103 protein-coding genes (1 of these 103 running past the window's edge) are annotated in these 112,814 nt (G+C 67.4%); 49 read left to right on the top strand and 54 right to left on the bottom strand.

What is annotated here, in order from left to right:
- The first annotated feature begins 280 nt into the window (after positions 1–280).
- The 5 genes from AC3A56_RS16730 to AC3A56_RS16750 all read left to right on the top strand — a co-directional run bounded on the left by AC3A56_RS16730 (position 281) and on the right by AC3A56_RS16750 (position 4,275).
- Entirely contained in the window at positions 281–772 is a 492-nt protein-coding gene (locus AC3A56_RS16730; protein WP_487771105.1) for a hypothetical protein, read from the top strand.
- Between the two features lie 47 nt (positions 773–819).
- Entirely contained in the window at positions 820–1,341 is a 522-nt protein-coding gene (locus AC3A56_RS16735; protein ID WP_487771106.1) for an N-acetyltransferase family protein, read from the top strand.
- Positions 1,342–1,589: 248 nt separating this feature from the next.
- Entirely contained in the window at positions 1,590–2,435 is an 846-nt protein-coding gene (locus AC3A56_RS16740; RefSeq protein WP_487771107.1) for an alpha/beta fold hydrolase, read from the top strand.
- Positions 2,436–2,523: 88 nt separating this feature from the next.
- On the top strand, positions 2,524–2,928 hold the full coding sequence (locus AC3A56_RS16745; RefSeq protein WP_487771108.1) for a GFA family protein: 405 nt from the start codon (positions 2,524–2,526) through the stop codon (positions 2,926–2,928).
- A gap of 81 nt (positions 2,929–3,009) precedes the next feature.
- Positions 3,010–4,275, top strand: coding sequence for a patatin-like phospholipase family protein (locus AC3A56_RS16750; protein ID WP_487771109.1), 1,266 nt, complete (start codon positions 3,010–3,012; stop codon positions 4,273–4,275).
- 45 nt (positions 4,276–4,320) lie between these two features.
- Here AC3A56_RS16750 and AC3A56_RS16755 read toward each other — a convergent pair whose 3' ends face one another.
- Positions 4,321–5,070 (bottom strand): SDR family oxidoreductase, encoded by a 750-nt coding sequence (locus AC3A56_RS16755; protein ID WP_487771110.1) that lies wholly within the window; start codon positions 5,068–5,070, stop codon positions 4,321–4,323.
- Positions 5,071–5,174: 104 nt separating this feature from the next.
- On the opposite strand from AC3A56_RS16755, the gene AC3A56_RS16760 reads away from it, so the two are divergent.
- Positions 5,175–6,098 (top strand): LysR family transcriptional regulator, encoded by a 924-nt coding sequence (locus tag AC3A56_RS16760; RefSeq protein WP_487771111.1) that lies wholly within the window; start codon positions 5,175–5,177, stop codon positions 6,096–6,098.
- On the opposite strand, the gene AC3A56_RS16765 is transcribed toward AC3A56_RS16760, so the two are convergent.
- From AC3A56_RS16765 to AC3A56_RS16785, 5 genes are all read right to left on the bottom strand, one after another.
- Positions 6,095–8,977 carry a sensor domain-containing protein gene (locus AC3A56_RS16765; protein ID WP_487771112.1) on the bottom strand — a complete coding sequence of 961 codons (2,883 nt, stop codon included), beginning with the start codon at positions 8,975–8,977 and terminating at the stop codon, positions 6,095–6,097. The two genes, AC3A56_RS16760 and AC3A56_RS16765, sit on opposite strands and share 4 nt — an antisense overlap.
- A gap of 96 nt (positions 8,978–9,073) precedes the next feature.
- On the bottom strand, positions 9,074–10,096 hold the full coding sequence (locus AC3A56_RS16770) for a LacI family DNA-binding transcriptional regulator (RefSeq protein ID WP_056717067.1): 1,023 nt from the start codon (positions 10,094–10,096) through the stop codon (positions 9,074–9,076).
- A 156-nt stretch (positions 10,097–10,252) separates the two neighbouring features.
- Positions 10,253–11,677 (bottom strand): sugar porter family MFS transporter, encoded by a 1,425-nt coding sequence (locus AC3A56_RS16775; RefSeq protein WP_056717066.1) that lies wholly within the window; start codon positions 11,675–11,677, stop codon positions 10,253–10,255.
- Between the two features lie 305 nt (positions 11,678–11,982).
- On the bottom strand, positions 11,983–13,809 hold the full coding sequence (recQ, locus tag AC3A56_RS16780) for a DNA helicase RecQ (RefSeq protein WP_487771113.1): 1,827 nt from the start codon (positions 13,807–13,809) through the stop codon (positions 11,983–11,985).
- A 213-nt stretch (positions 13,810–14,022) separates the two neighbouring features.
- Positions 14,023–14,370 (bottom strand): MGMT family protein, encoded by a 348-nt coding sequence (locus AC3A56_RS16785; RefSeq protein WP_487771114.1) that lies wholly within the window; start codon positions 14,368–14,370, stop codon positions 14,023–14,025.
- Positions 14,371–14,436: 66 nt separating this feature from the next.
- On the opposite strand from AC3A56_RS16785, the gene AC3A56_RS16790 reads away from it, so the two are divergent.
- Positions 14,437–14,841, top strand: a complete 405-nt coding sequence (locus AC3A56_RS16790; RefSeq protein ID WP_056717063.1) for a hypothetical protein — start codon at positions 14,437–14,439, stop codon at positions 14,839–14,841.
- 12 nt (positions 14,842–14,853) lie between these two features.
- Here the strand turns inward: AC3A56_RS16790 and AC3A56_RS16795 are convergent, their stop codons facing one another.
- The gene (locus AC3A56_RS16795) at positions 14,854–15,966 is read right to left on the bottom strand and encodes an inorganic phosphate transporter (RefSeq protein WP_056717062.1); all 1,113 of its coding nucleotides are present in this window, start codon (positions 15,964–15,966) and stop codon (positions 14,854–14,856) included.
- Positions 15,967–16,044: 78 nt separating this feature from the next.
- A complete protein-coding gene (locus AC3A56_RS16800) occupies positions 16,045–16,674 on the bottom strand; it encodes a DUF47 domain-containing protein (RefSeq protein WP_487771115.1) in 630 nt (209 codons plus the stop codon).
- Positions 16,675–16,820: 146 nt separating this feature from the next.
- Here AC3A56_RS16800 and AC3A56_RS16805 point away from each other — a divergent pair, with 146 nt between their 5' ends.
- Entirely contained in the window at positions 16,821–18,143 is a 1,323-nt protein-coding gene (locus AC3A56_RS16805; protein ID WP_487771116.1) for a hemolysin family protein, read from the top strand.
- Between the two features lie 61 nt (positions 18,144–18,204).
- On the opposite strand, the gene AC3A56_RS16810 is transcribed toward AC3A56_RS16805, so the two are convergent.
- A complete protein-coding gene (locus tag AC3A56_RS16810; protein WP_487771117.1) occupies positions 18,205–18,963 on the bottom strand; it encodes an RNA methyltransferase in 759 nt (252 codons plus the stop codon).
- 113 nt (positions 18,964–19,076) lie between these two features.
- Between AC3A56_RS16810 and AC3A56_RS16815 the strand changes: the two genes are divergently transcribed.
- Positions 19,077–19,880 carry an inositol monophosphatase family protein gene (locus tag AC3A56_RS16815; RefSeq protein ID WP_056717059.1) on the top strand — a complete coding sequence of 268 codons (804 nt, stop codon included), beginning with the start codon at positions 19,077–19,079 and terminating at the stop codon, positions 19,878–19,880.
- A gap of 77 nt (positions 19,881–19,957) precedes the next feature.
- Here the strand turns inward: AC3A56_RS16815 and AC3A56_RS16820 are convergent, their stop codons facing one another.
- The 4 genes from AC3A56_RS16820 to AC3A56_RS16835 all read right to left on the bottom strand — a co-directional run bounded on the left by AC3A56_RS16820 (position 19,958) and on the right by AC3A56_RS16835 (position 23,127).
- Positions 19,958–20,131: a hypothetical protein gene (locus tag AC3A56_RS16820; RefSeq protein ID WP_157581863.1), complete on the bottom strand. Its 174-nt coding sequence runs from the start codon at positions 20,129–20,131 to the stop codon at positions 19,958–19,960.
- 128 nt (positions 20,132–20,259) lie between these two features.
- Positions 20,260–20,967 (bottom strand): DnaA regulatory inactivator Hda, encoded by a 708-nt coding sequence (gene hda, locus AC3A56_RS16825; protein WP_487771118.1) that lies wholly within the window; start codon positions 20,965–20,967, stop codon positions 20,260–20,262.
- On the bottom strand, positions 20,964–22,139 hold the full coding sequence (locus AC3A56_RS16830) for an AI-2E family transporter (protein ID WP_056767135.1): 1,176 nt from the start codon (positions 22,137–22,139) through the stop codon (positions 20,964–20,966). Before AC3A56_RS16830 ends, hda begins: the two co-directional genes overlap by 4 nt.
- Before the next feature lie 4 nt (positions 22,140–22,143).
- On the bottom strand, positions 22,144–23,127 hold the full coding sequence (locus AC3A56_RS16835; RefSeq protein WP_056767137.1) for a DUF2066 domain-containing protein: 984 nt from the start codon (positions 23,125–23,127) through the stop codon (positions 22,144–22,146).
- 166 nt (positions 23,128–23,293) lie between these two features.
- Between AC3A56_RS16835 and purM the strand changes: the two genes are divergently transcribed.
- Genes purM through AC3A56_RS16850 form a run of 3 tightly spaced genes read left to right on the top strand, consistent with a single transcriptional unit; the run spans position 23,294 to position 25,735 of the window.
- Positions 23,294–24,322 carry a phosphoribosylformylglycinamidine cyclo-ligase gene (gene purM, locus AC3A56_RS16840; protein ID WP_487771119.1) on the top strand — a complete coding sequence of 343 codons (1,029 nt, stop codon included), beginning with the start codon at positions 23,294–23,296 and terminating at the stop codon, positions 24,320–24,322.
- A 5-nt stretch (positions 24,323–24,327) separates the two neighbouring features.
- Positions 24,328–24,993, top strand: a complete 666-nt coding sequence (purN, locus tag AC3A56_RS16845) for a phosphoribosylglycinamide formyltransferase (protein ID WP_056767141.1) — start codon at positions 24,328–24,330, stop codon at positions 24,991–24,993.
- A 34-nt stretch (positions 24,994–25,027) separates the two neighbouring features.
- Positions 25,028–25,735: a DUF3108 domain-containing protein gene (locus AC3A56_RS16850; protein ID WP_487771120.1), complete on the top strand. Its 708-nt coding sequence runs from the start codon at positions 25,028–25,030 to the stop codon at positions 25,733–25,735.
- A gap of 231 nt (positions 25,736–25,966) precedes the next feature.
- Here the strand turns inward: AC3A56_RS16850 and murA are convergent, their stop codons facing one another.
- The gene (murA, locus tag AC3A56_RS16855; RefSeq protein WP_056717052.1) at positions 25,967–27,226 is read right to left on the bottom strand and encodes a UDP-N-acetylglucosamine 1-carboxyvinyltransferase; all 1,260 of its coding nucleotides are present in this window, start codon (positions 27,224–27,226) and stop codon (positions 25,967–25,969) included.
- A gap of 101 nt (positions 27,227–27,327) precedes the next feature.
- The gene (locus tag AC3A56_RS16860; RefSeq protein WP_056767380.1) at positions 27,328–27,567 is read right to left on the bottom strand and encodes a BolA family protein; all 240 of its coding nucleotides are present in this window, start codon (positions 27,565–27,567) and stop codon (positions 27,328–27,330) included.
- 207 nt (positions 27,568–27,774) lie between these two features.
- On the opposite strand from AC3A56_RS16860, the gene AC3A56_RS16865 reads away from it, so the two are divergent.
- The 12 genes from AC3A56_RS16865 to ptsP all read left to right on the top strand — a co-directional run bounded on the left by AC3A56_RS16865 (position 27,775) and on the right by ptsP (position 37,921).
- Complete coding sequence (locus AC3A56_RS16865) at positions 27,775–28,785, top strand: KpsF/GutQ family sugar-phosphate isomerase (RefSeq protein ID WP_056717051.1); 1,011 nt, start codon at positions 27,775–27,777, stop codon at positions 28,783–28,785.
- A 74-nt stretch (positions 28,786–28,859) separates the two neighbouring features.
- Positions 28,860–29,402 (top strand): KdsC family phosphatase, encoded by a 543-nt coding sequence (locus AC3A56_RS16870; RefSeq protein WP_056717050.1) that lies wholly within the window; start codon positions 28,860–28,862, stop codon positions 29,400–29,402.
- Positions 29,399–29,995 (top strand): LPS export ABC transporter periplasmic protein LptC, encoded by a 597-nt coding sequence (gene lptC / locus AC3A56_RS16875; RefSeq protein ID WP_487771121.1) that lies wholly within the window; start codon positions 29,399–29,401, stop codon positions 29,993–29,995. Before AC3A56_RS16870 ends, lptC begins: the two co-directional genes overlap by 4 nt.
- A complete protein-coding gene (gene lptA / locus AC3A56_RS16880; protein WP_487771122.1) occupies positions 29,958–30,551 on the top strand; it encodes a lipopolysaccharide transport periplasmic protein LptA in 594 nt (197 codons plus the stop codon). Before lptC ends, lptA begins: the two co-directional genes overlap by 38 nt.
- A 3-nt stretch (positions 30,552–30,554) precedes the next feature.
- A complete protein-coding gene (lptB, locus tag AC3A56_RS16885) occupies positions 30,555–31,274 on the top strand; it encodes an LPS export ABC transporter ATP-binding protein (protein WP_056767152.1) in 720 nt (239 codons plus the stop codon).
- 97 nt (positions 31,275–31,371) lie between these two features.
- Positions 31,372–32,829 (top strand): RNA polymerase factor sigma-54, encoded by a 1,458-nt coding sequence (locus tag AC3A56_RS16890; RefSeq protein ID WP_056767154.1) that lies wholly within the window; start codon positions 31,372–31,374, stop codon positions 32,827–32,829.
- A gap of 144 nt (positions 32,830–32,973) precedes the next feature.
- Positions 32,974–33,297, top strand: coding sequence for a ribosome hibernation-promoting factor, HPF/YfiA family (hpf, locus tag AC3A56_RS16895; protein ID WP_056717044.1), 324 nt, complete (start codon positions 32,974–32,976; stop codon positions 33,295–33,297).
- A gap of 145 nt (positions 33,298–33,442) precedes the next feature.
- Positions 33,443–34,393, top strand: a complete 951-nt coding sequence (gene hprK, locus AC3A56_RS16900; RefSeq protein WP_487771123.1) for an HPr(Ser) kinase/phosphatase — start codon at positions 33,443–33,445, stop codon at positions 34,391–34,393.
- 4 nt (positions 34,394–34,397) lie between these two features.
- Positions 34,398–35,297, top strand: coding sequence for an RNase adapter RapZ (gene rapZ, locus AC3A56_RS16905; protein ID WP_056717040.1), 900 nt, complete (start codon positions 34,398–34,400; stop codon positions 35,295–35,297).
- A gap of 38 nt (positions 35,298–35,335) precedes the next feature.
- The gene (locus AC3A56_RS16910) at positions 35,336–35,728 is read left to right on the top strand and encodes a PTS sugar transporter subunit IIA (RefSeq protein WP_007805705.1); all 393 of its coding nucleotides are present in this window, start codon (positions 35,336–35,338) and stop codon (positions 35,726–35,728) included.
- Between the two features lie 8 nt (positions 35,729–35,736).
- The gene (locus tag AC3A56_RS16915) at positions 35,737–36,006 is read left to right on the top strand and encodes an HPr family phosphocarrier protein (protein WP_056717038.1); all 270 of its coding nucleotides are present in this window, start codon (positions 35,737–35,739) and stop codon (positions 36,004–36,006) included.
- Positions 36,007–36,151: 145 nt separating this feature from the next.
- Positions 36,152–37,921, top strand: coding sequence for a phosphoenolpyruvate--protein phosphotransferase (gene ptsP, locus AC3A56_RS16920; protein ID WP_487771124.1), 1,770 nt, complete (start codon positions 36,152–36,154; stop codon positions 37,919–37,921).
- A gap of 51 nt (positions 37,922–37,972) precedes the next feature.
- Here ptsP and AC3A56_RS16925 read toward each other — a convergent pair whose 3' ends face one another.
- Complete coding sequence (locus AC3A56_RS16925) at positions 37,973–38,854, bottom strand: LysR family transcriptional regulator (RefSeq protein WP_056717033.1); 882 nt, start codon at positions 38,852–38,854, stop codon at positions 37,973–37,975.
- A gap of 87 nt (positions 38,855–38,941) precedes the next feature.
- On the opposite strand from AC3A56_RS16925, the gene AC3A56_RS16930 reads away from it, so the two are divergent.
- On the top strand, positions 38,942–39,979 hold the full coding sequence (locus AC3A56_RS16930; protein WP_487771125.1) for a YeiH family protein: 1,038 nt from the start codon (positions 38,942–38,944) through the stop codon (positions 39,977–39,979).
- A 91-nt stretch (positions 39,980–40,070) separates the two neighbouring features.
- Positions 40,071–40,370 (top strand): hypothetical protein, encoded by a 300-nt coding sequence (locus AC3A56_RS16935; protein WP_235577832.1) that lies wholly within the window; start codon positions 40,071–40,073, stop codon positions 40,368–40,370.
- Positions 40,371–40,467: 97 nt separating this feature from the next.
- On the opposite strand, the gene tsaB is transcribed toward AC3A56_RS16935, so the two are convergent.
- The 3 genes from tsaB to AC3A56_RS16950 form a co-directional block, all read right to left on the bottom strand.
- A complete protein-coding gene (tsaB, locus tag AC3A56_RS16940) occupies positions 40,468–41,160 on the bottom strand; it encodes a tRNA (adenosine(37)-N6)-threonylcarbamoyltransferase complex dimerization subunit type 1 TsaB (protein WP_487771126.1) in 693 nt (230 codons plus the stop codon).
- Positions 41,157–42,503, bottom strand: a complete 1,347-nt coding sequence (creD, locus tag AC3A56_RS16945) for a cell envelope integrity protein CreD (protein ID WP_487771127.1) — start codon at positions 42,501–42,503, stop codon at positions 41,157–41,159. Before creD ends, tsaB begins: the two co-directional genes overlap by 4 nt.
- A 124-nt stretch (positions 42,504–42,627) precedes the next feature.
- The gene (locus AC3A56_RS16950; RefSeq protein WP_487771128.1) at positions 42,628–44,283 is read right to left on the bottom strand and encodes an ABC-F family ATP-binding cassette domain-containing protein; all 1,656 of its coding nucleotides are present in this window, start codon (positions 44,281–44,283) and stop codon (positions 42,628–42,630) included.
- Positions 44,284–44,568: 285 nt separating this feature from the next.
- Here AC3A56_RS16950 and lepB point away from each other — a divergent pair, with 285 nt between their 5' ends.
- Both lepB and AC3A56_RS16960 read left to right on the top strand, forming a co-directional pair.
- Positions 44,569–45,243 carry a signal peptidase I gene (gene lepB, locus AC3A56_RS16955; protein WP_487771129.1) on the top strand — a complete coding sequence of 225 codons (675 nt, stop codon included), beginning with the start codon at positions 44,569–44,571 and terminating at the stop codon, positions 45,241–45,243.
- Positions 45,244–45,325: 82 nt separating this feature from the next.
- Positions 45,326–46,444, top strand: a complete 1,119-nt coding sequence (locus AC3A56_RS16960) for a helix-turn-helix domain-containing protein (RefSeq protein ID WP_487771130.1) — start codon at positions 45,326–45,328, stop codon at positions 46,442–46,444.
- Here AC3A56_RS16960 and AC3A56_RS16965 read toward each other — a convergent pair.
- The 5 genes from AC3A56_RS16965 to AC3A56_RS16985 all read right to left on the bottom strand — a co-directional run bounded on the left by AC3A56_RS16965 (position 46,365) and on the right by AC3A56_RS16985 (position 49,803).
- Positions 46,365–47,030: a DUF2306 domain-containing protein gene (locus AC3A56_RS16965; RefSeq protein ID WP_487771131.1), complete on the bottom strand. Its 666-nt coding sequence runs from the start codon at positions 47,028–47,030 to the stop codon at positions 46,365–46,367. The two genes, AC3A56_RS16960 and AC3A56_RS16965, sit on opposite strands and share 80 nt — an antisense overlap.
- 130 nt (positions 47,031–47,160) lie before the next feature.
- Positions 47,161–47,865 (bottom strand): alpha/beta hydrolase, encoded by a 705-nt coding sequence (locus AC3A56_RS16970; protein WP_487771132.1) that lies wholly within the window; start codon positions 47,863–47,865, stop codon positions 47,161–47,163.
- On the bottom strand, positions 47,862–48,674 hold the full coding sequence (locus AC3A56_RS16975) for a dioxygenase family protein (RefSeq protein ID WP_487771133.1): 813 nt from the start codon (positions 48,672–48,674) through the stop codon (positions 47,862–47,864). Before AC3A56_RS16975 ends, AC3A56_RS16970 begins: the two co-directional genes overlap by 4 nt.
- A gap of 62 nt (positions 48,675–48,736) precedes the next feature.
- Positions 48,737–49,126 carry a DoxX family protein gene (locus AC3A56_RS16980; protein WP_113725916.1) on the bottom strand — a complete coding sequence of 130 codons (390 nt, stop codon included), beginning with the start codon at positions 49,124–49,126 and terminating at the stop codon, positions 48,737–48,739.
- Between the two features lie 44 nt (positions 49,127–49,170).
- Positions 49,171–49,803 (bottom strand): NADPH-dependent F420 reductase, encoded by a 633-nt coding sequence (locus tag AC3A56_RS16985; RefSeq protein WP_487771134.1) that lies wholly within the window; start codon positions 49,801–49,803, stop codon positions 49,171–49,173.
- A gap of 123 nt (positions 49,804–49,926) precedes the next feature.
- Between AC3A56_RS16985 and AC3A56_RS16990 the strand changes: the two genes are divergently transcribed.
- From AC3A56_RS16990 to AC3A56_RS17005, 4 genes are all read left to right on the top strand, one after another.
- Positions 49,927–50,835 (top strand): LysR family transcriptional regulator, encoded by a 909-nt coding sequence (locus tag AC3A56_RS16990; RefSeq protein WP_487771135.1) that lies wholly within the window; start codon positions 49,927–49,929, stop codon positions 50,833–50,835.
- A gap of 727 nt (positions 50,836–51,562) precedes the next feature.
- Positions 51,563–52,441: a hypothetical protein gene (locus AC3A56_RS16995; RefSeq protein WP_487771136.1), complete on the top strand. Its 879-nt coding sequence runs from the start codon at positions 51,563–51,565 to the stop codon at positions 52,439–52,441.
- 118 nt (positions 52,442–52,559) lie between these two features.
- Positions 52,560–53,111 (top strand): LemA family protein, encoded by a 552-nt coding sequence (locus AC3A56_RS17000; RefSeq protein WP_056714753.1) that lies wholly within the window; start codon positions 52,560–52,562, stop codon positions 53,109–53,111.
- 44 nt (positions 53,112–53,155) lie between these two features.
- Positions 53,156–54,364 (top strand): MFS transporter, encoded by a 1,209-nt coding sequence (locus AC3A56_RS17005; protein ID WP_487771137.1) that lies wholly within the window; start codon positions 53,156–53,158, stop codon positions 54,362–54,364.
- Positions 54,365–54,391: 27 nt separating this feature from the next.
- On the opposite strand, the gene AC3A56_RS17010 is transcribed toward AC3A56_RS17005, so the two are convergent.
- The gene (locus tag AC3A56_RS17010; protein ID WP_487771138.1) at positions 54,392–54,661 is read right to left on the bottom strand and encodes a metal/formaldehyde-sensitive transcriptional repressor; all 270 of its coding nucleotides are present in this window, start codon (positions 54,659–54,661) and stop codon (positions 54,392–54,394) included.
- Positions 54,662–54,716: 55 nt separating this feature from the next.
- Between AC3A56_RS17010 and dmeF the strand changes: the two genes are divergently transcribed.
- The 3 genes from dmeF to AC3A56_RS17025 all read left to right on the top strand — a co-directional run bounded on the left by dmeF (position 54,717) and on the right by AC3A56_RS17025 (position 56,764).
- Entirely contained in the window at positions 54,717–55,658 is a 942-nt protein-coding gene (gene dmeF / locus AC3A56_RS17015) for a CDF family Co(II)/Ni(II) efflux transporter DmeF (protein ID WP_487771139.1), read from the top strand.
- Positions 55,659–55,862: 204 nt separating this feature from the next.
- Positions 55,863–56,261, top strand: a complete 399-nt coding sequence (locus AC3A56_RS17020) for a YciI family protein (RefSeq protein ID WP_487771140.1) — start codon at positions 55,863–55,865, stop codon at positions 56,259–56,261.
- A gap of 38 nt (positions 56,262–56,299) precedes the next feature.
- On the top strand, positions 56,300–56,764 hold the full coding sequence (locus AC3A56_RS17025; RefSeq protein WP_487771141.1) for a dihydrofolate reductase family protein: 465 nt from the start codon (positions 56,300–56,302) through the stop codon (positions 56,762–56,764).
- A gap of 201 nt (positions 56,765–56,965) precedes the next feature.
- Here the strand turns inward: AC3A56_RS17025 and AC3A56_RS17030 are convergent, their stop codons facing one another.
- From AC3A56_RS17030 to AC3A56_RS17045, 4 genes are all read right to left on the bottom strand, one after another.
- Complete coding sequence (locus AC3A56_RS17030; protein WP_487771142.1) at positions 56,966–58,084, bottom strand: alpha/beta hydrolase family protein; 1,119 nt, start codon at positions 58,082–58,084, stop codon at positions 56,966–56,968.
- 82 nt (positions 58,085–58,166) lie between these two features.
- Entirely contained in the window at positions 58,167–58,604 is a 438-nt protein-coding gene (locus tag AC3A56_RS17035; protein ID WP_487771143.1) for a nuclear transport factor 2 family protein, read from the bottom strand.
- Positions 58,605–58,635: 31 nt separating this feature from the next.
- Positions 58,636–59,004 (bottom strand): VOC family protein, encoded by a 369-nt coding sequence (locus AC3A56_RS17040; protein WP_487771144.1) that lies wholly within the window; start codon positions 59,002–59,004, stop codon positions 58,636–58,638.
- A 279-nt stretch (positions 59,005–59,283) separates the two neighbouring features.
- A complete protein-coding gene (locus AC3A56_RS17045) occupies positions 59,284–60,786 on the bottom strand; it encodes an alpha/beta fold hydrolase (RefSeq protein ID WP_487771145.1) in 1,503 nt (500 codons plus the stop codon).
- A gap of 227 nt (positions 60,787–61,013) precedes the next feature.
- Between AC3A56_RS17045 and AC3A56_RS17050 the strand changes: the two genes are divergently transcribed.
- Positions 61,014–62,459, top strand: coding sequence for a LytTR family DNA-binding domain-containing protein (locus AC3A56_RS17050; RefSeq protein ID WP_487771146.1), 1,446 nt, complete (start codon positions 61,014–61,016; stop codon positions 62,457–62,459).
- Positions 62,460–62,633: 174 nt separating this feature from the next.
- Here AC3A56_RS17050 and yoaA read toward each other — a convergent pair whose 3' ends face one another.
- Positions 62,634–64,592 (bottom strand): DNA repair helicase YoaA, encoded by a 1,959-nt coding sequence (gene yoaA, locus AC3A56_RS17055; protein ID WP_487771147.1) that lies wholly within the window; start codon positions 64,590–64,592, stop codon positions 62,634–62,636.
- A gap of 104 nt (positions 64,593–64,696) precedes the next feature.
- Here yoaA and AC3A56_RS17060 point away from each other — a divergent pair, with 104 nt between their 5' ends.
- The 3 genes from AC3A56_RS17060 (at position 64,697) to AC3A56_RS17070 (ending at position 66,171) form a co-directional block, all read left to right on the top strand.
- The gene (locus AC3A56_RS17060) at positions 64,697–65,245 is read left to right on the top strand and encodes a redoxin domain-containing protein (protein ID WP_487771148.1); all 549 of its coding nucleotides are present in this window, start codon (positions 64,697–64,699) and stop codon (positions 65,243–65,245) included.
- Between the two features lie 74 nt (positions 65,246–65,319).
- Complete coding sequence (locus AC3A56_RS17065) at positions 65,320–65,709, top strand: MAPEG family protein (protein ID WP_487771149.1); 390 nt, start codon at positions 65,320–65,322, stop codon at positions 65,707–65,709.
- Positions 65,710–65,751: 42 nt separating this feature from the next.
- The gene (locus tag AC3A56_RS17070; RefSeq protein WP_487771150.1) at positions 65,752–66,171 is read left to right on the top strand and encodes an STY0301 family protein; all 420 of its coding nucleotides are present in this window, start codon (positions 65,752–65,754) and stop codon (positions 66,169–66,171) included.
- 102 nt (positions 66,172–66,273) lie between these two features.
- On the opposite strand, the gene AC3A56_RS17075 is transcribed toward AC3A56_RS17070, so the two are convergent.
- From AC3A56_RS17075 to hrpA, 6 genes are all read right to left on the bottom strand, one after another.
- On the bottom strand, positions 66,274–66,801 hold the full coding sequence (locus tag AC3A56_RS17075; RefSeq protein WP_487771151.1) for a tetratricopeptide repeat protein: 528 nt from the start codon (positions 66,799–66,801) through the stop codon (positions 66,274–66,276).
- Positions 66,802–66,803: 2 nt separating this feature from the next.
- Entirely contained in the window at positions 66,804–69,137 is a 2,334-nt protein-coding gene (gene mrcB / locus AC3A56_RS17080; protein WP_487771152.1) for a penicillin-binding protein 1B, read from the bottom strand.
- Positions 69,138–69,285: 148 nt separating this feature from the next.
- Entirely contained in the window at positions 69,286–70,125 is an 840-nt protein-coding gene (locus tag AC3A56_RS17085; protein ID WP_056714763.1) for an SDR family oxidoreductase, read from the bottom strand.
- Between the two features lie 7 nt (positions 70,126–70,132).
- Positions 70,133–71,842, bottom strand: a complete 1,710-nt coding sequence (locus AC3A56_RS17090) for a hypothetical protein (protein ID WP_487771153.1) — start codon at positions 71,840–71,842, stop codon at positions 70,133–70,135.
- Between the two features lie 85 nt (positions 71,843–71,927).
- Positions 71,928–74,060 carry a RelA/SpoT family protein gene (locus AC3A56_RS17095; RefSeq protein ID WP_487771154.1) on the bottom strand — a complete coding sequence of 711 codons (2,133 nt, stop codon included), beginning with the start codon at positions 74,058–74,060 and terminating at the stop codon, positions 71,928–71,930.
- Between the two features lie 85 nt (positions 74,061–74,145).
- Positions 74,146–78,192 carry an ATP-dependent RNA helicase HrpA gene (hrpA, locus tag AC3A56_RS17100; protein ID WP_487771155.1) on the bottom strand — a complete coding sequence of 1,349 codons (4,047 nt, stop codon included), beginning with the start codon at positions 78,190–78,192 and terminating at the stop codon, positions 74,146–74,148.
- Between the two features lie 146 nt (positions 78,193–78,338).
- Here hrpA and AC3A56_RS17105 point away from each other — a divergent pair, with 146 nt between their 5' ends.
- On the top strand, positions 78,339–78,806 hold the full coding sequence (locus AC3A56_RS17105) for a Dps family protein (protein WP_056716181.1): 468 nt from the start codon (positions 78,339–78,341) through the stop codon (positions 78,804–78,806).
- 54 nt (positions 78,807–78,860) lie between these two features.
- Here the strand turns inward: AC3A56_RS17105 and AC3A56_RS17110 are convergent, their stop codons facing one another.
- The 9 genes from AC3A56_RS17110 to AC3A56_RS17150 all read right to left on the bottom strand — a co-directional run bounded on the left by AC3A56_RS17110 (position 78,861) and on the right by AC3A56_RS17150 (position 87,248).
- A complete protein-coding gene (locus AC3A56_RS17110) occupies positions 78,861–80,711 on the bottom strand; it encodes an LTA synthase family protein (protein WP_487771156.1) in 1,851 nt (616 codons plus the stop codon).
- Between the two features lie 279 nt (positions 80,712–80,990).
- The gene (locus AC3A56_RS17115) at positions 80,991–81,281 is read right to left on the bottom strand and encodes a hypothetical protein (protein WP_056716178.1); all 291 of its coding nucleotides are present in this window, start codon (positions 81,279–81,281) and stop codon (positions 80,991–80,993) included.
- A gap of 55 nt (positions 81,282–81,336) precedes the next feature.
- Complete coding sequence (locus AC3A56_RS17120) at positions 81,337–81,555, bottom strand: hypothetical protein (RefSeq protein ID WP_056767286.1); 219 nt, start codon at positions 81,553–81,555, stop codon at positions 81,337–81,339.
- 13 nt (positions 81,556–81,568) lie between these two features.
- Positions 81,569–81,787: a hypothetical protein gene (locus AC3A56_RS17125; protein ID WP_157599023.1), complete on the bottom strand. Its 219-nt coding sequence runs from the start codon at positions 81,785–81,787 to the stop codon at positions 81,569–81,571.
- Between the two features lie 60 nt (positions 81,788–81,847).
- A complete protein-coding gene (locus AC3A56_RS17130) occupies positions 81,848–82,591 on the bottom strand; it encodes a hypothetical protein (protein ID WP_487771157.1) in 744 nt (247 codons plus the stop codon).
- A 151-nt stretch (positions 82,592–82,742) separates the two neighbouring features.
- Positions 82,743–84,878 carry a peptidase domain-containing ABC transporter gene (locus AC3A56_RS17135; protein WP_056767295.1) on the bottom strand — a complete coding sequence of 712 codons (2,136 nt, stop codon included), beginning with the start codon at positions 84,876–84,878 and terminating at the stop codon, positions 82,743–82,745.
- Between the two features lie 190 nt (positions 84,879–85,068).
- Positions 85,069–85,644 (bottom strand): DUF3267 domain-containing protein, encoded by a 576-nt coding sequence (locus AC3A56_RS17140; protein WP_162248794.1) that lies wholly within the window; start codon positions 85,642–85,644, stop codon positions 85,069–85,071.
- Positions 85,645–85,736: 92 nt separating this feature from the next.
- Positions 85,737–85,961: a hypothetical protein gene (locus tag AC3A56_RS17145; protein WP_157599025.1), complete on the bottom strand. Its 225-nt coding sequence runs from the start codon at positions 85,959–85,961 to the stop codon at positions 85,737–85,739.
- Positions 85,962–85,982: 21 nt separating this feature from the next.
- The gene (locus AC3A56_RS17150; RefSeq protein WP_487771158.1) at positions 85,983–87,248 is read right to left on the bottom strand and encodes an HlyD family secretion protein; all 1,266 of its coding nucleotides are present in this window, start codon (positions 87,246–87,248) and stop codon (positions 85,983–85,985) included.
- Positions 87,249–87,757: 509 nt separating this feature from the next.
- Here AC3A56_RS17150 and AC3A56_RS17155 point away from each other — a divergent pair.
- The 3 genes from AC3A56_RS17155 (at position 87,758) to AC3A56_RS17165 (ending at position 96,218) form a co-directional block, all read left to right on the top strand.
- The gene (locus AC3A56_RS17155) at positions 87,758–90,358 is read left to right on the top strand and encodes a glycosyltransferase family 2 protein (RefSeq protein WP_487771159.1); all 2,601 of its coding nucleotides are present in this window, start codon (positions 87,758–87,760) and stop codon (positions 90,356–90,358) included.
- Positions 90,359–90,484: 126 nt separating this feature from the next.
- Positions 90,485–92,257, top strand: a complete 1,773-nt coding sequence (locus tag AC3A56_RS17160; protein WP_487771160.1) for an autotransporter assembly complex protein TamA — start codon at positions 90,485–90,487, stop codon at positions 92,255–92,257.
- Positions 92,258–92,468: 211 nt separating this feature from the next.
- Complete coding sequence (locus AC3A56_RS17165; protein WP_487771161.1) at positions 92,469–96,218, top strand: translocation/assembly module TamB domain-containing protein; 3,750 nt, start codon at positions 92,469–92,471, stop codon at positions 96,216–96,218.
- On the opposite strand, the gene AC3A56_RS17170 is transcribed toward AC3A56_RS17165, so the two are convergent.
- From AC3A56_RS17170 to AC3A56_RS17180, 3 genes are all read right to left on the bottom strand, one after another.
- The gene (locus AC3A56_RS17170; protein WP_487771162.1) at positions 96,219–96,926 is read right to left on the bottom strand and encodes an SDR family oxidoreductase; all 708 of its coding nucleotides are present in this window, start codon (positions 96,924–96,926) and stop codon (positions 96,219–96,221) included.
- Between the two features lie 95 nt (positions 96,927–97,021).
- The gene (locus AC3A56_RS17175; RefSeq protein ID WP_487771163.1) at positions 97,022–98,161 is read right to left on the bottom strand and encodes an HlyD family secretion protein; all 1,140 of its coding nucleotides are present in this window, start codon (positions 98,159–98,161) and stop codon (positions 97,022–97,024) included.
- Complete coding sequence (locus AC3A56_RS17180; protein ID WP_487771164.1) at positions 98,158–98,754, bottom strand: TetR/AcrR family transcriptional regulator; 597 nt, start codon at positions 98,752–98,754, stop codon at positions 98,158–98,160. Before AC3A56_RS17180 ends, AC3A56_RS17175 begins: the two co-directional genes overlap by 4 nt.
- Positions 98,755–98,819: 65 nt before the next feature.
- Between AC3A56_RS17180 and AC3A56_RS17185 the strand changes: the two genes are divergently transcribed.
- The 4 genes from AC3A56_RS17185 to AC3A56_RS17200 all read left to right on the top strand — a co-directional run bounded on the left by AC3A56_RS17185 (position 98,820) and on the right by AC3A56_RS17200 (position 106,450).
- Positions 98,820–100,418 (top strand): DHA2 family efflux MFS transporter permease subunit, encoded by a 1,599-nt coding sequence (locus AC3A56_RS17185; RefSeq protein WP_487771165.1) that lies wholly within the window; start codon positions 98,820–98,822, stop codon positions 100,416–100,418.
- Positions 100,419–100,526: 108 nt separating this feature from the next.
- Entirely contained in the window at positions 100,527–101,018 is a 492-nt protein-coding gene (locus AC3A56_RS17190) for a DUF4019 domain-containing protein (RefSeq protein ID WP_487771166.1), read from the top strand.
- 121 nt (positions 101,019–101,139) lie between these two features.
- Positions 101,140–103,191 carry a M13 family metallopeptidase gene (locus tag AC3A56_RS17195; protein ID WP_487771167.1) on the top strand — a complete coding sequence of 684 codons (2,052 nt, stop codon included), beginning with the start codon at positions 101,140–101,142 and terminating at the stop codon, positions 103,189–103,191.
- A gap of 223 nt (positions 103,192–103,414) precedes the next feature.
- Entirely contained in the window at positions 103,415–106,450 is a 3,036-nt protein-coding gene (locus tag AC3A56_RS17200; protein ID WP_487771168.1) for a ligand-binding sensor domain-containing diguanylate cyclase, read from the top strand.
- Positions 106,451–106,483: 33 nt separating this feature from the next.
- Here the strand turns inward: AC3A56_RS17200 and AC3A56_RS17205 are convergent, their stop codons facing one another.
- Complete coding sequence (locus AC3A56_RS17205) at positions 106,484–106,930, bottom strand: DUF1801 domain-containing protein (RefSeq protein ID WP_056767328.1); 447 nt, start codon at positions 106,928–106,930, stop codon at positions 106,484–106,486.
- A 125-nt stretch (positions 106,931–107,055) separates the two neighbouring features.
- On the opposite strand from AC3A56_RS17205, the gene AC3A56_RS17210 reads away from it, so the two are divergent.
- Together AC3A56_RS17210 and AC3A56_RS17215 are read left to right on the top strand one after the other, a co-directional pair.
- Positions 107,056–107,277, top strand: a complete 222-nt coding sequence (locus tag AC3A56_RS17210; RefSeq protein WP_056716134.1) for an AbrB/MazE/SpoVT family DNA-binding domain-containing protein — start codon at positions 107,056–107,058, stop codon at positions 107,275–107,277.
- 10 nt (positions 107,278–107,287) lie between these two features.
- Positions 107,288–107,716 carry a type II toxin-antitoxin system death-on-curing family toxin gene (locus AC3A56_RS17215; protein ID WP_056716185.1) on the top strand — a complete coding sequence of 143 codons (429 nt, stop codon included), beginning with the start codon at positions 107,288–107,290 and terminating at the stop codon, positions 107,714–107,716.
- Between the two features lie 47 nt (positions 107,717–107,763).
- On the opposite strand, the gene AC3A56_RS17220 is transcribed toward AC3A56_RS17215, so the two are convergent.
- The 5 genes from AC3A56_RS17220 to AC3A56_RS17240 all read right to left on the bottom strand — a co-directional run.
- A complete protein-coding gene (locus tag AC3A56_RS17220) occupies positions 107,764–108,702 on the bottom strand; it encodes an alpha/beta hydrolase (protein WP_487771169.1) in 939 nt (312 codons plus the stop codon).
- A gap of 155 nt (positions 108,703–108,857) precedes the next feature.
- Positions 108,858–110,231 (bottom strand): UDP-N-acetylmuramoyl-L-alanine--D-glutamate ligase, encoded by a 1,374-nt coding sequence (gene murD, locus AC3A56_RS17225; RefSeq protein ID WP_487771170.1) that lies wholly within the window; start codon positions 110,229–110,231, stop codon positions 108,858–108,860.
- On the bottom strand, positions 110,231–111,604 hold the full coding sequence (gene murL / locus AC3A56_RS17230; protein WP_487771171.1) for a UDP-N-acetyl-alpha-D-muramoyl-L-alanyl-L-glutamate epimerase: 1,374 nt from the start codon (positions 111,602–111,604) through the stop codon (positions 110,231–110,233). The genes murD and murL overlap by 1 nt, the downstream gene beginning before the upstream one ends.
- An 8-nt stretch (positions 111,605–111,612) precedes the next feature.
- Positions 111,613–112,017, bottom strand: coding sequence for an endonuclease domain-containing protein (locus AC3A56_RS17235; RefSeq protein WP_056767343.1), 405 nt, complete (start codon positions 112,015–112,017; stop codon positions 111,613–111,615).
- A gap of 77 nt (positions 112,018–112,094) precedes the next feature.
- Positions 112,095–112,814 carry the 3' portion of a bifunctional aspartate kinase/diaminopimelate decarboxylase gene (locus tag AC3A56_RS17240; protein ID WP_487771172.1) on the bottom strand. Its footprint extends 1,893 nt past the window's final position, so only the last 720 of its 2,613 coding nucleotides appear in the window; the start codon falls outside the window, past its right edge; the stop codon is at positions 112,095–112,097.

Raw genomic sequence — 112,814 nt, forward strand, 5'->3', positions numbered from 1 at the left:
GCAACTCGCCAGTCAGGCCACCGCAGTGGAGGCCTGACTTAAACCAAACAGCCTCCACGAAACCCGGGGCGATTCAGCCCTCAACGTACGCAGCAAGGTGCGAGGCAAACCTCACTGATCAACGTTTGCGACGAGTACGCTCTGCTACCAGATGTATCCATCGGGCTATCGCGAAAAATCAGGAATTCGAGGAAAGCAACTGCCTGCAGCAGCTTGCACCCATCGCAAATCGCCTGTGGGCGGGCCGGCAATCATTCGTTCAGCTCCGGCGCGATATCTCATGAAAACCGTTGGCCTCGTGATCCTGCTTGCCTTCTTGGTTCCAGGGATGACGCTTGCTCAGTCATCCCTCGCAGATGTTCAGCGGTCACATATCGACGCAAACGTCCCCACGGCTGCGAACTTCCCAAAGTTCCTCGAGCGTGACCTGCTCGGCTACCTCCAGATCCATGGCTTCCCTCAGGCAACTTCGGTCAGCTTCTCGCTGCTCAGAGACGGACCCACGCAGTCGGGAGTGGCATACCCGAAGTTCTACTTGTGGGTCGAGGTCTTTCAAGGAAAACGTCTGTTGACGCAGGGTGCGGCGAGGGTCGCCGCCATTGAACAGTCTTACTTCCAGGTCACCAACTTCTTGCCTGGCTCCGTTGTCCGCGCCTCGCCCGACCAGGTCTCTTCGGTTTTCCCAGCACCGCTCGTCGCCTCCATCATGTCCCGCGCGAAGGCATCGCCATTGTTGCGGCATCCTTCCCGGGATTCCACATCAACGCCCTAGCTGGATGGGCCAGTTCATGCACCTTTGCCGTACCCCGCGGAGCGACGATGCCAACGATACGAAGAGCGCACGCCGATGATGCCGGCAGGCTGTCCGAACTTGCCGAGGCGACTTTCAGGGCGACGTTCGGCGCAACGAACACCACCAAGCACATGGAGCTTCATTGCCGAAGCAGCTACGGCGCACACATTCAGTCAGCCGAGATCGCCGACCCCGACCTGCTCACCTTGCTCAGCGAGGATGAGGGGCGCCTGGTCGGCTATGCCCAGCTGCGCCGGGGCGAAGCACCGGGATGTGTGGTGGCGAAGCGACCAGGCGAGATCCAGCGCCTGTATGTCGTTGAGGACTGGCACGGCAAGGGGGTGGCGCAGGCGCTCATGCAGGCCTGCATCGAGGCGATGCAACGACGCGGCGCAGACGTCGTCTGGCTCGGTGTGTGGGAGCACAATCCGAGAGCCATCGCGTTTTACGGGAAGTTCGGCTTCGTCGTGGCGGGTGAGCATGTGTTTTCGCTGGGCGGCGATCAGCAGCGGGACCTCGTGATGGTCAGGGCGATCGCGTCGAAGTAGAACCGTTTTTCGCGCCGCGGACCCGCTGTACATTGCTGGTCGCCGGGTGTCTCCCGGACGAACGCGGCGGAACGGGGAAACCGGCTTGCCTGGCGACTCCGCCATCCGGAAACCATGCTTCCAGGGGAGCGCCCGGGAGCAGGGATGATGCATGATGCGATCCGGAACCTTGGACCGAGCGTTTTTCACCCGCCATCTCAACGCGATGTGAGGACGATATGCTCAGACGCGATTTCCTGAAGACAGCCATGGCTTCCGCCGCGATGACGGCGGCGCTGCGCATTCAAGCCAGCGAGACGCCCGCCATGTCGAAAGGCAATTTTGCCGACGTCGATGGCCAGCACGTCTTTTACAGCGTGCATGGCGCCGGCAAGCCACTCATTCTTCTCCACGGCGGCATCGACCCCGACAGCTTCGGCAGCAATCTGGCCGCATTGGCGAAGAGCCGGCGGGTGATCGCGCCCCATCTCCAGGCGCACGGGCGTACGCCGGACACCGACCGGCCACTGCGCAGCGAAGCGCTGGGCGACGACATCGCCGCCCTGATCGGCCACCTGAAGCTCGGCAAGGCTGACATCATGGGTTATTCGCTGGGAGCCAGCGTCGCCCTGCAGACCGCGATCCGCCATCCGGATGTGGTCGACCGGCTCGTGCTCGTGTCCGCGGCGATGAAGCAGGACGGCTTCTACCCGGAGGGGGTGGAAGCCTTCAGGCAGCTCGAAGCCAACGCCGCCACGTACGGTCCTGGCGTCAAGGCATCGCCGTTGGGACAGACCTATCCCGACGTCGACTGGACAAACCTTTTCCGCAAGGTCGGCGACCTGACCAAACGCCCCTTCGACTGGACCGCCGACGTCGCGAGGATCAAGGCACGCACGCTGCTGGTCTTTGCCGACGCTGACGCCATCCAGCCCGGGCACATGGTCGAGCTCTGGAAAGCCCTGGGAGGCGGCCAGCGCGATGCCGGGATCGACGGCTCCCTGCGACCCGCGAACCAGCTCGCCATCGTGCCGAACACCACCCACTACACACTCGCCGTCGATCCGATGCTGCCGGCGATCGTCGACCGCCTCCTTGTGCCGGGCGCTGGCTGATCATGGCGCGACCCGGACACATGATGAGCGGCGGCGGCGACGTGGCGAACTCCCCTCGCCTGCCGCGATGCGGCGAGGACGTCGGCACATGAGTGTCCACGCCGGCTCCTGCCTTTGCGGCGCGGCGCGTTTTGAGGTGGAAGGCGAGTTCGAGCACTTCTACCTTTGCCACTGCATGTATTGCCGCAAGGATTCCGGTTCGGCCCACGGCGCGAATCTGTTTTCCGCGCAGGCCCGCTTGCGATGGCTCAGCGGCGAAGACAAGGTGACGCGCTTCGAGCTGCCGCAAACCCGGCACGTCCGGTGCTTCTGCTCGATCTGCGGTTCGGCCTTGCCGGTGACGTCGATGGACGGCCAGATGCTGGTCGTTCCGGCCGGCAGCCTTGATACCGCTGTCACCCTCCAACCCGACGCGCACCTCTTCATGGCCAGCAGGGCCGACTGGGACGAGGGCCTGGAGACGATTCCACGCATGGCGGGATTCCCGGACTGAGACGCCGGCGGTGGCGCATTGATGCGCCATGGCGCCAGACCGCATACTGAGCGAACACTGTTCATCGCCGGGGACCACGCGATGCGATGCAAGCCGGGGCTGCTGATGTTTGCGCTGGTGCTGCTGGCCGGTTGCGGGACCGTCCCGCGGCTGCCCGCTCCACCGGAACTGATCGGCGCGGCGGCGCCGGAGGGCTTTTCGCCTGACGTGCGACTGGTCACCACCGACCTGAAGAACTTCACCGCGCTGGCCCCCGACTTCTTCGGCGGCATGCGCAGCGCGGCGCACGACGGCACGGTCGACATCCTGGCGCTGTCCGGCGGCGGCTCGGGCGGCGCCTACGGTGCCGGCGTGCTGGCCGGCATGACGCGCGCGCACGCGCGACCGCAATTCGAGATGGTCACCGGCGTGAGCGCCGGCGCGTTGCTGGCCCCGTTCGCGTTCCTCGGGCCGGACTGGGATGCCCGCATGCAGGAGGCTTTCACCGGCGAGCGCAGCGCGCGGCTGCTGCATTCGCCCACCCGCACCGTGCTGTCCCGGCTGCTGTCGCCGCGCGGCCTGCCGCACCACAACGCGCTGTTCCAGCTGGTCGATCATTTCGTCACGCCGCAGATGATCGAAGCGGTGGCGCGCGAAGCGACAACTGGCCGCCGGCTGGTGGTGGCCACCACCGACCTGGACAAGCACGAGACCGTGCTGTGGGACCTGGGCAAGATCGCCCGGCATGGCGGCGACGCGGCGCGCACGCTGTTTCGCGACGTGCTGATCGCCTCGGCCAGCGTGCCGGGCGTGTTCCCGCCGGTGCTGATCCGCGTGCACGACGGTGACCACGTCTACGACGAGATGCACGTGGACGGCGGCGTCACCACCTCGGTATTCAGCACGCCGCTGATCGCCGGCATCCAGTCCACCGAGCTGCCGCTGCTGCGCGGCGCGCACCTGTACATGCTGGTCAACGGCCAGCTGGCACGGGCGCCGCAGACCACCCGCTACAACACCATCGACATCGTCTCCAGCGCGCTGGCCGCCGAACTCACCTACAAGACACGCGAGGCGATCGTGGACAACATCGCCGCCTCGCACCGGCTGGGCATGCAATTCCTGCTGACCGAAATTCCGGTGGACTATCCGCAGACCAGCTTCATCGACTTCGACCAGACGCAGATGCTGGCGCTGTTCGACTTCGCCGCCGGTTGCGCCGCGCAGGGGCTGGCGTGGATGACCCCGGAGCAATCGGTACGGCGCAACATGGGCGCGAATCACGCCGCCACGGCATCGGACGCACCGGCCTGCCCGGCTGGAAGTCGACGGGACAAGCCGGACAGCTTCACGCCAGCGTTCCCATGAGGTAGCGCGATGGCGACGGCCATCGCGCGGCAACAGGGATAGGCGTCAGAGCTGGCTCATGCCGCCGTCGACGATGATTTCGCTGCCGACAATGAAGGACGATTCCGCAGCCGACAGGTGCAACACGGTGGCCGCCACTTCCTGCGGCGTGCCGAAACGGCCCAGCGGCACCTGGCCCTGGATCTGGGCGGCGGTGGCTTCCAGAGTCGCGGCGTCCATGCCCAGCTTGCCGTACAGCGGCGTGCTGATCGGGCCGGGGCTGACCACGTTGACGCGCACGCCGCGTGGCAACAGTTCGGCCGACAATGTCCTGGCCAGCGAGATCAGTGCGGCCTTGCTGGCGGCGTAGACCGACGAATTCGGCATGCCGATGTGCGCGTTGATCGAACCGTTCAGCACGATCGAGGCGCCCGCATTGAGCAGCGGCAGCAAGGCCTGGATCTGGAAGTAGGCGCCCTTGACGTTGGTGTCGAAGCCCTGGTTCCACAGCTCCTCGTCGACATCGGCGAGCGAGGCGAACTTCGCGATGCCCGCGTTGATGAACACGGCGTCGAGGCGGATCCGCTGGCTGGCCAGCGCGGCAGCCAGGTCCTTCGCCTCGGCGACCACGCCGGCATTGTTGCGCAGGGCGATGGTGTTGCCGCCCAGCGCTGCCCTGGCCTCGGCCAGCGCGGCGCTGTCGCGGCCGGTGATGATGACGCGCGCGCCTTCGGCGGCGAACGCATGGGCGGCGGCCAGGCCGATGCCGCTGCTGCCACCGGTGACGAGTACGGACTTGCCTTCGAAACGATTCATGATGTGCTCCAGCGATGGGGTGGTGTTTCAGTGGAGCCATCCTGATCGCCGGCGCGGTGTTTGCCGTACCATCGTTTCGACGAACTCGTTCGAAGGAGTTGCACATGTTGTCCGACGACGAACTGGCCCTGCTGGAGGCGATCCGCAGCACCGGCAGCCTGTCCCGCGCGGCCGCGCACCTGGGCAAGGCGCCCTCGACCGTCTCGCATGCGGCCCGCCAGCTCGAAACACGTTTCGACGCGCTGCTGTTCGACCGCCGCCGCTACCGCCTGCAGCTGACCCCGGCCGGCGAGTTGCTCACCCACGAGGCCGCGCGGCTGGTGCAGGACGTAGCCCGCTTGAACCAGCGCGTGAAGCAGGTGGCCAACGGTTGGGAAGACCGGCTGCACATCGTCACCGACGAGATCCTGGAGTTCGAGACGTTGCTGCCGGTGATCCGTGCGTTCGATGCGTTGCAGTCCGGCGTGCGCCTGCGCCTCACCCACGAGGTGCTCGGCGGCACCTGGGAAGCCTTGCGCGAAGGCCGGGCAGAACTGGTGGTCGGCGCCACCAACGAGCCGCCGGCGATGCCCAAGCTGCGCTGGTTCGAGCTGGGCACGATGGACTGGGTGTTCGCCGTATCGCCGCGACACCCGCTGGCGAAGGCGCCCGAGCCGTTGTCACAGGACGCGGTCGGCGCCCATCGTTCGGTGGTGGTGGCCGACTCCTCGCGCAACGTCGGCCGCGCCTACGGCATCGTCGGTGGGCAGGCGACGCTGGCGGTGCCCAGCATGCGCGCCAAGATCCTTGCCCAGCGCGATGGCCTGGGCACGGGCTGGCTGCCGCGACATCGCGCCAGCGCCCTGCTGCGGAGTGGCCAATTGGTCGAGAAGAGCATGAGCGAGCCGCGCGAACCGAACACGCTCTACGTCGCCTGGCGCAGCGACCAGGAAGGTCGCGCGCTGAGCTGGTGGCTGGAGCAATTGCGCCAGCCGCGGCTGGCGAAGCGGCTGATCCAGGGACTGCCGGTGTCTGCGGAGAACAGCTAGCCGCGCGCGGCGTCGAGGCGCCGAGCTGCCTCGCTGGCGCTCAGGGCGTGACCGAGATGGTGGCCCTGCAGTTCGTCGCAGCCGGCGCCGACGAGGAACTGCGCCTGTTCCGCGGTCGCCACGCCTTCGGCTGCGACGCCCATGTGCAGCTCGTGCGCCACCGCGATGATGGTGCGCACGATCGCTGCATCCGCGGCGTCCTGCGGCAGGTCGCGCACGAAGATCTGGTCGATCTTCAGCTTGTCGATCGGGAATTGCTTGAGGTAGGCCAGGCTGGAATAGCCGGTGCCGAAATCATCCAGCGACAGCTTGATTCCCAGCGCCTTCAGCTCGGCCAGGGTGCGCTGTACCCGCCCCACGTTTTCCATCAGCGAGCTTTCGGTGATCTCGACGTCCAGCATCGCCGGCGGCACGGCATGACGCTGCAGCGATGCGGCCACCTGGGCCAGCAGCCCGGGCCGTTGCAGTTGCTGGGCCGACACATTCACTGCGACGGTGAAGTCGCGATAGCCCAGATCGAGCCACTCGCGTACCTGCCGACAGGCTACGTCGAGCACCCAGCCGCCGATCTCGTGCATCAGGCCGAGCGCTTCGGCAATCGGGATGAAGCGGGCCGGTGAAACCTGCCCGAGCTGGCGGCAGTTCCAGCGCAGCAGCGCCTCGAAACCGGTCAGCCGCAGGTCGGCGGCAGCATGCTGCGGCTGGTAGTGCAGCTCCAGCTCGTCCAGCCGGATCGCATCGCGCAGGTGATTGCCCAGCAGCAGGCGGTCTTCCAGTTCCTGCATCTGCGCCAGCGAAAATTCGCAGACGCGGTCGCGCCCTTCCTGCTTGGCCTGACTCATCGCCGCCTCGGCGCGGCGCAGCAGGTTCCTCGCATCGGTGCCGTGCGCGGACGAATGACTGACGCCCACGCTGGCGGTCAGCAGCAGTCGGTAATCCTCGCCCTCGATCGGCTCGGCCACCACCGCCCGCAGCACCTCGGCCAGCTCCAGCACCGCGGCGGGAGGCATCCCGGCCACCGTCACCATGAATTCGTCACCGGCGAAACGGGCGATCCGGCCGCGCCCGCCCAGCGCCGTCTGCAATCGGGTGGCGAGGCGCAGCAACACGTCATCGCCGGTGGGATGACCGACCGAGGCGTTGACCAGCTGGAAGCGGTCCAGGCCTACCACCAGCACCGACGCCGGCACGTTCGGATAGCACAGGATTTCCGCCAGTGCGTGTTCCAGCAGCAGGTGGTGCTGCAGGCCGGTGACCGGGTCGTGGCTGGAGGCGTAGGCCAGTTCGGCCTCGACCCGCCGCCGCTCGGTGATGTCGCGCGCCACGGCATAGACCAGCCCGTCGGGCGCCACGAACGACACCCACTCCAGCTGTCGTTCACTGCCGTCGCGGCAGATGCAGCGGCTGACGAAATCGTGCATGCGCTGGCCGGCCGCATCGAGTTGCTGCATCGGATCGACGTCGAACACGTCGCTTTCCACGCGCAGGAATTCGCGGTAGCTGCGCGACTTCAATTCGTCGGCGGAGTAGCCGGTCACGCGCGGCAACGAGGGGTTGAACTGCACCAGTCGCTGCGTGGCCGGATCGATGATGCAGAAGATTTCCAGCGACATCTCGAAGAAGCGGTCGCGCTCGCGCAGGCGACGGATGAGCTGCTCGCTTTCGATCGCCACGCCGGTGAGCGGCAACATGCGGTCGATGCTGTACAGCTCCTCCGGACGTGGCTCGCGCAGTTCGCGGAAATACACCGCGAAGGTGCCCAGCACCTTGCCGCCGCTGCCCAGCACCGGCGTGGACCAGCACGCCTTGAGGCCGTGCGCCAGCGCCAGCGACTTGTAGTTGGCCCAGTACGGATGGTTGGCGATGTCGGCCACCACCACGCGCTCGCGCCGCCACGCAGCGGTGCCGCAGGAACCCCTGGCTTCGCCGATTTCCAGGCCATGCAGGGCGCGGCTGTAGGCCTCGGGCAGACTCGGCGCGGCGCCGTGCAGCACGTGCTGCCCGCTTTCGTCGAGCAGCAGCAGCGAGCACAGCGCGCCGGGGTTCATCGCCTCGTGCAGGTGGGCGATCTGCGCCAGGCTTTGCGCCAGCGGACGCTGCGCCGCGATGCCGGCCAGGATTTCGTGCTGGCCGGCCTCCAGCTGTTCGGCGCGCTTGCGTTCGCTGATGTCCTGGCAGGCGCCCATCAGGCGCACGGCGCGACCGGCGGCCTCGACCTCGACCATGCCGCGACTGAGCAGGGTGCGTACCGCGCCGTCCGGGCGCACGATGCGTTCCTCGAACTCGAACGGCTGCGTTCCGGTCACGGCTTGCGCAATCGTCTGCTGCACGCGCTCGCGATCCTGCGGATGCACCAGCGCCAGGTAAGACTCGAACGTGGCGGCATGCTGCGCCGGAGTCACCCCATAGATGCGATACAGCTCCGCTGACCAGGTCACCCGGTTTTCCGCGATGTCCCACTCCCAGCTGCCAACGTGCGCCACCTTCTGCGCCTGCGACAACATGCGCTGGTGCTGCAGCAATTCCTGTTCGGCACGTTTGCGTTCGGTAATGTCGAGGAAGTAGATGGTCAGGCCTTCCGCCGACGGATAGATGCGGTTCTCGAACCAGCGCTGGTACGGGGGGTACCAGGCCTCGATCTGCCGCGGCTGCTGGTCGGCCATCGCCTGCTCGTAGGCGCGGTGGAACGGCTGGCCTTCGCCTTCGGGGAATTCGGTCCAGATATGCCGTCCGATCAGGTCTTCCACCCGACGGCCGAAAAACTCGCAGGCCTTCGCATTGAGGTAGATGTAGCGCCAGTCCCGATCCAGCGCCACGTACGCATCGGTGATGCGTTCGAACATCTGGTGAAATTCCAGCTCGGACGTGGTGCGATCCATGGCGCTCTCGATCCTGTCATGCGGAGGAATCCGGACAACCTCCGCAGACTACGGGATCACCCGCACCAGCCGCAACGGCGGCCGGCCAGGCCTTCATCAACGCAGGCTGGAGCGGCGCACCATCAGCTTCACCGGCAGCACTTCGCTGTCCACCGGCTCGCCCCGGATCAAGCCGAGCAGGCTGTCGACCAGCACTTCGCCGGCCTGGCGGGTGTCCTGCAGCACGGTGGTCAGCGGCGGGTTGACGAAGCTGGCCATGGGGATGTCGTCGAAGCCGGCCAGCGCAACATCCTGCGGCACGCGCATGCCGTGGTCGCTCAGCGCACGCATCGCACCGATCGCGATCAGGTCGCTGGCAGCGAACACGGCATCGAAGCCGGTTTCGTTGAGGATCAGTCCGCGCATCGCCTCGTAGCCGGAGTGCTCGGTGCTTTCGGCGTTCTGCTGCAGCTCCGGATCGACCGCGATGCCGGCCTGTTCCAGCGCCTGCACGTAGCCGCGATAGCGGCCGAAAAATTCCGGGTAGTGGCTGGAGGCATCGCCCAGGAACGCGATGCGGCGACAGCCGCGCTCGAGCAGGTGCTCGGCCACCGCCAGGCCGCCGGCGAAATTGTCGCAACCGATCGACACGCCGGGCTGGTCCGGAAGCACCGCGCCCCAGCGCACGAAGCGGGTACCCTGGCCGACCAGTTTTTCCAGCTTGTCGGTATAGGCCAGGTAATCGCCGTAACCCAGCAGGATCAGCCCGTCGGCCTTCTTGCTGTCGGCGAAGTCGGCATGCCAGTCGTGCGAGAACTGCTGGAACGAGATCAGCAGGTCGTAACCCTGCAGGGCACAGGCGCGGGTGATCGAGCCCAGCATCGACAGGAAGAACGGGTTGATGTGCGACTCGTCGGCGGTGGGGTCCTCGAAGAACAGCAGCGCCAGCGTGCCGGTGTGCATCTTGCGCAGGTTGGACGCGTTCTTGTCGACCTTGTAGTTGAGCTGGTCGGCGGCGGCCTGGATGCGCCGCCGGGTTTCCTCATTGACCAGCGGACTGCCACGCAGCGCACGCGACACCGTGGCCTGGGATACCCCGGCCAGGTGGGCAATGTCGATTGAAGTGGCCTTTGCCTTCATCCGCAACGCGATCCGCCGGCATCCCTTGCGACGGCGCCGTGCCGTCGTTTCCGAATCCTAGCCGGTTTGCGCGGCGCGCGTCGTATCGGCTCCTTCGCTGCTCGCGCGCGGCACAGGCAAGCTGCACCGCGGCAGGCTTTTTCTGCGGGAAGGCGTTCATGCGCGCATGTCCTCCAGTTCGACGCCACGGGTCTCGCGCACGCCGGACAACACGAACAGCAGCGACAGCAGCGCGAAGCCGGCATACAGACCGTAGGCGAAGGTGAGGCCCAGTTCGGCCAGCGCGGGGAAGCTGCTGGTGATGGCGAAGTTGGCCAGCCACTGCGCCGCGGCGGCCACCGCCAGCGCGGTGGCGCGAATCGAATTGGGGAACATCTCGCCCAGCAGCACCCAGACCACCGGGCCCCAGCTGACGCCGAAGAACACCACGTAGGCGTTCGCCGCGACCAGGGCCACCATGCCGACCGAGCCGGGCAGGCTCAGCTCCGCACCGCTGCCGGTGGCCTGCGAGAAGCACCACGCCATCACGCCCAGGGTGATCGCCATGCCCGCCGAGCCGACCACCAGCAGCGGCTTGCGGCCGATCCTGTCGACCAGCGCGATCGCCACCAGGGTCACCAGCACGTTGACGATCGAGGTGACCACGGTGATGGTGAACGAGTCGGCCTCGCTGAAGCCCACCGAATGCCACAGGGTGGACGAGTAGTAGAAGATCACGTTGATGCCCACGAACTGCTGGAACACCGACAGCAGGATGCCGATCCAGACCACCGGCAACAGCCCGGCCGCCTTGCCGCGCAGGTCGCTCAGGCGCGGCTTGTGTTCCGAATGCAGGCTGGCTTCGATGTCATGCAGCTTGCTGTCCAGCGCTGCCTCGCTGTGCATGTTCAGCACCTTGCGCAGCACGATGCGGGCTTCGTCGATGCGGCCCTTGGCCACCAGGTGGCGCGGCGATTCCGGCACGCCCAGCACCAGCACGCCGTAGACCAGCGCCGGCAGGGTGGCCACCAGGAACATCCAGCGCCACGCCGCCAGGCCCAGCCACAGCGGCTGGCTGGCTCCGCCCGCTGCACCGCTCAGCCAGGCATCGCTGAGCAGGGCGGCGAAGATGCCCAGCACGATCGCCAGCTGCTGCATCGAGCCGAGCCGGCCGCGGATGTTCGCCGGCGATACCTCGGCGATATAGGTGGGCGCGATCACCGAGGCCACGCCCACGCCGATGCCGCCGACCAGTCGCCACAGGATCAGGTCCCACACCGCAGTGGCCAGTCCCGAACCGATCGCGCTGGCGACCAGCAGCACCGCCGCCACCTGCATGGTGCGTACGCGGCCGAAGCGGTTGGCCAGCATGCCCGCATACCAGGCGCCCAGCGCCGAACCGAGCAGGGCACAGGACACCGCGAAGCCGATCTGCGCCGCGTCCAGCGCGAAGCTGCCGCGGATCGCGTCGACCGCGCCATTGATCACGGCCGTGTCGAAACCGAACAGGAATCCGCCCAGCGCAGCCGCCGCCGAAATCAGTACCACGCGCGCCGTGGCGTGCCGCCCCAAGCCATCTCCGGTTGCATCCATCGTGCTCATCGCGTCTCCCCAACGTCATGACCAGTCATCGCAGTCGATTCTGCGGTGTACGTGCGGCGCTGTCCGGCTGAATACGTATGCAGGAACCGACACGGACTGCCCGTGCCCACCCCCTGCCCGCTCCTGCACCTGACGCCATCGGCGGTTACTATGACAGCGCTGTCATGTTTCGCCAAGCGTGATCCGAAAACGTCGCTGGAACCGCGCTCCCATGCTGCTTGCGGAACGGCGGACAGCGCCCGGACGCAGCCGTGTGCCAGGCGTTTGCGGATCATCGGTGCGCCACCGGTGCGCCGCGGCGAAAGCTAGTCCGCCGCGTTGATCACCGCGAGGAAGTCGCGGCCGTAGCGCTTGAGCTTGGCCTCGCCCACCCCGCTGACGCTGGCCAGCTCGTCCTCGTTGGCCGGCAACGCCCGCAGCATGGCCAGCAAGGTGGCGTCGTGGAACACCACGTAGGGCGGCACGCCCTGCTGTTTCGCCAGCTGGGTGCGCAGTGCGCGCAGCTGGTCCCACATCGGCTGCTCGTAGGCCTCGATGCCCAGGCTGCCGCCATGACGGGGATCGCCGGTGACCAGCTTGCTGTCGCGCCGGCGCCGGGTGGCGCGTTCGGGGCGGGCGTCCTCGCGCAGCCTCACCTGCTTGCCGCCGCTGAGCACGGCGCGGCTGGCAGCGGTGAGCCGCAGCGTGCCATAGCCTTCGGCGTCGGCTTCGAGCAGGCCGGCCGCCAGCAACTGGCGGAACACCGAGCGCCACTGCTTGTCGTCCAGCTCCGCGCCGATGCCGAAGGTGCTCAGGCGATGGTGGTCGAAGCTCAGCACGCGCTCGCTCTCCTCCCCGCGCAGCACCGCGATGACGTGGCCGGAGCCGAAGCGCTGGCCGGTGCGGTACACCGCCGACAACGCCTTCTGCGCGGGCACCGTGGCGTCCCAGGTTTTCGGTGGCGCCATGCAGTTGTCGCAATGGCCGCAGGGGCCGGGATAGCTTTCGCCGAACGCGCCCAGCAGCAGCTGGCGGCGGCAATCGATCGCCTCGGCGTAGGCCAGCAGGGATTCCAGCTTCTGCCGCTCGACCCGCTTGCGCTCATCGGCCGATTCGGACTGCGCGATCATCTGGCTCATGGTGACCACGTCGGACAGGCCGTAGATCATCCACGCCTCGGCGGGCAGGCCATCGCGGCCGGCGCGTCCGGTTTCCTGGTAGTAGCCCTCGATGCTGCGCGGCAGGTCCAGATGCGCCACGAAGCGCACATCGGGCTTGTCGATGCCCATGCCGAAGGCGACCGTGGCCACCATCACCACGCCGTCCTCGCGCAGGAAACGCTGCTGGTTCTTCGCACGGGTGGCCGCATCCAGGCCGGCGTGGTACGGCAGCGCCTCGATGCCCGATTCGGCCAGCCACGCGGCGGTGTCGTCCACCTTGCGTCGGCTCAGGCAGTACACGATGCCGGACTCGCCCTCGTGGCCGAGCAGGAACTCGCCCAGCTGGCGCTTCGCGTTGTGGCGCTGGCCGACCCGGTAGCCGATGTTGGGCCGGTCGAAACTGGAGACGAATTGCCGCGCGTCCTGCAGTGACAGGCGCTCGACGATTTCCTCGCGGGTGCGCGGATCGGCGGTGGCGGTAAGCGCGATGCGCGGCACGTCGGGGAAGCGCTGGTGCAGGATCGCCAGTTCGCGATATTCGGGGCGGAAGTCGTGGCCCCATTGCGACACGCAGTGCGCCTCGTCGATTGCGAACAGCGCCACTTCGGTGCGTTCGAGCAGGTCGAGGAAGCGTGAGGTCAGCAATCGCTCCGGCGCCACGTAGAGCAAATTCAGCTCACCGGCCAGCAGCTGCCGCTCGACCTCGCGCTGCTGGTCCCCCGCCAGGCTGGAATTGAGAAACGCCGCCGCCACGCCGGCCTCGCGCAAGGCGTCGACCTGATCCTGCATCAGCGCGATCAGCGGCGACACCACGATGCCGGTGCCCTGACGCAGCAACGCGGGGATCTGGTAGCACAGCGACTTGCCGCCGCCGGTAGGCATCAATACCAGTGCATCGCCGCCCTCGCCCAGATGCTCGACCACCGCCTGCTGCTGGCCGCGAAAACTGGGATAGCCGAAAACGCTTTGAAGAATGTCGAGGGAAGTGGGCATTCCGGGAATGCTAGCAAATGCAGGGGCGCCGCTTCGCGCAAGCGGGTGTGCGCGGGACGCGCGAGGGCTTGTGGGTTGGCGATGACAGGGGGCTTCTCCCCTTCCGTGGGCGGAGAGAAGAGGCGAAGGCAAGGGGCGCTTTGGCTTGTTGGGGCTTCCCTCTCCTCAATCCTCTCCCGCAAGCGGGAGAGGAGGCGAACGCAAGAGGCGCTTTTACTCTATTGGAGCGGGGGGGCCCCACAGCGCGTGGTCGAGATCGGCGTCGAGGCCGAAACGCGACAGGGGAACGCGACCGTTCTTTACCTCGACGCCTTCGGCACGCAGGCGGCGCGACTGTTCGCGGAAGCCGCGGCTGCCCGGCGGCATCGCGATGTGCCCGCTGGAACGCAGCACGCGGTACCACGGCAGTTCCATGCCGTCGGGCACTTCGCCCAGCAGCCGGCCGACGAGGCGCGCGCGACCGGGCAGGCCGGCGCGTGCGGCGATCGCGCCGTAGCTGGCCACGCGTCCTTGCGGAATGGCGGCGATGGCGGCGTAGATGCGGGCGGCGGCATCGTTCATGGTTCACGCGGCGCAGGGGAATCCGTGTCAGAGTAGCTTCCGACCTTCGCCAGCGGAAGCCGCACCATGCGCCACTTCGAAGCCGTGCGTTCCCACATCGGCAGCCTGCACGAGCTGCGCCACAACGATCCCTACCTGATCAGCTTTGACCTGCAGCTGGCGCAGGATCGCAGCCAGGGGATCTACCTGGCCGAGCTCGAGGACGAGGCGGGACGACGCTATCTGCGCATCTCCACGCCGGTGGGTCCGCTGGCCGGCACCGACCCGAACCGCTGCCTGCGCTTCAACTGGCAACAGCGCACCGGTTTCCTCGCGGTCGCCGACCTGGACGGCTCGCCCTATCTGCACCTGTGCGAAAACCGCCCCTACGAATTCCTCGACCAGGCCGAGCTGCAACGCGTGGTCGGCGAGCTTGGCACGCTGGGCGACGAGCTGGAGCAGCTCATCGCCAACAGCAGCGATTCGCTGTAGCCGAAACTTCGCTCAGGACACCAGCCGGAACAGCAGCACCAGGCCGTAGGCCAGCAACGCGGTGATAGGCAGGGTCAGGATCCATGCCCACACCATCCGCTCGACCACCGACCAGCGGATCGCATTGAAGCGCTTGGCCGCGCCCACGCCCATGATCGAGGCGGACACGTTGTGGGTGGTCGACACGGGAATGCCGAACACCGACGCCACCAGGATCACCGCGGCGGAGCTGGTTTCGGCGGCGAAGCCGTTGATCGGATGCAGCTTGACCATCTTGTGACCCAGCGTCTTGATGATGCGCCAGCCACCGCCGGCCGTGCCGGCGGCCATGGTCAGTGCCGATACCACCTTCACCCACACCGGGATTTCGAAACCGCCGGCCGGGTTGCCGTCGATGCGCAGGAAGCTCAACCAGTGTGGCAACTGGTCGAACTGGTGGGCGGCGGTGCCGCCGGCCAGTGCCAGCGCGATGATGCCCATGCTCTTCTGCGCGTCGTTCATGCCGTGCGCCACGCCCATCGCGCCCGCCGACAGGATCTGCGCCTTGCCGAAGAACGCGTTGACGAACGGCGTGCGCCCGAACCGACGCGACCAGCCCTGCCGGTTGGCGAACCAGGCCAGCAACGCGTACAGCGCACCCATCAGCAGGAAGCTGATGATGAAGCCGCCCAGCGGCGACAGCACCATCGGCACGATCACTTTGGGGATCACGCCGTGGCCCTTGAACACACTGCCCTCGACCCAGATCACCGAATCGAAGTTGTTGCCCGAGGCGGCGATCGCCGCACCGACCAGCGAACCGACCAGCGCATGGCTGGAGCTGGACGGCAGGCCCAGCCACCAGGTGATCAGGTTCCACACGATCGCCGCCAGCAGCGCGCAGATCAGCAGCTGCGAACTCATCTCGATGACGCCGGCATTGATCAGCCCCGAGGCGATCGTGGCGGCCACCGCCGTGCCCATGAACGCGCCGACCAGGTTGGTGCCGGCCGCCATCAGTACGGCCTGTCCCGGCGTCAGCACCTTGGTCGCCACCACGGTGGCGATCGAGTTGGCGGTATCGTGGAAACCGTTGATGTAGGTGAAGGCCAGCGCGATCACCACCACCGCTATGACGATGCTCATGGGCGCTCACCGCAGCTGGGAGAAATCCCGCACGGCGTCGCAGGCCGGCTTGCAATGCACAGGGTCACGGGCGTGGCCTCAGGAGTTCTTCAGCACGATCGAGTAGACGATGTTGCCGACGTCACGGCACTTGTCGATGGCCTTCTCGATCAGCTCGAACAGATCCTTGGACAACATCGCCCGCATCACGTCGCCGCCTTCCACGTACAGCGTGCGGTACGGCGCCAGCAGCATGCGGTCGCCTTCGGACTCCAGCGCCTGCAGGCGATCCTGCAGCTTCTTCACCGGGTCGATGCGCAGGCCGCGGCGCAGCTCGTGCACCATCTGCACCACCACCGCGCTGGACTGCTCCAGCACCAGCGCGCGCTGGGCGAAATCCACGCCGACCAGGCGCCCGGCCACGATCTCATAGCGCTCGGCGAACTTCTCCACGGTCTTGGGAATCTTGTACAGGGCGGAGTTCAGGGCCTCGATGTCCTCGCGATCCAGCGCGGTCACGAAGGTGTTGACCAGGCCTTCGCTGATCTGCGCAGCCAGTTCCTTTTCGCGCGCCCGGGTCACCGCGAACGCGGCCATCACCTGCTCGGCGCCCGACCGGGTCAGCAGTTCGTGCAGCGCCTTGGCGCTTTCGTGGGCAGTCTCGGCGCTCTGTTCGAGCAAACCGTAGAACTTGTCGCCTTTGCCGAAAATCGTCTGCAGTGAAAACATGCGGGCCACGCCTGATCGAACGGAATGACCGGGATGTTACAGGACTGCCGTGCTGCCCTGCATCAATCCGCATCCATCGGCGGGGTGATGCGCAGGGTCAACACCACTTACACTGTGCCCATGCACCCTCCCCCATCATCGCCGCGATGCTGACCCAAATCGCGCTCGTCCTCGTCCTGGCCCTGTGCAACGGCTTCTTCGCGCTGTCGGAGATGGCCCTGGTGGCTTCGCGCAAGAGCCGCCTCAAGCAGATGGCCCTGAACAGCCGCAAGGCAGCCGCGGCATTGCGCCACGCCGAGGCGCCGGAGCACTTCCTGTCCACCGTGCAGGTCGGCATCACCCTGGTCATGCTGATCACCGGCGCGATCGCCGGCGACGCGCTGGGCGGCCACATTGCCGCCGCCCTGGAGGGCACGCGCCTGACCTGGCTGCTGCCCTACGCGCGGATCATCGGCATCGTGCTCGGCTTCGTGCTGATCTCGTACATCCAGATCGTGTTCGGCGAACTGGTGCCCAAGCGGCTGGCGCTGGCCTCGCCGGAGAAGGTGGCCTCCTACGTGGCCATCCCGATGCTGGTGCTGTCGCGGATCACCGCGCCGTTCGTGTGGCTGCTGAACCATTCCAGCAACCTGCTGCTGCGCATGTTGCGGGTCAACCAGCTCGGTAGCGGCATGGTCACCGAGGAGGAGATCCGCCTGCTGGTGGCCGAGAGCGCCGAACAGGGCGTGCTGGACCCGGATGAGCACAACATGGTGAACCGGGTGCTGCGCCTGGGCGACCGCACGGTGGACAGCGTGATGACCCCGCGCATGCGCATCGCCTGGCTGGACATCGCCGGCACCCGCGAGGAAAACATCGAGGTGCTGCGCGAAACGCCGTATTCGCGCTACCCGGTCTACCGCGGCGACGAGAGCGACGTGGTCGGCGTAGTCGAGGTCAAGCGCCTGCTGCACAGCTTCGCCGAAGGCATGCCGGAACTGTTCGAACACCTGTCGAAACCCCTGTTCGTGCCCTCCGCCGCCCGCGCGCTGGACCTGCTGGAGGAATTCCGCGACGCCGAGACGCCGCTGGCGCTGGTGGTCGACGAGTACGGTGACATCGAGGGCGTGGTCACCGTCAACGACCTGCTGGCCGCCGTGGTGGGCGCCAGCCAGATCGGCCACGGCGGAGGCAACGAGGCCAGCCCGATCATGCAGCGCGCCGATGGCAGCTGGCTGATCGACGGCAGCCTGCCCACCGACGACCTGCGCGAACTGCTGCAGATCAGCACGCTGCCGGGCGAGGACGAGCACGATTTCCGCACCGTCGCCGGCATGGTGATGACGGCGCTGGGCCATGTGCCGCAGACCGGCGAAGTGTTCGCCTGGCATGGCATCCGCTTCGAAGTGGTCGACCTCGACGGCGCCCGCATCGACAAGCTGCTGGTCACGCCGGCACCGTCGCTGGAACCGTCCGACGACGAGCAGTAAGGCCAAGAGCACCGCACCTCGGCCCTCCCCTGCTGCACAGGGGAGGGAGCAAGCAAGCTACTTACCGATCTTTCGCCAGCCCGGCCATCCGCTGGGCGTCGGCCAGGATGCCGTGCAGCACGCGCAACTCGCGTTCGTCCGGCTGGGCGCGCTGGAACAGCTTGCGCAGGCGCAGCATGATCGTGGTGGGCTCGCGGCCCTTGTGGAATTCGATGTCGTCCAGGGTCTGCCCCAGGTGGAGGTAGAACTGCTCCATCTGCGCGGCGTCGGCCGGCGGCTCGTCGTGCTCGGGCGGCGGCGCGGGCAAGTCGTCGCCCAGCATCGCCAGGCGCACCTCGTAGGCCATCACCTGCACCGCCTGCGACAGGTTCAGCGAACTGAAGTCGTCCACGCTGGGGATCCGCACCATCGCGTGGCAGCGCGCCAGTTCCTCGTTCTCCAGCCCGGTGCGCTCGTTGCCGAACACCAGCGCCACCTGCTCCCCGCGCATCGCCGCCGCCAGCACCTGTTGCGCCGCCTCGCGGGGGGAAATTTCCGGCAGGTTCACCCCGCGCCGGCGCGCCGACAAGCCCAACGCCAGGCTGGTGCCGGCCAGGCCTTCAACCAGCTCGCGATGGATGCCGGCCCCGGCCAGCACGTCGTCCGCGCCCGCAGCCAGCGCATTGGCCTCCGGGTCGGGGAAGCGGTACGGCGTCACCAGCTCCAGTCGCTGGAAGCCCATCGTGCGGATCGCCCGCGCCGCGCTGCCGATATTGCCCGGATGCGAGGTGCGCACCAGCACGTAACGGATGCGGGCGGCGAGGTCGTGGAGATCGGTCATGCGCTGGGCGGATTGGCGGTGCGGGTCGACAAGGATAGTGGACAAGGGCGCCCGGGGCTCGCCTCTGCTAGAATCGCCGGCCGCAAACCCGCTCTCTTCCAAAGTCGATACCCATGGCCAGACCACACGTCACGATCGCGGCGCGCGCCGCGCGTTCAGCAGGCAATGTGATCCTGCGCTACATGAACCGCATCGACGGGCTGAACATCGTCGAGAAGCAGCAGATGGACTTCGTCTCCGAAGTCGACAAGCTGGCCGAGGCGGAAATCATCAAGGAGCTGCGCCGCGCCTATCCCGACCACGCGATCCTCGCCGAGGAAAGCGGCGCGATCGGCAAGGGCCCGCTGACCTGGGTGATCGACCCGCTGGACGGCACCCACAACTACCTGCGCGGCATCCCGCACTTCAGCGTCTCCATCGCGCTGCTGGAAAAGGGCGTGCCGATCCACGCCGTGGTGTTCGACCCGCTGCGCGACGAGCTGTACACCGCCAGCAAGGGCGACGGCGCCTACCTCAACGACCGCCGCATGCGCGTGTCCAAACGCGAGAACCTGGGCGGCGCGATGATCGCCACCGGCTTCCCGTACCGCCAGCGCGAACACCTGGTGCCGCAGTTGGACATGACCCGCGCCATCCTCGGCCAGGCCGAGGACATCCGCCGCTCCGGCTCCGCCGCGCTCGACCTGGCCTACGTCGCCGCCGGCCGCTACGACGGCTACTTCGAGATCGGCCTGAAGCCGTGGGACATGGCCGCTGGCGTGCTGCTGGTGCATGAAGCGGGCGGTCGCTACTGCGACTTCGCCGGCCGCGACGGCATCCCGGAAAGCGGCAACATCGTCGCCGGCAACCTCAACGTGGCCAAGGCCATGGTCGACGCGATCGGTCAGCAGGCGACGCCGGCGTTGCTCAAGGCCTGAGCGCCTCCCCCCTTCCGTGAAAAAACAACGGTGCCCATGGGCACCGTTGTTTTTGTCATAACGAAACTGGCTCTGCGTCAGCGTGACGCCTGCGCCTGCCGCAGCCGTTTCATGAGAGCCTGCACGAAAAGCAGGTCGGTGACGGAATCGCCCATATCCTCGTCTTCGCTCAAGAGCAATTGCGCCTCGTACTTTTTCAGCGAAAGCAGCAGATACGTCAGTTCCCTGTCTGTGAATTCGAGTGCACTCATCGGTGTTCCAGGTCAATAAATGGAAGTAACAAGATCAATGCCGCGCAGGCTGAACGGAACTTGCGCAACCAACGAAAGGAAGGCGGAAACCGGCATCTTGCGAGTAACCGACAATCGTCCGAGTCGACTCAATATCCTGATTCGTCAGCCTCGCGCAGGAAGCTGCGCAGGAATGGCACGGTGATCCGCCGCTGCGCCGCCAGCGAGGCCTGATCCAGCTTGTCGAGCAGGTCGAGCAGCGCGCCGAGGTCGCGGGCGTAGCGGGCGAACAGCCAATCCAGCACGCTGTCGTCCAGTTCGATGCCGCGTGACGCGGCCTGCGCTTTCAGCACCATGCGGCGTTCGTCGTCGTCCAGCGGTTTCAGCGCGAACTGGGTGCAGGCACCGAGGCGCGAGCGCAGGTCGGGCAGTTCGATGCCGAGCCGGGTGGGCGTGGCGTCGGCGGCGAACAGCAGGGCGCTGCCTTCGGCGCGGGCGCGGTTGTAGAGGTCGAACAGCGCGTGTTCCGCGTCGCGGTTGCCGGCAATGGCGCCCAGGTCGTCCAGGGCCAGCAGTTCGCTGCCGGCGACGCCGCGCAAGGCCGCGGCATGGTCGGCGATCGTCGCCAGCGGCAGGTATTGCACGCGCCGTTCGGCGGCGATGGCAGCCTGGCAGGCGGCCATCAACAGATGGCTGCGGCCGCTACCGCTGGCGCCATGCAGGTAAACCCACGGTGCACCGGGCTGCAGCGCCAACGCCTGCACCGCGGCCAGTGCGGCGGCATTCGCGCCGGCGTGGAAGTGTTCGAAGCGCTGCCGACGCGGCCAGCGCAGCGCGAGCGGCAACTGCGGGATCATGGCGTGGACGAGTCGCCCGGCGATGCCACGTCGACCGCGGAAGTCTCGACCTCACCATCGCGGTGCACGGCCACATCCACCTCGGCGATCACCGGATCGTCTGGCCCTTCCTCGTTGTACAGCTCGCTCATCCGGTAGCGTTCGATCAGGTAGCGCAGCAGCACCATGATCACCGACGCCGCCGGCAGTGCCAGCAGCACGCCGAGGAAGCCGAACAGGTAGCCGCCGGCCAGCACCGCGAACATCACCGCCACCGGGTGCAGGCCGATCTTGTCGCCGACCAGCTTGGGCACCAGCACGTAGCCTTCCAGCAACTGGCCGACCGCGAACACGCCGCAGACCAGCAGCACGTGGGTCCAGTCGCCGTACTGCACCAGCGCGGCGATGATCGCCGCCACGAAGCCGATGATGAAACCCAGGTACGGCACGAAGCTGAGCAGGCCGGCGACCATGCCGATCAGCAGGCCCACTTGCAGCCCGACCATGCCCAGACCGGCGCCGTAGAAGACGCCCAGCGCCAGCATCACCAGCAACTGGCCGCGCACGAAGGCGCCGAGGATCTTGTCCGACTCGCTGGCCAGGTGCGCGATGGTGGGCTGGATCGAGCGCGGCAGCATACCGTCGATCTTCGCCACCAGCCGATCCCAGTCGCGCAGCAGGTAGAACGCCACCACCGGGATCAGCACCAGGTTGGTCAGCGCCATGGCGATGCCCAGGCCCGAACGCGAGACCTTGCCGATCACCGCGGTGGCGACGCCGCCGATCGAGCCGATGTGTTCCTTGATCGCCGTCAGCATCCGGTCGCTGTCGAAGGTGTGCGGGTCCAGGTGCAGTCGCGCCTGCAGCCACGGCCACACGGTGTTCTGCGCCCAGTCGCCATAGCGCGGCAGGTTGCCGACCAGGTTTTCGACCTGGCGCGCGATCAGCGGGATCAACAGCAGCAGCACGCCGACCACCGCCACCAGGATCACCACGAACACGATCGTGGCCGCCCACATCCGGTTGAGGCCGAGCCGCTCCAGCCGGTCGGCCAGCGGGTCGCCCAGATAGGCCAGCATCGCGGCCACCGCGAACGGCATCAGCACCGGCGCCAGCAGCCACATCAGGTAGCCGATCACCAGCACGATCGCCAGCAGCTGCCAGCGCCGCGAAATGTCCCTGTCCTGATTCATCCCGTCACCTCAGCCAGCGCAGGTTCGCGTCGGCGCCCGGATGCGGTTCGCCCTGCAGCAGCAGGTGGCCGCCCGCGGCGAGGTTGGCGGCCAGCGCGCTGATCGGAACCGCCGCCTTGATGTCCAGCAGCACGGCATCGTTCTGCGCGCCCAGGGTCAGCACCTGTTTCACCGTCGGGTCGTCCTGCAAGGTGGAGATCAGCCTGGCGTAATCCATCGCGCTGTCCAGCCCGCTGACCCACAGCTTGCCCTCGCTGGGGCCGGCGCCAATCACGTTGAGCTGCTTGCCCAGCCGGTCGACCAGACCGTTGCCGGCATCGCCCAGCAGGCTGTCCGCGCTCGCGCCCTGCGCAGTCCAGTGCTGGGCCTGGCCGCCGGAAATCAGCGTCCAGTCCGCGCTGTTGCCGGCGAGCTTGCCCAGCAGGACCAGGCCGGTGCGGTATTGCTGGTTGACCCCGGCCAGCGCCGCCGGGTCGGCGGCGGCGATCTTGGCCGGATCGGGCGCGCTGGCCGCATCGGGATACACCACGTTGATGCCGCGCGCGTTGGCACTGGCCGCCAGGCTGGCCAGTGCCGTCTGGTCGAGCAGATGACCATTGCCGTCCTGCACCAGCAGCAGCACGGGCGGCTTGATGCCCGCGCTTTGCACGCCCAGCTTCGAGACCAGCCGGCGCACCGAACCGGGCTCGAAATCCACGTTCAGGATCAGCCCGGTGGCGGCGCGCTGGTACTGGAATTTCTGCACCATGGAGGTGGCCTTGCCCAGGGCATCGGCGTAACCGGCGTTGCTGCGCAGATCCTGCCCGCCGGCGACCCGCGTCAGCACCTGGGCCAGCGCGGTGGAGAACGCCTGGTCGCGCTGGGCGTCGCTGGTGTCGGCCACCGGCACCACCACCGAATACGGCGAGCCGGCGAGCTGGGCATGCAGGGACGGCAAGGCGGCAAAAGCCAGCAGCAAGGTGAGCATCAGCAGGCGGGACAGGCGCATGGGGCAGGCATCTTCTTGGAGAAATCTCCCGGGAAGTCTGCCCAATAGTGTCCCCAGCGTCCATCGCGACGGTGTCGAAGCCGGCGAAGGCGAACGGCAACGGCGCCACAAGCTGGTAAACTTGCGCGTTTCACCCACGCCGCAGATCCTGACCAAGGTCCTCGCCATGTCTGACGCCCTCACCTACCGCGCCGCCGGCGTCGATATCGATGCCGGCAATGCGCTGGTCGAACGCATCAAGCCGCTGGTCAAGCGCACCCTGCGGCCCGAGGTGATGGGCGGGCTCGGCGGCTTCGGCGGCCTGTTCGACCTTTCCGGCCGCTACAGGGAGCCGGTGCTGGTCTCGGGCACCGACGGCGTGGGCACCAAGCTGAAGCTGGCGCAGATGCTGAACCGCCACGACACGATCGGCATCGACCTGGTCGGCATGTGCGTCAACGACGTGCTGGTGCAGGGCGCCGAGCCGCTGTTCTTCCTCGATTACTTCGCCACCGGCAAGCTGGACGTGGACACCGCCGCGGCCGTGGTCGGCGGCATCGCCACCGGCTGCGAGCTGGCCGGCTGTGCCCTGATCGGCGGCGAGACCGCCGAGATGCCAGACATGTATCCGCCGGGCGAATACGACCTGGCCGGCTTCACCGTGGCCGCGGTGGAAAAGTCGCAGATGCTGACCGGCGACGCGATCGTGGCCGGCGACATGGTGCTGGGCGTGGCCTCCAGCGGCCCGCATTCGAACGGTTACTCGCTGGTGCGCAAGATCCTCGATCGGGCGGGCAGCCCGCTGGATCTCGACCTCGGCGGCGTGAAGCTGGTCGACGCGCTGATGGCGCCCACCACGATCTACGTCAAGCCGATGCTGGAATTGCTGAAGAATGAAACCGTCCACGGCATGGCTCACATCACCGGTGGCGGCCTGAAGGAAAACATCATTCGCGTGGTGCCGGATGGCCTCGGCATTGCACTGGATGCCGCCGCGATCGTGCTGCCGCCCGTATTCGACTGGCTGATGCGCGAAGGCAACGTGGCACGCGAGGAAATGTGGCGCACGTTCAACTGCGGCGTCGGCTTCACCGTGATCCTGCCGCGCGATGCGGTGGCCGGCGCGTCCGCGCTGCTGGCCACGCACGGCCTGGCCAGCTCGGTGATCGGCGAGATCGTGCCCGCGCAGGGCGACGAGCGCGTGCATATCGGCTGATCCGTTTGGCCTCCGCACCCGCCAAGGTCGCCGTGCTCGCCTCCGGGCGCGGCAGCAATCTCGCCGCCCTGCTCGACGCGCGTGCGCGCGGCGAACTGCCGGTCGAATTCGTGCTGGTGGGCAGCGACAAGGCCACCGCCGGTGCGCTGCGGCTGGCCGAAGCCGCCGGCATCGCCACCCTGGCGCTGGACCCGCGCAGCTACGCGGATCGGCGCGCGTTCGATCTCGACCTGTTCGAACGAATCACCGACAGCGGCGCCGAATGGCTGGTGCTGGCCGGCTTCATGCGCATCCTCGACGGCGAGGCGCTGCGACCGTGGGCGGGGCGCATCATCAATATCCATCCCTCGCTGCTGCCGAAATACCGGGGCCTGCACACGCATCGTCGCGCGCTGGAAGCCGGCGACGCCGAGCATGGCGCCAGCGTGCATTTCGTCACTGCCGAGCTGGACGGCGGCCCGGTGATCGCCCAGGCGCGCCTGCCGATCGTGGCCGACGACGACGAACAGTCGCTGGCCCAGCGGTTGCTGCCACTGGAACACCGCCTGCTGCCGGCGGTGCTGGCCGACCTGGCCCACGGTCGACTGCAATGGGACGGCCACGGCCCACGCTTCGACGGCCAGTCGCTGGCGATGCCATTGCAACTGGGCGAGCACGGGCTGCAGCCTTAAAGCAGGTTCAGCCCGGCCTGCGCAGACTCGGCGCATGACTATCCGATCCCTGCTTGCTCCCCTGCTCGGCCTTGGCCTGCTGTTCGGCAGCCACGCCGCCGCAGCCACCCAACCCCAGGCCTTCACCGCCACCTACGACGTGCTGCAGGGTGGCCAGCCCATGGGCGTCGCCACGATCCGGTTGCACGCGGCCGGCGACGGCCAGTGGATCTACAGCAAGGACGTCAAGGGCACCGGCGGACTGGCCGCCCTGCTCGGCGCCAGCGTCAGCGAATCCTCGCGTTTCCGCTGGAAAGGCGACGTGCCCGAGGCGATCAGCTACGACTACCGGATGCAGGCCGCAGTGAAGCAGAAGCAGCGACACCTGGTGGTGGACTGGGCGGAAAACCGGGTCAGCGTCGACGAGGGCAAGGGCGCGCAGAGCTATCCCGCCAGTCCCGGCATGGTCGAACGCAACACCCTGGCGCTGGCGCTGGGGTTGGCGCTGCGCGACGGCAGGCAGCAGATCGCCCTGCCGGTGGCGGTACGCCAGGAAGTGCAGACGCAGAACTTCAAGGTCAGCGGCAAGGAAACCGTCAAGGTACCCGCCGGCAGCTTCGACGCCGAACGCATCGACCGCACCGACGCCGACCGCGGCTTCAGCGCCTGGTACGCCCCCGACCGCTACCCGCTGCCAGTGAAACTGGCCCAGCACGACGGCGGCGACCTGGTGCTGGAGCTGGTGAGCTACCGGGCCGAGTAAGCCCAAACCCGCATCCCCGGCAGACCCGCCGCCCCGGCAAACCCGTAGCCCCGGCAAACCCGTAGCCCCGAGAGCACCTTGATCCCTCCCCCTGCTCGCAGGGGGAGGAAGGGAGGGGGTAGCTCAGGCCCTCGAGGAAAATCGGCGGAACCCGCGGGGTAGCCCAAGCCCTCGCGGAAAAATGGGGCGGAACCAGCCCCTGCTACGCAGAAGAGGGAGCAAGACGAAGGATCAGTTCGGCAGACGCCGAATCTTCGCGCCAAGAACGCCGAGCTTCTCCTCGATGTTCTCGTAGCCGCGATCGATGTGGTAGACGCGGTCGACGGTGGTGTCGCCCTTGGCCACCAGGCCGGCCAGCACCAGGCAGGCCGAAGCGCGCAGGTCGGTGGCCATGATCGGCGCGCCGCTCATCCGGGACACGCCCTGGATCACCGCGGTGTTGCCTTCGAGCTGGATGTTCGCACCCAGTCGCTGCAATTCCTGCGCATGCATGAAACGGTTCTCGAACACCGTCTCGGTCACCACGCCTGTGCCTTCGGCCACGCAATTGAGCGCGGTGAACTGCGCCTGCATGTCGGTGGGGAACGCAGGGTATGGCGCGGTGCTGATGTTGACCGCCTTCGGCCGACGGCCACCCATGTCCAGCTCGATCCAGTCGTCGCCGGTGGAGATGTGTGCGCCGGTCTCTTCCAGCTTGGCCAGCACGGCCTCCAGCGAGCTGGCCCGGGCATGGCGGGCACGCACCTTGCCGCCGGTCATCGCCGCGCCGACCAGGTAAGTGCCGGTTTCGATGCGGTCGGGCAGCACGTCGTGCTGGGCGCCGTGCAGTCGTTCGACGCCATGGATCACCATGGTCGAGGTGCCCACGCCCTCGATCTGCGCGCCCATCGCGATCAGGCAGTGCGCCAGGTCGACCACTTCCGGCTCCTGCGCCGCGTTCTCGATCACCGTGGTGCCCTGCGCCAGCGTGGCCGCCATCATGATGTTCTCGGTGCCGGTGACGGTGACCATGTCCATCACGATGCGTGCGCCCTTCAGCCGCGATGCCTTCGCCTTGATGTAGCCGTTTTCGACCGTGATCTCGGCGCCCAGCGCCTGCAGGCCGCGGATGTGCTGGTCGACCGGACGCGAGCCGATCGCGCAGCCGCCCGGCAGCGAGACCTCGGCCTGGCCGAAGCGCGCCACCAGCGGCCCCAGCACCAGGATCGAGGCGCGCATCGTGCGCACCAGGTCGTAGGGCGCCACGCAGGTGCTGGTGGTGCGCGGGTCGACGTGCATCTTCATGCGGTCGTCGAGCACCAGTCGCACGCCCATCTGACCGAGCAGCTCGATGAAGGTGGTGACGTCATGCAGGTGCGGCACGTTGCCGATGCTCACCGGCTCGTCGGCCAGCAGGCACGCAGCGAGGATGGGCAGCACGGCGTTCTTGGCGCCGGAAATGGCAACCTCGCCGTTGAGTGGCGTGCCGCCGCTGATCAGGATTTTGGCCATGGGTGCAGGGAATCGGGAATGGAGAATCGGGAATGGGAAATCGGAGGAGTCGAGGTCGGGCGCGGAACTGGACGGAATGGCCTTTGACCATTCCCCATTCCCTATTCCCGAATCCCGGCTTCTTCCGGAGTCAATGTCTTCAGCGCCAGCGCGTGGATCGCACCGCCCATCAGCTCGCCCAGCGTGGCGTACACCAGCCGATGCCGGGCCAGCGGCAACTTGCCACCGAACTGGCTGGCCACCACGGTGGCCTCGAAATGCACGCCATCGGCACCGCTGACCTCCGCCTTTGCACCGGGCAGGCCCTGTTCGATCATCGCCTGGATGCGGCTGGAGTCCATCGGGTAGTGTTCCATGAGGTGGTCGGGCCAGCCGGAAGGCGGATTCCCGCTGGATCGGAATCCTTTGTGCTGGCTTATGACGTTAAAATGGGAAGATGCCATGGTAATGGAAATACGCTGGCGCAGAAATGACGAGGGCTCGGCAGCCGGCGGAACCGGCCCGCTTTCCATCGCCCTCCGTGTCCCCGCCACCTTGCCTGAGCCCTCATGAACGCACGCACCGCCCCACCCCTCCCGACCTCGCTGGATGCCGACCTGGTCACCCGCAGCGCGCGCACGGTGGTCGCCACCGAAGCGGCCGCCGCGCTGGCGCTGGAATCGCGGATCGGGCCGGAGTTCGTCGAGGCCTGCCGGCTGATCCTGGGCTGCAAGGGCCGCGTGGTGGTCAGCGGCATGGGCAAGTCCGGCCATATCGGGCGCAAGGTCGCCGCCACCCTGGCCTCCACCGGCACCCCGGCATTCTTCGTGCATCCGGGCGAGGCCAGCCATGGCGACCTCGGCATGATCCTGCCGCAGGACGTGGTGCTGGCGCTGTCCTATTCCGGCGAGACCGACGAACTGCTGCTGATCCTGCCGGTGATCAAGCGCCAGGGCATCCCGCTGATCGCGATCACCGGACGCCCCACCTCCTCGCTGGCGACCCAGGCCGACGTGCACCTGGACGGCAGCATCTCCAGCGAAGCCTGCCCGCTGGGCCTGGCGCCGACCACCAGCACCACGGTGGCGCTGGTGTGGGGTGACGCGCTGGCGATCGCCCTGCTCGAGGCGCGCGGGTTCACCTCGGACGACTTCGCCCGCTCGCACCCGGCCGGTGCGCTGGGCCGTCGCCTGCTGTTGCACATCAGCGACGTGATGCATACCGGCGACGACGTGCCGAAGATCTCGCCCGACGCCGGGATCACCGCCGCCCTGGTCGAGATGACCCGCAAGCACCTGGGCATGACCGCCGTGGTCGACGCCGATCAGCGCCTGCTGGGCGTATTCACCGACGGCGACCTGCGCCGCGCGCTGGACGACGAAGGCGTGGACCTGCGCGGGGCCACCGTGGCCGAGCTGATGACCCGCGGCCCGAAAACCATCGGCGCCGACAAGCTGGCGGCCGAGGCGGCGCAGCTGATGGAGAAATACCAGATCCACGCCCTGCTGGTGGTCGACGACGAACAGCGCGTGGTCGGCGCGTTGAACATTCATGATCTGCTCCGGGCGCGTGTGGTCTGATCCCGATTTGCCCCGGCAAATCGGAAAATCAGGCAAACCCGCCTTTCGAGGCTTTTCACAGCAACCATGGACTCATGACCTACCTCGCCAACCTCTCCGCCGACATCCTCACCCGCGCCGCGAAAATTCGCCTGGCCGTGTTCGACGTGGATGGCACGCTGACCGACGGCCGCCTGTGGTACGGCGAGGATGGCCGCGAAACCAAGGTCTTCCACGTGCATGACGGCCTGGGCCTGAAGCGGCTGCAGGCGAACGGCGTGCAGGTGGCCATCATCACGGCACGCATCAGCCACCCGGTGTCGCTGCGCGCCGAGGAACTGGGCATCAGCCACGTCTACCAGGGCCAGGGCGACAAGCGCGGCTGCCTGCAGCAATTGCTCGACGCCCTGCAGCTGACGCCCGAACAGGCCGCCTTCGTCGGCGACGACCTGCCCGACCTGCCGCCGATGCACATCGCCGGGCTCGCCGTGGCGGTGGCCAACGCCCACCCCTGGGTGGCCGAGGCGGCGCACTGGCAGACCACCCGCAGCGGCGGCATGGGCGCGGCGCGCGAGGCCTGCGACCTGATCCTGCACGCCCAGGGCAAGAGCGACGCCGAACGGGAGCGCTGGCAGTGAGCCTGCGCCTGTGGCTGCGCGACCGGCGCCTGCCGGCCGCGACCATCGCGATCGCGCTGGCCGCCGGCGTCGCCCAGATCCTGCTGTGGTGGTTCGGTCCGGCGCCCAGGACCAACGACTTCGTGGGCCCGCCCCGCTCGGGCTACACCCTGACCAACGCCCGCATGACCGAGTTCAACGCCGAGGGGAAGCCCAGCTTCCACCTGCAGTCGCCGCACCTGGAACGCCGCGAGGGCGACGACTCGCTGTACCTGAATTCACCCACGTTCCAGCTGCCGGCGAACCAGGCTGGCGTTCCGGACTGGCAGGGCAAGTCGTTGTATGGCTGGGTCAACAAGAGCGGCACCGAACTGAAGCTGCAAGGTCCGGTGGACATGCGCCGGGCAGCCTTCCGCGATGCGCCCGCCGCGCAGATCCAGACCGCCGACATCACCGCCTGGCCGAAACAGAACCGGCTGGAAACCGCCGCGCCCGCGCAGATGGTGCAAGGCGGCACTAGAATCAGCGGTATCGGCATGCGCGCCGACCTGAATGACAAACACCTGGAGCTGCTCGATGACGTTCATGCCACCTTCCCGCCGCGCAAGCGCTAGGTTCGCGCTCGGCATTGCCGCTCTGGGCCTGCTCGCGGCACAACCTGCCCTGGCGAAAAAGAGCGACCGCCAGCAGGAAATGCACGTCGGCGCGAAACATTTCGACGGTTTCCAGAAGCCCAACAGCGTCAGCACGCTGAGCGGCAGCGTGGTGATCACCCAGGGCACCCTGAAAGCCACCGGGGCGCAAGCCAAGGTGTATTTCGACGGCGACAGCCAGATCAGCCGGGTGGTGATCACCGGCAGCCCGGCCCATCTCGAGCAACTGGACGAGAACAACAACCTGGTGCTGGGCGACGCCGCCACGCTCGACTACGACAACCTCAAGGGGGTCGCCGTGCTCAGCGGCAACGCCTCGATCACCCAGAAGGGACGTGGCGACGCCCACGGCGACAAGCTCACCTACAACACCGAGACCAGCCAGATGACCGGCGAAAGCAGCGGCGACGGCCTGGTCCACATGACCTTCAAGCCGAAGGCGAAACCTGCCGACGACGCGGCGCCCGCCGCATCCTCGAGCGCACCGGCCAAGCCGGCCACGCAGGGACAGCCGTAACCGATGCTCTCCGCCGAAGGTCTGCAAAAGAGTTTCAAGTCGCGCCAGGTCGTGCGCGAATTCGGTTTCTCGATCCGCGAGGGCGAAGTGGTCGGCCTGCTCGGCCCCAACGGCGCGGGCAAGACCACCTGCTTCTACATGGTGGTGGGACTGATCGAGGCCGACGCGGGCAGCATCAAGCTGGACAAGCTCGACATCACCGGCCTGCCGATGCATGCGCGCGCCAAGCTCGGCATCGGCTACCTGCCGCAGGAAGCGTCGGTATTCCGCCGGCTCAGCGTGTCCGACAACATCATGGCGGTGCTGGAACTGCGCGACGGCCTGACCGCGCAGCAGCGCGAGACCGAACTGGAAAGCCTGCTGGACGAGCTGAAAATCGCCCACATCGCCGAACAGAAAGGCATCAGCCTGTCCGGCGGCGAGCGGCGCCGGGTGGAAATTGCCCGGGCGCTGGCCGCCAACCCCCGCTACATGCTGCTGGACGAACCGTTCGCCGGCGTCGATCCGATCTCCGTGGGCGAAATCCAGCGCATCGTGCGCCACCTCAAGGAACGCGGCATCGGCGTGCTGATCACCGACCACAACGTGCGCGAGACCCTGGGCATCTGCGACCGCGCCTACATCCTCAACGAGGGCGAAGTGCTGTCGCGCGGCACGCCGGCGCACATCCTGGCCGACGACAAGGTGCGCGAGGTGTACCTGGGCCGCGAGTTCCGGCTCTGAAAAAGCTGTCGCGGCATCTTTTGGCGCCACGGGAATCTATGGCCGCGCCCGCAGGCTCGGGTTACGATGGCCCGCGTCCCCTTCCGATCCGGCTGGCATGAAACCCGCACTGCAGTTTCGCCTCCACCAGCAGCTGACGCTGACGCCGCAATTGCAGCAGGCCATACGCCTGCTGCAGCTGTCGCAACTGGAGCTGGAGACCGAGCTGCGGCAAATCGCCGAAAGCAATCCGCTGCTGGAATTCGCCGAGGAGATCGAGGACGAGGAAGCCCCCGAGGTCAGCGAGGCCGAATTCGACTACCCCAGCGTCGAGGCGGTGGCCACGGCCGGCAGCAATGACGAGGGCGAAAGCAGCGAGTGGGCTGACGGCGGCGGCACGGCGGAAGCGCCCATCGACTTCTCCAGCAGCAGTTCGAGCAGCAGCTCCGGCTCGCGTGGCGACGACGACTTCGAGCCGCAGAGCGTCGCGCCGGAAACGCTGCAGCAACACCTGCTTTGGCAGCTCAACCTCGCCTCGTTCAGTCCGCGCCAGCACCTGATCGCCACGGTGCTGATCGATGCGCTGAACCCCGCCGGCTACCTGGCCGAGGGCCTCGATGCGGTCATCGCCGCCCTGCCCGCCGGTTTCGATGCCAGCATGATCGAGATCGAGACCGTGCGCCGCCAGTTGCAGGGATTCGATCCCACCGGCGTGGCCAGCCTCGACCTGCGCGACTGCCTGCGCGTGCAGCTGGAACAGTTCGATGCCGCCACGCCGCAGCGCGAACTGGCGTTGCACATCGTGGACAGCGAACTGGACCTGCTGGCCCGCAACGACATCGCCCGGCTGGCCCGGCGCCTGCGCGCCAGCGAGGACGACGTGGCCGAGGCGGCGGTATTGATCCGCAGCCTGGACCCGCGCCCCGGCGCGGCGCTGGACACCACGCCGGTGGAATACGTGGCGCCGGATGTCTACGCCCTGCGCGACGGCCCCCGCTGGCGGGTCAGCCTGAATGCCGACGCGCAGCCGCGGCTGGGCCTCAACCAGCACTACTGCGGGCTGATCGCCAAGGCGCGCGGCGAGGATGCCAGCTGGATGCGCGGCCAGCTGCAGGAAGCGCGCTGGCTGATCAAGAGCCTGGAATCGCGCGCCGAGACGCTCCTGAAAGTGGCCGACGCGATCGTGCGGCGGCAAAGCGCCTTCCTCGACTACGGCCCCGAGGCGATGCACCCGCTGGTGCTGCGCGAGGTGGCCGAGGAGGTCGGCATGCACGAATCGACCATCTCGCGGGTCACCACGCGCAAGTACCTGCATACGCCACGCGGCACCTTCGAGCTGAAATACTTCTTTTCCAGTGGCGTATCCACCGAGGACGGCGGCAGCGCCTCGGCCACCGCCATCCAGGCCATGCTGCGCAAACTCATCGACGCCGAAGACGTGCGCAAGCCGTTGTCCGACCTCGCCATCACTGAGGAGCTCAAGCGCAAGGGCATCCAGGTTGCCCGTCGCACCGTCGCCAAGTACCGGGAAGGCCTGCGCATTCCCACCTCCAGCGAGCGCCAGCGCGCGGGCTGAACGCCTCGTCGCGGCGGGAACTTGGTTAACGAAAATTCGCTCCCATACCTGTTACAGAATGACTGACGATGTGTCGGCGCCTGCGGCCCGACGCGTCCACCCCGCCGCGACAACGCGGCACTGCACCACCAGAGGAGGCGACCCATGCAATTCCAACTCAGCGGCCAGCAGATTGAAGTCACCCCGGCCTTGCGCGAACACGCCACGGCCAAGCTCGACCGCCTCACTCGCCTCGACGACAAGCTGATGAGCCTCGCGATCGTGCTTTCGGTCGACAAGCTGCAGCAGCGCGCCGATGGCACGCTCAACGCGGTCGGCGCCACCCTGCATGCCGAGGCCACCGAGGCCGACATGTATGCCTCGATCGACGTGCTGTTCGACAAGCTGGTCGCCCAGTTGCGCAAGCACCGCGAGAAAGTGGCCGACAAGCATCAACGCGAAGCGCGCGAGGAGCGCCAGTACGGCTGATCCCGTCGCTTGAACGCCACCCGGAACGGCCCGCCACGTGCGGGCCGTTTCCTTTTCTGAACACGTACCACCGTCCAAGCTGGCACAATGGCCGCGTCGCCGCGAAGCCCCGCCGGGCAACGACACGCGGCGCAGAGGACTGAGCTTGGACCGGATCAGCGCGCGACAACTCTACGATGGTGTCCACGAACGCATGGCCCTGCGCTGGGTGTCGGGCATGCGTGGCGAATCGCGCGTGCTGGAGCCGGGCGTGGCGCAGTCGCGGCGGCCTTCGCTGATCGGCTACCTCAACGTCATCTACCCGAACAAGGTGCAGATCATCGGCTCGGAGGAGCTGAACTTCCTCGACGGGCTGGACTCGCGCCAGCGCTGGGAGGTGATGCACAAGATCGCCGCCTACCAGCCGGTGGCCCTGATCGTGACCAAGGACCAGCCGATCCCCGCCGACCTGCGCGAGGTCGCCGAGGAAACCGGCACGCCGCTGTGGACCAGTTCCAAGCGCGGCCACGAACTGCTGACCTACCTGCAATACCACCTGGCGCGCATGCTGGCGGCGAAGATCACCCTGCATGGCGTGTTCATGGAGGTCTTCTCGATCGGCGTGCTGATCACCGGCGAAGCCGGCTCGGGCAAGAGCGAGCTGGCGCTGGAACTGATCAGCCGCGGCCACCGGCTGGTCGCCGATGACGCCACCGAATTCACCCTGATCGCGCCGGACGTGATCGACGGCACCTGCCCCGAGCTGCTGCAGGACCTGCTGGAAGTGCGTGGCCTGGGCGTGCTCAACGTGCGCGAGATGTTCGGCCACATGTCGGTAAAGCCGTCCAAATACCTGCGCCTGGTGGTCCACCTGAAGCCGCTGCGCGACGGTGAGGACATCGACGCGCTGACCCGTCTGACCGGCGACATCGGCCATCGCGAGGTGTTCGACGTGCAGGTGCCGAAGATCACCCTGCCGGTCGCCTCCGGCCGCAACCTCGCCGTGCTGGTCGAGGCCGCCGTGCGCAGCCATGCGCTCAAGAGCAAGGGCATCGATCCGGCGCAGACCTTCATTGACCGTCAGGCGCACCAGTTGCGCCGGCTGCCGCCATGGTGAACGCATGAACGGAAACACTCCCCTGCTCGACCTGCAGGTCGACCCCAGCGAGATCCACCTGATCGTGCTCACCGGCATGTCCGGCGGCGGCAAGACGGTGGCGCTGCGCGCGATGGAGGACCTGGAGTTCTACTGCGTCGACAACCTGCCATCGGCCCTGCTGCCGCAGCTGGTCAACGCGGTGATCCAGGGCAACAGCAAGCACCGGCGCATCGCGGTGGGCGTGGACGTGCGCAATCGCGGCACCGACTTCGCCCACATGCCGACCGTGCTGTCCGAGCTGGCCGCCGCCGGCGTGCAGGTGCACCTGGTGTTCCTGGACTGCCGCGACGAGGTGCTGATCAAGCGCTACTCGGAAACCCGCCGCCGCCATCCGCTGGCCACCCGCGGCGTGTCGCTGGCCGACGCGATCGTCGAGGAGCGCCGGCTGCTGCGCCCGCTGATGGCGATCGCCGAGAAGGTGATCGACTCCAGCGAACTCAACGTGCACCAGTTGCGTCGCCTGGTGGCCACCGGCTACGCCCAGGCCACCGAGGGACTGACCCTGATGTTCCAGTCGTTCGCCTTCAAGCGCGGCCTGCCGCTGGATGCCGATTTCGTGTTCGACGCGCGCTGCCTGCCCAATCCGCACTGGCAGGCCCACCTGCGTCCGCTGTCGGGCAAGGACGCGCCGGTGCGCGAGTTCCTCGAAGCCGAACCCCTGGTCGGCGAATACTTCGCCGACACCGCGCGCTGGCTGGATGCCTGGCTGCCCCGCTTCGAACAGGACGACCGCAGCTACGTGACCATCTCGATCGGCTGCACCGGCGGCCGGCATCGTTCGGTCTACCTGGTCGAAAAGCTGGCCGCCTATTATCGTGACCGCCGCGAGGGCGTGCTCGCCTTCCATCGCGAGCTGGAGTGAACCGGCATGACTTCGGCAACCCGCAGGAAACAGCAGCCATGAGCGTGGGCGTGCTGCTGATGACCCACGAAGCGGTCGGTCACGCGATCATCTCGGCCGCGCACCACGTGATGCCGAAGCTGCCCTTGCGGGTGGACGCGGTGGAGGTGCCGCCCAATGCCGATCCCGACGTGATGCGCACGCTCACCGCGCATCACGCCCGCGAACTCGACCACGGCGATGGCGTGCTGATCCTTGCCGACCTGTACGGCGCCACGCCGTGCAACATCGGGCTGTCGCTGGGTGCGCTGGGCGTGCGCCTGCGCTGCGTCTCCGGGCTCAACCTGCCGATGCTGCTGCGCGTACTCAACTATGCGGAAAAACCGCTGGACGAACTGGCCGAGATCGCGGCCAGCGGTGGCCGCGGGGGAATTTTCATCGACCATGCCTGACTCCATCCATGCTTGAACAAGAAGTCGTCATCTCCAACAAACTCGGACTGCACGCCCGCGCCTCGGCCAAGCTGGTGCAGCTGGTGCAGGGCTTCAAGTCCACCGTGTGGCTGATCAGCAAGGGCCGCGAGGTCAACGCCCAGAGCATCATGGGCGTGATGATGCTGGCCGCCGGCCTGGGCAGTCCGCTGACCATCCGCGCCGAAGGCCCCGACGAGGAACCTGCGCTCGCCGCCGTGGTCGAGCTGTTCGAGCGCAAGTTCGACGAGGGGGCGTAGTGATGCAGGGAATCGGGAATCTGGAACCGGGAATCGGCAAAGCCGACTGCACCAGGTTGACGGTGCATCGCCGGCCTGCGCGCGCCCTGCTCCTGACCATTCTCCATTCCCCATTGCCCATTCCCGACTCCGCAAGGAGCCAAGCGTGAGACACATCCTTCCCGGCACCGTCGCCGCCCATGGCATGGCGCTTGGCCGTGCGCGGCTGGTGCAGCCCAGTCGTTACGCGGTCGACAACCGTCCGCTGGGCGAGGACGAGATCGAGGGCGAACTGGAACACCTGCACCGCGCACTCGACACGGCGCGGCAGGAACTGCGCGAACTGCGCAACCGGCTGCACGGCGCGCTGGCCCGCGAGGTCAACGAATTCATCGACGCGCACAGCCTGCTGCTGGACGACGCCGAACTGCTCCGCGGGCTCGACGACCTGGTCCGGATCGGCCACTACCGCGCCGGCGCCGCGCTGAAGAAGCAGCGCGATCGCCTGTCCGCCGTGTTCGAGGCGATGGACGACCCCTACCTGCGCAGCCGCAAGGAAGACGTCGAGCAGGTGATCAACCGGGTGATCTCCGCGCTGCAGCGGCAGACCAGCCCGGAAGAGCGCAAGCTGGCCGCCCGCGTGGGCGAAATCCTGGTGGCCGATTCGATCGCGCCGGGCGACATGGCGCAGCTGGCCGGCAACGGCCTGCTCGGCGTGGTCGCCAGTTCCGGCAGCGCCTATTCGCACAGCGCGATCCTGGCGCGCAGCCTGGGCCTACCGATGCTGGTGGGCACCCGCGATGCGCTGTCCAACATCCACGACGACGACCTGATCCTGCTCGACGCCGAACGGGGCGAGGCGATCGTCCATCCGACCGCGCAGGACCTGTCGCGCTACCGCGCCTGGCAGCGCGAGGCGGCCATCGAGGGACGCCGCCTGGCCAAGCTGGCCAACGCGCCCACCCGCACCCGCGACGGCGTCGAGATCGCCCTGCTGGCCAATGCGGAAACGCCATCGGACGTGGCCATGGCCCGCGCCCGCGGCGCCGATGGCGTGGGCCTGTACCGCACCGAATTCCTGTTCCTCAAGCACAAGGGCCTGCCCTCGGAAGACGAACAGTTCATCGCCTATCGCGACCTGGTGATGGGCATGGGCGGCCTGCCCGTCACCATCCGCACGCTGGACCTGGGCGCCGACAAGGCCGACGCCGCCGGGCTCAGCCTGCGCGGCGAGGATAACCCCGCGCTGGGCGTGCGCGGCGTGCGCCTGTCGCTGCGCTATCCCGCGGTGTTCACCACGCAGATCCGCGCGATCCTGCGCGCCGCCTGCTACGGTCCGGTGCGCGTGCTGGTGCCGATGGTGACCCAGCCCGACGAACTGATCGCGGTGCGCACGCTGTTCAAGCTGGCGCGCCAGGACCTGAAGCGCGAGAACATCGACCTGCCCGAAAAACTGCCGCTGGGCGCGATGATCGAGGTGCCGGCGGCGGCGATCAACGTGCGTGCCCTGCTGGAGCACGCCGACTTCCTCGCCATCGGCACCAACGACCTGGCCCAGTACGTGCTGGCCGCCGACCGCGGCAACGATGCGCTGGAGAACATCTACAATCCGCTGCAACCGGCGCTGCTGCGACTGATCTCGCACGTGCTCAGCGCCGGCCGCCGGGCGAAGAAGCCGGTCAGCCTGTGCGGTGAAATCGCCGGCGACGTGAATTTCACCGCGCTGCTGCTGTTGCTGGGCCTCAACGAATTCAGCATGCACCCGGCGCAGATCCTGCAGGTGCGCGACCGCCTCGCCACGCTCGACCACGCCGACCTGCGCCGCAACCTGGCCCGCCTGCTGCGCGCCCACACCCATGAGCAGGCCGAGGCGATGTTGCGCGAGATCGTGAGCCGTTCGCAGGAGCAGGCGCTGCCCGCCAGCGCTTCCACGTAAATCATCGCGGGTTTCCGGTGCGGCAAGGCGGCGCGGGCTTCAGGCGGCGATCTAGAAACCGATGCTGTCGAGAAACGCCTCCAGCAACGCACCCCGGTATTTCTGCCGGTGCAGCAGCAGCGAGAGTTTGCGTTGCAGATCCAGGAACGGCGTCTTCAGCGCCTTCAGCCGTCCGGTTGCCAGGGCATCGGTGACCGCCACCGAAGGCAGGCAGGCGATGCCCAGGCCTGCGACCACGGCCTGCTTGATCGCCTCGATCTGGTCCAGCTCCAGCACCGTCTCGCCCGGCGGCAGCTGTGACAGCACCCGCTCGCTGGTGGCGCGCGTGGCCGAACCCGGCTCGCGCAACACCCAGCGGGCACCGGCGAAATCCGCGGGTTTCAAGCCCCGCTTGCGCGCCAGCGGATGCTCCGGCGGCGCGCACACCACCAGCGAATCGTCGCGCCACGGTCGCACTTCCAGCAATGGATGGGCCACCGGCCCCTCGACGCAGCTGATGTCCAGGCTGTGCTCCAGCATGCCTGCGGTGATCGTCTCGGTGTTGGCCACGCGCAGCCGAATCGCCACCTGCGAATGCGCCCGCACGAAGCCGCCCAGCAATTCGCCGACCAGGTAATTGCCCACCGTGTTGCTGGCGCCGATGCGCAGCTCGCCGCCCAGTTCGGCACCGTCCTCGCGGCCGCGGCGACCGAACTCGGCATGTCGCTCCAGCAGCTCCTGCGCCAGCGGCAACAGTTCGCGGCCACGGGCGTTGAGGTGCAAGCGGCCGCGCTCGCGGTCGAACACCGGCCCGTCCAGTTGGCGCTCCATCTCGGCCAGCGCCATGCTGGCCGCCGGCTGGGTCAGGTGCAGTCGTTCGGCCGCGGCACGCACGCTGCCCAGCAGCGCGATCTGCACGAACACGTCCATCTGTCGCGGGCTGATGTTGATCATCAGCCGAGTTTATACGACCAATCACATATTCCAAGTTCTGGTTATGGACTGCACGGCGGACAATGGCCGCCATTCCAGGAGTCCAGCATGTCCGCCCCCGCTTCCGTCGCCACGCCCAACCCCTTGCTGCAACGCGCGCCTGGCTTGTTGCTGGCGGTGGCGATCGCGCTGCTGGCCTGGTTGCTGGGCCGCTGGGCGCCGCTGATCGGCGGGCCGGTGATCGGCATCGTGCTGGGCATCGTGGTCGGCAATACGCTGCCGCTGGGCGCGCGTTACGCGCCGGGCATCGCGTTCGCCGGCAAGAAGGTGCTGCAGTGGTCGATCATCGCGCTGGGCTTCGGGCTCAGCCTGGACCAGGTGGCGAAGACCGGGCTGGAGTCGCTCTCGGTCACCCTGATCACGATGACGATGGCCTTCCTTTCCGCCTGGGCGCTGGGCCGCTGGCTCGGCGTGCACGACAAGCTGATGGTGCTGATCGGCGTGGGCACCGCGATCTGCGGCGGCTCGGCGATCGCCGCGGTGACGCCGATCATCCGTCCCGACGACCACGACACCGCCTTCGCGATCTCCACCATCTTCCTGTTCAACGTGGTCGCCGTGTTGCTGTTCCCCCTGCTCGGCCACCTGATGCACCTGTCCGACCTCGGTTTCGGCCTGTGGGCCGGCACCGCGATCAACGACACCTCGTCGGTGGTCGCCGCCGGCTACAGCTACAGCCACGCCGCCGGCGACTACGCCACCATCGTCAAGCTGACCCGCGCCACCCTGATCATCCCGGTCTGCCTGGTGCTGGCCTTTGTGGTCGCCGCCCGCGAGAAGCGCAAGCATGCCGAAGCCGGCAGCAGCGGCCACTTCAGTCTGGCCAGCATCTTCCCGTGGTTCATCCTGTGGTTCCTGGTCGCCTCGGCGCTGCGCACCGCCGGCCTGATCCCCGTGGCCATCCAGCCGTCCATTCACCTGCTCGCCGAATTCCTGATCATCGTGGCGCTCACCGCGATCGGCCTGTCCGCCAACCTGCGCAAGATGATCTCCAGCGGCCCCCGCCCGATCCTGCTCGGCCTGGGCGTGTGGATCGCGGTGGCAGTGAGCAGCCTGCTGGTGCAACTGGTGATCGGGCGGCTCTGAGCCACTGCTCGAGGCGTGACCCTGCGCCAACCACCTGCCATGCTTTGCCGACCACGCCCGCATCCAGCGGCACATAGGGAAATGTCAAATGATGAAACAGGTGATTTTTGCCGCCCTGGCGCTCGGTCTTCTCACCTCCTGCAGTTCCAGAAAGCTTTCTGCCGATGAATGCGGGACCTTGATCGACAAGGAAATCGACTTCGCCGTCTCGGTCATGCCGCCTGATGCCGAAGACTGGTTCCGCAAATCACACGCGGATGACCGTGCCGATCTCGTGGCCAAGTGTGTTGCGCGCAAAACCCATCGCAAGTATTACAACTGCATGAGCAAGGCCAACGATCCGTCGGCCCTGCGAAAATGCGTCATGGACGAAGGCCGGCGCAACAAGTAGAACTTGGAGAATGGGCATCATGCAGAGCATCGCGATGCTCCGCTGGCAGGATGGCAACGGGATATTCCACGCTGCCTCCCTGCATGACCCTCGACGCTTACGCCTTGCCCTGCTCCACCAGCGTCAACGCCACCTTGTCTCTCAGATACACCGGCAAGGCCAGCTCGGGCGCCTGTGCATGGCCAGCCGCAAACTCGCGCATGGCCAGTTCGGCGACGTGCGCAGCTTGCGGGTAGCAATGACCATCGGCCGAATGCAGGGTGCCAGTAAGGCGCTGGCTCAGCACGGTGGCGTAGGTGGCCCAGCCGCTGCCGACCACCTGCCAGGCATCCGCTTCAGGCAACACCAGGGTATCGGCGGTGCAGATGCGTTCGTCGTCCAGCGCGACCAGGCCGCCGTTGTCGTCGCGGCGGTAGCAGGCAGCGTAGATTTCGCCCATGCGCGCGTCGATCACCGCGAGGATGGCGGTGCCTTCCTCCTCCGGCGCCTCCAGCGCCAGCGCGGCGAGCGAGGAAACGGTGATCACCGGCAGGTCCAGCGCCAGCGCCATGCCCTGCGCCAGCGACACGCCCAGGCGCACGCCGGTGAACGCGCCGGGGCCGCGGCCCACGGCGATCGCGTCGAGCGCTTGGCGGCCGATGCCGGCTTCGGCCAGCAGTTCGTCGGCCATCGGCAACACCAGTTCGGTGTGCCGGCGCGGCGCGATTTCGCTGCGGGCGATCAGTTCGTCGCCGTGGATCAGGGCGACGGAGCAGGCTTCGGTGGCGGTTTCGATCGCGAGCAGATTCATGATTGTTCCATGATAGCCGCTGGCGGCTCGGTCGAGGTCGGTACGTACGCATACCAGTCGATGCGGCGGGTCAGGTACATCATCAGCGCGACCATCGCCAGCAGCACCAGGGCGCCGATCAGCAGCGCGTACTGCTCGGCCGCGATCAGCCCGTACAGCATCGCGTAGATCAGCCCAAGCACGCCGCCCAGCAGCAGGCCGGCGCGCCGTGCATGCAGCACCGCCATCGCATAGCCACCGACCAGCACGACCACCGCGGCCGCCGCCAGTGCATAGGCCAGACCGAAACCGATCTGCTCGGACAACGCCAGCAGCACCACGTAGAAGGTGGCCAGCGCCGCGCCGACCAGCAGGTATTGCACCGGGTGCACGCGCAGCCGCTTGAGCACCTCGAACAGGAAGAACGCCACGAAGGTCATCGCGATGAACAGCAGGCCGTACTTCCCCGCGCGCACGTTGCGCTGGTACACGTCGACCGGCTGGTACAGCTGCACGCCGAAGGTCGACGCCTGCAGCGCGGCCGTCATGTCGTCGCCGTCCGTCCAGTGCTGGCCGTAGCTGCGATTGAGATCCAGCAGGTGCCAGTGGGCGCTGAAGCCGCTGGCATCGATCGCGTGTTCCAGCGGCAGCGCGGCGCCGATGAAGCTGGGGTCGCTCCACGGCGCGCGCATGGTCACGTCGGTGCCACGCGCCAGCGGCAGCATCTGCAGCGCCTCGGTGCCAGCCAGCTTCAGGCTGATCTGCACGTCGATCGGCCGGTCGCCCAGCACGTCGAGGTCGATCGGCACCACCACGTTCGGCCATCCACCCAGGCGATCGGCCGACGATTCGAAACGGGCCGGCTGACCGTTGATCCGCAGGTCGGAAATTTCCTGCAGCCCGCGCAAGTCACCGATCGGCAGCCGCAGCTCGGCCTTGCCGCCCTGCCACGGCGCGTCGCTGGCATGGCGATACTGGGCGATGTCCTGCGCCCGGAATTGCGCGTCGAGCTTCACCGTGGCGACGAAGACCGGGGCGGTGTAGATGCCATAACTGCGCGTGGTCACAGCCATCGCCACGTCCAGCTTCAGCGCGTCGGCCAGCATGCTTTCGCTGCCCGCCTGCCAGCGCGGCGTCGCCTGACCTTCCGCCGCCACCTGACGCAACGTGGGCACCACCAGCACCGGCCCGCCCAACACCTGCTTGCCGCCCCAACCTTGCGCGATCTGGCTGATCGCATCGGTACGCAATTGCTGCCGCTCGCCCACCAGCCCGCGTACCTGCATCAGCGGTATCGTCATCAACAACGCCAGCACCCCAACCCCAAGCACCTTGGCGGTCACCGTCTGTGTCCAAGCAATCATGCGTCCACACTCCCCGGATGGAGCGTGCATCAGAGCAGACGCAACGGGCCGCAACGCGTCGCAAACGGGCCGTTCGGAGGCACGGGCATGGCATCCACAAGGCAGTGAGGGAGGGATTGCGGATTTACCGGCAGGCCGCCTGGTGGGGTATCACCGCCCGAAGATCCTCCACCCACCGACCATCCGCGAGTTCGACCCACCGGTTAATGCCGATCTCGGCCAGGAAGGCCGGATCATGGCTGACCACGACCAGGGCACCTTCGTACGCGCGCAACGCCTGCGCCAGCAAATCGACGCCGGGAAGATCGAGGTTGTTGGTCGGCTCGTCCAGCAACAGCAACTGCGGTGCCGGCGTGGCGTGCATCACGCAGGCCAGCACCGCACGCAGGCGCTCGCCGCCGGACAGCGAGCTGGCGGGAAGATCCATTCGATCACCCTGGAACTGCAGCCGCGCCAGCAGGTTTGCGCGTTGCTGGGCGGGCATGTCCGGGGCGGCGAGCGCAAGGTTCTCACTGACCGTGCGGTCCGGATCGAGCAGCTCCAGCCGCTGCGACAAGTAGGCGACCCGACCCGCGCCATGCCGCACGTCGCCATGGCCTGGCCTGCACTCGCCCGCGATCACTCGCAGCAGGGTGGTCTTGCCCGCACCGTTGTCACCACGCAACGCAATGCGTTGCGGACCGTGGATGGTGAAGCTCAGGCCGTGCCTGCCAAAAAGATCGCGACCGCCCTGCTCCACCCGCACGCCCTCGGCCGAAAACAGCAACCGATCGGCCGCCACCCGCGTGGCCGGCAAGGAAAAATCCGGCGCCGCCGCTTCGTTCAATGCCTGCCTTGCGTCATGCAGGCGCGAACCCGCTCGTTCCATCCGCGCGGCATGGGTCGCGTCGGCCTTGGCCGCGGAAGCCTGCGCCGCGCTTCTGCGATTGCCGGCCACGATCCGCGGCAGCCCGGCATCGGCCAGGTTGCGCGAGGCGTTACCCGACCGCCGCGCGGCACGTTCGCGGGCCTGCTGCATGTCGCGCTTCTCCCGCCTCCATTCGCTGCGCAGAGTTCGCACCTGCTGTTCGGCCGCGCGCTGTTCGGATTCCAGTGCTTCGCGATAGAACGCGAAACCACCGCCGTACAAGCGCAATGCGGAGGGCGACAGTTCGGCGATCTGATCCATCCGCTCAAGCAATTCCCGATCATGGCTGGCGATCAGCACACAGCCCTTCCACTCCTGCAGCACGGCATAAAACCGCAAACGCGCAGCGTGGTCGAGATTGTTGGTCGGCTCGTCCAGCAGCAGGACGTCCGGACGCCGCAACAGCTGCGCCGCCAGACCCAGCGACATCGCCTCGCCGCCGCTGAAGGTGTCGAGTCGTCGCTCCAGCGCCACGTCAGCCAGGCCCAGGCCCGCGAGCGCCGCCATGCTGCGCTCGCGCACATGCCAGTCGCCATCGACCGCATCGAAGTGCGCGGAATCAACCTGGCCGTCGGCGATCGCCTCCAGCGCCTGCAACCTGGCCGCGATGCCCAGCACCTCGGCCACCGTGGCCTCGCCATCCAGCGGCAGGTTTTGCGGCAGATACCCGACGACACCATCGATCGCCACCTGACCGGACAACGGCGACAGCTCGCCCGCCAGCAGTTTCAGCAGGCTGCTCTTGCCTGCACCGTTGGGCGCGACCAGGCCGGTGCGAACCGCCGGCAGCGCAAACGAAAGACCGTCCAGCACCGGTGTGCCGTCGGGCCATGAGAAAACGAGATTGACGACGCGAATGCGTGCATCCGACATGGGACTCTCCATGACAGCACGCGGGCAGCTGCTGCCCGCGGCGATGAACCAGGAGGATGACCGACTCGCCGCGTCTGACTGGCGACGCCCAGAATCCAGGATGGGTCTATGGATGAATCATGTCGCTCACATGCCGCCGCGCTCTCCGTCGTGCGCGTGCATTCTATGACCTTCGGCACCAGTCTGTCCGATCCTGAAACTTCACCGCCAGGCCGCGGTCATGTCCATGACGTGCCTGCGTGGTCCGCGCATCGCACTGCCCATACGACAAGACTGGAGATCTGCATGCACAGGCTCGTCCGCTTTCTGACCCGCAACCGGGGCTTCATCACCTTCATGCTGTGCATGGTCGTTTTCCGCAGCGCAGTGGCCGACTGGAACGTGGTGCCGACTGGCTCGATGCAGCCGACCATCCGCATCGGCGACCGCATCCTAATCGACAAGCTGGCCTATGACGTGCGCCTGCCGCTGACCCACGTCTCGCTGCGCCACCTGGCCGATCCGCAACGCGGCGACATCGTGGTGCTGGATTCGCCGGCCGCGCGCGAGCGCCTGGTGAAACGCGTGGTCGGCCTGCCCGGCGATGAAGTGGCGATGCGCAGCAACGTGCTCTTCATCAACGGTCGTGCGGCCGGCTATGCGGCGAGCCACGAGCAGGGCATCCACGACGACCTGCGCGATCCCGCGCATTACGAAACCGAACGCTACGGCGCGCTGCGCCACGCGATCCGCCTGTCCAACGGTCACCCCAGCCCGCTCAGCAACTTCGGCCCGACCAGGGTTCCGCCCGGCCAGTACCTGCTGCTGGGCGACGACCGCGACAACAGCATGGACTCGCGATACTTCGGCTTCTTCGCCCGCAGCGAGATCGTCGGCCGCGCGCACCACGTCCTCGTCTCGCTGGACCCGCAACAGCATTACCTGCCGCGCGGAGACCGCTTCGGCGCCGCGCTGCACTGAGACCGCGGTGACGCCGGCCTGACCAGTCCTGGCTGTTCGCCGTGCAGCTACACTGGCGCGCTTCGGCTTCCACGGTTTCCGCATGCAGGCTTGGGTGATCATCTACGCCAGTGCCGCCGCCCAAGCGGTGCTGCTCGCACTGGCGCTGTGGCGGCGCCCGGCCAATGCTGCCGCCAACCGCGTCCTGTCCGCATGGACCGGCCTGGTCGGCGTGGACCTGGCGGTCAAGGCCGTCCATCTGGCCGGGGCCGATGATCGCTGGTCGCTGGCCTACGCGGTCGTCAGCCTGTTTCCGTTCCTGCACGCCAGTCTGTTCTATGTCTACGTGCGTGCACTCACCACCGGCAGTCGCCTGCGCATGCGCGACCTGGTGCATTTCGCCGGCTTCGCGCTGGCGCTGGTGGTGGCCTGGCCGCGGCTTGCCGGCAACGCCGGTTGGGAAGGACCCGGACCGTGGTTCACGCTGTTCCTGTTCGGCTATGCATTGGCCTACGTCGCCGCGGCCCTGGTGCGGATCGCCCGGTTCCGGCAGGAATTGCGCGCGCGGCGTGCCGACGCCGACCGCCAGTCGCTGCAATGGCTCGGCGCGATGGCGTTCTCGCAGGCATTGATCTGGTGCATCGCCGCCTTGCGGGAAATCGCGCACATTCCGTTCGTGGATTACCACCTGATCTACGGTGCCGTGGCCTTGTGGATCTTCGTGATCGGCTGGTTCAGCCTGGCGCAGCCGCAGGTGCCGGCCCAGCCGATGACCGATGCCGGACACGATGCAGCGACGCCCGACGAAAGCGGCATGCCGCCCGATCGCTCGCGCGACGAGGCGGAAGACGACCCGCGCTCTCCCGAAGTCGAGGTCCGGCTCACCCAACTGATGAGCGGCGAACAGCTCTACCGCGAGCCGGCCTTGACGATCGGCCAACTGGCGCGACGCAGCGGTTACCCGGAGTACCTGGTATCGGTGGTGATCAACCGCCGCTTCGGCGCCACTTTCTGGGATTACGTCAACCGCCTGCGCATCGACGCGATGCGCGACCATCTGGCCGATCCGGGCGAGACGCGCACGATCCTGGACCTCGCCTACGCCTGCGGATTCACCTCGAAATCGACCTTCAACGCGGCGTTCAAGCGCCAGTTGGGCGAGACGCCCAGCGACTACCGCCGGCGGCACGCGCGCGACGCCACGACGGCCAGCGCAGGATGAATTCGCACACGGCAAGGTTGAGCAGCCACGACGCCCACGCCATCGTGATGTAGACCGACAGGAACGGCAGGTGCAGCACACCCGCGCCCACGCCGAGTCCCACCCTCAGCGTGACGGCAGCGAAGGTCAACGCCACGCTGCGGCACATCCAGCGCCGGTGGCCGGCGGTGTCGCCCGCGATCGCCAGCACCACGCCGCGCAAGGTGAAAACCGGCCACAGCAGCGCCAGCAGGGCGAAGCCGACGCCGCTGGCCGCGCCGCCTTGCGCATGGAACGCCAGCGACAGTCCCGACGGCGCACCGATCAGGATCGCGGCCACGTACAACCAGCCCGCGGTGCGATGCAGCGCCGGCAGGCGTCGGCGCACGCCGGCGCTGAGCTGCAACGGCGCCAGCAGCAACGCCAGCCCGGCCAGGAACATGTGCAGCGGCACGTCCCATCCGGAAATCGCGAACTGCGCGGCGAATGGATTGCCGGCCGCGTGGCTGCGATAGAGATAGCCGAAGGCGTAGACGGCGACCGCCACCGACGTGAGCGCGAACAGAAACCGGGCGGTCCAGCGAACGAGAGACAGCAGAAGGGACATGGTGGTCTACCTGGGCGGAATGCGAACTCCAGCCTCGCTCCACCGGGGCGTTCGGTCGCCCGAGACCGTCGGACCGGACGTCCGACCCGGCCGGATCGGACGTCCCGCACGCCGCAAGTGCAGGATCGACCTATCGCCCGGCGGTGGGCCTGTTCCCGCGCGGCTCTTCCCGGGACAGCCAGGCGAGGAAGTCGGCGCACATTGGCGCGCCCAGTTCGTGGCCGGTCGGATAGAGCTTCGTCTCGTGGGCGACGCCAAGGCGGGTCAGCCAGTCATCGCTGCGCTGTGCCCAGCTCACCGGGAGTTTGTCGTCGTGCGTGCCATGCGCGATGTAGCCCCGCAAGGCGGACAGATGTTCCGCGCTCGCCAACAGCGGCTTGAGCTCCGGCAGGATGCGCCCGGCCAGCACGGCGAACGCGGCGACGCGTTCGGGCGCGGTCAACGCCACGCTGGCGCTTAGGATGCCGCCCTGGCTGAAACCGGCCACGACGGTATGCGCCGCATCGATGCCGTGGGCCTGCTGCAGTTGTCCGATGAAGTCGATCAGGCTGCGACGGCTGGCGTCGGCTTCGCTGGCCACGATCTGCGGACCATTGCCGCTGAAGGCCACGCGGAACCAGCCGAACGCCGTCGAGCCCAGCGTGATCGGGCCGCGCGGCAAGACCACCAGCGTGTTGCTGTCGACCTCGGCGCCGAGCGCGGCGAGATTGGTTTCGTTGCCACCCACGCCATGTAGCAGCACCAGCAGCGACGATGGTTGCGCTGGTAGCGGCTGCAACGTACGGAAGGCCAGCGCGAAGGCGGGATCGTTCAACAGCGGTGACAAGGTCTTCATGCGGCTTTCTCCGGCGCAGCCTGCGCGACATGAGGCAGGCCGAATGCGAACGAAGCCATCGACAGCACGCCGTAGGTCATGCCGCCCTCGACCAATTGCGCCGTGTCCGTCGCGGAGCTTGCGCCCACGGCCACCAGCAGCGGCAGGTAGTGTTCCTCGGTCGGATGCGCACGCTCGCCGTGCGGGGCGCGACGACGGTAGTCGAGCAGCGCTTCGACATCGCGCGCGGCTATCGCGTCGCGAACCCAGTCGACGAATTGCTGGGCGTATTCCGGGTCGCGGATGTGCTGGCGGAATTCGTACAGGTTGTGGGTGAGGCTGCCGGAGCCGACCACCAGCACGCCACGCTGGCGCAGCGGCGCCAGCGCCTGGCCCAGTCGCAAGGCGCCGACCGCATCGATGCCCTGCGGCAGCGACACCTGGAACACCGGCACGTCGGCGTCCGGAAACAGGTAGCGCATCGGCACCCATGCGCCGTGATCGAGGCCGCGCCGTTCGTCGAGGGTCACTTCAAAACCGGCCGATGCAAGCAGACGCGCCGCGTCCTGCGCCAGCGCCGGTGCACCCGGCGCGGGGTATTGCAGCTGGTACAGCGGCTCGGGGAAGCCGCCGAAGTCGTGGATCGTTTCCGGCGCGGCGCTGCTGCCGATGCGCACGCCGCGCGTCTGCCAGTGCGGCGACACCACCAGCACGGCGGTGATGCCGCTCAGCGACTGGCCGATGGCGCGCAGGTTCGGGCCCAGCAGGCCCGGTTCCAGCGCAAACATTGGCGAACCGTGGGAGATGAAGAGCGAAGGGGCGGTGGTCATGGTGCTTTCTCCATGGGCAACGGGCGCGAGGCGCCCGTTGCGTGACTGCGGGATGGCGGCACTCAGGCGTTGCGGCGCTTGTTCCACAAGTGATCAAGGCTGAGCGCGCCGGCGCCGTGGGCGGCGACCATCAGGAAGCCGCCGGCCATCGCCACGTTCTTCCAGAAGTTGATCGCCTGGGCGGCATCGTCGAAGTGGGCGTGGAACACCACGGCACTGACCAGCGAGAACGCGGCCATCGCCAACGCGATCCAGCGGGTGAAAGCACCGGTGAGGATGGCCAGGCCACCGCCGAGTTCCAGCGCGATCACCAGCGGCAGCAACGCCCCCGGCAAACCCGCGGATTCCATGTACTGCTGGGTGCCGGCGTAGGCAGCGATCTTGCCCCAGCCGGAGATGATGAAGATCAGCGAAAGGCCGATGCGGCCAAACAGCGCGAGCGAAGCGTTCATGAGGATTCCTTGATGACGAGAAGTGAGGGGATGACGCGGACGCATCAGGCCTTGCTGATCCAGGTCGGCGCGATCGACGTGCCAAGACCGGCGCCGTAGCCGAGATAGATGTTCAGTCCGGCCAGCGGTTCGAGGTAGCGCGCGTTCTTCAGCGGGCCGGCATCGACCGGCGTGAAACCAAGGCTTTCGATCAACGCCTTCGCGGTCTGCTTCGCGCGTTCGCTGTCGCCGGCAAAGAACGCCGGAGCCACCTGGCCATCGGCAAACTTCGGGCCGTCGGCCAGCACCTGCGCGAACAGCGTGTTGAACGCCTTGACCACCTCGGCTTCGGGCAAGGCCTTGGCGATCTCCTCGGCGGCCGAGGTGTCGTAGCCGAGGGTCAGCCCCATGTAGTCGGCGGTCAGCGGATTGGTGATGTCGATGACGACCTTGCCGGCCAGCGAACCCAGCGAGCGCAGCGCCGGCACCGCATCGGCGTAACCGGTGGCGACGATGACGACGTCCGAACCGGCCAGCGCATCGGCGGCAGCCGCGGCCACGGCACCGGGATTCGCGGCGGCGAGCGCGTGGGCCTTGGCCAAGTCGCGGGCGGTGATGCGCACGGCGTGGCCGGCGCGGGTGAGTTGCTTGGCAAGCGCCGAACCCATGTTGCCGGTGCCGATCAGGGTGATGTTCATGGAAGTCTCCGTCAGGGACCCGGGACGTCCGGGCATGGAACGTACTCTATTGACCAGCGAATCACCGATAAACTAGCTTTGCATTGACTTTCGGTCTCGAAATTCGAGACAAAAGGAGGCGTCGTGGATAAATTCCAGGAAATGGCCAGCTTCGTGGCGGTGGTCGAGGCCGGCAGCTTCGTCGGCGCGGCGGACGCGATTGGGTTGTCCAAGGCGGCGGTATCGCGGCATGTCGGCGAACTCGAACAGCGCCTCGGCACGCGCCTGCTGCACCGGACCACGCGGCGGCTGTCGCTGACCGACGACGGCCAGCTCTTCTACGCCCGCGCAAAAGACATGCTGGCCGCGATCGAGGAAGCGGAATCGGAAATCAGCTCGCGCAGCGGCGAACCCAGCGGCATGCTGCGCATCAATGCGCCACTCACTTTCGGCGTCCTGCACCTCGCCCCGTTGTGGGGACGCTTCGCGCAGCTGTATCCAAAAGTGTCGCTGGACATCGACCTCAGCGATCGCGTCGTCGACCTCGTCGAAGAGGGCTACGACCTGGCCGTGCGCATCACCAACCTGCCCAACTCGCAACTGGTCAGCCGCCAACTCGCCACCACCCGCATGATCGCCTGCGCATCACCGACCTACCTGGCGCAGCACGGCACGCCCACGCACCCCGCCGAACTGGCGCAGCACCAAGTCATCTCCTACAGCTACTTCGCAGGCCGCGACGAATGGACTTTCACCGCGCCCGACGACAGCCCGGTCGTGGTGCGCATCCATGCACGCATCCACGCCAACAACGGCGACACCTGCCGCGCGGCCGCGCTCGACCATCAGGGCATCATCCTGCAACCGGATTTCATCGTCGCCGACGACTTGCGCCGCGGCGATCTGGTCGAACTGATACCGACGTACCGCGCGATGACGCTCGGCATCCACGCGGTGTATCCGTCGCGCAAGCACCTGCCCATCAAGACGCGCAGGCTGGTGGATTTTCTGGTGGAGGGGTTTGCGGTGCCGGGATGGGATGTGGCGCGATGATCGCGCTTCTCTTGCGTAGCCCGCACCTGCAGGAGCGCACCCTGTGCGCGATGCTCTGGCCCTGTCGTAGGGCGGGCACTGCCCGCCGGCTTTCCCCACGTGTCACTCATGCCCATCAAACCCTGGCGGGCAACGCTTGTACCCGCGTGTTTCGTTCAACCCGAAGCATTTGGAGCGAAGAGCTTTCGTCCTCCTTCGGAGGGCGAGGTACTTCTCTTTTGCTTGTCCAAAATAGAAGTACCCAAGAGAAAACGACACCCCACTTGGCGCTTGCCGGACTCCTGTCCGGCAAGTCCGTGAGGCGGGGTCGACAGGCCGCGTAGCGGGCATCGGCATGGATGCCCGAGTTGAGGCAACGCAGGAGCAGTTGCCCGATGTCCGCAAGGCGCGGAAGTGGGGTGGCCTCTCTTTGGGCCACGTTTCTCTGGCCACACAGAGAGAGGTGGCTCGGCTGCCGTAGGCAGACGAAAGCTCTTGCTCTGAATTCAGTGGGAGTTCCCCGTCGGATCGACGCCAGCTCGCGAGGCGCCCAATAGCTTCGACGTGACCTGAAAGCGCGTGCTTCCAAACGTGCGTTCTGTAACGCGCTCGCGAATGACGACTTGCTCGTCATCGCTGACGTGTTGTGTGCAAGCCTCACACAACGGGCTTCCTCCGCCCCGTTCTTTCTCGGGATAATGATTGGACGCACCCACGGCAGGGCAAGGCGACAGATATGGACCACGGGATGAAGCTGCTTTTCGCGATGTTCTGGGCGGTGACTGCACTGGCAAGCCTGTTGTTCTGGCGCAGTGCCGTGAAGCGCTCTCATGCCGTCACTGGCATTCCGACATCCAAATGCCGCTCGGCCGCGCAGGGGTACGTGAAGCTTGAAGGTCGGCAGAAGAGCGCGCCCAACCATCGACTGACCGGGCCGCTCACGGGCAAGCCTTGCACCTGGTGGCACTACCGCATCGAGGAGCACACGCGCAGTCGCGGTAGTCAGGAAAGCGAGTGGACCACGCTGCGGCAAGCCACCAGTCCGGATTTCATCCTGCTCGACGACGGCACCGGCCAGGTGATGATCAATCCGGTTGGCGCGGAAGTCATCCAGTGGCCAAGCGACACCTGGTGCAGCGATGACTTCTGCCCTGACCATCCGCCCATGACGAACGCGAAGAGCGGTCGTTACCGCTACACCGAAAGTCGCATGAACGACAACGACACGCTGTTCGTGACGGGAGAATTCACCACCTACGCCGCGCAGAGTGGCCTGACGCGCGCTCCGGCGGATGCGTTCGAGGTTCTGGTGGAATGGAAGCGCGACCAGACACAGCTGCTGCAACGCTTTGACTCCGACCACGACGGCGCGATCGATACGGACGAATGGAACAAGGCACGCGACGCCGCCGCGGTGGAGGCGAAGACCCGCGCCGTGGCCAAACCGGCGGTGGTGACGCCCGAGGTGAACATGGTCGTCAAACCTTCCGATGGCCGGCCTTTCGTCCTTTCACCCTACCCTATCGAGGCCGACGCTCCGCTGGGCACATCGTCCGGCAAGGTTTCGTTCGCGCTGTTCGTGTTCTCCTGCGTGGCGTTGTTGTGGGTGCTGTCCCGCCATCACTGAATGCGCGCACCACGACGACAGGAAAACCATGGGCAGCATCGCACCTGGCTCGTGATGCCCGCGGTGACGGCTTGGGGGCATCCGCTATGATCTGCCGCTGGGGATTCCGGGACACACCATGAGCATCAACGGTTACGGATTGCTGGCGCTCGCCGCCTTCGCCGCCATCTACGTCATCACCGTCTACAACAGCCTCGTGCAACTGAGAACCGGGGTATCCAAGGCCTGGGCGAACATCGACGTGCTCATCCTGCAGCGGCATGACGAGTTGCCCAACCTGGTGGAGGTCTGCAAGGGATACATGGCCTACGAGCGGGAGACCATCACGAACGTCGTCACCGCGCGAGCCGCCGTATCCTCTGCGCGGGAAACCGCCAACCTGAGCGGGTTCGGCCCGGCCGAAGAACAGCTTCGTCTTGGCCTGGATCATCTGTTCGCCGTTGCCGAAAATTATCCGGGCCTGAAGGCGAACGACATGTTCCGCAATCTCCAGGCGCGCATTACCGGGCTGGAAAACGCCATCGCTGATCGTCGCGAGTTCTACAACGACGCCGTCACCCGCCTGAATACCCGCATGGAGCAATTCCCTGACCGGATCATCGCCAGCCTGTGCGCCGTCAAGCCAGGTCAGTGGCTCGGCAAAACCGGCGTCCGGGTCATCTTCCGATAGGCCCCACGATGAGCCAGTCCCCGAAAACACCCCGCAGCGCCACGGTGAAAGCGCCTTCCGTGTTGCGCCGGATTCCGCCCGGCATCTGGGCGCTGGGCATGGTCTCGATGCTGATGGACACCTCCTCGGAGATGATCCACGCGCTGCTGCCGGTGTACCTGGTCGGTACGCTCGGCGCGTCGGCGCTGGCGGTCGGCGTGATCGAGGGCATCGCCGAATCCACCGCGGCGATCACCAAGGTGTTCTCCGGCGCGCTGTCGGACTGGCTGGCGCGGCGCAAGCTGCTGGTGGCGATCGGCTACGGCCTGGCCGCGTTCACCAAGCCGGTCTTTCCGCTGGCGGGCACGCTCGGCTGGGTGGTCGGCGCACGCTTTGTGGACCGCGTCGGCAAGGGTATCCGCGGCGCGCCGCGCGACGCGCTGATCGCCGACCTGGCGCCGGCCGAATTGCGCGGCGCCTCGTTCGGTCTGCGCCAGTCGCTGGACACCACCGGCGCATTCCTCGGCCCCGCGCTGGCGATCGCGTTGATGTGGCTGACCGCCGACAACATTCCGCTGGTGTTCTGGTTCGCGGTGGTGCCTGGCTTTGCCGCGTTCGCGCTGGTGCTGTTCGGCGTGCACGACGCGCCGGGCGACCGGGAAAGCAGGCGGGTGCGCTCGCCGCTGTCGCGCGTCGAGCTGGCGCGCCTGCCGCCGCTGTACTGGGGCGTGGTGGTGATCGCCGCGGTGTTCACCCTGGCCCGTTTCAGCGAGGCCTTCCTGGTGCTGCGCGCGCAGGAATTGGGGCTGGGACTGGTGCTGATTCCGTTGGTGCTGGTGGTGTTGAACGTGGTGTATGCGCTGTCGTCCTATCCGGTCGGCGTGCTGGCCGATCGCTTCGACCACGGCAGCCTGCTCGCGCTGGGCGTGTTGGTGCTGGTGTTGTCGGACCTGGCACTGGCCTTCGTCGGCGGACTGGCCGGACTGGCGCTGGGCGTGGCGTTGTGGGGACTGCACATGGGCATGACCCAGGGTTTGCTGGCAGCGATGGTCGCCGACGCCGCGCCGACCGACCTGCGCGGCACGGCGTACGGCATGTTCAACCTGGTCAGCGGACTGGCCCTGCTGGCGGCCAGCGTGGTGGCCGGCGGGCTGTGGGACGCGTTCGGTTCGCGCGCCACCTTCCTCGCCGGCGCGGGCTTCGCGATCGTGTCCTTGCTCGCGCTGGTACCGGTGGCGCGACGGGTGCGCAGGAACCGGCCGGCACCGCACTGAAGGAAGCGGGGGCGTTCGACGGCGCCGCTACTTGAGGTAGCTCTTCAGCACCGCAAGCACCGGCAGCAGTTCGTCCTGCTGCTTGACGTTGCCGGCCTCGACCACGTGGGAGCGCAGGTGCCCTTCCATCACCTGCAGCATCAGGCCATTGACCGCGCCGCGCACGGCGGCCAGTTGCTGCAATACGGCGCCGCAATCCTCATCGCCTTCGATGGCGCGTTCCAGCGAAGCCATCTGGCCGCTGATGCGGCGAACCCGGGCGACCAGTTTCCTGCGGTTTTCCTGCACGTGGGACATGGCGATGGTGTTCCGGTCATATACTACGGGGGAGTATATGACCCGAGAACGCCTCATGCCTGCCCCCGATATCGCCCCGTACACCCACAGCCACCAGTTCAACCACGTGGACGCGAAGGCGGAGCGCAACACCCGACGCGTGGTGTACATCACGGCGGCGATGATGGTGGTCGAGATCATCGGCGGTTACTGGCTGAACTCGATGGCCTTGCTGGCCGATGGCTGGCACATGAGTTCGCATGCGCTGGCGATGGGTCTTTCGGTGATGGCCTATGTGCTGGCACGACGCTACGCGAAGGACCGCCGCTTCGCCTTCGGCACCTGGAAGATCGAAATACTCGGCGGTTTCAGCAGCGCCCTGCTGCTGGCCGTCGTTGCCGCGCTGATGATGATCCAGTCGCTGCAGAGGCTGTTCGTGCCCGCCGTGATCCACTATGACGACGCGATCCTGATCGCGATACTCGGCCTGGGCGTCAACCTGCTCTGCGCATGGCTGCTGAAAGGGGAACACCACCATGGGCACGGCCACGATCACGGGCATGGCCACGACCACGGACATGATGGCCACCACCATCACGACGTGAACCTGCGCGCGGCCTACCTGCATGTCATCGCGGACACGGCCACCTCCGTGCTGGCCATCGTCGCGCTGGTCGGCGGCAAGCTTTATGGCGCGGCCTGGCTCGACCCGGTGATGGGCATCGTGGGCTCGATCCTGGTGGCGCGCTGGGCGTTCGGCCTGTTGCGCGAGTCCGGCAAGATCCTGCTGGACGCCGAGATGGACCAGCCGGTGGTCGAGGAAATTCGCGACGTGGTGCGGGAGCAGTTCGCCACGGCGGCCGTCAGCGACCTGCATGTCTGGCGAGTCGGCCGCGACAGCTACGCCTGCATCCTCGGATTGGTCGCCACCACGGCCATCAGTGCCGAGGAAGTCCGCCGGCAACTGGCCATCCACGACGAACTGGTGCACGTGACGGTCGAGATCGCGGTGGCTTGAGCTCCGCCAGAACGGGCAGCGGCCGGGTAGAACCCGGGGCAGAGCCCATTTTGGAACGCCCGCTCCGGGTGGCGGATTCAACTGGTCGAAGCTGGTTTCAAAAACTTCTCCCGTCGTGTTCCGGCGCCCGGAAATTGTTCGCTGCATGCCAGCACTCATGGTTTCTGGCGAAGGTGTCGAATTCGGCTACACCCGTTCGTCGCAGTGACATGGACCGGCGATCAGGCCGTCCGGGCTGGCCCTTGGGAGAACAACATGCCGCAATACCTGGTTGCCATTCATCACCCTGAAAACTACGACCCGTCCACCGAGGACGAAGCGATGATCCGCGACATCGGCATGCTCAATGAAGAGATGAAGGCCGCAGGCGCCAGGTTCTTCGCCGGCGGCCTGGAGTCGAACAGCAAGGCGAAATCGCTGCGCAGGCAACCCACTGGCAAGGTGATCGTCACCGATGGACCGTATATCGAGGCCAAGGAACACGTGGGCGGTTTCTGGATACTGGAAGCCGCCGACATGGATGAAGCGCTGGCGTGGGGGTCCCGGGCCGTCGTCGCCTGTCGCGCACCCGTGGAGGTGCGGGCGTTCATTCGCCACAGCTGAACGGCGACGGTGAGTCGAAATCGCGCTCCTTCCAGGCGATGGCGCCCTACTGGCCCACGTCGACCATGGCATTCGCGCCGCCGATGAACCAGATCCCGAAGGCGGTGTTTTCCGGACAGGGGCCGGCGATCCTGAAAACGGCCACCTCGACCCGACAACTCGGGAATGCACTGGACGAGGCGGGCGATGGCCAGACAGGGCAGCTTCAACCTGGCGCGCAAAGCTGGGCCCAGGCCCGCGTGGCCAGCGGCGACCTGTCCGATGAAATCAGCCGGCTGAAGGCCGAAGACGGCAAGCCGATCCTCGCCCACGGCGGCGCCAGCTTCGCGCGCAGCCTCATCGCCCGGAACCTGGTCGATGAGTACGCATTGATGGTCCATCCGATCATGTTGGGCCAGGGCCTGGCGATCTTCTCCGACCTGCCCGCGCCGAGGCCACTCAAACTGGTCAGCTCGAAGAGCTATCCGGGCGGGGTGGTGGCACTGATCTATCGACCGGGCTGAGCACAAACGGATGGGTCATCCGTTCCCTGAAACTAACGGTTCCGCCGAATCAAGCCGGCTCAACCACCCGTTCGGCACCGCCCCCGCGGCTCACCGGCGGTGCTCCGATCCAGTGGGCTGGAAGACAGCCTTCCCACGATGGCCGCAGACCACCCTCTCCGCCTCCGCTCGCCCGTGCGAGGTCGCCTTCCATCCGATGGGTCAGTGTCCTTCGCTGACCTCGCGGGTCAGGGTCTGGAATGCCTGCATGATCTGCTCCGGCGCAAAGCCGCAATGGCCTTCGCCGACCGACGGCAGCACGGTCGGCGCGCGGCCGTGCGCGGACTGCACCATGGCCGGATACACCGACTGGTAGCGCGCGGGGATGAGGAAGTCGTCGTGGTTGTACTGCAGCACCAGCGGCTTGTGGATCTCGCCGCTGAGCGAGGTGGCCGCGGCCAGGTAGCGCATCGCCTGCGGGTCGCCGGTGTAGCGGTGCACGCCCCGATTGAATGCCGCATCGTCGCCGAAGCCGGCATACACCGTCGCACGATTGTCGACCGGCATGCCCTTCGCGCGTTGCTGCATCTGGTGCAGCACCAGGTAATGCACGCCGATGGCGCCGGCCAGGCGTTCGCGCGATACGTGCAGGTGCGTGGCGAGCAGCTGCGCGGCGTGTTCGTCGGTCTTCAGCGCCGTGTCCACCGCATGCATCACTTCCATCTGGCCCAGCGCGGGTGCGGCGGGATCGGCGAGGCCGCCCGGCGGCAAGCCGGTCGTGCGGGGAAAGAAGTAGTCGAACGCGACCACGGAGGTCAGGATGTCGTCGAACACGCGCGTGCCGGGCACGTTGGCACCGCACAGCGACAGCCCGCCGTCGTAGTGCTGGCCGTGATGCTCCAGGCTGGTCAGCACGACATAGCCACCCATCGAGAAACCCACGACGTAGGTATGCCGGGGCTGGCCGTGCCGCTGCACGAACCAGGCACGCAGGCGTTCGTTGTCGCGCAGCGCGTCATCCACCGCCCAGCCCTGCGAGGCATAGCTGCTCTGCGCCAGCGCGTAGCCGGCCGCGAGAAACGGTGACGCCTCGTCGCCCAGCGGTTTCGGCGTGGGGCGCGGCGTGCCGATCGGCTCGAAGCCGTGCAGTTGCATGACCAGGTCGCCATTCCAGTGCGTGGGGATGTCCACCCGGTACGGCGCGCCGTCCAGCACGCCGGTGTCCACCGTGGCGGTGGAGGTCGCCTTGCTCTCGGGGTCGGCATCGTACGCGGACGCCATCACCGGACCCAGGGCGAGAATGGTCAGGAACAGCCATGCAACGTGGGGTTTGCGGATCATCGACAGCAACTCCTTAACCTGGACGGGAAACCTGGGGCAACCGAAGACCGGCCTCGCGTTTGCAGCAGGCAGGGTTGCCGGCTCAGCATACGGCCACCAGCGTTCCCTGGTGAAACAGGATCACCCAGTCATCCGCCCGGCGCCGCCAGATCGTGCTGCGACGGCTCACGCGTTCGCCCTGTTCCAGGGTGTAGGTGAGCAGGTAGGTATCGGGGCCGAGCTCGCGGCAGTGGAAGTCGCGGGTTGTCCAGCTGTGCCCGGCGGGATCGGGAGTGCGGTGTTCGAGGACGTCGAGGACGTGGGCACGGCTGTAGCGTTGGCCGGAGGCGCCGACTTCCCAAAAATCCGCCTCGACCATGCGTTCGAAGTCGGCGCGGCTGCTGCCGAATTCGGGCCGGTGGAAGATCGGCTCGCGCCGACGCAGGGCTTCCAGCACGGGCAGCAACCCGGGGGCCGTGACCAGCTCGGGTTCCGCCGGATGGCTGATCCGCTCGCGCCCACGGCGCGATGTCGGGCTCATGGCATGGTTCCGCTGCGACAGGAACGAACGGTTACCGGGGCGGCTGCCACAGCTCGACGCGGGTGCCTTCGGGATCGGTGATCCAGCCGAAGCTGCCGAACTCGCTCTGCTCGACGCGCTCGTCCACCGCGACGCCGGCGGCACGCAATTGCGCCAGCAGCGTGTCGAGGTCGTCGACGCGGAAGTTGATCATGCACGCTTGCGGGCCGGGGCCGAAGTATTCGGTGTCGGCCGCGAACGGCGACCACAGCGTGTAGCCCGGACGCTGTTCGTCTTCGACGAAGCGCGCGCCGCCCCATGCCTCGGCATCGAGGCCGAGATGCTTCGCGTACCACGCGGTGAGCGCCGCGGGATCGCGCGACTTGAAGAAGATGCCGCCGAGTCCGGTGACCTTGGCCATGGCGCTGTCTCGCTGCGTTTGTTGTCCTGACGAATCGTAACCCATACCAAAACGCGGAACAGTGCGCACTTTACGGCACGACCGATGTCCTGAAAGACGCCAGCCTGGCGATGGCACCCCCCCGCACGACAGGCTGCAGCCTCCGGCAGGATCGGGTCCCGATTGACGAGGCCCGGGCTAAACGTCCGACCCAGCTTGCTGCGTGTGTCTGCGCCTGTCAGGCCCGGCTCGGTGCGTTGCCGGAAGCTCCACCCTGACCTGCTTCGAACGGATCATCACTTACGCCTTGGGCGGCGCTGGTGGCGCTGGTGGTGCAGGCGCAAAGGCCGGCAGGGGGGCGACGATCCGTGTTGATGCCGCCGGTTCGCCGCGCATGAAACGCTCGATGGCCGCCGTGACCTCGGGTGTCGTCATGAACAGGTTGTGGCCGGCATTGACGACCGTGATCGTCTGCAAGTGGTCCAGGCCAGCGGTGGCTTCGCGATGGCTTTCGGGATAGGTGCGTCCATCCAGGGTTCCGCTGAGCAGCAGGGTCGGCACGTGGCTGACCGGAGCCTTGCGGAACGCGTCGCCGAGGTCCAGTTGCGGAAACACGCCGCTGAGTTGCGGCATCGGGAAGTTGAGGAGGTCGCCGAGCAGCGCGGTGCTGGCCTGCCGCTCGACCAGCGCCAGGCGCCTGTCGTCGATGCCGGAGGCCACGTCCATGGCCAGCGGCATCGCCTGAATTTTCAGTGGCGCACCGGGCGAAAAGTATTTTTGCACGATGCCCGCGATCGGCTGGTAGTCGCCAACGTCGGCGGCGCGATAGACGGCCAGCATCTGCAGCGCGCCTTCAGGGTCGGAGATCGCGCCCGCCTCGATCATCTGCAAGGTGCGCCGCTGCAGCAGCACATCGGTGTTTCGCCCGTTGGCGTCCTTCAGATGCAGCATGACCGGCCTGGATTGCAGCGCACCATGCACGCGCGCGATCAGCGCCTTGATGTCGGGATAGGCCGCCCTTGCCTCGGGGTTGGTGCCCACCGCGGCCTGCAGGCGATCGAAATAGGCATCGGTACGCGCCGGCAACTTGACCGTCTGATCGAGTCCTTCGGCGCTCGCGATCACGACCCGATCCAGACGAGGACTCATCTGCTTGAGCGCCGCCAGCGCCAGATGGGTACCGTAGGAGATGCCCCAGAGCGTGATCTTCTCGGCCCCCAGGTGGCGGCGCAGCGCATCCAGATCGCGGACACTCTCGTTGGTGTTGTAGCCGCGCAGGTCGATGCCCCTGGCTTTCCAGAATGCTGCGCATTCGACGGCAGCGGCGCGGTAGGCGGCGGCAAAGGCCTGGTCCGTGAGGGCTTCGGATTCCGGAGGCGTCTTCGAAGGCTCGCACACCGGCGTGTCGTCGGATGCACCGGTACCGCGCTGGTCCAGGGCAATCACGTCGCCGAACTGGCGCATGGCCATGAACAACGGAAAGCGCCGGTGTTTCGCGGTCTCGATGCCTGAGCCGCCCGGGCCACCGGCCAGATAGACGATCGGGGCGCCGGGCTTGTTGGTGGTGGCCGGAAAGCGGACATAACGCAGGGTCAGCATGCGGCTGTGTGGATCGGAGCGGTTCTCGGGCACCTGGAACGATCCATGGATCGCCTCGGTGGTCTGCCCGTCGACGCTCTTGAACACGAATGTCTGCGCGGTGGCTTTGGGCGTGGCCGCATTGGCTGCGCTGAACAGGCACAGGCAAGCGGCGGCGATGAGTGCCCGTTTCAAGGGAGTGCGCTTTACGGCTGCGTGCGTCATGGGAAAGACTCCAGGTCGTTGATCGGAATGGAGCCACCATAAGCGGGACGGGTGTCTCCACCGATGGCCGATCTGCCAACGGTGGTGTCGATTCGGTGAGCGGCAGCTGCCGGCACGGCGCCGGCACGGTATATTCGCCCAACGGTATGTCGACCATTTCCCGCCTCACATTCCTTCTTTGCCTGTGTCTGCCCTGGTTGCCGTTCGGATCGGTGTCGGCGCAATCGATGCAGTGGATCGACGTGGACAACGTCATCACTTGTCCGGCGCAGGAAGGCGAAACCGTGCCGCCGGATTTTGCCGGCGATGGCTGCCGGACAGGCAGCTTCCTGGCGGTCGACCCCCAACACGCCACGCTCTGGCTCCGGGCAACCATTGCCGTTCCCCGCAGCATGTTGGAACAGTCATCCCCGCTGGGGCTGTTTGTTTCCGGGAAGGCTGCCAGCACCGCGTGGTTGAATGGCCGTCGGATCGGCAGCAACGGCCAACCGGGCATCGATCCACGCAGCGAGACGCCAGGCCGGATGGACGCGGTCATCCCGATTCCGCCGGGCCTGCTCCACGACGGTGCCAATGACGTCGTCCTGCACGTATCGGGGCATTCGGGATTCCTGCACCTGGACTCGCCGATGCACGCGTTGATGATCGGCACTTACGCGGACCCGACGGATCAAATCCTGCGGTTCTACTGGCCTTCGCTGAGTACCTTCGGCATCTTTCTGCTGGGGGCGCTGTACTTCGGCGTCGGAACGTTTCGCGGGGGCGATCGTGCAGGAGCGTTCCTGCTCTGCCTGATCTCGCTGTTCGCCGCAGGACAGCTGCTGGCCGAGGTTTCACGCGGTTTGGTGGCTTATCGCTATCCGTTCCACGATCTGCGGCTGGTCGTGATCGTCCTGTGCTCGCTCGGGTTCGGGCTGTGCCTGACCGCCCATGTCATTCGCAGGTTTCAACCGCCGCATCCGTGGCTGTCGGTCACGGTGGTCATGCTGGCGACCTTGGGCGTGGTGGTGATCACCAGCCCCTACGACGGCAAAGCCATGTTCGCGATGCTGTGCCCGGTCCTGTCTTGCGCGTTGGGCACCGCATTCTGGTGGTGGAAGCGCAAGCCGGGGGCCGCCGCGTACTGTGCTGCGCTGGTCTTGTTCGGCGCGCTCAGCTTCCTCTTTGGCGGAAGGTTTCTCGATGCCATCTTCTTTTACCTGGTCGCGGCGCTGCTGCTGTTTCTGTTCGCACAGCAGGCCGCCGTGCTCGCCCGTGAGCAAAGGCTGGGGATTGCGCTGGCCAGTCACGCGCGGCAGCTCGAAGCCGCCCTGGATCAGGCCCGAACCCCGCAGCAGCAACCGTCGCCGAAAATCAGGATTGTCGACACTGGCCGCATCGAGCTCGTTTCAACCGAGCAGATCACCCATTGCAGCGGAGCGGGAGATTATGTCGAACTCAACTTCACCGACGGCAGCAAGCGACTGCACAATGGCAGCCTGAACGAGATGGAAGTGGAGTTGCCGTCCGCTTTCCTGCGCGTGCATCGCTCGCATATCGTCAACACCGCCTTCGTCGAGTCGCTCCGTCGGCAACCTTCCGGGGTCGGTCACCTGCGCATCTCCACGGGAGAAATCGTGCCAGTGAGCCGACGGATCATGCCGATGGTGCGACGGACCCTCGCTTCGGATTAGAGCGAAGGTGTCAGTCGAGGTCGACGACTTTTTTCAGCACATGGCGACGCCCCTCACCCGCAGGTCGAATACCCACGATTCGGACAAACCCTGGCGGTATCCGCCAGCACCGATGCTTTCTTGCGCGATGCTCTCGCGGGAGGGCACGATCGGCATCGCGCACAAGCCGCGTTGCTACATGCCGGCCTTCGAAGCGACGGTCACCTCATCGAAGAACGCCTGCACGTCCGCCAGCTCGCGGGTGCGCGGCATCGGCGGCACGCTGGCGAGGAACAGCTTGCCGTAGCCCTTGCCGGTGAGGCGCGGGTCGCACAGTACCAGCACGCCGCGGTCGTGCACGCTGCGGATCAGTCGGCCGGCGCCCTGCTTCAGCGCGATCACCGCGCTGGGCACCTGCCAGCCCATGAACGGGTTGATGCCGGATTGTTCGAGCGCGGCAAGGCGGGCCATCAGCACCGGATCGTCGGGCGCGGCGAACGGCAGCTTGTCGATCACCACCACGCTGAGCGCTTCGCCGACCACGTCGACGCCTTCCCAGAAACTGGCCGCGCCCAGCAGCACGCCGTGGCCGCTGGCGCGGAATTCCTCCAGCAATCGGGGACGCGGCGCGGTGCCCTGCACGAACAGCGGCCACGGCACCTTGTCCTGCAGCAACTCGGCGGCGCGGCGCAGCGCGCGGTGCGAGGTGAACAGCAGGAAGGCGCGGCCGTTGGAGGCGTGCAGCACCGGCAGCACGGCGTCGATCACCTGCTCGGTGTAATCGCGCGCGTTGGGATCCGGCAGGCCCGAAGGCAGGTAGCACAGCGCCTGGTGCGCGTAGTCGAACGGGCTTTCCAGGCTCAGCGTCTGCGGCTCGTCCAGGCCGAGCTGGCGCGCGAAGTGGTCGAAGTTGCCGGCCACCGACAAGGTGGCCGAGGTGTGGATCCATGCCGCCTGGGTGCGCTCGCGCAGGCCGCGCATCGGCGCGGCCAGGTCCAGCGGCGTGGCATACAACGCAAAGCCGCGCGGGAAGGTTTCATACCAGCGCACGTCCTGGTCGCCGTGCCGTTCGACGATGCGCTCCAGCCGCTCGCTGAACAGCGCGGCGCGTTCGTGCAGGTTGGCGAAGCCGCGCGAGCGCTCGGCCTGCGACGACAACAGCTCGGCCAGCGTGGCCAGCAGTTCGCCCAGGTCATGCAGCGCGGTGCGCACGTCGGCGCGATCCTCCAGCAGCGCGAAGGTGCCACGCGATGGCAGCGGGTCCATTGCCAGGCGCAGTTTGCGCAGCGCGTCCTGCAGCGCCTCGACCGGTTCCAGCAACAGGCCGATCGCGCCGGTGACGCCGCTGCATTCGGTCAGCGCGTCCTGCGCCATGTCGGTGAGCTGACGCGCGCTGAGGCTTTGCGAGAAGAACTGGCCGGCCAGTTCGGGAATCTGGTGCGCCTCGTCGAGGATGAAGGCCGCCGCGCCGGGCAGGATCTCGCCGAAGCCCTCCTGCTTCAGCGCGAGGTCGGCAAACAGCAGGTGATGGTTGACCACCACCACGTCCGCCTCCATCGCCTCGCGGCGTGCCTTGAACACGTGGCAGTCCTCGTAGAACGGGCACTCCACGCCCAGGCAGTTCTCCGAGGTCGAGGTCACCCGTGGCCACAGCGGCGATTCCTCCGGCACCTCGGCCAGTTCCATGCGATCGCCACGGCGGGTGCGCGCGGACCAGGCGCGGATCGTGGCGAGCTGGGCGGCCTGGGCGCGTTCGAAGGTGGCACCCTCGCGCACGGTCTGGTCGAGCCGGTACAGGCACAGGTAATTCGCGCGCCCCTTCAGCAAGGCCGTCTTCAGCCGTGCGTCCAGCACCGAGCGCACCTTGGGCAGGTCGCGGAAATACAGTTGGTCCTGCAGCGCCTTGGTGCCGGTGGAGATGATCACCCGCTCGCCCGACAGCAGCGCCGGCACCAGGTAGGCGTAGGTCTTGCCGGTGCCGGTGCCGGCCTCGGCGACCAGCGTGTCGCGCCCCGCGATCGCCTGCTGCACGGCACGCGCCATCACCTGCTGGGCCAGCCGCGGCGCGAAGTTCGGCAGCTCGCGGGCGAACGGGCCCTCGGCACCGAGCAGGGCGTCGATGTCGTCGGACTCGGTATCGTCGAGGGCAGTCATCCGACAAGTATGGCGGAGCGGCCACGCGCCACAAAACCCGGGGCGGAACCTTGGCGCGCTCCGCTGCATCAACTTGCCTGACACCGAACCCAGGGAGAATCCTCGTGAGACTGTTCGCACCCGCCGCCGCACCCGCGCTTGACCTGGTCGACATCCACGGCCGTCCGATCGCGATCCATCGCGCGGGGCGACTGACCCTGCTCTCGTTTTTCCGCGACGCGGCCTGCCCGTTCTGCAACTTCCGCATCTACGAACTGACCAGCGAACACGCGGCGCTGGCCGCGCGCGGACTGGACATCGTGGCGGTGTTCAGCGCCTCGCAGGCGGACGTGCTGCGCTTCGCCGGACATCGGCCGCGGCCGTTCCCGCTGGCCGCCGACCCGACTTCGCGCGCGCACGAGATCTACGGCATCGAGCGCTCGCTGTGGCGCAAGCTGAAGGCGATCGTGACGCGCGTACCGACCCTGCTGAGGGGGATGCGTCTGGTCGGACTGGCCGGGCTCAACACCAGCAACCTGATGCCGGCCGACTTCGTGATCGACGAGCACGGCCGCATCGTCGAGGCGTACTACGGCCGTGACGCCGGCGACCGCATTCCGCTGGAACGGGTGCAACAGCTGCTGCCGGCCAGTCGACTTCGGAAGGTGGCCTGAGCCGCATCGGCGTCACTGGCCGCGCCCGCGACTATCGTTCACCATGCGGGCACCGCCCCCGGGAGATGTGCCGCATGACGACCGAACTTTGCATGCTGTTGTGGAGCGTGGTGCTTGGCCTGGTGCAGATCGCACTGGCCGCCACCGGCTCGGTGAGCCAGCGCGGCCTGGGCTGGGCCGCCAGCGCCCGCGACGGTGAACCGAAGGCGCTGACCGGCATCCCCGCGCGGCTGTGCCGCGCCAGCCACAATTTCCTGGAAACCTTCCCGCTGTTCGCGGTGGTCGTGCTGCTCGCCCTGGTCCTGCAGCGCCACGACGGCACGATCGCGCTCGGTGCCCAGCTGTATTTCTGGAGCCGACTGGTCTACCTGCCGGTGTACGCCGCCGGCATCCCCTACCTGCGCACGGTGGTCTGGGCAGTGAGCATCGTCGGCATCGTGCTGGTGCTGACGGCGCTGTTCTGAGTCGCCGAACCGATCCACATGTTCGCGTAGAGGAAGGAAGCCATGCGGACCTGCTCTTTCGGTGCTCTCCTGCTTGCCCTGTCGACAGGATGCGCCGCGATGCAGCCGATCAACTGTCCGGCGACGCTGGCTGTCACGAGCGCAGCCAGTCCGCCGGGCGATTGGCAGGTGGTGACGCCGACTGGAACCCGTTCGCTCGATCGCATCGGATTCTATTCGGGGCCGCCGTCGGAGCAGGTGTCGCTGGCACCGGACAGCACCATGGAGGGCGGCGGAAAATCGCGGGACGTCTGGACGTTCTCCCCGTCGACCGACGAGCCGCTCTGGGTCGCGTGCTTCTATGCCGGCACCACGCTGTTCATTGCGAAGCCGGTGCCCCGCGGCATGAAACGTTGCAGCGTGAGTTACGCGACCACTCGCTCCGGGTCGCGATTGCGGCTGGCCGAGGCGCATTGCCAATAAGCTTGCCGCGGCACCGCGACCTGCCCGTGGTTCGCGCGTGCCATGCGCGCACGTTCGCTTGCCCGGGTGCGCGCGAAAACGCGAGCGATCCCGTCGGCTGACTCAGTACCGCGGCACGCCGGCCTTGTGGCACTGGCCCACCCACTTGCGGGCGGTGGCGGCACCGGCCTGGTCGCGGGCCTGCAGGCGCATTTCGACGATGGTTTGCCAGTTGCGTGCGCACAGCGGGCCCAGCCGCGGACCCAGGGTCCACGAGCGATGCGCAAGCCGCTCGGCGGTGCCGAAATCCTTCAGTCGCACGGCCACTTCAGCGCGTTCCTGCAGCAGTTCCGGCGAATCGGGACTCAGTTTCAGGGCCTGGTCGAGCTTGCCGGCGGCATCACCGTACTTGCCCGTCTGCTCATCCTGCTTCGCGGCGTCCTGCAGCGCGCCGACACCGGGGTCGCGCAGCGGATTGACGTCGATGATCGACTTCTCGCGGGCGCCCGCCGCGCGGATCGCCGCCACCTGGTCGTAGCTCGGCAGCGGCGCCTGCGCCGGCGCGGGTGGCGTGGTGGCGAACATGCCGCAGCCGGCGAGCAGGCCGGCGGCAAGCAGGGACAGCAGCAGATGTCTGGCACAGAACAGCATGATCAGTTTCCATTCGGTATGGCGGGCGCCGCGACAGGCCCTTCTGCAGGCGGCGGGTTGTCGCCGCTGCCGAACAGGTTCTGCCAGAAGCAGCCTTCGGTATCGGCCGACACGGTGCCGGCGATCACCGGCACCTGCTGGGCACCTTCGCATTGCGGTTCGGTGCGTTTGCCGGTGGCGGGGTTGAGCCAGGCCATCTCCAGGCCGGTGCCTGGCGCCGCCGACAGCGGTCGCGTGGGCAACTTGGCGAACAGGTCGCGCCACGCGCGCAGGCCGCCGCTGGCGCCGAACAGGGTGGTCGGCTTGTTGTCGTCGCGGCCCATCCAGAACACCGCCAGGTGCTCGCCGGTGAAGCCGGCGAACCAGCTGTCGCGCATGTCGTTGCTGGTGCCGGTCTTGCCCGCGGCATGCAGCGAAGCCAGCGCGGAATTGCCCAGCGCGCTGGCGGTGCCGTATTCGGCCACCTGCTGCATCGCCCAGGTGGTCAGCCGCACGGCTTCCTGGTACTCGCCCGCGCCACCCTGCACCTGGTAGCGCTTGATCGTGCGGCCATTGCCGTCGAGCACGCCGCGCACCGCCACCAGCGGTAGCGCGTGGCCGTCGGCGGCGAGGTACTGGTAGAGCTGGGTCAGTTGCAGCGGTGCCAGGTCCAGCGCGCCGATCAGCAGCGACGGGCTGGGATTGATGTCGCCGATGCCGAACGACTTCAGGAACGCCTGGATGCGCGGCAGGCCCACGTCCATGCCCAGGTGGATCGTGGCCAGGTTCCACGAGTGCGCCAGCGCGTCGACCATGATCAGCGGGTCATGGCTGCGATGGTCGTCGTTCTGCGGTGTCCACATGCTGCCGTCGGGCTGGCGCATGCTGACCGGGCTGTCGTCCACCAGGCTGGCCAGGTTCCAGCGCTCGGGCTGGGTCAGCGCCACCAGGTAGACGAAGGGCTTGATCGTCGAGCCGATCGGCCGGCGCGCATCGAGTGCCCGGTTGAAACCCGGATCACCGGGGATCTTGCTGCCGACCACGGCCAGCACGCTGCCGCTGTGCGCATTGGTCACCACCGCCGCCGCCTGCACGCCGTCGCCACGCTTGCCCAGGCCCTTGAGCGTGCTGGTGATCGCCTGCTCGGTATAGAGTTGCGCCGCCGGATCGAGCGTGGTGAAGATCGACAGGTTGCCTTCGCGCAGCGCGTCCTCGTCGAAGTCGGCGGTGATCTGCTTGCGCACCAGGTCCATGAAGGCCGGGAAGCGGTTGTGCGGCAACTGGCCGTTGCTGACGATGTCCAGCGGCGCGGCCTGGGCCGCGTTGAGCTGGGCCGCGGTGATCAGGTTGGTCTCGAAGAATTCCTTCAGCACCAGGTTACGGCGGGTCAGCGCGCGCTGCGGCGAGCGGCGCGGATCGTAGAAGCTCGGGCCCTTGACCATGCCGACCAGCAAGGCGATCTCCTGCGGGCGCAGGTCTTCGAGACGCCGGCCGAAGTAGAACTCCGACGCGGCCGCGAAGCCGTGCACGGCCTGGCTGCCCTGCTGGCCCAGGAAGACGTCGTTGACGTAGGCCTCGAGAATCCGCCCCTTGCTGTAATGCGCTTCCAGCAGCAGCGACATCAGCGCTTCGTTGATCTTGCGGGTGAAGTTCTGGTCGCGGCTGAGGAACAGGTTGCGCACCAGCTGCTGGGTCAGCGTGGAGCCGCCCTGCACGGTGTGCCCGGCGCGCAGGTTGGCGAACGCCGCCCGCGCGATCGCGCTGAAGTCGATGCCGATGTGATGGTTGAAGTCGCGATCCTCGACCGCCTGCAGGCCGCTGACCAGCAGCGGCGGCACGTCGGCCAGGCGCACGAAGCGGCGCTCTTCCTGGCTGGCGCCGTACAGCGTGGCGATGCGCGCCGGGTCCAGGTGGGCCAGTTCGATCGCCTTGCCGCTGGCCGCGTCCTGCACGGACCTGATCGAGCCGCCACCCAGGCTGACGCGGATGCGCTTGGGCAGTTCGCCGCCATCCGGGCCGGCGTAGCCGCGCGAGGAAATCGTGTAGCGCAGGCCTTCCTTCTGCCAGCTGCCGGCGACCTGGCCCTTGCCGTCATGGCTGTAGCCGGCGAAGGTGAGCTCCAGCTCCAGCGCGGAAGACGTCATCGGCGCACCGGCGGCCAGTGGCAGCGGACGGGCGTAGACGCGGGTCGGCACCGCGAAGACCAGTTCGTTGAAGCGATCCTGGACACGCTTGTTCAACACCAGGGTGTACGGCAGCACGAAGCCCACCAGCAAACCCATGCCGATCCAGAACGGGATGCGCAGCCACGGCCAGCAGCGTCGGGCGAACAGGCGAATGCGGGTCAGAAAGGCCAACGTGGGGAATTCCGGCAATCAAGTGGTTCGATGATAGGGCCTGCCACCCGGCGGGCATATGAACGTGGCGGGCGGTTTTGGGGCGAAATGCGGGCGATTGGGGATTCGGGGAGCGCCGAGGGTCACGCGTGGGCCGACCGTGCCTGCGCTACGGAAGCGGTTGCCACGTTGCGGGTTCGGGGCGGAACGATCGCGGGTGGACGCCGAGCAGGCGCTGCAGTTCGCCGTTGTCGGCGACCAGGTCGCTGTCCAGTCGATCCAGCGCGCCGCGCAGGCGTGGCAGCGCCAGCTTCCCCGCGCGCAGCAGCCACGGGGGCAGCGGCAGGGGCATGGTGGCGACCGGCAGGCTGCGGCGCACCCGCGCGAACATCTCGGTCGCGGACAGACGTTCACCGCCGCCGATCTGCAGCACGCGCCCGGCCGATGCCGGACATTCCAGCGCCGCCAGCGCGGCCAGGGCGATGTCTTCCGCATGCACCGGCTGGCGCAGGCCGCGGCCGCAAGGCAGCGGAAAGACGCGCAGGCGCATCGCCCGGCGCACCAGCGGAGTGAGGCTCTTGTCCAGCCCGGCGCCGTAGACCAGGGTGGGACGCAGCACGGTCCACGCGCTGCCGTGACGCTCGCACGCAGCCGCCAGTTGCGCTTCGCTTTCGCGCAACTGGCGCGAGATGTCGCGCTCGCCGGACACCAGCGAGTCGCGCTTGCTCTCGGCGCTCATCGAACTGGTGGCAATCACCCTCGGGGCGTCGACCACGTCGGCATGCGCCAGCCAGTCGGCCAGGCCCGTCAGTGGTCCGAAGCTGATGATCGCCGACAGCGGCGGCAGGCTCGGTGGCCGGTCGGGCAGCCAGCCATGCAACCAGGTGACGCCAGCGGATGCGGGTAGCGGATGCCGGCTCAGGGCGACCACCGGCTCGCCACTGGCGATCAGTCGTGGCAGCAGGAATCGGCCGATCTGGCTGCTGGCGCCGATCACCAGAACCGTCATGGGCGACTCACCCGCCACCCTGCAGACGGGCGTCCAGGTCCTGCACGCGCGGATTCGCCGGCGCCAGCTTGCGTGCGCGCAGCAGCGACTGGCCGGCGCCGATGCGGTCGCCGCGACCCAGTTGCTGTTCGGCCTGGTCCAGCCAGGCACCGGCGAGGCGGTTGCCGAGGGCGCCCTGCGCGGCATCGCCAGGCGCCAGCTCGGCGAGGTTGGCCAGCATGTCGTTGGCCTGCCCTAGCTTGCCTGCGGCGAGCGCCTGCTCGAACTGCTGGCGAACCTTGCCGGGTAAGGCCTGCAGTCCGCGCACCGCCGCCTCGTTGTTGCCATCGATGGCCAGCGCGCTGCGGTAGAGGTCGTAGGCGCTGTCGCCGGGCGGCATCATGATGTCGCCGTGACTGGTCGCCTGCTCGGCGCGCTGCACCAGTTGCGCCACGGCCGCACTCTGCTGCGGCGTCAACACGGCTTCCAGCATCGACGGCTCGCTGGTCGGGGCAACTGCGGGCGTGGTCTTGCCGGCATCGGGAACGGCGGCGGCCGCCGCACTGCCCAGGCGTGCCCGCGTCGCCGCCAGGTCGGCCGATTTCGGCGCCAGCTGCGCGGCCTGGTCCAGCAGTTTTTCCGCCTGCAGGTCGTCGCCCGCGTCGACCGCCGCGCTCGCCTGCACGGTCAGCGCCTGCGCCACGTTGCCGAGGCCGGCGTGGGCCTGGGCGTTGTCGGGGTCCAGCTTGAGCACCGCCTGGAAGTGCACCAGGGCGGTGTCGTCGCCGCTGCCGGCGATGCGGCCGGCGCGCAGCGCCTCCTGGCCGGCCTTCAGTTCCGCCGCCAGTGCGCTGTTGTCCTGCTTGCGTGTCTGCGCCTGCAGCGCGCGCAGCGCCGGCAGCGCGCCGTTGTTCGGTTGCAGTGCGGCGAGCTGTTCGATGCTGGCATCGGCCTTCGCGTTGTCCTTCGCATCCAGCGCCTGGCGTGCATCGACTGCCAGCGCGTAGCCGACCTGGTCCAGCCCGTGCCTGGCCACCGCGTTGTCGGGGTCGGCCTGCAGCACGCGCCGATACAGCGCGCCGGCACCATCGGGCCCGGCCAGTTTACCGGCGGCGAAGGCCTGCTGCGCCTGGTCGACCAGATCCACGGCGTGCACCTGACCGGCACGTGCGCTGCTGATCGCGTGATCCAGCCGATCGATGTCGCTGCCGCCACCGAGCAGTTCACGGGCCACCGTGGCCTGCTGCGCGGCCTGGCTCAGGTTGCCCGCCTGCAGCGAGGCATCGGCCTGCGACAGCATCGCCTGGCCCACCTGGCGCAGGCCGTCGCGGGCGCGATCGTTGTCCGGCTCCAGCGCCGCGGCGGCCTGGAACAGCTCGCGGGCGCTACTGCCGTCCTGGCCGTCCAGACGTCCATCCTGCAAGGCCTGCTGCGCCTGGGTGAGCAAGGTGTTGAAGTCGGTGCGCGGCACCATGCCGCGCAGGCGGTTCTGGTTGATCCACAGCGCCGCCAGCAAGGCGATCACCACCAGCAGCAGGACCGGCACCAGCCAGCCGCGGCGTGTCTTCGGTCGCGCCGACGAGGACGCCCGGCCATGTGGCCGGCGCGCTTCCACCGCAACCCGCGGCAGGCCATCCGGCGCCGGCGCGCGCGGCGCGTCCAGCCGATCGAGATCGCCGAGGGTGGGCTCGGTGCGCATCGGGGGGTGTGCGTCGTGCTGGTCGCGGCGTCCGCTCATGGTTCGTGGCTTTGAAAATGTCGGCTCAGCTTACCATCGGGCCAGCAGCCCCTGCCCCGCACGGGGGCAGGCATTGCGTGGGCATTCAGCCGACGCCGACGCGGCGCACGTCGATCACGTTGGGCAGCGCCAGCAGCTTGCCGAGCAGGGCCGACAGCTGTTCGAAGTCGCGCACGCGCAGGGTGAAGCGCATTTCGACTTCGCCGGTGCGCACGAACTGCCGGCTGGACGAAGCGATGATGTGGGTGGCCGCGTTGCTGATCACGCTGGTGACGTCCTTCTGCAGGCCCTTGCGATCGTAGCCGCGCAATTCGATGTCGACCTCATAGGCCTGTGCCGCCGCACTGCCCCAGCTCACCTCGATCACCCGGTCCGGATCGCGCCGGGCCAGCCGCGCCAGGCTGGCGCAGTCGGCGCGGTGCACCGACACGCCGCGGCCCCGGGTGATGAAGCCGCGCACCGGATCGCCCGGCAGCGGCTGGCAGCAGCGCGCCAGCGTGGTCAGCAGGTTGCCGATGCCCTCGATGCTGAGTGCGCTGTGGTCGAGCGTGCTGTGCCGCGAGGCGACCGGCGTGCTCGATTGCGTCACCGCCGGCTGCGCCGGTTGCGCCGCTTCCTGCACCACGCGGGCGATCTGGCCGGGCGTGATCTCGCCCAGCGCCAGTGCGATCAGCAACTCGTCCTGATTCTTCAGGTGGAAATGCGCCGGCAGCTTGCCCACGTCGGCACTGGTCAGCGCCAGACGCCGCAGCTCGCGCTCGAACATGCTGCGGCCGACCGCGAGGTTGGTGTCGTGGGCGATCCTGCGGAACCAGTTGCGCAGCTTGTCCCTGGCCCGCGAGGTGTTGAGGTAGCCGTGATGGGGCGACAGCCAGTCGCGGCTGGGATCGGCCACCTTGCCGGTGAGGATCTCCACCCGGTCGCCGCTCTGCGGCTGGAAGGTCAGCGGCACGATGCGGCCGTTGACCTTGGCGCCGCGACAGCGATGACCGACTTCGGTATGCACCAGGTAGGCGAAGTCCAGCACGGTGGCGCCGCGGGCCAGGTCGAACACCTCGCCCTTGGGCGTCAGCAGGTAGACGCGGTCTTCCAGCAGCTCGGTATGCAGGTCGGCGGCCAGCGTGCTGTCGTCGTCGCCGCGCGGTTCCAGCAGCTTGCGCATCCAGGCGATCTTCGCCTCGAACTCGGCATCGCCGCTGCCGCCTTCCTTGTAGCGCCAGTGCGCCGCCACGCCCAGCTCGTTGGCGCGATGCATCTCGTGGGTGCGGATCTGCACTTCCAGGGTCTTGCCGGCCGGACCGATCACCGCGGTGTGCAGTGACTGGTAGCCGTTGGCCTTGGGCCGCGCGATGTAGTCGTCGAACTCGTTCGGCAGATGCGGCCAGCGCCCGTGCACCACGCCCAGCGCGGCGTAGCAGTCGGTGATGTTGTCGACCAGGATGCGCACGGCACGAATGTCGTACAGGTCGGAGAAATCCAGCGACTTGCGCTGCATCTTCTTCCAGATCGAATAGATGTGCTTCGGCCGGCCGGCCAGGTCGGCGCGGATGTCGGCGGCGGCCAGCGCCCGCTGCAGTTCGTCCAGCGATTCGCGGATGAACGCCTCGCGATCGGCGCGGCGCTCGTCGAGCAGCCTGGCGATGCGGCGATAGGTGTCGGGCTGCAGGTAGCGGAAGGCGAGGTCCTCCAGTTCCCACTTCAGCTGCCAGATGCCGAGCCGGTTCGCCAGCGGCGCGTGGATGTCGCGGGTCAGCCGTGCCAGCGCCTGGCGCTCGTCGTCGGCCAGGTTCGCCGCCGCCCGCATGCGCGCCAGCTGGCGGGCCAGCAGCACGAACACCACGCGCAGGTCGCGCACGATCGCCAGCAGCAGGCGGCGCAAGCCTTCGGCGGCACCTTGCGGCGGTCGCTGCGCGTGCAGCGCCCACACCTGTTCGGCCGCCTGCTGCCCGTCCACCAGCCGCTGCAGTTCCGCCGGCAGTTTCGCGCGACGCTCCTGCCACAGCGCCGGATCGGCGCGCGCCAGTTCGAACCACAACGCGGCAGCCTGGGTCTGCGCATCGCAGCCGAGCATGCCCAGCAGGTCCAGCACGTCGGTGCACTCGGCTTCATGCAGCTTGCGCGAGACACAGGCGTCGAGCGCCTCGCCCAGCATCGGCGGCAGCGTGCCGACGCGCTCGCGCCAGGACTGCAGGCTGCCGGTGTTGGCGATGGGAGGCATGATCTTCGGGTATCCGCTGGATGCTTCATCTTAACTGCAGGGTCGGGCCGTTCACTGACCGGCGACCCAATGCCGCGCGGGGGAATCAGCCCAGCGCCGCCAGCGCCTTCGCCAGCCGTTTGGCCGAGACCGGCTCGGCGGTCTTCAGCTCCTGGGCGAACAGCGACACGCGCCATTCCTCGATCAGCCAGCGCAGCTCGGCCAGGTCGGCCGGATCGGCGCCGGCGGCGCGATGCTGCAGCCAGGCGCGCCAGTACGGCAACACCTGCAGCATGCGTTGCTGGTCCTTCGCCGGGTCCTGGCGCAGGCGTTCGCCACGCAGGCGCATCGCCTTGAGGTAGCGCGGGTAGTGCGCCAGCCGCGCGGTCGGCAAGTCGCGCAGGAAGCCCGGCGTCAGCAGCGCGTCGAACTGCTCGCCGAGGTCGTCGTAGCTGGCGCGGGCGAAGCCCAGCAGCGGCGGCGCCATCCACGGCTTCATCTCGGCCTGGGCCTCGATGATCGGTTCGGCCAGTTTCAGCCGTTCGACGCCTGCGCCGAACAGCTCACGCGAGAACTGCGTGCGCAGCGCCTCGAACGCACCGGCGGTGCGCGCGTCCAGCTCATGGCGTTCCAGCAGATCCTGGAAACCGCCTTCGAGCAGGTCCTCGCGCAGGCCGTCGACGCCACCGAGCGGCGCGTATTTCAGCGCCAGCGCATTGCCGATCGGCAAGCGCCGGCGCGCCTGCTTCGCCTCGCTGGCCAGCGCGTTGCGCAACAGTCGCACCACGCCCTGCCGATGGGCGGCTCGGGCCTCGTCGCTGCGCTCGAACACGCGCAGCGCCACCGTCTCGCCCAGGTCGACCAACGCGGGGAACGCGGTGAGGCCGCCGTCGGAGCGCACCTGTGCGGGAATCGCCTCGAAATCCCAGCTGGCCACGTCTTCGCGGGTCAGCTCGATGTCGGTCTTGCGCGAGAACGCTTCGCGCGCCTGGCCTTCCCACTGCCCTCGCAGCGCGGCCAGGTCGCGGCCGCTGGCCAGCGTCCTGCCGCGTTCGTCGTGCAGGCGATAGCGCATCAGGAAGTGCGGCGGCAGTTCGATGCCGGCAAACTCGCCGGCGCCGATGTCCACGCCGGTAGTGCGTTTCAGGAACGCGGCCAGCACCTTGGCCAGCGACTCGTCGCAGGGCGATTCCGCCTCGACGAAGGCGCGCGCGAAATCCGGCGCGGGCACGAAGTTGCGGCGCAGCGCTTTTGGCAAGCCGCGGATCAGCTCGGCCACCTTGTCGGCGAGCAGGCCCGGCACCAGCCACTGGCAACGCGCGGCGGGCAGCGCGTTCAACATCGCCAGCGGCAGCTGCAGGGTCACGCCGTCGGCCTCGTCGCCGGGGACGAAGCGGTATTCCAGCTTGTATTTCTGCGGCGGAATATCCAGCGCGACCGGAAATGCCTTTACATCCAGCCCCGCGCCGCCGGCCATCACGTCGTCCAGCGACCAGCGCAGCGCGGCCTGCTCGGCGGGGCGCGCCTTGCGATACCACGCATCCAGCGCACGGCTGCTGGCGATGCCCTCGGGCAGCTTGCCCTCGAAGAACGCGACCAGCTCGTCCTCGTGGCGGATCAGCCCTTCGCGGCGCTGCTTCGCCTCGATGCCCAGCGCCTCTTCCAGCACACGCTGGTTGGCGCGCACGAAGTCCACCCTGGTGTCGATGTCGCCGCGTACCAGCGCCTCGCGCAGGAAGATCGCATGCGCCAGCGCCGGGTCCTGCTGCTGGAACGTGACCGGTCGCTTCTCCACCAGCACCAGGCCGAACAGGCTGACCTGCTCGTAGGCCACCACGCAGCCGCGCTTCTTCGACCAGTGCGCCTCGCGGCAACTCGTGCGCAGCAGATGCGCCGCCTGCTGTTCGATCCACAGCGGCTCGACCCGCGCGTTCGCCATGCCCCACACGCGCCCGCCCACGTCGAGGATCTGCGCGGAGAAGATCCAGTTCGGCGGCGCCTTCGACAAGGCCGAACCGGGGAAGACCTGGAACTTGCGCTCGCGGGTGCTCTGGTAGATGCCCTTTTCGTCCTTGCGGCCGACCTGGGTCGGCAGGCCTGCCAGCAGTGAGCGATGCACGGATTCGTAAAGACGATCGGCGGAGTCGCCGCCGTCACTCCCTCCCCTGCTCGCCCCAAAGGGACTTCCTTCGGTCGCAGGGGCGGGCCGGGGTGGGGTCCGCTTTTGACTTTGTGCAGCGACGTCAAGAGCTCTACCCCCTCCCGACCTCCCCCTGCGCGCAGGGGGAGGAGCAGAGCGTGCGGCTTGCAGCTGTCCTTCCAGCTTCCAGCCCAGTTCCCCTACCACCAGCAACAACTGCCGATGCAGCTCGCGCCATTCGCGCATGCGCATGAAACTGAGGAAGTGCCGCGAGCACCAGTCACGCAGCTTCGACTGGGTCAGTTCCTCGTGGGCGTCGTGGTAGGCCCGCCACAGGTTAAGCACGCCGGCGAAGTCGGACTTCGGATCGGCAAACACGGCATGCGCCGTATCGGCCTGCTGTCGTGCATCGCCGGGTCGCTCGCGCGGATCCTGGATGCTGAGGAAGCTGACGATGACGAGCAGCTCGCGCAGGGCGTGCAGTTGCTCACCCTCGACCAGCATGCGCGCCAGCTGCACGTCGATCGGCAGGCGCGCCAGGGTGCGGCCGATCGCGGTGAGCTTGCGCGCCTCGTCGATCGCGGAAATCTCGGTGAGCCGGCGAAAGCCGTCGGCGATCACGCGCGGGTCGGGCGCTTCCAGGAACGGGAAGTCGTCGACCTCGCCCAGTTTCAGCGCAAGCATGCGCAGGATCACGTTGGCCAGCGACGAGCGCAGCAATTCGGGATCGGTGAATGCGGCGCGGCTGGCGAAGTCCGCCTCGTCGTACAGGCGGTAGCAGACGCCCGGCCCCACGCGGCCGCAGCGGCCCTTGCGCTGGTCGGCCGCCGCCTGCGAGACCGGCTCCACATGCAGCCGTTCGAGCTGGCTGCGCTGGCTGTAGCGCTTGACCCGCGCGGTGCCGGTGTCGATCACGTAGCGGATGCGCGGCACGGTGAGCGAGGTCTCCGCCACGTTGGTGGCCAGCACCACGCGGCGTTTCACGCCGGGCTTGAACACGCGGTCCTGGTCGCCGGCGGAGAGCCGTGCGTACAGCGGCAGGATTTCGGTTTCACGATATTGCCGGCGCGACAGCAGTTGGTGCGCGTCGCGGATCTCGCGCTCGCCGGGCAGGAACACCAGCACGTCGCCGCGCGGATCATCGTGGCTGATTTCGTCGAGCACGGCAGCGATGTGTTCGGTGCTGCCCTGCTGCATGTTTTTGGCCACGGCCTCCGCCGGCCGCCAGCGCGTTTCCACCGGATACGCCCGCCCTTCCACCTCGACCACCGGCGCGCCGCCGAAGTGCTCGGCGAAGCGCGCGGTGTCGATCGTGGCCGAGGTGACGATGATCTTCAGATCCGGCCGCCTGACCGCCAGCCGCTTCAGGTAGCCCAGCAGGAAGTCGATGTTGAGGCTGCGCTCGTGCGCCTCGTCGATGATCAGCGTGTCGTACGCACTGAGCCACGGATCGCCCTGGGTTTCGGCGAGCAGGATGCCGTCGGTCATGAACTTCACCAGGCTGCGCTCGGACACCTGGTCGTTGAAGCGCACCTGGAAACCCACCACCTCGCCCAGCGGCGTGCCCAGTTCCTCGGCCACCCGACGCGCCACCGAGCGCGCGGCCAGCCGGCGTGGCTGGGTGCAGCCGATCATGCCGGCCTCGCCGCGGCCGGCGGCCAGGCATAGTTTCGGCAGCTGGGTGGTCTTGCCCGAACCGGTCTCGCCGGCGATCACCACCACCTGGTGGTCGCGGATCAGCTTGACGATGTCCTCGCCGCGGGCGCTGATCGGCAGCGCATCGTCCAGCCGGATCTCGGGCTTGGCCGCGGCGCGGGCGCGGCGTTTGGCCGCGGAACGCTGGATATCGGCGCGCAGCGCCTCCAGCTTGCCTTCGTCGGGCCGGCGCGACAGCGTGCGCCAACGCCCCAGCAGGCGACCGAAGTCGCGGCTGGACACTCCATCCAGTTGGCGGCGCAGGTCGCGCAGGCCGACGGCGGCGGAATCAGGCGGTGGTGGCGGATGGTCATTCATCGAACCGCGCATGATACCTGTTGGACGCGGGTCAACCCGATAGCCACCAGCTATCGCAGGCATACGAAGGTTTCATTTCACCGGCGGGCCGGCACCCGCTAATGTGGACCCATTGCATTCACCCACCCGTCAAGGAGCAGCAGCACATGGCCATTTCCATCGGCATTGCCAAGAAGGACCGCGAAGCGGTCGCCAAGCACCTGTCCAAGCTGCTGGCCGACACCTATTCGCTGTACCTGAAGACACACAGCTTCCACTGGAACGTCACCGGTCCGCAGTTCAACAGCCTGCACCTGATGTTCGAGACCCAGTACAACGAGCTGTGGCTGGCCGCCGACGAAGTGGCCGAGCGCATCCGCACGCTGGACGTGTTCGCCCCGGGCTCCTACAGCCAGTTCGGCAAGCTCAGCTCGATCAAGGAAGAATCGGGCGTGCCGGAATGGAAGGAGATGGTGAACCAGCTGGTCGAAGGCCACGAGATCGCCGCCGCCACCGCCCGCGATACGCTCAAGGCCGCCAACGCCGCCGGCGATGACGGCACCGCCGACATGGTCACTGGCCGCCTGCAGGCGCACGAAAAAACCGCGTGGATGCTGCGCTCGCTGCTGCGTTGATCGCCAGCGTCCTGGATATAGACAGAAACCCGGCCTTGCGCCGGGTTTCTTCCATTACAGCTGGCGCGTGGCACAGCACTTGTCCGGCTCCATCGGCTTCAGCACCGTCGCCGCCGGAGCGGGCGCGGGCTGGAGGGATTTCGGCGGCAAGCCGTAACGCTGGTTGAAGTAAGCCCAGCTGGGCCACAACGCATGGGCCAGCGCCAACCTCGACAGCACCGGATCGACCACCACCGGTGTCAGCTGGTGGTCGGCCACCTCATAGTGGAACTGCGCCGCGGGCTGGCCCGGCTGCAGCACCAGCAACTGGTCACCTTTCAGATAACCGTAGTTGTCGCCGTACTGCATGATGGCGCGGCCCGGGTAATGCACGGTGAGATCGGCACCGAGCATCGGCTGGACGCTGCTGATGCCGATCAGCGACAGCAGGGTGGGCGCCAGGTCGATCTGGCTGACGAGGTGTTCGTCACGCTGGGCCGGCACGCCCGCACCGAGGATCAGCGCGGGAATGTGGAAGTGTCGCACCGGCACCAGGCTGGCGCCGAACACTCGCGAATCGTGGTCGGCCACGACCAGGAACACGGTGTTCTTCCAGTACGGCGACAGCTTCGCCTTCGCAAAGAACCGGCCGATCGCCCAATCGGCGTAGCGCACCGTGTTCTGCACGCTCGCCGCCGGGTCGCTCGCCTCGATCCGTCCGCTCGGGTATTCCCACGGCGTGTGGTTGGAGACGCTGAAGGCCAGCGTGAACTGCGGCTGCGTACTGCCCTGCATCAGGCGATGGTGCAGCTCGTTGAACATGTCCTCGTCGGACGCGCCCCACGAACCGACGAAGGTGGGTTTCACCTCGAACTTCGGCTGATCGATCACCTCGTCGAAACCGTTGCCCAGGAAGAACGACTTCATGTTGTCGAAGTGCGCCTCGCCTCCGTAGATGAAGCGCGAGTGGTAGCCGAACTCGCCGAGCAGGCCGGCCAGGGTGAAGAAGCCGCGCTGGCTGCGCGGCTGCTTCAGCACGGCTTCGGCCGGCGTGGGCAGGAAACCGGTGGTGATCGCCTCCAGCCCGCGCACCGAGCGCGTGCCGGTAGCGTAGGTCCGCGCCAGCAGCCAGCCATCCTTCGCCAGCGCATCGAACTGCGGCGACAGCTGCTCGCCGCCCAGCGTGCCGATGTACTGCGCGCCCAGGCTTTCCTCGACGATGATGACCAGGTTGAGCGGCTCGGCCGGCCGCTTCGAGGCGTGCTGCACATGCCAGCTGGGATGCTGCGGATCGGGCATCGGCCCCTCGAACCCCGACGCCTCGCGCACCAGCTGCTGCATTTCCGCTTCGGGCATCGGCCCGTACAGAGTCGCCGACGAGCGCTCGTTGTGCATGCCGCGGATCGCATTGATCACGCTGTACAGCGAATTCAGCGGCAACGTGTTGACCATCGCGTCATCGCTGAACGCCACCATCGACGCATTCAGCGGGCGATGCTCCAGCGTGCCGCGCCCGGCCAGGAACAGCAGCGGAAACATCATCGCGGTCAGCAGCGGCCGCCAGCGCAGGCGCAGGCGCGCATCGACCAGTTGCGTGCGCAACACACGAAAGCCGACCCAGCCGAGCAGCAGCAGGCCCAACAGGGCGAACAGCAGCACGCCCTTGTAGCCATGCCACAACATCGCCGACACCTCGTGCGGACTGTTGAGGTACTCCACGTACAGGCGATTGGGCCGGGTGTCGTATTCCAGGATGAACTGCGGCGTGGACAGCTCCAGCAGCACGAACAGCATCCACCACAGCCGATACCACCACGCGGTGATGCGCGCGGCCCGGGGCCGATGCCCCAGCCACGGCGACAGCAGGGCCGGCAGCGCACAGATCATCGCCAGCAGGCTCAGATCGATGCGCAGCCCGCCAGACATTACCGGCCACAAGCCGCCCGCCGGCCCTACACGCGGCCACAGCCACAGCGCAAGACCGAGCCGGCTCAGCCCCAGAAAAACCAGGGCGAGCAAAAGGAAACGCCAGGTAAGTTGTCGCACGTGATCCCCCGAGACATGCAGCGCCTTGCGCCGCGAACGGACGACCACTGCGAACGCCGCCGAAAAAGCGGCCACAGCGCGGACTCTAACCCAAAACCCATGCCCGGACTTCGCCGTGCCGACTCATTCGCCCCGCAGGCAGGCCGGCGTCAGGTCGGCTCAGGCGCCACGCGCCGCAGCGTCACCATCAAGTTTCCGCACCGCATCGGTGGCCTCGGCCAGGCTGGTTCCGAAATATCGGCGATGGGCAGCCACGGCGCGCCCCTGCTTGCCGGACACGGCCAGCGACCGGATCTCGGCCAGCTTCGCCAGGTCGGCTTCGCTGTCGCCGAGCAGGCGCCTTTCCAGCTTGCGCAGTTGCGAATGCAGTTCGCCCAGCCGCATGCAGACGACATAGAAGCCCACCACGAGGGTGATCATGGCCAGCATTTCAAACGTGTCGGGACTCATGGTTCATCTCCGGAACGCACCTGCCGGCATGAGCCGGCAGGTGCCAAGGCAACGACTACTTGGTGGCAAGCTCGTAGCCGGCAACAGCAGCCAGCCCGACCATTGCCACCACGGCGAGCGGAGCAACCGCAAAGGCGGCGCCCACGGCGATGGTGCCGAGCGCGGTGCCATACGTGGCCGCGCCGATCCCGATCGCGACCCCGGTCGCTGCAGCGGCTTCGCCGGCACCCGAGCCATTCACCATGGCCAGTTCGTTTTCATTCAAGATCTGCATTATCCGGGTTCCTTCAGTTCTGCATGAGTTCGTAGCCCGCATAGGCGGCGAGCCCGACCAGCGCAACGACGGTCAACGGGGCCGCACCGATCGCGACACCGACGGCGACCGCGCCCCATTCGGCACCGAGAGAAGCGCCACCCACCGCCAATGCGGCTGCGCCTGCACCCAACGCCCCCTTCAGATCACCGCCGGCAACCTGACCAATTTCACTCTGGGTCAAAACATCCATTTCTTCTTCCTTGTTGCAACGTGCAGAACCCCTGCACAGGGATCGGATCACACCGGCCATTCAATGGAACGTGGCGGTGGAGAATTTCACCGAATAGTCATTTTTCTTCAGCGCCTTGCCGATTTCGGTCGCGCCGTCATCGCGGCAATACTTCAGGTCCTTCACGCCATACTTTTTCAACGAACGCATCGACGGCACCCAGACCCCGGCGGATGTCGAATACGAGTACTCGCCAGTCACGGCGTCCAGCGTGTAGCTTTCGTCCAGATCGAGGGCGCTGACGGCCTTCTCCGAATCGGCGAGCAAGGCGATATCCACGCCAGCGCGAACATAGAAGTCCGACTCGTCGGCATGAAATGCCTTGAGCCAGGCCGCATACGCAACCACCAGCCCCTCCGGGATGTTCTCGGCGCGCATGGATCGCGCCTCGTCTTCCGGGTTGCCGAGGCCGCCGTGCCACGCGACCACCGAATCGCATTCGATCTTCAGATGCTGTCCGGCGATGGCCAGATAGCTTGCGCACGCGGAAACGCACACTCCTTTCACGTCGACTTCGACATCCGGATGCTTCTGGATGTCCCTGGCAATCTTCAACGCCACGGAAGGGTAACCACCGCTGCTGTTGAGCAGCACTCTGGTAAAGCCACCCCTGGCGACCGCCAAATATTGTTCGTACGAACCTTTTTCGATGTCCCCCTCGAACCGTATGGTCGAGCCGGAAGACCGGGTCCATCCAGCCCACACGCACTGACTGAACAGCACGGTGATGATCAATATTCCGGCCATGAAGCCATGTTTTTTCATGCGTATTCCCGAACAGATCCGTTGCCGGAGCCGCACCTCCGTAATGATGTCGATGCATCCGCTTGCGAATGCGGGATGTCGCGCTCCGCTGTGGCGGCGGCAATCGGGAAGCCGCCGTTTCCCATGATGGCGGAGCAGGCCTTCCCGCTCTTCATGGCGAACAGGCCGGCCGTTCGATGCCCAACCGGATCACCCTTCCCGCCGCGGCTACTGTCTCCGGCCGGTGCGCAATCACGATCCGGGTGATCCGCAACCGCTGAACCGCCGCGTTGACCAGGCGTTCCCGCTCCAGATCCAGATGGCTGGTCGCCTCGTCCAGCACCAACAGCCGCGGTCGCCGATACAGCGCCCGCGCCAGGATCACCCGCTGCTTCTGTCCGCCAGACAGGCTGGAACCCATGTCACCGACCAGGCTCTGGCAAGCCATCGGCATCGCGGCAATATCGTCATGGACGGCGGCAAGCCGCGCAGCGGCTTCGATCCGCATCGGCGTTGCCTCGGGGTCGAAGAAACTGATGTTGTCCGCGATGCTGCCCGCGAACAGCTGGTCGTCCTGCATCACCGCGCCGATCCAGCGGCGATAGACATCGAGCCCCAGCTTGCGGATGTCGACACCGCCAAAGCGCACCTCGCCTTCCGTGGGCGCAAGCAGCCCGAGCATGATCTTGGCGAGCGTGCTCTTGCCGCAGCCACTGGGCCCGACGAAAGCCACGGACTCGCCCGCATCGATGCGCAAGTTGCAATGGCGAAGTATCCACGGCTCGCCTTCGGCGTAGCGGAAGCTGACGTTGCACAACTCGATGCTCGCCTCGGGAGCCGGCCCGTCCCATGAGGACGACGAGTTTTCTTCCGGCGCGGTCAGCGCGATGTCCGCCACTCGCTCGGCATGCAGCTTCAACATGCTGAAATCCACCCATTTGTCGATCAGCCCACCGGCGCGGCTGGTGAACTGGTCGGCGTACGCGATGAAGGCGATCAGCATGCCCGCGGAGAACTCGTTCTTCAGCGCCAGCGTGGCAGCGATCCAGATCATCGCCACGCGACCCATGCCGAACATCAGCTGGTTGCTGAGGACGAAGGCGATGCCCAGCCGCTGGATGGCGATGTCGCGATTGGCCGTGGACACCGTGGCATTGGCATAGCGCGACAACCGCTCGTCCTGCTTGCTGGCCAGCTTGATCGGCATCGCGCCGCGGATGGATTCCAGCAGCTCGCTCTGCTGGCGGGCGCCGTAGACGATCTGCTCCTCGCTGGCGCGCCGCAGCGGACCGAAGAAGCCCCAGCGGACCAGCCCATAGACAAGGAACAGGCCAGCCACCAGCGCAGTGAGCCCGATGCTGTAGAACGCCATCACCACCAAGGTCACCAGCGACATCAGGCCGTCCAGCAGGGACCCGATGAACTGTGTGGTCAGCGTGCGCTGAATGGTCTGGATCGAGCCGAAGCGGGACACCACGTCGCCGACATGCCGCTTCTCGAACCAGTCCAGCGGCAGCCGCATCAGGTGGGCGAACAGGTTGCTGGCCCATTGCACGTTGAGCGTGGCGCCCAGCCAGGTGACCGCCCACGAGCGCGCCGCCGTGACCAGCGCCGAGAAGATCGCGATGCCGATGAAGCCTAGGCCCAGCAAGGTCAGCAGGTCGCGATCGGCCGATACCAGGACCTGGTCCATCACCCATTGCAGATAGAACGGCGCAGCCAGCGCGAACACTTCCAGCGCCAGGGCCAGCATCAGGATCTGTGCCAGCGCGGGAACGAGTCCGCGCACCCGGCCGGTCAGCGCGCGCATGGATACCGCCTGGCGTTCGCGCACCGGAGCGAAGTCGGCCATGGGATTCAGCTCGAGCGCCACGCCGGTGAAATGGTCGGACGCCTCCTTCATGCTGAGTTTGCGCAGGCCGCGCGCCGGGTCGTGGATGACGATGCCGCGCCTGCGGACACTCTTCAGCACCACGAAATGGTTGAGATCCCAGTGCAGCACGCAAGGCGTTCTGAGCTGGGACAGGTCGTCCATGTCCAGCTTCAAGGGGCGGCAGGCCAAGCCCAGCTGACCTGCCATCGCCATCACTCGAGCCAGCGTGGCGCCCTTGAGCGAACTGGAAAAGCGCCGACGCAAACCGGCCAGATCCACGTCGTGGCCATGATGATTGGCGATCATGGCCAGGCAGGCCAGGCCGCATTCGGCAGCCTCGGTCTGCAGGACCACCGGCAGGTGACGTGACCAGCCGAACTGCAGCGGAAGGCGCGCGGCGGCCGCCACGGGAACGGAACGGTTGCCGTCAGCCATGCGCAACTGCTCTTCCGCAAGCCACGTGACCGACAGATGGCAGGAGGCCCAAGGCCATCATGCGGGTGTCGCCTGGAGTCCTCACCACGGTCTCGACTCCATGCATTCCGCGACCCGTCCTGCGAAATCATCAGACGCCCACCGGGTCGCTCGACAGCGAGCCACCGCCGCACAACGAACCGGTGCGGTATCAGCCGTGGCGAAACCCATAGAACTCTCCCAGAACGACCGCGCGGCGCGGTACTTTGCAGAGCAGCAGAAAGATGATGCACACGTCGCCGCTCGCGGCGGTTCCATTCAATATGGACAGCGACGAAAGCATGGGCAGGTATGGGGCGGGCACCATCCAGGCCAGGGGAAATGGCAGCAGCGTCAGCACCAGCATCGGCATGAATGCCACCATCACCGCTTTTGGCCGGCTCAATTCGCCCAGATAGGCCACATAGGGAAGATGCGTTTTCGGATCAAATCCCATGTATGAGCGTTCGCCACGACCGGAACCGGGCAATGCCAGCAAGTGAATGAACTCATGCACGATGACTATGCCGACCAGAGTCCCGATGAAGATGCCGGGAGGTTGGTCAAAGACGCCAAGAGCCCAGCTGTGCGGCCACAGCAGCGACCAGGCGAGGTACAGGCATGGCCCGACCAGAAGCAGTCCGAGCAATGTTGCCACGACGTGCAGTCGCCCATAATTCTCAATCAGCCGATTCGCATCGGACAGATCACAGCCAACCTGAGGCGGAAAACCATACTTGAACTTCATGCTGTCAGTCCGCAAGGATTCATTGAAACCGCCACATGAATTGAATGCATGTGGCGGCAACGTCATTCAATCATCGGATGGTGATGATTGAATCAATCGTTGATGTGTTTCAGCTGATAAGCGTCATAGGCAATCATGCCCACATCGAAAAGGGCCAGCGCGACAACGACGATGAAACCACCGTTGACCTGCTCGACTTCATTCATGCTCAGTTCCTGCATTTTCTTTACTCCTTTGGTTTTAGGCAGATCGCTCTGCGGATATCGGCCAGCAACCTCATCTTCATTCGATGAGGCTGCAGCCAATTTTTTTGCCACCACTACTATCCTGGCGACGGATTACCGGTCCGCCGAAACGTGATGCGCCATGCCGTAAAGCGGCTCGAATACCCACTCGATCAGGCGACGGCGCTCCATCAGCACGTCGGCCTCCAGAGCCATTCCGGGCTTGACCGGCTCGGGCCGCCCATAAGCCATCACCTGCTGGCTGTCCAGCTTCACTTCGATGCGATACAGCGGCTCGCGTGCCTGCTGTCCGATCAGGGCATTGACCTCCGCCACGCCCAGGGCACTGCGCGAGATATCGCTGACCCTGCCGTATTGCTGGCCGAACTTCTGGTAGGGGAAAGCCTGGTAGCGCAAGACCACCCGGCTGCCCGGTTCGATGAAGCCGATGGCTCGGCTGGGCACCAGCAACTGCGCCTGCAGCGAGGAGCCCGCCGGAAGGATGGAGAGCAGCGGCTGGCCGGCGGCGACCATCTGCCCCTCCTTCAGCAGCACGGTGGAAACCACGCCATCGCGCGGCGCGCGCAACACCACCGCCCGCTGCATTTCGTTCTGCGCCGTCGACTGGGCCAGGGCGGCGAGTTGCCGCTCGGTATCGTTGCGCTTGCCTGCCTCGTCCAGCGGCAGGCGCGCCAGCTGCTGCTGCGCCTCGTCGTATTGCTGGCGCGCATCGAGTTGCTGGCGCAACAGCGTCTTGTACTGCGCCTGTGCGTCGAGCACCGCCGCTTCCTGCTGCTGGATCTGCACCGCAGATACGAAGCCCCGTGCGGCGAGCGGCTTGATCTTCGCCAGCATCTGCTGGTTGCTGGTCACCTGTTGCTGCTGGATCGCCAGCTGTCCGGCGATCTGGGTGAGCTGCCCCTGCAGCAGGGCCATCCGCGACCGCAGGGCGTCGCCCTGCTGCTCGCCCAGTTGCTGCTGATTGACCAGATCGGCCCGCAGGCGCGCGCGCTGGATCTCCAGTTGCCTGCCGACCAGCGCATGGGTGTCGCCCAGCGCCGCGCTGTCCTGTTCGCTGGAAAGGCGCAGCAACACCTCGCCCTTCCTGACCCGCTGGCCGTCGCGCACATTCAGCCGGGTGATCGTGCCGGCGTCGGGAGCCGCGACGTTGAGCAGGCCGGCGCTGGGCACCAGCTGCCCCACCACGGTCTCACGGCGGGTGTAGTGGCCAAGAAAGAGGAACAGCAGAATCACCGTGGCCAGCGTCATCGCCAGCGTGGTCAACAGCCAGCGCGACAACGGCGCGGCCACGATGATCGAACCGAGCCACTCGCCGCGTCTGGCGTCGATGACTTCCTGGCGAAACAGTCCCTGTGACAAAACCATCCTTCCCTGACCAGCAATCCACGATGAGCCGAACAGGCTGCACCCGGCACGAAAGCCGCGCATTGTTCGGATCATGTCCCCGCGGCGCCATAAGACAGTTTCTTATTGACGAAGCGGTTCCTGCCCGCCGACCGCTGCAGCACATGCCGGCCCGCCGCCACAACCTTTCCCCGCAACAAGGACTTGCAGACGGATTCCACCACACCGCCGGGAATGCCTCGTGCGTTCGCAAGCCACCCGCACACACGGCCGAACTGTGAGCTGGATCAAGCCGGACGGGTGTTGCAAGACGCGATGGCCCGGCCCGAGCCGGTCACAACCTCGACCCGATCGCCGCAACCACCGGCCGACAAGCTCCCGCGGAGACGGCCGCGTCCGGCCTCGCGAAGGCCGTCGCCTGCGGACGGAGTTCTCTCCGCCCGGGATTCATTGGCCGTTGGTCTCAAATTCGCTAAGCTTCTGCGGCTCGGTCGCCAGTCCGGCGAAGCCTCCCTGGGGATCTCTTGAGCATCACCGCAGCAAACCACAACAGCCGATATCCGCTGCTCACTGCGATCCTGCTCGCGCTGGTCGTGGCGGCGATGAACATCGGGCTGTGGTGGTACGGCAACCTGCCGCACGGTCCGGATGACTGGCACGGCAGGATCGGCGGTTTCTCGCTGTCGGTGTTCCAGCGCTACCAGAGCCCGTTCAAGCAGGACTATCCCAGCAGCGACGACATCGCCGCCGACCTGAAGCTGCTGCACAAGTACAGCGACCGGGTGCGCACGTACACCATGCAGCAGAACCCGCAGCTGTACCGGCTGGCGCAGGCCGAAGGCCTGAAGGTGATGGCCGGCGCCGAGATCGACAAGCGGCTGGACAACAACGAACGCGAGATCGAGCTGCTGATCGCCAAGGCGCGCGCCTATCCGGACACGATCACTCGCGTCATCGTGGGCAACGAGGTGCTGTTCCGCAACGACCTCACGCCGGAACAGATGATGGCCTACCTGGACCGGGTGCGCGCGGCCGTGCACCAGCCGGTGTCGATCGCCGAGCCGGACTACATCTGGCTGAAGTATCCCGAGCTGGCCCAGCACGTCGATTTCATCACCATCCATCTGTTCCCGTTCTGGAACGGCATCGCGCGCAAGGATTCGGTGCCGGCCGCGCTGGGTGCCTACGACCAGGTCCGCCAGCACTTTCCGGACAAGCCCGTGGTGGTCGGCGAAATCGGCTGGCCGTCGAACGGTGACCGGCACGAGTACGCCGATCCGTCGGTGTCCAACGAGGCGATCTTCATCCGCGACTGGATGAACGTCGCCAAGCAGCAGCACATCGACTACTACCTGCTCGAAGCGTTCGACCAGCCGTGGAAGGAAAACCTGGGCGAAGGCCGCACCGGCGCGTACTGGGGCATGTTCAACGCCGACCGCCAGATGAAATTCCCGCTGACCGGCCCGGTCACCGAGGACACCGGTTGGCCGTGGAAGGCACTGGCCGCCAGCCTGCTGGCGCTGCTGCCGATGATTCTGTTCGCCCGCCGCTTCAGCCGCTTCCGGCTGATGGGCAAGCTGTTCTTCTGCGCGCTGATCCAGCTGGCCTGCGGCCTGCTGACCTGGTCGGCCACGCTGCCGTTCAACTTCTACCTGAGCTGGGTCGACTGGACCATGCTCACCCTGCTGTTCCCCGCGCAGATCGCGATCCTGGCGATCCTGCTGATCAACGGCTTCGAGTTCACCGAGGTGCTGTGGCGACCGCAGTGGATGCGCCACGCCAGCATGCTCACGCCCGATCCGCCGGAAAAGCAGCCGTTCGTGTCGATCCACCTGGCCTGCTACAACGAGCCGCCGGAGATGGTGATCATCACCCTGGATTCGCTGGCCGCGCTGGATTACGCCAACTTCGAAGTCCTGGTGATCGACAACAACACGAAGGACCCGGCGGTATGGCAGCCGGTGCAGGCCTACTGCGAGAAGCTGGGCAAGCGCTTCCGCTTCTTCCACCTGGAACCGTGGCCCGGCTACAAGGCCGGCGCGCTGAACTTCGGCCTCAAGGAAACCGATCCGGCCGCCGATGTGGTAGCGGTGATCGACGCCGACTACGAGGTGCGCGCCGACTGGCTGGCCACGCTCACCGGCTACTTCCACGACCCGAAGGTGGCCGTGGTGCAGTGCCCGCAGGCGCATCGCGAGTTCGAGCACAACGCGTTCCGGCGGATGACCGCGTGGGAATACGACGGCTTCTTCCGCATCGGCATGCACCACCGCAACGAGCGCAACGCGATCATCCAGCACGGCACCATGACCATGGTCCGGCGCACCGCGCTGGAAGGCACCGGCGGCTGGTCGGAGTGGACCATCTGCGAGGATGCCGAGCTGGGCCTGCGCCTGATGCACGCGGGCTACGAGCTGGTCTACGTCGACGAGCTGATGGGCAAGGGCCTGACGCCGGCCGACTTCAAGGCGTACAAGAGCCAGCGCTACCGCTGGGCATTCGGCGCGATGCAGATCCTCAAGGGGCGCTGGAACTGGATGACGCAGCGAGGGCCGCTGTCGGCTGGCCAGCGCTTCCACTTCCTCACCGGCTGGTTCAGCTGGTTCGCCGACGCGCTGCACCTGATCTTCACCCTGATGGCGCTGTTCTGGACCGCGGGCATGATTGCGTATCCGCAATACTTCAGCCTGCCGATGCAGCTGTTCCTGATCCCGGTGATCGGCTTCTTCTTCGCCAAGGCGATCTTCGGCATCGTGCTGTATCGCGCCCGCGTCCCGTGCAGCTGGTACGACACGCTGATGGCGTCGCTGGCCAGCATGGGCCTGTCCCACGCGATCGCCCGCGGCATCCTGCACGGCCTCACCCGCGAGAAGACCTCGTTCGTGGTGACCGCCAAGAGCCGGCGCCTGGGCGGCAGCAACTTCGCCGCGTTCGCCCCGGTACGCGAGGAGCTGCTGATGGCGATCGCGCTGGCGCTGTGCGTGATCGGCATGGCGCTGGGCTACGGCACGCGCTACATCGAAGGCACCTTGTGGATGTTCATCCTCGCCGCGCAATCGATTCCGTACGTGTCGGCGGTGATCGGCGCGTGGATCGCGCACAAGGCCGGCGACAAGGCCGGTTGATGCGCCATCAGGCGCGGCGCGCTTGTCTTGATGTCGCGCTGATCAGGCCATTCATACGAAGCGAACACCAACTTCGGTAAGCTGCCCGCACCCCGCGAACACGCCATCGAGGACGGAACCCCACGCATGCGCCGATCCCCACGACGCCTGAGTCTGCTGCTGTCGCTGCTGCTGTTGGCGACACCAAGCCACGCCAGCGTGCAGTTGACGGTGGATGGCGTGGCGGACCCGCTGAAGGCCGCGGCGATTTCCGGCGTCGAGCTGTCGCAATACGCGAAACGCGAGGTGAGCGACGCCCAGGTCCGGCGCCTGGTCGAACGCGCACCCGACCAGGTCAGGGCGGCGTTGCAACCCTACGGCTATTACGACGCCACCGTCACCGACGAGCTGCAGCAGGTCGGCCAGGACTGGCACGTGATCCTGCACGTGAAGCCGGGCGAACCGGTGAAGGTCACCGACGTCGAGCTGCAACTGGACGAATCCGCGTCGAAGCTCGCCCCGCTGCGCCGGGCCCGGCGCACGATCGAACGGCTCAAGGGCCACACCCTCGACCACGGCGCCTACGAACGCGCGCGCGACGCGCTGAGCGCCCAGCTCACCGCCAACGGCTTCCTCGACGCGCGCCTGGTCACCCATCGCGTCGAGGTAACCCGCGCCAACCATAGCGCGGCGATCAAGCTGGCATGGGATGCGGGCCCGCGCTTCCGCTACGGCCGGGTGCACTTCGAGGGTTCGCAGTTCAACGACGGTTTCCTCGACCGCTACGTGCCGTTCAAGTCCGGCGACTACTTCGCCCAGGACCAGTTGCTGGCCTTGCAGCAGGCGCTGAACGGCGCTGACTACTTCGCGGTGGTCAACGTGCTGCCGGACATCGACGAGGCGAAGGACGGCGTGGTCGACGTCACCGTGCAGCTGGCGCCGGCGAAGCGCTCGATCTACACCGGCGGCCCGTTCATCGGCACCGACACCGGCTTCGGCGTGCGCGGCGGCCTCGAGCGGCGCTGGGTCAACCGGCGCGGCCACAAGTGGAAGAACGAGCTGGTGCTGGCGCAGAAGCTGAAGACGCTGTCCACGCTGTACTCGATCCCGATGCCCGGCGACAATCAGCGCAGCTACAACGTCGGCGCCAACTTCCGCGACGCCAATACCGCCACCTCGCAGTCGCGCACGCTGGAACTGGTGGGCAACGAGACCCGCCAGTGGCATGGCTGGACCCGCACCCTGGGCGTGCATGCGCTGGCCGGCACCTTCACCGTGGGCAAGCGCGGCAGCGAGCCGGACAACACGCCCGGCATCGAGCACGGCCGCAGCACCCTGGTATTCGGCGAGGCCTCGCTGACCCGCAAGCAGGCCGACAACCCCGATTTCGTGCGCCGTGGCTGGCTGCTCGGCATGGCCGTGCGCAGCACCGCCGGCGACCTGCTGTCCGACGCCAGCTTCAGCCAGTTCACCGCCGACGCGAAGTGGATCCGCGCGTTCGGCGCGAAATCGCGCAACCGGCTGATCCTGCGGGGCAGCTTCGGCATCACCCACACCGACGACTTTTCCGCGCTGCCGCCGCAGCTGCGCTTCTTCGCCGGCGGCGACCGTTCGGTGCGCGGTTACGGCTACCAGTCCATCGGCCCGCGCAACAGCGACGACCGCGTGATCGGCGGCACCAGCCTGCTGGTCGCCAGCACCGAGGTCGAGCATTACTTCACCCGCAACTGGGGCATGGCCGCCTTCGTTGACGCCGGCAACGCGTTCCGTGGCACCGACTATCGCCCGAAGATCGGCACCGGCCTGGGCCTGCGCTGGCGCTCGCCGGTGGGCATGATCCGTGTCGACCTTGGCACGCCGATCCACGACGACCGCGCCCACGGCATCCAGCTGCATCTGGTGATCGGACCGGATTTGTGAGTGGCTGGCACAGGCGGCCGCTCACAGGCGATCCAGGGATGGATCGCACGCGCATCGACCACGCCGTGGTCGATGCGGCGGAGCCGGGTTCGTGCAACGGACCCGGCGAGTTGCAAAAGGGCAGGACTGCCCTTTTGCAACTTTGGGTAGAAGGTGGCATCGCAAGAAGTAAAAAACGCAATAACCGAAGGAAACGGAAGGCATCGTATTCATGAAGTGGTTCAAGCGCATCGCCATCGCCTTCGCCGCGCTGCTGCTGGTCGTGGCGGCAGCGCTGTGGTGGCTGCTCGGCACCGACGCGGGCCTGCGCTTCGCGCTGGCGCGGGCACAAAGCGCCACCGACGGCGCGCTGCAGGTGCGCCAGGCCACGGGTCGGCTGATCGGCCCGCTCGATCTCACCGGGGTGCGTTATGACGACGGCAAGGGCACCGTGGTTTCGCTGGCGAAAGCGCATCTGGATCTGCGCCTGTGGCCGCTGCTGGCCAAGCGCGTCCACGTGCTGGCGCTGGACGCCGATGGCGTCGAGGTGAGCCTGCCCGCGCCTGCCGCCGACAAGGCCGAAAGCAGCGGCAGCTTTTCGCTGCAGCCGCCGTTGGAGATCATCTTCGATCGCGCGCACGTGGGCAGCGTCAAGATAAGCCAGGCCGGCAAGCCGGTGTTCGCCTCCGACCGGCTCGACCTTGCCGGCCGCTGGAGCAACCAGGGCATCGAGGTGCGTCAGCTGGCGCTGCAGGCGCCCGATGGGCACGTCGACCTGGATGGCCTGCTGGTGCTGGGAACGCCCTACCACGGCAACGGCAAGGCGGCCTTCGCCTGGAAGGTCGGCACCACCGAATACGCCGGCAGCCTCGACGTGCACAGCGACGGCAAACAGGCCACGCTGGATTTCAGGCTCACCGCGCCCACGCCGCTGCGGTTGCAGCTGGCGCTGACCCAGGGTGGCGACTACGCCTGGACGGGCAAGCTCGACGCGCCGCGCTTCGATCCGACACCCGTGCTGGGCGAAAGCTCGCTGAAGACCGTGGCGCTCGCGCTGCAAGGCCATGGCGATCGCTACAGCGGCACGCTCGATGGCCGGCTGGAGCTCAACGATTACCAGCTCCTGCTGCAGCCGCTGCGGGCGTCGCTCAGCCGCGATTTCCAGGTGCTCACCCTGCAGCAGCTCACGCTGGGCTCGCCGCAGATCAAGGGCAAGCTGGAAGCCAGCGGCAACGTGCAGCTGGCCGCCAAGCCGCTCAGCGCCGAGCTGGACATCCGCTGGAACGAGCTACAACTGCCCGCCGACCTGGTCGGCCAGGAGCTGGCCAGCCAGGGCGAACTCAAGGCCAGCGGCAGCGTCGACAGCTACCGCGCCAGCGGCGACGTGCGCATCGGCCCGCCCGGCAAGCTGGCGGCGCTCACGCTCGACCTCGACGGCACACCACAACGGATCAACCTGCACACGCTGGCGTTGAAGCAGGCCAGTGGCGGCCTGCAGGCGAACGGCATGCTTACCCTGCAGCCGGTGCTGGCCTGGCAGGCCGAAGCCAGCGCCGACCAGCTCGACCCGGGCCAACTGTTTGCCGGCTGGAACGGCGCGCTGGATTTCGACATCGCCAGCCACGGCAGCCTGCCGCCGAACGGCCCGGACGCCACGCTGGAGATCCGCCGGCTGGGCGGCAGGTTGCGCGAGCGCAGCGTCAACGGCAGCGGCAAGCTGCATCTGTCACCGGACGAGGTGGTGGACGGCCAGCTGGAGCTGGCCTCGGGCCGCAGCAACATCCACCTGGTCGGCAAGCCCGGCAACAGCAACGACGTCGCGCTGGATCTGGCAGTCGCCTCGCTGGGCGACTGGCTGCCGGATGCCGGCGGACGTCTGGACGGCCATTTCACCATTGCCGGCAGGCAACCAGGCTTGAGCATCAACGGCCAGCTGCACGGGCAGGCCTTGTCATGGCAGCAACAGAAGGCCGACAGCTTGCAGCTGATCGTGGGCGTGCCCGACATCAGCCATCCCGCGGGCAAGATCGACCTGCAGACCCGCAACGTCTACCTGCAGGGCCTGCTGTTCGAGCAGGTGCACCTGCTGGCCGAGGGCAGCCAGCCCGATCATCGCCTGCAACTGGACGCCCGCGGCAGCCAGCTGTCGGGCCGGCTCGACCTGCGCGGTTCGCTGAAAGGCCCGCAATGGAAGGGCACCTTGTCCACGCTGGACCTGGAACCGCAGGGCATGCCGCCATGGCGGCTGCTGCAGCCGTCGCAGCTGGCCTACAACGACGGTGCGATGAGCCTGTCCGAACTGTGCCTCAGCGCGGGCGATCCGCAGCTGTGCCTGACCGCGAAGCAGGACAAGCCTGGCAACCTCGACGCCAGCTACCGGCTGCAAGCGCTGCCGCTGGCCCTGCTGCTGAATGCCACCGGCAATGCCGACCTGCCGATGCGCGCCGATGGCGTCCTGGAGGGCAGTGGCAAGCTGCGGCGCAGCGCGGCGGGCGCGCTCAGCGGCAACGCGTCGATCCATTCCGCGCAGGGCACCATCAGCTACACCGACCGCACCGACGAGCCTCTGCTGCATTACAGCCAGTTGCGGCTGGACGCGGAACTCGCGCCGGGCGGGCAACGGATCGAGGCACACGCGGGACTCGATGACGGTGGCCATCTGGACGGCCAGCTCACCATCACTGGCGCGCAGCAGGCGCTGGGTGGCCAGCTCGACCTGCGCCTGAACAACCTCGCCTTCATCGAGTTGTTCAGCAGCGAGGTGGCCGGGGTCAAGGGCGGCGCCAGCGGGAATTTCCGCTTCGGCGGGACGCTGAAGCAGCCGGCCGTCATTGGCCAGGCCAGCGTGGTGGATCTTGCCGCGGAGTTGCCGTCGGCGGGACTCAAGCTGAGCGAAGGCCAGCTCGTGGTCAGCACCAGCGACGCCCGCCAGTTCCTGATCCGGGGCAGCGTGAAGTCGGGCAAGGGCAGCGTGGCGATCAACGGCAGCGCCGGACTTGGCGAAGGGGCGCAAACCTCGTTGAGCCTCAAGGGCAGCCAGTTCACCGCGGTCGACATCCCCGCGGCCAAAGCCGTGATTTCGCCCGACCTCACCCTGAAGCAGGACGCCAGCGGCATCGAGCTCGGTGGTTCGCTGGCCATCGACAGCGCCGACATCAATGCGGAGAAATTGCCCGGCGCCGGCGCGACCCAGGCATCGCCCGACGTGGTCGTGGTCGACGAGAAGCAACAGCAGGAGGCCGCCAGCAAGCTGCCGCTCAGCGCGGTGGTCAAGGTCGACCTCGGCCGCAGGACCCACGTGGTGGGCATGGGACTGAACGGCACCGTGACCGGCGTGCTCACCGTGATCGATCGCCCCGGCCGGGCCACCACCGGCCAGGGCCAGATCGCGGTGAACGGCACCTATCGCGCCTACGGCCAGGATCTCGCCATCCAGCACGGCCAGCTGCTGTTCGCCAGCACGCCGATCGACAACCCGGGCCTGAACATCCGCGCGGTGCGCAAGCTCAACCCGAACGCCACCATCGACGAGGGCCAGGAAGTCGGCCTGCTGGTGTCCGGCACCGCGCAGCGGCCGATCCTCACCGTGTTCTCCAACCCGGTGATGGAGCAGTCCGACGCGCTGTCCTACCTGGTCACCGGCAAGCCGCTGTCGCAGGTCAAGGGCGGCGAAGGCGACATGGTCGGCGCCGCCGCCCAGGCGCTGGGCTCGGCCGCCGGCGACCTGCTGGCCAAGAGCATCGGCTCGAAGCTGGGCGTCGACGACATCGGCGTGTCCAGCAACGAGGCGCTCGGCGGCAGCTCCGCGTTCACCGTGGGCAAGTACCTGTCGCCGCGGCTGTATCTCAGCTACGGCGTGGGCCTGTTCGAACCCGGCGAAGTGATCACCCTGCGTTACCGGCTCAGCCGGCGCTGGAACTTCGAGGCCCAGCAGGCCACCGAATTCAGCCGCGCCAGCCTCAACTACCGCATCGAGAGATGATCAGCCGGCGCTGCCGAGATACAGCGACGGAGTCGCGCCGAAGCCGGCCTTGACGTAGCGCGCGGTGTCATCCGCCAGCACTTCCGAGGCACCGGCCTCGACGCCGGCCAGCACCGCCTGCGCGACGTCGGCGGGCTTCGACTTCGGCGCCTCGACGGTCTTCACCATGTCGGTGTCGATGTAGCCCGCATGCACCGCGACGACCTGGGTGCCCTGCCCGCGCAACTCGTTGCGCAAGCCGTTGGTGAGCGCCCACGCGGCGGCCTTGGAGACGGAGTAGTCGCCGGTGCCCGGCAGGCTGGCCCAGCTCAGGGCGGACAGCATGTTGACCAGCGCGCCACCGCCGTTGCGGCCCAGCACCGGCGCGAACGCGCGGCTCACAGCAAGCACGCCGTAGAGGTTGGTTTCCATCACAGCGCGCAGCGCGTCCACGCCGTTGTCGCCGAGCAGGCTGTCGCCGCCGATGACGCCGGCGTTGTTGATCACCAGGTCGACGTCGCCACACTGCGCGGCGGCCGCGGCGATGTCGGCGGCGTTGTTGACGTCGAGTCGCACCGGCACCAGGCCGTCCAACGATGGCACGGTCGAGGGATCGCGCGCGCCGGCGTAGACCTTGCGCGCGCCGGCGGCCAGCAAGGCCTGCGCGTAGGCGAGCCCGAGCCCGCGATTGGCGCCCGTGACGAAAGCGACACTGTTCTGGATTTTCATGAGTCGGAACCTCGGAGAAGTGGGAGTGGGACTTTGCTGGCCGCGACCCGCGCGGCCTATCCGTTTCTTGCGGGTGATGACGGTGTTGCGCCTGTTCAGCGCGCCGCCTGCATGGAGGGCGATCCGCCCAGCTTCACGCTGACGGTGCTGGACAGGCCCGGCCGCAGCCGCGCCAGCGCAGCCTGGCCCGGATCGAAGCGGATGCGTACCGGCACCCGCTGCACGATCTTGGTGAAGTTGCCGGTGCCCGGCTCGAACGGCAGCAACGAGAACTGCGAACCGGAACCCGGCGCGAAACTCTCGACGTGGCCGTGCAGGGCCTGGCCGGGCAGGGCGTCGACCTCCACGCTGGCGTCCTGGCCGACCACCATGCGCGCGGTCTGGGTTTCCTTGAAGTTCGCGATCACGTACAACGCGTCCAGCGGCACCACGGTGAGCAGGCGCGAGCCCGGCTGCACGTAATCGCCCGGTTCGACCTGGCGGTCGCCGACCACGCCGTCGATCGGTGCGCGGATCAAGGTGTTGGCCTGATCCTGCCGGGCCAGCTCGAGCGCGGCCTTCGCGGTGGCGACGCCGGCCTCGGCCTGGGCAAGCCCGGCCTGCAGGGCGAGCCGGCTCGCGTGGGTCACCGACGCCGCATCGCGGCTGACGGCAAACTGGGCGCGGCTGTGTTCCGCGTTGGCCTGGGCGGTGATAGCCGCCGTGCGGAACTGTTCGGCCGCGCTGCGCGACACCGCACCGCTGGCGATCAGCGCATCGTAGCGTCGACGGTCGGCCTCGGCCTGCTTCTGCTGCGCATCGGACGAGCGGATGGAAGTCTGCGCCGCACGCATGTTCGAGCCCGCGAGGCGTTCCTGCGCGTCGAGCGCGATCAGTGCGGCCTTCGCCGCAGCGACCGAGGCCCGCGCGCTCTGCAGGTTCGCCGTGGCCGATGCCACGCGGGCGTCGAATTCCTCCGCGTCGATGCGCAGCAGCGGATCGCCGCGATGCACGCGCTGGTCGTGTTGCACCAGCACCGCGGCAACCAGCCCGCGCACCTTGGGTGCGACCACCGAGCTGTCGGCCTGCAGGTAGGCGTTGTCGGTAGAGACGCTGCGCTTGGGCGCGGCGATCCACCAGGCGCCGGCGAGCGCGATCGCCAGGGCCCCGACCAGCAGCGGCTTGCGCGACCATGGTGTGCGGGGAAGCGCCGCGGCGGCGGTCGCAGGCGTGCCCGAAGTACCGTCGGCGCTCATCGCTGCGATGCCTTCAAGCCGAAGCGCTGCTTGAGCTGCGCACGCGAGGCGGAGAGGATCGCGTCGGAGCGTTTCGCATCCGGCTCGATCCGCGCCAGCGACAGCGCGCCGATCAGCTCGGCGATCATCGAACGCGCCCCGGCTTCGGGTTCGGCATGACCCAGCAGCGCCAGCTGGCCGGCCAGACCTGCCGTGGACAGCTGCACGCCGAGCGCGAACTGCTCGCGCGCCGGCTCGGCCAGCCGCGGCACGTCCGAGGCCAGCGCGGCCATCGGGCAGCCGAAGCCGCGGGCGTCGCGATGTTTCTTCGACAGGTAGAAATCGACATAGGCCGCCAGCCCTTCGGCCGGGTCACGATCGGCGGTTTCGTGTTCCAGCCGCGCGCGCGCCTGCTCGAACATCTGTCCGATCGCCGCGGCGACCAGCTCGTCCTTGGACTTGAAGTGGGCGTAGAAGCCGCCGTGGGTCAGCCCCGCCTCGGCCATCACGCCGGCCACGCCGACGCGATCCGGGCCGTCGCTGCGGATCGCGCGCGCCGCGGCCTCCAGCACCAGCTCGCGGGTCTTCTGCTTGTGTTCGGTGTCGTAGCGCATGACGGCCTCGCTTTTTAATATGATGATCATCATACTACAATTTCCCACCGATGCAAGAGCTGCCCGTGAACGCCCTCGCCACCACCTCCCAAGCCACCCCGGTCGCCCCCGCCGACCTGCCGCTGCCGCGCAAATTCCTGATCTTCGGCGTGATGGCGTTCGGCATGTTCATGGCGCTGATCGACATCCAGATCGTGGCCGCCTCGCTCAACGAGATCCAGGCCGGACTCTCCGCCGGACCGGACGAGATCAGCTGGGTGCAGACCGGCTACCTGATGGCGGAACTGGTGATGATCCCGTTCTCCGCTTTCCTGGCGCAGGCGCTGTCCACGCGCTGGCTGTTCGCGCTGTCGGCCGCGCTGTTCACGCTCGCCAGCGCGCTGTGCGGAATGGCCTGGGACATCCAGTCGATGACCGTGTTCCGGGTGATCCAGGGCTTCGTCGGCGGCGCGATGGTGCCGACCGTGTTCGCCACCGGTTTTGCGCTGTTCACCGGGAAGCAGCGCGCGCTGATCCCGGCGATCCTCGGCATGGTCTCGGTGCTGGCGCCGACGCTGGGTCCGACCGTGGGCGGATGGCTCACCGAGGTGGTCGGCTGGCGCTCGATCTTCTACGTCAACATCGTGCCGGGCGTGGCCGTCGCCGTGCTGTCGATGCTGCTGGTGAGGGTGGACCGGCCGAACCTGGCGATGCTGAAGCAGATCGACTACGTGCACCTGGTTGCGATGGCGGTGTTCCTCGGCGGGCTCGAATACGTGCTGGAGGAAGGCCCGCGCCACGAGTGGCTGGGCGACCCGGCGATCGCCACTGCGGCATGGTTTTCGCTGGTGGGGTTCGCGCTGTTCCTCGAGCGCTCGCTGCGCTCGTCCGGGCCGATCGTGCGGCTGTCGCCGTTCCGCCAGTCCACCTTCGTGCTGGCCTGCGTGCTCAGCCTGGTGATCGGTTTCGGGCTGTACGCGGCGACCTATCTGGTGCCGGTGTTCCTGGGCCGCGTGCGCGGCTACAACAGCCTGCAGATCGGCACCACGGTATTCGTCACCGGCCTGGCGCAGATCCTCAGCACGGTGGTGGCGGCGCGGCTGTCGCAGCGCATCGACGCGCGCTGGACGATCAGCGCCGGCCTGCTGCTGTTCGCCGCCAGCCTGTGGATGTTTTCCGCAATGACGCCCGAATGGGGCTTCGCCGCGCTGTTCTGGCCTCAAGTGCTGCGCGGCTTCGCGATCATGCTGTGCATCGTGCCCAGCGTGAACATGGCCTTGAACGGTTTTGCCGCGGCCGAGCTGCGCTACGCCTCGGGTCTGTTCAACCTGATGCGCAACCTCGGCGGCGCGATCGGCATCGCGGTGGTCAACACCTGGCTGCAGGACCAGAGCCGCATCCACGTCGCGCGCTTCGGCGAGAGCCTGGGCGAAAGCGGCCGCCATGTCGGCGAGGTGGTCGCGCAACTGGCCGGGCGGATCGGCCAGCTCACCGCCGATACCTCCCACGCCCTGCTGATGGCGCAGGGCGAGCTGGGCCGACTGGTGTCGCGCACGGCATTGACGCTCGCCTTCGACGACGTGTTCCGGCTGATGGCGTGGATGTTCGTCGCCGCGCTGCTGCTGGTGCCGTTCTGCCGCACCCCGCCGCATGCCGCCCAGGGTGCTGTCGTGGAAGCGCATTGAGGGAGACGCCCCGCCCGCCCCCGATTTCCGGCCGACAGGGCGTCGACGCGCGCGTCCGGACAGTGCAAGCTGTGCGGCACCGACCTGCCGCCTCATGGAGACCACCGCATGCTCAAGAAGACCCTGCTGACCGCCTTGCTGCTCGGCGCCGCGGCCGGCGCGTTCGCACAGTCGCCGGCGCCGGCAACCCCGGCCAAAACCCAGGCGGCCAGCACGCTGACGCCACAGCAGAAGGCCTTGCTGGAGAAGCAGAACGTGCAGATGGCACAGGCCGCGTTGCGCATCGCGCAGATGGTCGACCAGAACCAGCTTGGCGAGATCTGGGACCAGTCCTCCAGCGTGGCGAAGCAGTCCACCAGCAAGAGCGATTTCGTGAGCGGCGTGAGTTCCGATCGCAGCAAGCTCGGCGCAGCGGGCGAACGCAGGCTGCAGGCGATCACCCGCACCGCCTCGAAGGGCGGCAAGGTGCCGGCCGGCGTGTACGTCAACGTCAGCTACGCCACCCACTTCGCCAAGGCGCCGCGGCCGGTGCGCGAACTGATCTCGTTCCACCTGGACAGCGACAAGGTCTGGCGCGTGGCCGGCTACACCCTGCGCTGACGCCATCCGCCAACGGGCCGGCGTGGCACCGCGCCGGCCCGCCGGGCCATAGCCCACAGGTCATGCACACAACGTGTCGATGGCGCACTATCGTGGGACTTTCCCCGGTGGAGGCGTGATCATGCAACACATGCGATGGATACTCGGTGCCGCGATCCTGTGCAGCGCACCGGCGTGGGCAGCCGCGCCGGCGGCCCGCCCGATCGGGATCGACCTGAAGGGTATCGACCACGGCGTGAAGCCGGGTGACGACTTCTTCCGTTACGCCAATGGCGACTGGCTGAAGACCGCGAAGATTCCTGCCGACCGCTCCAGCACCGGCAGCTTCCTCAAGGTGTTCGAGCAATCCGAGAAGGACACCGCCGAACTGATCCGCAACGCGGGCGCCAGCCACCCCGCCGCCGGCAGCGATGCGCGCAGGATCGCCGACTACTACGCCGCCTGGATGGACACCGCGACGATAGAGAAGCACGGCTTGTCCGCGATCAAGTCCGAGCTGGCCGAGGTCGACGCGATCGCCTCGCGCGCGGACCTGGCCCGCGTGCTGGGCAGCCGCCTGCGTGCCGACGTCGACCCGCTCAACGCCACCCACTACCACACGCAGAACCTGTTCGGCCTGTTCGTCACCCAGGGGCTGGAGGATCCGTCGCACAACGTCGCCTACCTGTTGCAGGGCGGCACCGCCCTGCCCAGCCGCGACTATTACCTGTCCGATGATCCGCACATGGTCGCCGCCCGCGGCAAGTACCTGAGCTATGTCGGCGCCCTGCTGCAGCAGGCCGGCTTCACCGATGCGCAGGCCCGGGCAAAAGCCATCGTCGCGCTGGAAACGAAGATCGCCAAGGCACAGGCCAGCCTGCTCGACAGCGAGAACGTGCACAAGGCCAACAACCTGTGGCGCAGGGACGACTTCGCCAGCAAGGCGCCGGGGCTGGACTGGAACGCCTACTTCAAGGCCGCCGGCCTCGAGAACCAGTCGCAGATCGACGCCTGGCAGCCCGGCGCGATCACCGGCCTGTCCGCGCTCACCGCCAGCGAGCCGCTGCAGGCGTGGAAGGACCTGCTGAGCTTCCACACCATCAACCACGCCGCCGGGCTGCTGCCCAAGGCGTATGCCGACCTCAACTTCGACTTCTTCGTGCGTACCCTGCAGGGCACGCCGGTGCAGCAGCCGCGCTGGAAGCGCGCCGTCGGCGCCACCAGCAACGAGCTGGGCGATGCCGTGGGCCAGTTGTACGTGAAGCACTACTTCCCGGCCTCGTCGAAGGCGGAAATCGAACAGCTGGTGAAGAACCTGATCGCCGCGTTCCATGACCGCATCGACACGCTGAGCTGGATGACACCCGCCACGCGGGCGAAAGCCCAGGCGAAACTCGCCACCTTGCGCGTGGGCGTGGGCTACCCGGAAACCTGGCGGGACTACGGCACGCTCGAGATCCGCGCCGATGATGCGCTGGGCAACCAGCTTCGCGCGGAAAAGTTCGAGTACGAGCACCAGCGCGCCAAGCTCGGCCAGAGTGTCGACAAGGCCGAATGGTGGATGACCCCGCAGACGGTCAACGCGGTGAACCTGCCGCTGCAGAACGCGCTGAACTTCCCCGCCGCGATCCTGCAGCCTCCGTTCTTCGACCCGAAGGCCGATGCCGCCGCAAATTACGGCGCGATCGGCTCGATCATCGGCCACGAGATCAGCCACAGCTTCGACAACCTCGGCGCCGAATTCGACGCCCAGGGCAAGCTGGCCAACTGGTGGACGCCGGAAGACCTGGCCCACTTCAAGGCGGCCGGCCAGCAGCTGGTCGAGCAGTTCAACCAGTACGAGCCGCTGCCCGGCCTGCACGTCGATGGCGAGCAGACCCTGGGGGAAAACATCGCCGACGTTTCCGGCCTGACCATTGCCTACCTCGCCTACCAGAAGTCACTCGATGGCAAGCCGGCACCGGTGATCGACGGCCTCACCGGCGACCAGCGCTTCTTCCTCGCCTTCGGCCAGGCCTGGCGCGGCAAGATCCGCGACGCGGCCCAGCGCCAGCGCCTGGCCACCGACGTGCACGCGCCCGGCGACTTCCGTGCCGAAACCGTGCGCAACCTCGACCCGTGGTACCCCGCCTTCGAGGTGAAGCCGGGCGAGAAGCTGTACCTGGCGCCGAAGGATCGGGTCAAGATCTGGTAAGCGGCGCTTCCGGCCTGCTCGCGCGGGCTGCACGCAGGTGCAGCCCGCCTTCCGGAACGGAACATCGGCGTTGCGCGCGGCCAGGCACGTGTCCGCTTTCGCACCGGACCACATGCGCGCAGGACATCTGCCCTGCCCGGCAAACCATCAATGTTATTGTGCGAAAGAGCCGCCGAGGGGCGGCTTTCTTGTCGCGGGCAGGTCTGGAAAGAAATTGATGGGAATGCGATCGGGGTGGCTTGTACGCCTGGCCATGGCGGCGGCGGTGGCGTTCGCGCCGGCGGCGCCGCTGGCCGCGACGGCCCCGACGGCCGCGCCCACCCAGCCACTCGACCTGTTCGATCTCGGCGCACCGTCGTTCACGACCTTCACCACGCGCGACGGCCTGCCCGATCCCGTCGCGGTGACCCTGGCGACCGATCGGCAAGGCATGGTCTGGGTCGGCACCCCGCATGGCCTGGCCTGGTATGACGGCAAGCGCTGGCATCCACTGGACGACCCCGCCCTGCACGGTTACATCAGTCAGTTGTTCGTCGACGACGCGGGCACGCTGTGGGCCTGCGGCAGCGCGTTCGGCCTGGCCCGGTACGACGGCAGGCACTGGCACGTCGAGGGCGCCGCCGACGGCCTGACCACCAGCCACGTGCGGCGGCTGGTCGAAACGGATCACCCGGGCGGCAAGCGGCTATGGGCGGTGAGCCCGAGTGACGGCCTGTTCTATCGCGATCACGGCCGCTGGCGGGCCGATCCGGGCAATGCCCAGCTGCCCCACGCAGGCTTCCTGGTGCTGGCGCAGACCCGCGACCTTTTCGGACACCCTCGGCTATGGGCTGGCTCGGGCAGCAGCGGCCTGTGGTATCGCGAGGACGAAGGACCCTGGCAACGCTTCAGCGCGGCCGATTTCCGGGCCGGCAACGGCCTGGCCTACCTGCTGGCCACCCGCCACGGGGGACAGGACGCATTGTGGGTCTCCGTCTACAACTCGGGCCTGTGGCGACTGGACGAACATGGAGTGCGCCACTGGAGCGTGGATTCCGGCGAGTTGCCGACCGACGTGCTCTACAACATGGTCGAGACGCCTGTCGCCCATGGCGAGCACGCGCTGTGGGCGTCTTCGCGCAATGGCCTGATCCGCATCTATCACGACAAGGTGCAGGTGTTCGACCGCCGCCACGGCCTGCCGTCGAATGCCCTGCGTGGCGTCAGCACCTGGCGCAGTCCCAATGGCACCGACGTGCTGTGGGCCGCCACCGAGGACGGCGTGGCGCGCGCCACCGTGGACGAGGGCAAATGGAAGACGGTTTCGCTGCTGGGCGCCCACCAGACCGGCGTACTGGCCGTGCTGGTGGACCACGACCCGCAAGGCAACGAACGCCTGTGGGCCGGCTCGGACGGTGATGGCCTGGGCCTGTACGAGCGGGGTCACTGGCGCTACTTCAACAAGGCCGGCGGGCAACTTGCCGATGCCGACGTGAACATGATCGCGCGGGCCGACGACACGGAAGGCCATGCTTCCGTCTGGCTGGGCACGGGCGCGGGTCGCCTGCTGCGCGTGCGCGACGACGCCACCTTCGAACCGGTGGCCACGCCCTGGCCACGCCAGCCCGGGCAACGCCTGAACGACATGCTCAGCCGCCGCATCGACGGCGCGGTCGAACAATGGTTCGCCACCGACGCCTCCGGCGTGCATCGGCTGCGCGACGGCGTCTGGACGTCTTTCCGTCCAGACGGTGTCGTCGGTACCTGGTCGGTAGTGAAGCTGCTGGCGCAGACCACCGCCTACGGCCACGCCTGGTTGTGGGCCACCAGCAACCAGGGGCTGGCCCGATTCGACGGAAAGCAATGGACGTTGCTCGGCCGCGACATCGGCCTGCCCGGCACCGACCTGCTCGGCGTGCAGCTGATTCCCGATGCCCGCGGGCGCCCGATCCTGTGGCTGGGCAGCACCCGTCACGGGGTGATCCGCGTCGACATCAGCGATCCACTGAAGCCGCGCACCCTGCCCGCCGACCTGCCGCCATCGCCCGACCTGACCACCGATGGCGCGCTGGCCGATGCCGGCGGCCGCATCTATGTCTGCACCGATTCGGGCGTGCAGGTGCTCAGCCCGGAAGCGGGTCGCTACCGTTCGCAGGTGTTCACCGTCCGCGATGGCATGGTCAACAACGAATGCAATCCCAACGCGCAGTTCATCGACACGCATGGGCGCTTCTGGACCGGCACGCTGGGCGGATTGATGGTGCACGACCCGGACGAGCAGAAGCCGGACCACGACGCCAAGCCGCTCAAGCTGATCCAGGTGAAGCTGGACGACCAGGCCATGACCGGCGACCGCTACACCATCCCACCAGGTCACCACGAGCTGCGCGTGGATTTCGCCCTGCTGACCTGGCAGCACGAGGACGAATCACGCTTCCGCACCTGGATCGAAGGCTTCAGCAAGGCGCCGGGGGCGTGGACTGCCGACAACTTCCGCGAGATCGGCGCACTGCCGGCCGGCGACTATGTCCTGCATGTCGAGGGCCGGGATCATGCCGGCAACCTCAGCCAGCCTTTGCTGTTGCCGCTCACCGTCGAGCCGTACTGGTGGCAGCACTTGTGGGCGCGGCTGCTGTTCGCTGCCGCGGGCCTCATCGCGATCTGCGCCTTGTGGGCCTGGCGCACGCTGGCGCTGCGCCGACGACAGCATGCGCTGGAGCGCCGCATCGATGCCCGCACCACGGCCTTGAACGACGCCAACCGGCAACTTCTGGAGCTGTCCCGTCGCGATGCGCTGACCGGCGTGTTCAACCGTCGCTGGCTGATGGAATCCCTGCAGGCCATCCATGACGAGCGGCGCGGCGCGGTGGCGTCGATGATCTTCATCGACGTGGACCACTTCAAGCACTTCAATGACAGCTTCGGGCATCTGGTCGGCGACCAGGCGCTGCGCAGCGTGGCCGAAACCATCGGCCGATGCCTGCCGGCGGATGCCGTGCTGGCCCGCTACGGCGGCGAGGAGTTCGCCTGTCTGTTGCCCGACGCGGAATTGCCGGCCGCACACGAACTGGCCGAGAAAATCCGTACCGAGGTGGCGCGGCATGCGGCGCACGACGCAGCCAGGACCACGCGCCAGATCACCATCAGCGTCGGCGTGGCCTGTCGGCGCCTGGAATCGGAAGCCGACGTGGAAATCCTGCTGCGCAAGGCCGATGAGGCGCAATACGAAGCCAAGCGCGCAGGCCGCAATTGCGTGCGCGACGCACCGCCGGGGGCCTGATCGCAAACCTCGCCGGAGCGAACCCGTCAGGCATCACCTGCCTCGGCGCGAATCCTGCTTCCGCTTTGCCGCACGCTCCGCCTGCGCGGCCACGTTGAGCGCCACCGCGGCGCGTATCAGCTGCCTGAAGGCGGTGGCGGGAATGCTGGCGTTCTCGTGCAGGTCGATGGCCCTCCGGGTGCCGCCGTCGAGGCTGGCATTGAAGAGCTTCTTCGGATCGCTGACCGATGCGCCGCGGGCGAAGGTGAGCTTCACCTTGTCCTTGTACGACTCGCCGGTACAGACGATGCCCGCGTGCGACCACACCGGCGTTCCGCCCGAGGTGGGCTTGGCCCACTTCCACTCTTCGGTGATCTCCGGATCGGCCTCGCGGATCAGCTGGCGCACCTGCGCGAGCATCTCGCCGCGCCAGTCATCCAGCGCCTCGATCCGCTTGGTGATCTTGGCGGAAGCGTCATCTGCCGCGGCTTTCGCTGTCATGCCGGCTCCTGTCTGCTGACGGCCTGGCGGCCAGGGAAAGCGGAGCATAACCGGCCTTCGGACCCGCATTGCATGAGCCACCCCAGGCGGTATAACATGCGTTATAACAGTCAGTGGAGCCCACCATGAAGCTCAAGATCACCACCATCGGCAACTCCGCCGGCGTCATCCTGCCGCGCGAACTGCTGGCCCGTCTGCGCCTGGAAAAAGGCGACGAGCTGTTCGCCCTGGAAACCCCCGACGGCATCCGCCTCACCACCTACGATCCGAACCTGGCCAGGCAGATGGAAGTGGCCGAGGAAGTGATGCGCAAGCGGCGCACCTTGCTGCACAAGCTGGCGCAATAGGCGGATGAACATGATCATCTGGATCGAACGACCGCTCGCCATCGCGATTCACGAACGCCAGTTGGCCGAACACGGCGGCGGCATCGGCGTACGCGACGACCACCTGCTGGACTCGGCGCTGGCCCGCCCGCAACAAGCGCACGCCTATGGCGATCCACCGCCCGATCTTGCCGACCTGGCCGCCAGCCTTGCCTTCGGCCTGGCGCGCAATCACCCCTTCGTCGACGGCAACAAGCGCACGGCGGCCGTGGCTTGCGAAACCTTCATCATGCTCAACGGAGGCGTCCTCGCTGCCGATGACCTTGAGCTGTATCCGCAGTATCTCGCCCTCGCCGAAGGCAGCCTGCCTGAAGCCGAGTTCGCCGCATGGTTGCGCCAGCACATCAGGCTCGACACCGGTTCAAGCCTCAACGAGGCGCCGGCACGCTACGCGCGCTGAATCCGCCTGCACCCATACTCGGGCCGGGCATCTGCGTCCCCCCATGCTCAGTCCTGCACCATGCCGATCGTGTGCAGCCACGCCTCGGCCAGTTTCGACCAGCCGGTGATCGGGTTCGCGGTAGGACGCAAGCCGAAGGCATGGCCACCATGCGCATACAGGTGCATTTCCGCCGGCACCTTCGCCTGCGCCAGCGCGGTGTAGTAGACCAGCGCCTGATCCACCCCATCCACGTAATCGTCTTCCGCCTGCAGCAGGAACGTCGGCGGCGTCGTGGCTGAAACCGGAATGTTCGGGTTCAACTTGCCGTCACCCCGGGTCAGATGCCCGGGATAGATCGGCATGGCGAAATCCGGTCGCGCGCTTTCCCGGTCGGCCGCATCCACCGGCGCATACAGGTGGCGATCGAAGTTCGTGCTGATTTCCGCCACCAGGAAACCGCCAGCCGAGTAGCCCAGCACGCCGATCCTGTGCGGATCGACGTGCAGTGCGGCGGCTTGCGAACGCACCAGCCGCATCGTCCGCTGCACGTCCTGCAACGAGGACACCGACAAGGCGAAATTGTGCGGACGGCAATCGCACTTCCAGTCGTAAGGCAGGCTCGGCACGCGATACTTCAGCAGCACGCAGGTGATGCCTCGCGAAGTCAGCCAGTCGCAGGTCTCGGTGCCCTCCAGGTCGATGGCGAGGATCTGGAAGCCGCCGCCGGGAATCACGATCACTGCCGCGCCCGTGTTCTTCCCCGTGGGCGCGTACACCGTCATGGTGGGCTGCGTGACGTTGGTGACCGCCGTCGCCGGCTTGCCCGCCAGCAGCTTCTCGCTGACCTTCGCCGTTTCCGGCCCGGGCACCGGTTGCAGGTCCGGCGCCGCGCCCGGCCAGATCGGAACCTGCGTGTGTCCGGCAGCAGGCTGCCACACCGGTGTCTTCGCCTGCACGCTGGCGCAAAGCGCCAGCAACCCAAGCGCGGCGATGAAAGCTTTCATGGCGACTCTTCCTTGCTGGCGCATGGCCAGGCGGCATCTACGGGACGGGAACTCGGCGGGAGCGCAGCATGCCCATCCTGCGTGAGCTATCGGCCCGGCGGCGGCAGGTTTCATGACTTTCCCGGGACGCGTCGCGACACAACCCGCGCAGGGATTCAGCCGCCCTGCATTCCCTCGATACCCAGCCCGTCGATGCTGGCGATCCCGGCCGAGTCGAAACCGGCCAACGCGCTGAACCGTCGCCCACGCTCCGCATAATCCTTGAACTGATCGAAGCTGGGCGCACCCGGCGAAAGCAGGATCACGCCCGCGGCGGGAGTGCAGGCCCTGGCCTCGGCGACCGCCGCGGCCAGGTTGTCGACCAGGGTCAGCGGGCAGGCGACGCCTGCCGCGCGCAAGGCTTCGGCGATGCGCGCGCCGTTGCTGCCCATGCAGACGATCGCGTGCGCCGGCGCGCTGCGCATCGCCTCGACGAACGGCGTCCAGTCCAGCCCGCGGTCGTGCCCACCGACCAGCACGGTCACCGTGCGGTCGTGCAGGCTTTCCAGCGCGGCCAGGGTGGCCAGCGGCGTGGTGCTGATCGAGTCGTTGACCCAGTGCCAGCCATCGTGTTCGCCCAGCGGCTGCAGGCGATGCGGCAGCGGACGGAAGCTTGCCAGTGACGGCGCGGCGGCCAACGCGTCCAGGCCGATCGCCTCCAGCGCGGCCAGCGCGGCGCAGGCGTTCAAGGCGTTGTGCAGGCCGGGCGCGGCCAGCTGCGCCACCGGGAAAACCTGCTGCGTACCGCGGCAGATGACCTCGCCTGCAACATGCCAGCCTTCCGCCTGGCCGAACAGCAGGCGCTGCGGATGCGTGCCGGTGAGCGCCAGCAGGTTCGGCTGCAAGGCATTCACCAGCAGCTGGCGCGACACGTCCGCCAGCCGCAATTTGTCCGCCACGTAGCGCTCGCGCGAACCGTGCCAGTCCAGGTGCTCCTCGTACAGGCTGGTGACCACGCCCAGCTCCACGGACCCGGCTTCGCCGGTCTGGAAGCTGGACAACTCGATCACCCACAACTCCGCATGCTGGTCGAGCAGTTCCAGCAGCGGCAGGCCGATATTGCCGGCCAGCGCGGTGCGCACGCTCAAGCTCCGCGCCAGGTGCGCGATCATCGCGCTGGTGGTGCTCTTGCCCTTGGTGCCGGTAACGGCGATCACGCGGGCGTCGGGATTCTCGCCGAACCACAGCGCGGTGCCCGAGGTGACCACCGTTCCCTGCGCCTGCGCCGCGAGCAGCGCGGGCTTGTACGCCGACACGCCGGGCGACTTCACCACCACGTCGAACTGCGCCAGTGCCGCGGCGTCCGGTTCGCCGGCAACCACCTCGAGCGCGCCATCGAAAGCGCGCGCCGCGTCGACTTCGCCGGCGCCGCAAAACAGCACCAGCGACAGCTGCGGACAACGCAGGCGCAGGGCGTGGATCGCGGCACGGCCTTCGCGGCCGAAACCCCATACCGCCACGCGCTGGTCTTGCAGATCGGCGAAACGCATCAGCCGATCGTCTGCAGCGCCGGCCGCAGGCGTGCCGGCACGCGATGCTCCGGCGACGGTTCCAGCCACGGCTCCAGCGCCAGCTGCGAGCCATCCAGCTGCGGCAGGATCTCGCTGCGGAAGCGCGTCACCAGCGCATCTTCCTGCCACTCCGGCCGCTGGCTCAGCGCGAACATCGCGGCGCGCGCCTCGGCGCCCTCGCCCACGCATTCGAACGGCTTGTGGTCCTGGTATTCCAGCAGCGCGTCGAACCCGGCGGCCTGGTTTTCATCGTCCAGCAGGTTGCGGCCGAAGATGGAAAGCAGCCGCGGCTTGGGCAGGAACGGCGCCAGCGCCAGGAACACGAAGTGGCACTTCGGGCACTGCCCGCACCAGCGGTCGACCGGCTTGGGCCCGAGCAACCTGAAGTTGCGATTGCAGCTGGAGAACGCGTCGAAGTACGGCGTCAGTTTCGCGAACGCGCGGGTGATCGCCAGCTCCGAATACGGCCGCAGCAGCGAGCAGTAATCGAGATCGCTGGCCACGTGCGTGTGCAGCCAGGTGCCCAGCAGCTGCTCGAAGGCGTAGCCCTTGCTCCACTGGTGGTTCACCTGCTGGCCGTCGTATTCCAGCGTGGCGGCCGAGGCGGAACGTTCGTTGGCGAAGGCGATGGAGTCGTAGCCGTACAGGATCGCGGCGACGGCGAGGATCGCCGAGTTCACCGCGGTCACCGGGATATGCCCGTTCCACGCGCCCAGCCGGTTCATCTCGAACAGCCCCGGCGCCAGTTCGCGCTGGATGTTCAACGTGGGCAGGCCGGTGCGCTCGGCGCAGGCCGCGATCAATGCCGAATTGCCGACCCACACGGCGGTCGCCTCGCCGCCGATGGATTTGATCGCCTCCACCGCGACCAGCGAGTCCTTGCCGCCGCCGATCGGCACCAGGGTGCGCCGGGGCAAGTTGAGTGATGGAGCCGTAGGTAGACCCGCCCCCTCACCCCGCCCCTCTCCCCCCAGGGGAGAGGGAGATGTTGCGCTTCGCGGAAAACTTATGCGCCCGCGCAGGTCCAGCCCGTTGCGATAGGCGAACTCGGCCAGGCCGTGCAGGTACAGCGCGTCGAGCAGGTCGGCAGTGGCGTCGTCCAGCGGACCATCGGCCAGCTCGATCTTCGGCGGCACGCCGGCCTTGTAATAGCTGACCCCGGCGACCAGGTGCAGCAGCCTCAGCGCTGCATCGAACGCCGCGCGCCGCTCCGCCGGTATCGCCGGCGCCTGCGGAAAGCGGACCGTCTCGACCAGTTCCTGACCATCATCGAACGCATAGCCCAGCTCGGCCACGCCATCGGCGTAGCTGGCACGGGTGAACCGGAACATCTGGGTCAGGCGGGGCTGCATGGTTGTCGTCACTCTTCACTCTCCGGCGCGAACTGCTCCCTCTCCCCTGCGGGGAGAGGGTTGGGGTGAGGGGGCGGACTTGCGACAGCCTCCAAAATCACCTCAAGCACGCTTTCTATCTTCGTCAATGCTTCATTGTTCCAGAAACGCAGCACGCGGTATCCCTTCGCTTGCAGATATCGGGTGCGGCGTCCGTCGTATTCCTGCTGCTCGGCGTGCTGGCCGCCATCCAGCTCGATGACCAGCATGGCGTCGACGCACACGAAGTCAACGATGTACTGATCGATTTCTTGTTGGCGGCGGAATTTGTGACCCGAAAGTCGCCGGTTGCGCAGGTAATACCAGAGCTTGCGTTCGGCATCGGTCTGGTTTCGACGCAATCCACGCGCCCGCTCGACATTTTGGCGTTTCATCCTTGAAAGCCTCCTCCGTTGTGACACTGTCCCGGCGTGGCCCCTCACCCCTGCCCTCTCCCTTGGGGAGAGGGAATTCAGGCATCAATGACTACCTCGCTGGCCTCGTCGCGCATGTTGTACGGGCTGGACATCACCTTGCCGTAGGCGCCGGCCTGGGCGATCAGCATCACGTCGCCCTCGGCCGCTTCGGGCAGGCGACGGTCGCTGCCCAGCACGTCGCCGCTTTCGCAGATCGGGCCGACGATCTGGTACAGCGCGGTGGCCGGTTCGTGCCGGCGGGTCAGGTTGACGATCTCGTGCCAGGCGTCGTACAGCGCGGGACGAATCAGGCTGTTCATGCCGGTGTCGAGGCCGAGGTAACGCAGCGCGCCCTTGCCCTTCTGCTGGGTGACCTTCGCCAGCAGCACGCCGGCGTCGGCCACCAGGTAACGGCCCGGCTCCATCCACAGCTGGTAATGCGGATACGCGGCCTTGACCTCGCGCAGCACGCGATCGAGCGCGGGGATGTCCAGCCTCGCCTCGCCCGGATGCGACGGCACGCCAAGGCCGCCGCCGATGTCGATGAAGCTGACGCTGCCGATGCGTTCGGCCAGGCTGGCCAGCTGGGCGTAGACCTCGCCCCAGTGCGCGTCGTCGAGGATGCCTGAGCCCAGGTGCGCATGCAGGCCGCGCACCGTGACGCCGTGCGCGTCGGCCAGATGCAGGAAGTCGTCCAGCTGATCGACCGGCAGGCCGAACTTGCTGCCGCTGCCACCGGTGCGCACCTTTTCGTGATGGCCCAGGCCGCGACCCAG

Source organism: Rhodanobacter sp. Soil_C_14, from assembly GCF_057657335.1.

What these genes read in the sequence shown, in the direction of transcription:
- AC3A56_RS17030 (WP_487771142.1), bottom strand. Translation starts at nt 58,084, where the DNA reads ATGATCCGCAAACCCCACGTTGCATGGCTGTTCCTGACCATTCTCGCC.
- AC3A56_RS16765 (WP_487771112.1), bottom strand. Translation starts at nt 8,977, where the DNA reads ATGGATCGCACCACGTCCGAGCTGGAATTTCACCAGATGTTCGAACGC.
- AC3A56_RS16785 (WP_487771114.1), bottom strand. Translation starts at nt 14,370, where the DNA reads ATGAACGATGCCGCCGCCCGCATCTACGCCGCCATCGCCGCCATTCCG.
- AC3A56_RS17200 (WP_487771168.1), top strand. Translation starts at nt 103,415, where the DNA reads ATGCGATCGGGGTGGCTTGTACGCCTGGCCATGGCGGCGGCGGTGGCG.
- AC3A56_RS17175 (WP_487771163.1), bottom strand. Translation starts at nt 98,161, where the DNA reads ATGAGCGCCGACGGTACTTCGGGCACGCCTGCGACCGCCGCCGCGGCG.
- AC3A56_RS16985 (WP_487771134.1), bottom strand. Translation starts at nt 49,803, where the DNA reads ATGAACATCACCCTGATCGGCACCGGCAACATGGGTTCGGCGCTTGCC.
- AC3A56_RS17000 (WP_056714753.1), top strand. Translation starts at nt 52,560, where the DNA reads ATGAGCATCAACGGTTACGGATTGCTGGCGCTCGCCGCCTTCGCCGCC.
- AC3A56_RS17010 (WP_487771138.1), bottom strand. Translation starts at nt 54,661, where the DNA reads ATGTCCCACGTGCAGGAAAACCGCAGGAAACTGGTCGCCCGGGTTCGC.
- AC3A56_RS16890 (WP_056767154.1), top strand. Translation starts at nt 31,372, where the DNA reads ATGAAACCCGCACTGCAGTTTCGCCTCCACCAGCAGCTGACGCTGACG.
- AC3A56_RS16755 (WP_487771110.1), bottom strand. Translation starts at nt 5,070, where the DNA reads ATGAATCGTTTCGAAGGCAAGTCCGTACTCGTCACCGGTGGCAGCAGC.
- AC3A56_RS16860 (WP_056767380.1), bottom strand. Translation starts at nt 27,567, where the DNA reads ATGGACTCCAGCCGCATCCAGGCGATGATCGAACAGGGCCTGCCCGGT.
- AC3A56_RS16925 (WP_056717033.1), bottom strand. Translation starts at nt 38,854, where the DNA reads ATGATCAACATCAGCCCGCGACAGATGGACGTGTTCGTGCAGATCGCG.
- AC3A56_RS17125 (WP_157599023.1), bottom strand. Translation starts at nt 81,787, where the DNA reads ATGGATGTTTTGACCCAGAGTGAAATTGGTCAGGTTGCCGGCGGTGAT.
- AC3A56_RS17220 (WP_487771169.1), bottom strand. Translation starts at nt 108,702, where the DNA reads ATGAAAGCTTTCATCGCCGCGCTTGGGTTGCTGGCGCTTTGCGCCAGC.
- AC3A56_RS17195 (WP_487771167.1), top strand. Translation starts at nt 101,140, where the DNA reads ATGCAACACATGCGATGGATACTCGGTGCCGCGATCCTGTGCAGCGCA.
- AC3A56_RS17115 (WP_056716178.1), bottom strand. Translation starts at nt 81,281, where the DNA reads ATGAGTCCCGACACGTTTGAAATGCTGGCCATGATCACCCTCGTGGTG.
- creD (WP_487771127.1), bottom strand. Translation starts at nt 42,503, where the DNA reads ATGATTGCTTGGACACAGACGGTGACCGCCAAGGTGCTTGGGGTTGGG.
- recQ (WP_487771113.1), bottom strand. Translation starts at nt 13,809, where the DNA reads ATGCCCACTTCCCTCGACATTCTTCAAAGCGTTTTCGGCTATCCCAGT.
- AC3A56_RS16775 (WP_056717066.1), bottom strand. Translation starts at nt 11,677, where the DNA reads ATGAGCACGATGGATGCAACCGGAGATGGCTTGGGGCGGCACGCCACG.
- AC3A56_RS16965 (WP_487771131.1), bottom strand. Translation starts at nt 47,030, where the DNA reads ATGTCCCTTCTGCTGTCTCTCGTTCGCTGGACCGCCCGGTTTCTGTTC.
- purM (WP_487771119.1), top strand. Translation starts at nt 23,294, where the DNA reads ATGTCTGACGCCCTCACCTACCGCGCCGCCGGCGTCGATATCGATGCC.
- AC3A56_RS17025 (WP_487771141.1), top strand. Translation starts at nt 56,300, where the DNA reads ATGGCGCCCTACTGGCCCACGTCGACCATGGCATTCGCGCCGCCGATG.
- murL (WP_487771171.1), bottom strand. Translation starts at nt 111,604, where the DNA reads ATGCAGCCCCGCCTGACCCAGATGTTCCGGTTCACCCGTGCCAGCTAC.
- AC3A56_RS16745 (WP_487771108.1), top strand. Translation starts at nt 2,524, where the DNA reads ATGAGTGTCCACGCCGGCTCCTGCCTTTGCGGCGCGGCGCGTTTTGAG.
- AC3A56_RS17095 (WP_487771154.1), bottom strand. Translation starts at nt 74,060, where the DNA reads ATGCCTCCCATCGCCAACACCGGCAGCCTGCAGTCCTGGCGCGAGCGC.
- AC3A56_RS17140 (WP_162248794.1), bottom strand. Translation starts at nt 85,644, where the DNA reads ATGAAGTTCAAGTATGGTTTTCCGCCTCAGGTTGGCTGTGATCTGTCC.
- AC3A56_RS17110 (WP_487771156.1), bottom strand. Translation starts at nt 80,711, where the DNA reads ATGTCTGGCGGGCTGCGCATCGATCTGAGCCTGCTGGCGATGATCTGT.
- AC3A56_RS16770 (WP_056717067.1), bottom strand. Translation starts at nt 10,096, where the DNA reads ATGAAGGCAAAGGCCACTTCAATCGACATTGCCCACCTGGCCGGGGTA.
- AC3A56_RS16915 (WP_056717038.1), top strand. Translation starts at nt 35,737, where the DNA reads ATGCTTGAACAAGAAGTCGTCATCTCCAACAAACTCGGACTGCACGCC.
- AC3A56_RS16980 (WP_113725916.1), bottom strand. Translation starts at nt 49,126, where the DNA reads ATGAACGCTTCGCTCGCGCTGTTTGGCCGCATCGGCCTTTCGCTGATC.
- AC3A56_RS16870 (WP_056717050.1), top strand. Translation starts at nt 28,860, where the DNA reads ATGACCTACCTCGCCAACCTCTCCGCCGACATCCTCACCCGCGCCGCG.
- AC3A56_RS17215 (WP_056716185.1), top strand. Translation starts at nt 107,288, where the DNA reads ATGATCATCTGGATCGAACGACCGCTCGCCATCGCGATTCACGAACGC.
- AC3A56_RS17070 (WP_487771150.1), top strand. Translation starts at nt 65,752, where the DNA reads ATGCGGACCTGCTCTTTCGGTGCTCTCCTGCTTGCCCTGTCGACAGGA.
- AC3A56_RS16830 (WP_056767135.1), bottom strand. Translation starts at nt 22,139, where the DNA reads ATGAATCAGGACAGGGACATTTCGCGGCGCTGGCAGCTGCTGGCGATC.
- tsaB (WP_487771126.1), bottom strand. Translation starts at nt 41,160, where the DNA reads ATGAATCTGCTCGCGATCGAAACCGCCACCGAAGCCTGCTCCGTCGCC.
- AC3A56_RS17180 (WP_487771164.1), bottom strand. Translation starts at nt 98,754, where the DNA reads ATGCGCTACGACACCGAACACAAGCAGAAGACCCGCGAGCTGGTGCTG.
- hpf (WP_056717044.1), top strand. Translation starts at nt 32,974, where the DNA reads ATGCAATTCCAACTCAGCGGCCAGCAGATTGAAGTCACCCCGGCCTTG.
- AC3A56_RS16960 (WP_487771130.1), top strand. Translation starts at nt 45,326, where the DNA reads ATGCAGGCTTGGGTGATCATCTACGCCAGTGCCGCCGCCCAAGCGGTG.
- AC3A56_RS17040 (WP_487771144.1), bottom strand. Translation starts at nt 59,004, where the DNA reads ATGGCCAAGGTCACCGGACTCGGCGGCATCTTCTTCAAGTCGCGCGAT.
- AC3A56_RS17235 (WP_056767343.1), bottom strand. Translation starts at nt 112,017, where the DNA reads ATGAAACGCCAAAATGTCGAGCGGGCGCGTGGATTGCGTCGAAACCAG.
- AC3A56_RS16910 (WP_007805705.1), top strand. Translation starts at nt 35,336, where the DNA reads ATGAGCGTGGGCGTGCTGCTGATGACCCACGAAGCGGTCGGTCACGCG.
- AC3A56_RS16935 (WP_235577832.1), top strand. Translation starts at nt 40,071, where the DNA reads ATGAAACAGGTGATTTTTGCCGCCCTGGCGCTCGGTCTTCTCACCTCC.
- AC3A56_RS16975 (WP_487771133.1), bottom strand. Translation starts at nt 48,674, where the DNA reads ATGACCACCGCCCCTTCGCTCTTCATCTCCCACGGTTCGCCAATGTTT.
- AC3A56_RS16760 (WP_487771111.1), top strand. Translation starts at nt 5,175, where the DNA reads ATGTTGTCCGACGACGAACTGGCCCTGCTGGAGGCGATCCGCAGCACC.
- AC3A56_RS16730 (WP_487771105.1), top strand. Translation starts at nt 281, where the DNA reads ATGAAAACCGTTGGCCTCGTGATCCTGCTTGCCTTCTTGGTTCCAGGG.
- AC3A56_RS16850 (WP_487771120.1), top strand. Translation starts at nt 25,028, where the DNA reads ATGACTATCCGATCCCTGCTTGCTCCCCTGCTCGGCCTTGGCCTGCTG.
- AC3A56_RS17075 (WP_487771151.1), bottom strand. Translation starts at nt 66,801, where the DNA reads ATGCTGTTCTGTGCCAGACATCTGCTGCTGTCCCTGCTTGCCGCCGGC.
- dmeF (WP_487771139.1), top strand. Translation starts at nt 54,717, where the DNA reads ATGCCTGCCCCCGATATCGCCCCGTACACCCACAGCCACCAGTTCAAC.
- murD (WP_487771170.1), bottom strand. Translation starts at nt 110,231, where the DNA reads ATGCGTTTCGCCGATCTGCAAGACCAGCGCGTGGCGGTATGGGGTTTC.
- AC3A56_RS16835 (WP_056767137.1), bottom strand. Translation starts at nt 23,127, where the DNA reads ATGCGCCTGTCCCGCCTGCTGATGCTCACCTTGCTGCTGGCTTTTGCC.
- AC3A56_RS16750 (WP_487771109.1), top strand. Translation starts at nt 3,010, where the DNA reads ATGCGATGCAAGCCGGGGCTGCTGATGTTTGCGCTGGTGCTGCTGGCC.
- AC3A56_RS17160 (WP_487771160.1), top strand. Translation starts at nt 90,485, where the DNA reads ATGCGCCGATCCCCACGACGCCTGAGTCTGCTGCTGTCGCTGCTGCTG.
- AC3A56_RS17065 (WP_487771149.1), top strand. Translation starts at nt 65,320, where the DNA reads ATGACGACCGAACTTTGCATGCTGTTGTGGAGCGTGGTGCTTGGCCTG.
- AC3A56_RS16995 (WP_487771136.1), top strand. Translation starts at nt 51,563, where the DNA reads ATGAAGCTGCTTTTCGCGATGTTCTGGGCGGTGACTGCACTGGCAAGC.
- AC3A56_RS16790 (WP_056717063.1), top strand. Translation starts at nt 14,437, where the DNA reads ATGCGCCACTTCGAAGCCGTGCGTTCCCACATCGGCAGCCTGCACGAG.
- AC3A56_RS16970 (WP_487771132.1), bottom strand. Translation starts at nt 47,865, where the DNA reads ATGAAGACCTTGTCACCGCTGTTGAACGATCCCGCCTTCGCGCTGGCC.
- AC3A56_RS16820 (WP_157581863.1), bottom strand. Translation starts at nt 20,131, where the DNA reads ATGAGTGCACTCGAATTCACAGACAGGGAACTGACGTATCTGCTGCTT.
- AC3A56_RS17105 (WP_056716181.1), top strand. Translation starts at nt 78,339, where the DNA reads ATGGCCATTTCCATCGGCATTGCCAAGAAGGACCGCGAAGCGGTCGCC.
- murA (WP_056717052.1), bottom strand. Translation starts at nt 27,226, where the DNA reads ATGGCCAAAATCCTGATCAGCGGCGGCACGCCACTCAACGGCGAGGTT.
- AC3A56_RS17205 (WP_056767328.1), bottom strand. Translation starts at nt 106,930, where the DNA reads ATGACAGCGAAAGCCGCGGCAGATGACGCTTCCGCCAAGATCACCAAG.
- AC3A56_RS17130 (WP_487771157.1), bottom strand. Translation starts at nt 82,591, where the DNA reads ATGAAAAAACATGGCTTCATGGCCGGAATATTGATCATCACCGTGCTG.
- lptB (WP_056767152.1), top strand. Translation starts at nt 30,555, where the DNA reads ATGCTCTCCGCCGAAGGTCTGCAAAAGAGTTTCAAGTCGCGCCAGGTC.
- AC3A56_RS16865 (WP_056717051.1), top strand. Translation starts at nt 27,775, where the DNA reads ATGAACGCACGCACCGCCCCACCCCTCCCGACCTCGCTGGATGCCGAC.
- AC3A56_RS17085 (WP_056714763.1), bottom strand. Translation starts at nt 70,125, where the DNA reads ATGACGGTTCTGGTGATCGGCGCCAGCAGCCAGATCGGCCGATTCCTG.
- hda (WP_487771118.1), bottom strand. Translation starts at nt 20,967, where the DNA reads ATGATCCCGCAGTTGCCGCTCGCGCTGCGCTGGCCGCGTCGGCAGCGC.
- lepB (WP_487771129.1), top strand. Translation starts at nt 44,569, where the DNA reads ATGCACAGGCTCGTCCGCTTTCTGACCCGCAACCGGGGCTTCATCACC.
- AC3A56_RS16950 (WP_487771128.1), bottom strand. Translation starts at nt 44,283, where the DNA reads ATGTCGGATGCACGCATTCGCGTCGTCAATCTCGTTTTCTCATGGCCC.
- AC3A56_RS16815 (WP_056717059.1), top strand. Translation starts at nt 19,077, where the DNA reads ATGGCCAGACCACACGTCACGATCGCGGCGCGCGCCGCGCGTTCAGCA.
- AC3A56_RS16735 (WP_487771106.1), top strand. Translation starts at nt 820, where the DNA reads ATGCCAACGATACGAAGAGCGCACGCCGATGATGCCGGCAGGCTGTCC.
- AC3A56_RS17190 (WP_487771166.1), top strand. Translation starts at nt 100,527, where the DNA reads ATGCTCAAGAAGACCCTGCTGACCGCCTTGCTGCTCGGCGCCGCGGCC.
- AC3A56_RS16800 (WP_487771115.1), bottom strand. Translation starts at nt 16,674, where the DNA reads ATGTTTTCACTGCAGACGATTTTCGGCAAAGGCGACAAGTTCTACGGT.
- AC3A56_RS17165 (WP_487771161.1), top strand. Translation starts at nt 92,469, where the DNA reads ATGAAGTGGTTCAAGCGCATCGCCATCGCCTTCGCCGCGCTGCTGCTG.
- AC3A56_RS17210 (WP_056716134.1), top strand. Translation starts at nt 107,056, where the DNA reads ATGAAGCTCAAGATCACCACCATCGGCAACTCCGCCGGCGTCATCCTG.
- AC3A56_RS17090 (WP_487771153.1), bottom strand. Translation starts at nt 71,842, where the DNA reads ATGAGCGGACGCCGCGACCAGCACGACGCACACCCCCCGATGCGCACC.
- AC3A56_RS17120 (WP_056767286.1), bottom strand. Translation starts at nt 81,555, where the DNA reads ATGCAGATCTTGAATGAAAACGAACTGGCCATGGTGAATGGCTCGGGT.
- AC3A56_RS16810 (WP_487771117.1), bottom strand. Translation starts at nt 18,963, where the DNA reads ATGACCGATCTCCACGACCTCGCCGCCCGCATCCGTTACGTGCTGGTG.
- AC3A56_RS17170 (WP_487771162.1), bottom strand. Translation starts at nt 96,926, where the DNA reads ATGAAAATCCAGAACAGTGTCGCTTTCGTCACGGGCGCCAATCGCGGG.
- AC3A56_RS17135 (WP_056767295.1), bottom strand. Translation starts at nt 84,878, where the DNA reads ATGGCTGACGGCAACCGTTCCGTTCCCGTGGCGGCCGCCGCGCGCCTT.
- yoaA (WP_487771147.1), bottom strand. Translation starts at nt 64,592, where the DNA reads ATGACTGCCCTCGACGATACCGAGTCCGACGACATCGACGCCCTGCTC.
- AC3A56_RS16740 (WP_487771107.1), top strand. Translation starts at nt 1,590, where the DNA reads ATGGCTTCCGCCGCGATGACGGCGGCGCTGCGCATTCAAGCCAGCGAG.
- AC3A56_RS16805 (WP_487771116.1), top strand. Translation starts at nt 16,821, where the DNA reads ATGCTGACCCAAATCGCGCTCGTCCTCGTCCTGGCCCTGTGCAACGGC.
- AC3A56_RS16795 (WP_056717062.1), bottom strand. Translation starts at nt 15,966, where the DNA reads ATGAGCATCGTCATAGCGGTGGTGGTGATCGCGCTGGCCTTCACCTAC.
- rapZ (WP_056717040.1), top strand. Translation starts at nt 34,398, where the DNA reads ATGAACGGAAACACTCCCCTGCTCGACCTGCAGGTCGACCCCAGCGAG.
- AC3A56_RS16930 (WP_487771125.1), top strand. Translation starts at nt 38,942, where the DNA reads ATGTCCGCCCCCGCTTCCGTCGCCACGCCCAACCCCTTGCTGCAACGC.
- AC3A56_RS17050 (WP_487771146.1), top strand. Translation starts at nt 61,014, where the DNA reads ATGCAGTGGATCGACGTGGACAACGTCATCACTTGTCCGGCGCAGGAA.
- AC3A56_RS17045 (WP_487771145.1), bottom strand. Translation starts at nt 60,786, where the DNA reads ATGACGCACGCAGCCGTAAAGCGCACTCCCTTGAAACGGGCACTCATC.
- lptA (WP_487771122.1), top strand. Translation starts at nt 29,958, where the DNA reads ATGACGTTCATGCCACCTTCCCGCCGCGCAAGCGCTAGGTTCGCGCTC.
- AC3A56_RS17035 (WP_487771143.1), bottom strand. Translation starts at nt 58,604, where the DNA reads ATGAGCCCGACATCGCGCCGTGGGCGCGAGCGGATCAGCCATCCGGCG.
- hrpA (WP_487771155.1), bottom strand. Translation starts at nt 78,192, where the DNA reads ATGAATGACCATCCGCCACCACCGCCTGATTCCGCCGCCGTCGGCCTG.